Source organism: Streptomyces sp. NPDC004065 (assembly GCF_044903565.1).
GTDB lineage: Bacteria > Actinomycetota > Actinomycetes > Streptomycetales > Streptomycetaceae > Streptomyces.
The window spans coordinates 113,444-194,474 of the sequence record NZ_JBJDQT010000011.1; the positions used below are offsets into that span (position 1 = coordinate 113,444).

At 73.8% G+C, this 81,031-nt stretch carries 68 protein-coding genes, 1 pseudogene and 1 riboswitch; of the genes and pseudogenes, 32 read left to right on the top strand and 37 right to left on the bottom strand.

Annotation, left to right across the window (positions count from 1 at the left end):
• Positions 1–592: 592 nt before the first annotated feature.
• The 4 genes from ACI2LW_RS14785 to ACI2LW_RS14800 all read right to left on the bottom strand — a co-directional run bounded on the left by ACI2LW_RS14785 (position 593) and on the right by ACI2LW_RS14800 (position 3,840).
• Positions 593–1,777: a winged helix DNA-binding domain-containing protein gene (locus ACI2LW_RS14785; RefSeq protein ID WP_404731565.1), complete on the bottom strand. Its 1,185-nt coding sequence runs from the start codon at positions 1,775–1,777 to the stop codon at positions 593–595.
• Positions 1,778–1,935: 158 nt separating this feature from the next.
• Positions 1,936–2,520, bottom strand: coding sequence for a hypothetical protein (locus tag ACI2LW_RS14790; RefSeq protein ID WP_404731566.1), 585 nt, complete (start codon positions 2,518–2,520; stop codon positions 1,936–1,938).
• Positions 2,521–2,522: 2 nt separating this feature from the next.
• Positions 2,523–3,446 carry a zinc metalloprotease HtpX gene (gene htpX, locus ACI2LW_RS14795; protein ID WP_404731567.1) on the bottom strand — a complete coding sequence of 308 codons (924 nt, stop codon included), beginning with the start codon at positions 3,444–3,446 and terminating at the stop codon, positions 2,523–2,525.
• 136 nt (positions 3,447–3,582) lie between these two features.
• Positions 3,583–3,840: a hypothetical protein gene (locus tag ACI2LW_RS14800; protein WP_404731568.1), complete on the bottom strand. Its 258-nt coding sequence runs from the start codon at positions 3,838–3,840 to the stop codon at positions 3,583–3,585.
• A 397-nt stretch (positions 3,841–4,237) separates the two neighbouring features.
• On the opposite strand from ACI2LW_RS14800, the gene ACI2LW_RS14805 reads away from it, so the two are divergent.
• A complete protein-coding gene (locus tag ACI2LW_RS14805; RefSeq protein ID WP_404731569.1) occupies positions 4,238–4,474 on the top strand; it encodes a hypothetical protein in 237 nt (78 codons plus the stop codon).
• Positions 4,475–4,612: 138 nt separating this feature from the next.
• Here ACI2LW_RS14805 and glnA read toward each other — a convergent pair whose 3' ends face one another.
• Positions 4,613–6,022 (bottom strand): type I glutamate--ammonia ligase, encoded by a 1,410-nt coding sequence (glnA, locus tag ACI2LW_RS14810; RefSeq protein WP_404731570.1) that lies wholly within the window; start codon positions 6,020–6,022, stop codon positions 4,613–4,615.
• A 208-nt stretch (positions 6,023–6,230) separates the two neighbouring features.
• On the opposite strand from glnA, the gene ACI2LW_RS14815 reads away from it, so the two are divergent.
• Positions 6,231–6,698, top strand: a complete 468-nt coding sequence (locus ACI2LW_RS14815) for an RDD family protein (RefSeq protein ID WP_404731571.1) — start codon at positions 6,231–6,233, stop codon at positions 6,696–6,698.
• Positions 6,699–6,951: 253 nt separating this feature from the next.
• Here the strand turns inward: ACI2LW_RS14815 and ACI2LW_RS14820 are convergent, their stop codons facing one another.
• From ACI2LW_RS14820 to lipB, 4 genes are all read right to left on the bottom strand, one after another.
• Positions 6,952–7,656, bottom strand: a complete 705-nt coding sequence (locus ACI2LW_RS14820) for a DUF4191 domain-containing protein (RefSeq protein WP_404731572.1) — start codon at positions 7,654–7,656, stop codon at positions 6,952–6,954.
• 277 nt (positions 7,657–7,933) lie between these two features.
• Complete coding sequence (locus ACI2LW_RS14825; protein WP_404731573.1) at positions 7,934–8,131, bottom strand: hypothetical protein; 198 nt, start codon at positions 8,129–8,131, stop codon at positions 7,934–7,936.
• Positions 8,132–8,406: 275 nt separating this feature from the next.
• Positions 8,407–9,372 (bottom strand): lipoyl synthase, encoded by a 966-nt coding sequence (gene lipA, locus ACI2LW_RS14830; protein ID WP_404731574.1) that lies wholly within the window; start codon positions 9,370–9,372, stop codon positions 8,407–8,409.
• 105 nt (positions 9,373–9,477) lie between these two features.
• Entirely contained in the window at positions 9,478–10,278 is an 801-nt protein-coding gene (lipB, locus tag ACI2LW_RS14835; RefSeq protein ID WP_404731575.1) for a lipoyl(octanoyl) transferase LipB, read from the bottom strand.
• Between the two features lie 244 nt (positions 10,279–10,522).
• On the opposite strand from lipB, the gene ACI2LW_RS14840 reads away from it, so the two are divergent.
• Positions 10,523–12,046 (top strand): regulator, encoded by a 1,524-nt coding sequence (locus tag ACI2LW_RS14840; RefSeq protein ID WP_404731576.1) that lies wholly within the window; start codon positions 10,523–10,525, stop codon positions 12,044–12,046.
• Positions 12,047–12,294: 248 nt separating this feature from the next.
• Here ACI2LW_RS14840 and ACI2LW_RS14845 read toward each other — a convergent pair whose 3' ends face one another.
• Together ACI2LW_RS14845 and ACI2LW_RS14850 are read right to left on the bottom strand one after the other, a co-directional pair.
• Positions 12,295–13,692, bottom strand: coding sequence for an NAD(P)/FAD-dependent oxidoreductase (locus tag ACI2LW_RS14845; RefSeq protein WP_404731577.1), 1,398 nt, complete (start codon positions 13,690–13,692; stop codon positions 12,295–12,297).
• A 280-nt stretch (positions 13,693–13,972) separates the two neighbouring features.
• Entirely contained in the window at positions 13,973–14,869 is an 897-nt protein-coding gene (locus ACI2LW_RS14850; protein WP_404731578.1) for a TIGR01777 family oxidoreductase, read from the bottom strand.
• A 155-nt stretch (positions 14,870–15,024) separates the two neighbouring features.
• Between ACI2LW_RS14850 and ACI2LW_RS14855 the strand changes: the two genes are divergently transcribed.
• Positions 15,025–15,513, top strand: a complete 489-nt coding sequence (locus ACI2LW_RS14855) for a GNAT family N-acetyltransferase (RefSeq protein WP_404731579.1) — start codon at positions 15,025–15,027, stop codon at positions 15,511–15,513.
• Positions 15,514–15,534: 21 nt separating this feature from the next.
• Here ACI2LW_RS14855 and ACI2LW_RS14860 read toward each other — a convergent pair whose 3' ends face one another.
• A complete protein-coding gene (locus tag ACI2LW_RS14860) occupies positions 15,535–16,719 on the bottom strand; it encodes a MarP family serine protease (protein WP_404731580.1) in 1,185 nt (394 codons plus the stop codon).
• Between the two features lie 188 nt (positions 16,720–16,907).
• Here ACI2LW_RS14860 and ACI2LW_RS14865 point away from each other — a divergent pair, with 188 nt between their 5' ends.
• Complete coding sequence (locus ACI2LW_RS14865; protein WP_404731581.1) at positions 16,908–17,732, top strand: peptidoglycan recognition protein; 825 nt, start codon at positions 16,908–16,910, stop codon at positions 17,730–17,732.
• A gap of 7 nt (positions 17,733–17,739) precedes the next feature.
• On the opposite strand, the gene ACI2LW_RS14870 is transcribed toward ACI2LW_RS14865, so the two are convergent.
• From ACI2LW_RS14870 to ACI2LW_RS14910, 9 genes are all read right to left on the bottom strand, one after another.
• Entirely contained in the window at positions 17,740–18,258 is a 519-nt protein-coding gene (locus ACI2LW_RS14870) for a DUF4240 domain-containing protein (protein ID WP_404731632.1), read from the bottom strand.
• A gap of 85 nt (positions 18,259–18,343) precedes the next feature.
• Positions 18,344–19,318 carry a helix-turn-helix transcriptional regulator gene (locus ACI2LW_RS14875; RefSeq protein WP_404731582.1) on the bottom strand — a complete coding sequence of 325 codons (975 nt, stop codon included), beginning with the start codon at positions 19,316–19,318 and terminating at the stop codon, positions 18,344–18,346.
• 201 nt (positions 19,319–19,519) lie between these two features.
• Positions 19,520–22,222: a pyruvate dehydrogenase (acetyl-transferring), homodimeric type gene (gene aceE / locus ACI2LW_RS14880; RefSeq protein WP_404731583.1), complete on the bottom strand. Its 2,703-nt coding sequence runs from the start codon at positions 22,220–22,222 to the stop codon at positions 19,520–19,522.
• Between the two features lie 821 nt (positions 22,223–23,043).
• The gene (locus ACI2LW_RS14885) at positions 23,044–23,667 is read right to left on the bottom strand and encodes a GntR family transcriptional regulator (protein ID WP_404731584.1); all 624 of its coding nucleotides are present in this window, start codon (positions 23,665–23,667) and stop codon (positions 23,044–23,046) included.
• 218 nt (positions 23,668–23,885) lie between these two features.
• Positions 23,886–25,712, bottom strand: coding sequence for a 2-oxoglutarate dehydrogenase, E2 component, dihydrolipoamide succinyltransferase (sucB, locus tag ACI2LW_RS14890; protein ID WP_404731585.1), 1,827 nt, complete (start codon positions 25,710–25,712; stop codon positions 23,886–23,888).
• Between the two features lie 62 nt (positions 25,713–25,774).
• Positions 25,775–27,163 (bottom strand): dihydrolipoyl dehydrogenase, encoded by a 1,389-nt coding sequence (gene lpdA / locus ACI2LW_RS14895; RefSeq protein ID WP_404731586.1) that lies wholly within the window; start codon positions 27,161–27,163, stop codon positions 25,775–25,777.
• Between the two features lie 497 nt (positions 27,164–27,660).
• Positions 27,661–29,199, bottom strand: coding sequence for a leucyl aminopeptidase (locus ACI2LW_RS14900; RefSeq protein ID WP_404731587.1), 1,539 nt, complete (start codon positions 29,197–29,199; stop codon positions 27,661–27,663).
• Positions 29,200–30,074: 875 nt separating this feature from the next.
• Positions 30,075–30,695 carry an RDD family protein gene (locus tag ACI2LW_RS14905; protein ID WP_404731588.1) on the bottom strand — a complete coding sequence of 207 codons (621 nt, stop codon included), beginning with the start codon at positions 30,693–30,695 and terminating at the stop codon, positions 30,075–30,077.
• Positions 30,696–30,827: 132 nt separating this feature from the next.
• Positions 30,828–31,619 (bottom strand): adenosylcobinamide-GDP ribazoletransferase, encoded by a 792-nt coding sequence (locus ACI2LW_RS14910; protein ID WP_404731589.1) that lies wholly within the window; start codon positions 31,617–31,619, stop codon positions 30,828–30,830.
• A 255-nt stretch (positions 31,620–31,874) separates the two neighbouring features.
• Here ACI2LW_RS14910 and ACI2LW_RS14915 point away from each other — a divergent pair, with 255 nt between their 5' ends.
• Positions 31,875–32,651 carry a hypothetical protein gene (locus ACI2LW_RS14915; RefSeq protein ID WP_404731590.1) on the top strand — a complete coding sequence of 259 codons (777 nt, stop codon included), beginning with the start codon at positions 31,875–31,877 and terminating at the stop codon, positions 32,649–32,651.
• A 140-nt stretch (positions 32,652–32,791) separates the two neighbouring features.
• Here the strand turns inward: ACI2LW_RS14915 and ACI2LW_RS14920 are convergent.
• The 3 genes and pseudogenes from ACI2LW_RS14920 to cobT all read right to left on the bottom strand — a co-directional run.
• Positions 32,792–33,484: pseudogene (locus ACI2LW_RS14920) on the bottom strand (hypothetical protein); the annotation flags it as partial.
• 63 nt (positions 33,485–33,547) lie between these two features.
• The gene (locus ACI2LW_RS14925; RefSeq protein WP_404731591.1) at positions 33,548–35,302 is read right to left on the bottom strand and encodes a phosphatidylglycerol lysyltransferase domain-containing protein; all 1,755 of its coding nucleotides are present in this window, start codon (positions 35,300–35,302) and stop codon (positions 33,548–33,550) included.
• Between the two features lie 201 nt (positions 35,303–35,503).
• Positions 35,504–36,691 carry a nicotinate-nucleotide--dimethylbenzimidazole phosphoribosyltransferase gene (gene cobT, locus ACI2LW_RS14930; RefSeq protein ID WP_404731592.1) on the bottom strand — a complete coding sequence of 396 codons (1,188 nt, stop codon included), beginning with the start codon at positions 36,689–36,691 and terminating at the stop codon, positions 35,504–35,506.
• 179 nt (positions 36,692–36,870) lie between these two features.
• Here cobT and ACI2LW_RS14935 point away from each other — a divergent pair, with 179 nt between their 5' ends.
• Positions 36,871–37,998 carry a class I SAM-dependent methyltransferase gene (locus tag ACI2LW_RS14935; protein ID WP_404731593.1) on the top strand — a complete coding sequence of 376 codons (1,128 nt, stop codon included), beginning with the start codon at positions 36,871–36,873 and terminating at the stop codon, positions 37,996–37,998.
• On the opposite strand, the gene ACI2LW_RS14940 is transcribed toward ACI2LW_RS14935, so the two are convergent.
• Positions 37,974–39,176, bottom strand: coding sequence for a bifunctional adenosylcobinamide kinase/adenosylcobinamide-phosphate guanylyltransferase (locus ACI2LW_RS14940; protein ID WP_404731594.1), 1,203 nt, complete (start codon positions 39,174–39,176; stop codon positions 37,974–37,976). The genes ACI2LW_RS14935 and ACI2LW_RS14940 overlap by 25 nt on opposite strands.
• 112 nt (positions 39,177–39,288) lie before the next feature.
• Between ACI2LW_RS14940 and ACI2LW_RS14945 the strand changes: the two genes are divergently transcribed.
• Complete coding sequence (locus ACI2LW_RS14945; RefSeq protein ID WP_404731595.1) at positions 39,289–39,507, top strand: hypothetical protein; 219 nt, start codon at positions 39,289–39,291, stop codon at positions 39,505–39,507.
• 1,118 nt (positions 39,508–40,625) lie between these two features.
• Here ACI2LW_RS14945 and ACI2LW_RS14950 read toward each other — a convergent pair.
• The 3 genes from ACI2LW_RS14950 to ACI2LW_RS14960 all read right to left on the bottom strand — a co-directional run bounded on the left by ACI2LW_RS14950 (position 40,626) and on the right by ACI2LW_RS14960 (position 43,179).
• The gene (locus tag ACI2LW_RS14950) at positions 40,626–41,708 is read right to left on the bottom strand and encodes a S1C family serine protease (protein WP_404731596.1); all 1,083 of its coding nucleotides are present in this window, start codon (positions 41,706–41,708) and stop codon (positions 40,626–40,628) included.
• Positions 41,709–41,785: 77 nt separating this feature from the next.
• On the bottom strand, positions 41,786–42,496 hold the full coding sequence (locus ACI2LW_RS14955) for a class I SAM-dependent methyltransferase (RefSeq protein WP_404731597.1): 711 nt from the start codon (positions 42,494–42,496) through the stop codon (positions 41,786–41,788).
• Positions 42,497–42,579: 83 nt separating this feature from the next.
• Positions 42,580–43,179: a DUF3043 domain-containing protein gene (locus tag ACI2LW_RS14960; protein ID WP_404731598.1), complete on the bottom strand. Its 600-nt coding sequence runs from the start codon at positions 43,177–43,179 to the stop codon at positions 42,580–42,582.
• A 309-nt stretch (positions 43,180–43,488) separates the two neighbouring features.
• On the opposite strand from ACI2LW_RS14960, the gene ACI2LW_RS14965 reads away from it, so the two are divergent.
• From ACI2LW_RS14965 to ACI2LW_RS14980, 4 genes are all read left to right on the top strand, one after another.
• Positions 43,489–44,271: a PspA/IM30 family protein gene (locus ACI2LW_RS14965; protein WP_404731633.1), complete on the top strand. Its 783-nt coding sequence runs from the start codon at positions 43,489–43,491 to the stop codon at positions 44,269–44,271.
• A gap of 197 nt (positions 44,272–44,468) precedes the next feature.
• A complete protein-coding gene (locus ACI2LW_RS14970) occupies positions 44,469–44,747 on the top strand; it encodes a hypothetical protein (protein WP_404731599.1) in 279 nt (92 codons plus the stop codon).
• Between the two features lie 65 nt (positions 44,748–44,812).
• On the top strand, positions 44,813–46,087 hold the full coding sequence (locus tag ACI2LW_RS14975) for a sensor histidine kinase (protein ID WP_404731600.1): 1,275 nt from the start codon (positions 44,813–44,815) through the stop codon (positions 46,085–46,087).
• A complete protein-coding gene (locus ACI2LW_RS14980) occupies positions 46,084–46,767 on the top strand; it encodes a response regulator (RefSeq protein ID WP_404731601.1) in 684 nt (227 codons plus the stop codon). Before ACI2LW_RS14975 ends, ACI2LW_RS14980 begins: the two co-directional genes overlap by 4 nt.
• Positions 46,768–47,190: 423 nt before the next feature.
• Here the strand turns inward: ACI2LW_RS14980 and nadA are convergent, their stop codons facing one another.
• Positions 47,191–48,375, bottom strand: a complete 1,185-nt coding sequence (gene nadA / locus ACI2LW_RS14985; protein ID WP_404731602.1) for a quinolinate synthase NadA — start codon at positions 48,373–48,375, stop codon at positions 47,191–47,193.
• A 309-nt stretch (positions 48,376–48,684) separates the two neighbouring features.
• Here nadA and ACI2LW_RS14990 point away from each other — a divergent pair, with 309 nt between their 5' ends.
• Positions 48,685–49,041 carry an iron-sulfur cluster assembly accessory protein gene (locus ACI2LW_RS14990; protein ID WP_111002424.1) on the top strand — a complete coding sequence of 119 codons (357 nt, stop codon included), beginning with the start codon at positions 48,685–48,687 and terminating at the stop codon, positions 49,039–49,041.
• 540 nt (positions 49,042–49,581) lie between these two features.
• On the opposite strand, the gene ACI2LW_RS14995 is transcribed toward ACI2LW_RS14990, so the two are convergent.
• Both ACI2LW_RS14995 and ACI2LW_RS15000 read right to left on the bottom strand, forming a co-directional pair.
• Positions 49,582–51,183, bottom strand: a complete 1,602-nt coding sequence (locus tag ACI2LW_RS14995) for a hypothetical protein (RefSeq protein WP_404731603.1) — start codon at positions 51,181–51,183, stop codon at positions 49,582–49,584.
• A gap of 156 nt (positions 51,184–51,339) precedes the next feature.
• Positions 51,340–51,552, bottom strand: a complete 213-nt coding sequence (locus ACI2LW_RS15000) for a hypothetical protein (protein WP_404731604.1) — start codon at positions 51,550–51,552, stop codon at positions 51,340–51,342.
• A gap of 130 nt (positions 51,553–51,682) precedes the next feature.
• On the opposite strand from ACI2LW_RS15000, the gene ACI2LW_RS15005 reads away from it, so the two are divergent.
• Complete coding sequence (locus ACI2LW_RS15005) at positions 51,683–52,657, top strand: carbohydrate kinase family protein (protein WP_404731605.1); 975 nt, start codon at positions 51,683–51,685, stop codon at positions 52,655–52,657.
• A 43-nt stretch (positions 52,658–52,700) separates the two neighbouring features.
• Here ACI2LW_RS15005 and ACI2LW_RS15010 read toward each other — a convergent pair whose 3' ends face one another.
• Positions 52,701–54,086, bottom strand: a complete 1,386-nt coding sequence (locus ACI2LW_RS15010; RefSeq protein ID WP_404731606.1) for a cysteine desulfurase/sulfurtransferase TusA family protein — start codon at positions 54,084–54,086, stop codon at positions 52,701–52,703.
• A 510-nt stretch (positions 54,087–54,596) separates the two neighbouring features.
• On the opposite strand from ACI2LW_RS15010, the gene coxB reads away from it, so the two are divergent.
• The 4 genes from coxB to ACI2LW_RS15030 all read left to right on the top strand — a co-directional run bounded on the left by coxB (position 54,597) and on the right by ACI2LW_RS15030 (position 59,099).
• Positions 54,597–55,562: a cytochrome c oxidase subunit II gene (coxB, locus tag ACI2LW_RS15015; protein WP_404731607.1), complete on the top strand. Its 966-nt coding sequence runs from the start codon at positions 54,597–54,599 to the stop codon at positions 55,560–55,562.
• Complete coding sequence (gene ctaD, locus ACI2LW_RS15020; RefSeq protein WP_404731608.1) at positions 55,559–57,295, top strand: cytochrome c oxidase subunit I; 1,737 nt, start codon at positions 55,559–55,561, stop codon at positions 57,293–57,295. Before coxB ends, ctaD begins: the two co-directional genes overlap by 4 nt.
• Complete coding sequence (locus ACI2LW_RS15025) at positions 57,292–57,690, top strand: cytochrome c oxidase subunit 4 (RefSeq protein WP_404731609.1); 399 nt, start codon at positions 57,292–57,294, stop codon at positions 57,688–57,690. The genes ctaD and ACI2LW_RS15025 overlap by 4 nt, the downstream gene beginning before the upstream one ends.
• Positions 57,691–57,833: 143 nt before the next feature.
• A complete protein-coding gene (locus ACI2LW_RS15030) occupies positions 57,834–59,099 on the top strand; it encodes an Ig-like domain-containing protein (protein WP_404731610.1) in 1,266 nt (421 codons plus the stop codon).
• A gap of 150 nt (positions 59,100–59,249) precedes the next feature.
• On the opposite strand, the gene ACI2LW_RS15035 is transcribed toward ACI2LW_RS15030, so the two are convergent.
• Positions 59,250–59,648, bottom strand: coding sequence for a hypothetical protein (locus ACI2LW_RS15035; protein WP_404731611.1), 399 nt, complete (start codon positions 59,646–59,648; stop codon positions 59,250–59,252).
• A 188-nt stretch (positions 59,649–59,836) separates the two neighbouring features.
• Between ACI2LW_RS15035 and ACI2LW_RS15040 the strand changes: the two genes are divergently transcribed.
• The 6 genes from ACI2LW_RS15040 (at position 59,837) to ACI2LW_RS15065 (ending at position 67,027) form a co-directional block, all read left to right on the top strand.
• Complete coding sequence (locus ACI2LW_RS15040; protein WP_404731612.1) at positions 59,837–60,457, top strand: heme-copper oxidase subunit III; 621 nt, start codon at positions 59,837–59,839, stop codon at positions 60,455–60,457.
• 61 nt (positions 60,458–60,518) lie between these two features.
• On the top strand, positions 60,519–61,328 hold the full coding sequence (locus ACI2LW_RS15045) for a c-type cytochrome (protein ID WP_404731613.1): 810 nt from the start codon (positions 60,519–60,521) through the stop codon (positions 61,326–61,328).
• On the top strand, positions 61,325–62,389 hold the full coding sequence (locus ACI2LW_RS15050) for a Rieske 2Fe-2S domain-containing protein (RefSeq protein ID WP_404731614.1): 1,065 nt from the start codon (positions 61,325–61,327) through the stop codon (positions 62,387–62,389). The genes ACI2LW_RS15045 and ACI2LW_RS15050 overlap by 4 nt, the downstream gene beginning before the upstream one ends.
• Positions 62,386–64,044 carry a cytochrome bc complex cytochrome b subunit gene (locus tag ACI2LW_RS15055; RefSeq protein WP_404731615.1) on the top strand — a complete coding sequence of 553 codons (1,659 nt, stop codon included), beginning with the start codon at positions 62,386–62,388 and terminating at the stop codon, positions 64,042–64,044. Before ACI2LW_RS15050 ends, ACI2LW_RS15055 begins: the two co-directional genes overlap by 4 nt.
• 148 nt (positions 64,045–64,192) lie before the next feature.
• Positions 64,193–65,257, top strand: coding sequence for an anthranilate phosphoribosyltransferase (gene trpD, locus ACI2LW_RS15060; RefSeq protein WP_404731616.1), 1,065 nt, complete (start codon positions 64,193–64,195; stop codon positions 65,255–65,257).
• A gap of 93 nt (positions 65,258–65,350) precedes the next feature.
• Positions 65,351–65,467, top strand: a riboswitch (SAM riboswitch).
• Positions 65,468–65,665: 198 nt separating this feature from the next.
• Positions 65,666–67,027: an aminotransferase class V-fold PLP-dependent enzyme gene (locus ACI2LW_RS15065; RefSeq protein WP_404731617.1), complete on the top strand. Its 1,362-nt coding sequence runs from the start codon at positions 65,666–65,668 to the stop codon at positions 67,025–67,027.
• 167 nt (positions 67,028–67,194) lie between these two features.
• On the opposite strand, the gene ACI2LW_RS15070 is transcribed toward ACI2LW_RS15065, so the two are convergent.
• Both ACI2LW_RS15070 and ACI2LW_RS15075 read right to left on the bottom strand, forming a co-directional pair.
• A complete protein-coding gene (locus ACI2LW_RS15070) occupies positions 67,195–67,476 on the bottom strand; it encodes an Lrp/AsnC family transcriptional regulator (RefSeq protein ID WP_190175723.1) in 282 nt (93 codons plus the stop codon).
• Positions 67,473–68,231 carry a rhomboid family intramembrane serine protease gene (locus ACI2LW_RS15075; RefSeq protein ID WP_404731618.1) on the bottom strand — a complete coding sequence of 253 codons (759 nt, stop codon included), beginning with the start codon at positions 68,229–68,231 and terminating at the stop codon, positions 67,473–67,475. The genes ACI2LW_RS15070 and ACI2LW_RS15075 overlap by 4 nt, the downstream gene beginning before the upstream one ends.
• Before the next feature lie 156 nt (positions 68,232–68,387).
• Here ACI2LW_RS15075 and ACI2LW_RS15080 point away from each other — a divergent pair, with 156 nt between their 5' ends.
• The 5 genes from ACI2LW_RS15080 to ACI2LW_RS15100 all read left to right on the top strand — a co-directional run bounded on the left by ACI2LW_RS15080 (position 68,388) and on the right by ACI2LW_RS15100 (position 73,947).
• Positions 68,388–68,627 carry a hypothetical protein gene (locus ACI2LW_RS15080; RefSeq protein WP_093718578.1) on the top strand — a complete coding sequence of 80 codons (240 nt, stop codon included), beginning with the start codon at positions 68,388–68,390 and terminating at the stop codon, positions 68,625–68,627.
• Between the two features lie 58 nt (positions 68,628–68,685).
• Complete coding sequence (locus tag ACI2LW_RS15085; protein WP_404731619.1) at positions 68,686–70,035, top strand: NYN domain-containing protein; 1,350 nt, start codon at positions 68,686–68,688, stop codon at positions 70,033–70,035.
• Positions 70,036–70,340: 305 nt separating this feature from the next.
• Entirely contained in the window at positions 70,341–71,375 is a 1,035-nt protein-coding gene (locus tag ACI2LW_RS15090; protein WP_404731620.1) for an NlpC/P60 family protein, read from the top strand.
• A 323-nt stretch (positions 71,376–71,698) separates the two neighbouring features.
• On the top strand, positions 71,699–72,724 hold the full coding sequence (locus ACI2LW_RS15095; RefSeq protein WP_404731621.1) for an NlpC/P60 family protein: 1,026 nt from the start codon (positions 71,699–71,701) through the stop codon (positions 72,722–72,724).
• Between the two features lie 32 nt (positions 72,725–72,756).
• Positions 72,757–73,947, top strand: coding sequence for a hypothetical protein (locus tag ACI2LW_RS15100; protein WP_404731622.1), 1,191 nt, complete (start codon positions 72,757–72,759; stop codon positions 73,945–73,947).
• 132 nt (positions 73,948–74,079) lie between these two features.
• Here ACI2LW_RS15100 and ACI2LW_RS15105 read toward each other — a convergent pair whose 3' ends face one another.
• The gene (locus tag ACI2LW_RS15105) at positions 74,080–75,333 is read right to left on the bottom strand and encodes a glycosyltransferase 87 family protein (protein WP_404731634.1); all 1,254 of its coding nucleotides are present in this window, start codon (positions 75,331–75,333) and stop codon (positions 74,080–74,082) included.
• 241 nt (positions 75,334–75,574) lie between these two features.
• Here ACI2LW_RS15105 and ACI2LW_RS15110 point away from each other — a divergent pair, with 241 nt between their 5' ends.
• Positions 75,575–76,717: a glycosyltransferase family 4 protein gene (locus ACI2LW_RS15110; RefSeq protein ID WP_404731623.1), complete on the top strand. Its 1,143-nt coding sequence runs from the start codon at positions 75,575–75,577 to the stop codon at positions 76,715–76,717.
• Positions 76,718–77,064: 347 nt separating this feature from the next.
• On the opposite strand, the gene ACI2LW_RS15115 is transcribed toward ACI2LW_RS15110, so the two are convergent.
• Positions 77,065–78,861: an AMP-dependent synthetase/ligase gene (locus ACI2LW_RS15115; protein WP_404731624.1), complete on the bottom strand. Its 1,797-nt coding sequence runs from the start codon at positions 78,859–78,861 to the stop codon at positions 77,065–77,067.
• Between the two features lie 318 nt (positions 78,862–79,179).
• On the opposite strand from ACI2LW_RS15115, the gene ACI2LW_RS15120 reads away from it, so the two are divergent.
• Both ACI2LW_RS15120 and ACI2LW_RS15125 read left to right on the top strand, forming a co-directional pair.
• The gene (locus ACI2LW_RS15120) at positions 79,180–79,977 is read left to right on the top strand and encodes a metallophosphoesterase (protein WP_404731625.1); all 798 of its coding nucleotides are present in this window, start codon (positions 79,180–79,182) and stop codon (positions 79,975–79,977) included.
• Positions 79,978–80,180: 203 nt separating this feature from the next.
• Entirely contained in the window at positions 80,181–80,621 is a 441-nt protein-coding gene (locus ACI2LW_RS15125) for an SRPBCC family protein (protein ID WP_404731626.1), read from the top strand.
• Positions 80,622–81,031: the final 410 nt, after the last annotated feature.

Genomic DNA, 81,031 nt, shown 5'->3' on the forward strand with positions numbered 1-81,031 from the left:
CTGGCCCGGGGCCCGCCCCGGACGTCCGCCCGACCCGGCCGGGACGCCCACCCACGCGGCCCTGGGCGTGCGCCCGAGCCGGCCGGGACGCCCGCTGGGCCCGGCCACGGCGCCGTCGGCCCGGCGACCGAGGCCGCTCCCGGCCGTACCACGCCTCGAACACCGGGGTGTTCTCGCACCGTCCACGCTCCGGACCGCCGGGGTGGTCGCCGTGTCCTGGAGGCCGGCCCCCCCCAGGGCGTCGCCGCGCCTTGGAAGCCGGACCGCCGGAGTCCGGCCGGCCGGGGTGTTGCCGCGCCCGGTGCCCCGGACGGGACCCGGCTGTCGCCGCGCTCCCGTCCGGGAGCGGCCGGTGCCCGAGCAACCCGCGCACCCCAGCAACCCGCGTACCCGGGCACCCGGGAGCAGCCGCTGTCCGGGCTCCCGGGAGCGGCCGCCTGCCCCGGCGACCGCGAAGGTCTGCGCCCCTGCCCCGGTGCGCCGAGGGCCGGAGCCGTACGTACCGCAAGTTGGGACCCCGGGACGCAGGCCCGGCTGCCCGCCGCGCCCTTTCCGCTGCCGCCCTTTCCGTTGCCGCCCTTTCATTGCCGTGCTAGGCGGCCAGCTCCTTCTCCAGTGGGGTGCGAAAGCGCGGCGTCACTCTGGTCGTGCCCATCCAGGACTCCAGCCGCTCGGCCCGTTCCGCGATCGCCGCCTCCGCCTCGCGGCCGGTGCCCCCCGGGTCCAGGAGGCGCCAGACGATCTCACCGCTCGGGCGCTGGGCCCACCCTCCGACCACCCGGCCGTTCCACCACACCGTGGGACCGACGTTCCCGCTGCCGTCGAACAGCGCCGGCCGCAGTCCGGGGGCGAGATACCAGTCGCGCTGCTGCCAGCCCATCGCCGTGGGGTCCAGTGCGGGCAGCAGGGCGGCCCACGGCCCGGCGGGTCCGGCGACCGGGTCCGCGTCGTCCGGCGCCACGTACGCCGTGCCCTCGTCCACCGCGACCTCCCGCGCGCCCGCCGCGGCCAGCGCACGCCGTACGTCCGTCACCCGCCAGCCCGTCCACCACTTCAGGTCGGCCTCCGTCGCCGGACCGCAGACGGACAGCCAGCGGCGCAGCAGGTCTGTCCGGGCGGCGGCCGCGGGCAGTTCCGGATGCGCGGGGGCCGGGGCCCAGCGAAACTGGGTGGAGGTCCAGGACCCGAGCGGCCGGCCCCGCACCACCTTGCCCTCCACGCCCAGCACGCGCAGCAGCCGCGAGGAGACGGTGTGCACGCCCTCGTAGCTCTTCCCGGCCGCGTACGCGAACCGTTCCCGCAACCTCGGCTCGTCCTGCGCGAGTTCGGCCGCCGTGGCCTGGCCGCGGCGGGCCAGCGCGGCCAGCGCCGACTCCTCCACCTCGCGCAGCCAGGCCTCGTCCGGAGCGCCTGCCTTCGCCATGTCCTTGATCAGCGCGGCACGGGCGCGGGCGGCGATCTCGAGGCCGGTGGAGGCGTGGACCACGGCGGTGAGCGCGGCGGGGAACACGAACACCGTGTGCCGCATGCCGTGCATGCGCACCAGCGTGCGGTCCTCGTACAGCGCGCGCTCGGTCTCCGGGACCGTCTTGGCCGGGTCCGCCAGGCGTGCTCCGACCCCCAGGTAGACCGTCGCGGGGTCGGTGCCGTGCAGGGCCACCAGGGAGTCCGCCACCTCCTCCGGGCTCGCCGCGCGCGCCTCGGCGGCCAGCCGGTGCCGCCGGGCCAGCCTCGCCCGCCGTTCCGCCACGTCGATGTGCCGGGGTCCCGCCGCCATGCTGCCTCCACCGTCCGCGTGCCCGACCGGCGCCGGTGGGTCCGGCGCCGTCGCCCGGGCCCGTACCGCCCGCGCCCCACCATCGTGACGGACACCACTGACAACCGGCCCCGGCCGGGCGCCGGCGGGCCGGGCGCCGGCGGCACGACGGCCCGGGCTCACAGGCCGGGGGCGCCCCACACCGGGAACCAGCGGCTCAGGTCCTGCTCGATCCGCAGGTCGTTCCCCAGGGCCGCCTTCACCCGCAGCTCCAGCGCGTTGTCGCGCCGCTGCGCCCCGCCGGGCAGCGGCGCGAACGGGTAGAAGGTGCCCCGCTTGTAGAGGTACACGAGCGCGAGCGCGCGGTCGTTGTCGTCGTGGAAGCCGGCCAGCGAGCACAGGAGCTGGGGGCCGAAGCCGTTGGCCTCCAGGGCGCTGTTCACGGCGTGCAGGTCGTTGACGAGGTCGGGCAGCCGGTCGGGGGTGCGGCGGGAGACCAGCCACGAGTAGCCGTAGGCGTCCTGGGACAGCTCGACCGGGGGGCCGGAGCGGCCGGCGTCCGCGTCCAGCAGCGCCTGCACCTCGCGGTGCGTCTGCTCGAAGGCCGCGCCCTCGACCGTGGCGAAGCACACCGCGCCCTGGCCGGTCGGCCGGAAGCCCGTCGCGGCCTCCAGCGTGACCGCCGCAGACGGCAGCGCGAACAGCTGGTCCAGGTCGGGCAGGGCGGGTTTGGAGCGCCCCAGCAGAATGTCCAGCAGCCCCATGCTCAGCCCGCCCTCCCCGGGGTGGCGGCCTCGCCCAGCTCGGCGGAGATCCGGGCGAGCTGCTCCAGCCGCTGCTCCAGGCTCGGGTGGGTGGAGAAGAGCCGGCTCAGGCCGGGCTCGGCGCCCAGCGCCGGGGTGAAGTAGAAGGCGTTGAAGGCCTGGGCGGTGCGCAGGTCCTCGGAGGGGATGCGGGCGATGTCCCCGGTGACCTTGGTGAGCGCGGAGGCCAGGGCGGAGGGCCGCCCGGTCAGCAGGGCCGCCGCCCGGTCGGCGGCCAGCTCCCGGTACCGCGACAGCGCGCGGATCAGCAGGAAGCTGATGGCGTACACGGCCGCCGAGACGCCCATCACCATGGCGAACACGGCGAGGGTGTTCTGGTCCTTGCGCCCCCGCCCGCCGAACAGCTCCGAGTAGAAGGCGAACCGTACGACCAGGCCCGCGAGCACGCCCAGGAAGGACGCGACCGTGATCACGGCGACGTCCTTGTGCGCCACGTGGGACAGCTCGTGCGCGAGCACGCCCTCCAGCTCGGCCGGCTCAAGGCGCCGCAGCAGCCCGGTCGTCACGCAGACGACGGCGTTGTCGGGGTTGCGCCCGGTGGCGAACGCGTTCGGCATGTCCATGTTGGAGACGGCGACCACCGGCTTCGGCATGTCGGCGATGGCGCACAGCCGGTCCACCACCGCGTGCAGCTCGGGGTACTCCTCCCGCTCCACCACCCGGCCGTGCATCGCGAACAGCGCGATCCGGTCGGAGAACCAGTACTGGGCGACGAGCACGCCGCCCGCGATCACCACGACCAGCACCCACGACTTCAGCAGCACGATCAGCGCGGCGACGAACGCCACGTACAGCAACCCGAGCAGGAACAGCGTGACACCCATCCGCACGGTCAGACGCCGGTCGCTCCGGAAGCGGCTCTGCATCTCGCATCACCCCGCAGTCAGGCACTCGTCCCGCCATCCAGTGTGCACCTGCCCCCGGTCACGAAAAGCCCCCGACCGGCCCCAGCACCGGCAAAAGGTCCCCGGAGCGGGAGGCCGATCAGTGCGGGGTGCGGGTCTAGTGCGGGGTGCGGGTCTGGGCGTAGCCGATCAGGAGGATCAGGACGGTGACGCAGCCGAGGACGACGGCGGTGGAGAGCCAGGAGGAGCGGCGGGGGGTGACCGGGGCCGGGTCGGCGCGGAAGGGGACCGGGCCGGGCGGGTTGTCCTTCCAGCGGGCGGCCAGCATACGGGCCCGCGCCGAGGGCTCCTTGTGCTCGGCGGCGTCCGCCCACCTGTGATCGAACTCGCGCGGGAAGTCGTCGTTTCCGGTCATCCCCGTGGCCTTCCTGGTCCTGGCGGTGAGGAGCTGTCTCCCTTTAGGAGCCCCGAGGGGCCGGGAAGGTTGCACCGGTGGGGGCGACGGGGCCGGGGGCCGGGCTTCGGACCGCCCCGTTCGGCTGCTCCGGACCGCCCCGTTCGGCTCAAGATGCTGAGCGGTCGGAGGGCGGCTAGCCTCGATGGAAGAGAGCCGCGCTCCGGGAGCAGGCCCGTGCCGGCGCGGTCCCTGGACGCAGGGGCCGTCGGTCGGTGCGACGCCCAAGGTGCGCCCGCACCCCGTACCCAGGCGGCTATGCCCACGACCGCGCCGTACCGTTCCCGGACTGCGGCCGCGGCCCTCCGTCTCTCGTGCCTCGAAAGAGCCGCACGAGGGGGTGGAAGGAAGGTAACCCATGAAAGCACAACGCGCGAGGCGTCTCTTCGCGATGTCCGCGGTCGGCGTTCTGATGGCCGGTGGCGCCGCGATCGGCGCAGCAGGCACGGCCTCGGCAGCCGCCCCGGCCCACACTCCGACCAACTTCGGCCGTTGCTTCGACCGCGGTGGCTGGTGGAACTGCGACAACGGCTTCGGTCACCGCGGCGACTTCTTCCGCAACGACATCCCCAGCGTCGTGGTGATCGTGCTGTGAGCTGATCGACCCCGCGGTGCGCACAGACAGACCGAGGGCCGCCACCCATCACGCGGGTGGCGGCCCTCGCCAGTGCCCTTCACCAGTGGTCCAGGGGCACCAGTGGCCGGAGTGGTGGGCCGCTCCGGCCTGGGTGGATCACACGTCGAAGTAGAGCTCGAACTCGTGCGGGTGCGGACGCAGCTGCAACGGGGCGATCTCGTTGGTGCGCTTGAAGTCGATCCAGGTCTCGATCAGGTCGGACGTGAACACGTCGCCCTGGAGGAGGAACTCGTGGTCGGCCTCCAGCGCGTCGAGGACGGCGCCGAGGGAGGTCGGCACCTGGGCGACGTTCGCGTGCTCCTCGGGAGCCAGCTCGTACAGGTCCTTGTCGATCGGCTCGGCCGGCTCGATCTTGTTCTTGATGCCGTCCAGACCCGCGAGGAGCAGGGCGGAGAAGGCCAGGTACGGGTTGCCGGAGGAGTCCGGGGCGCGGAACTCCACGCGCTTGGCCTTCGGGTTCGAGCCGGTGATCGGGATGCGCATCGCGGCGGACCGGTTGCGCTGCGAGTACACCAGGTTGATCGGGGCCTCGAAGCCCGGCACCAGGCGGTGGTACGAGTTCACCGTCGGGTTGGTGAAGGCCAGCAGCGACGGGGCGTGCTTGAGGATGCCGCCGATGTAGTAGCGGGCGGTGTCCGACAGGCCCGCGTAACCGGCCTCGTCGTAGAACAGCGGGTCGCCGTTGCTCCACAGCGACTGGTGGACGTGCATGCCCGAGCCGTTGTCGCCGAAGATCGGCTTCGGCATGAAGGTCGCGGTCTTGCCGTTGCGCCAGGCCACGTTCTTCACGATGTACTTGAACAGCTGGAGGTCGTCGGCGGCGGCCAGCAGCGTGTTGAACTTGTAGTTGATCTCCGCCTGGCCGGCCGTGCCGACCTCGTGGTGCTGGCGCTCGACCTTCAGGCCCTGCTTGTCCAGCTCGAGGGAGATCTCCGCGCGCAGGTCGGCGAAGTGGTCGACCGGCGGGACGGGGAAGTAGCCGCCCTTGTAGCGGACCTTGTAGCCGCGGTTGTCCTCGATCGCGCCGGTGTTCCAGGCGCCGGCCTCGGAGTCGATGTGGTAGAACGACTCGTTCTCCGCCGTGCGGAAACGGACGCTGTCGAAGACGTAGAACTCGGCCTCGGGACCGAAGTAGGCGGTGTCCGCGATGCCGGTGGAGGCCAGGTACGCCTCCGCCTTCTTGGCCACGTTGCGCGGGTCGCGGGAGTACTGCTCGCCCGTGATCGGGTCGTGGATGAAGAAGTTGATGTTGAGCGTCTTGTCCCGGCGGAACGGGTCGACACGGGCCGTCGACAGATCGGCGCGCAGGGCCATGTCGGACTCGTGGATCGCCTGGAAGCCGCGGATCGACGATCCGTCGAAGGCGAGTTCCTCGTCCGGGTCGAACGCCTCAACGGGCACCGTGAAGTGCTGCATGACGCCCGGCAGGTCGCAGAAGCGGACGTCGACGAACTTGACGTCCTCGTCCGCGATGAACTTCTTGGCCTCGTCGGCGTTCTGGAACATCCAGCTCCTCCTACTCCCGACCGTCCCGCCGGGGTGGTAGATCGTTCGTGCGGCCAGTGCGGTGGCACACGCTGCACTCGACCCTAGGGACGGGTGATTTCTCGGGCGTGACCCGTTTGTTTCGCAGAAGTTAACCGGCCGGGGCGCGGTCACGGCTGGGGACACCCCGGCGACCCCCGTCCTTCCAGCGTGGCAGTACCGTGGACGCGTGGACAACAGGCAAGCAATGGGATCGTGGCTGTCCGGGCCGCGCTCGGCCATGGAGGAAGCGGGTGCCGACTTCGGTTACCGGGGCGAACAGCTCGGTCTGCCGGAGCAGGGACCGGGCTCGATCGCCCGCCCCGGCCGGCGTCTGGGCGCACTGGTGGTCGACTGGGGCCTGTGCCTGCTGATCGCATACGGTCTGATCGCCGACAGCTACAACAACGCGGCGCAGGTCTGGGCCCCGCTCGTGCTGTTCGTGCTGCTGGTGCTCACCCTGGGCACCGTGGGCTTCACTCCCGGCAAGCGGCTGTTCGGGCTGCGGGTGGTGGCCCTGGGCACCGGCCGGGTGCAGCCGCTGCGCGCGCTGCTGCGCACGGTGCTGTTCTTCCTGGCCATCCCGCCCCTGGTCTGGGACCGCGACGGCCGCGGCCTGCACGACCGGCTCGCGGGGACCGTCGAGGTCCGCATCTGAGGAGCCAGCGCGCGGCGCAGGGTGCCGGTCGTGTGCGGTGACGCCGACATGGCGGCGGCCGTACGGTGACGTTCCCCGTGGCGGCGGTCGTACGGTGACGTTCCCCGTGGCGGCGGTCGTACGGCGCGGATCCGTACGGCGCCGGTCCGCCCGGTGTCCGCACCGCACCCGTACGGCGAGAAGGGCGCCCGGAGTGATCCGGGCGCCCTTCTCGTGAGTGTGGGGGTGGGGTGCGGGGGTGCGCAGGCGGGGCTCAGCGGGCCTTCGGGCCGCCGCCCCTCGGCAGCCGCATGCCCTTGGGCATCGGGCCCTTCGGCAGCGGCATGTTGCTCATCAGGTCGCCCAGGGCGCGCAGCCGGTCGTTGGTGGCGGTGACCTGGGGGCCCGTCAGCACCCGGGGGAACTTCAGCAGGGTGGTGCGCAGCTTCTTCAGCGGGACCTGGCCCTCGCCGTCGCCGACGATCACGTCGTGCACCGGGACGTCCGCGACGATGCGGTTCATCTTCTTCTTCTCGGCGGCGAGCAGGCTCTTGACCCGGTTCGGGTTGCCCTCGGCGACCAGCACGATGCCGGCCTTGCCGACCGCGCGGTGCACCACGTCCTGGCTGCGGTTCATCGCGACCGCCGGGGTCGTGGTCCAGCCGCGGCCGACGTTGTCCAGGACCGCCGCGGCGGCGCCCGGCTGGCCCTCCATCTGCCCGAAGGCGGCGCGCTCGGCCCGGCGTCCGAAGACGATCGCCGTCGCGAGGAAGGCGAGCAGGAGGCCCAGGACGCCGAGGAAGACCGGGTGGCCGATCAGGAAGCCGATCCCCAGAAGGACACCGAAGGTGATGATGAAGACGCCCGCGAGTACGAGACCGATCTTGGGATCGGCCTTGCTGGTCATCTTGTAGGTCAGAGCGATCTGCTTCAGTCGCCCGGGGTTGGCAGCCTCGGCTGCGGGTTCCTTCCTCGCCATGCCACGAAGTCTACGTGCCCCGGGAACCGGCCGACGACGGCAGTACCCGCGCACGCGGGGAGACCGTGCGGGCGTGCCCGTGGGGTGAGCGGGCGGGTGGGGACGCTGGGGAGGGGGCGGCCTCTGGACGGACGGGTTCCGCGGGACCGCGACGGCGGCGGGGGAGAGGGCGGGGGAGACGAACGACTCCCCGAGTGGGGCGGGGGCCGGAGGGGCGCGTGGCGCGGTCGGTTACGGGCGGCCCCGGTCGGTAGCGGGCGGTCGTGGGCGGTCGCGGTCAGTTGTGGCCGGCGAACTGGTCGAGAACGCGCTGGGCCTCGACCCGGTCCTTGGCGCGGCGGCGGTCCTCCAGGACGGAGGTCCAGGCGTTGCGGCGGGCGGTGCGCTGGCCGCCGCTCATGAGCAGGGACTCGACGGCACGGAGTGCGTCGGTGAAGGACGGGATGGCGGTGGCGCGAACGGGCGCGGCCTGCATGGCGGGTGTCCCCCTCGGAACGGCTTCGGGTGTACGTGGCGTGAGTCCAGCGTCACTGTTTGGTGTTACCAGGGCGTGACCGACCGGTCAAACACCAATGAAGCCTCGTGAGCGCGGGCCGAACGGCTGACGCGGCCCCGGCCGGCGCCCTCATCTGCGGCGACGGCGGGGACCGCGTCGTATCGGCCATTACCGGGCAGTAATTTCTTGTGCCCGAATTCACACGCTTGCCCGTCCCGGACGGGGCACGGGAACTGACGGAGTGTCAGACGATGTCAGACGGCCTGGGAGGCCACGAAGGCCCCTCGCTTCTCGACCGCCATCCGGTACAGCCGGCCGGCGCGGTAGGAGGACCGTACCAGCGGGCCGGACATCACGCCGGAGAAGCCGATCTGCTCGGCCTCCTCCTTCAGCTCGACGAACTCCTGCGGCTTGACCCAGCGCTCCACCGGGTGGTGCCGCACGCTCGGCCGCAGGTACTGGGTGATGGTGACCAGCTCGCAGCCCGCCTCGTGCAGCTGCCGGAGCGCGTCGCTGATCTCCTCGCGGGTCTCGCCCATGCCCAGGATGAGGTTCGACTTGGTCACCAGCCCGTAGTCGCGCGCGGCGGTGATGACCTTCAGGGAGCGCTCGTAGCGGAAGCCCGGGCGGATGCGCTTGAAGATCCGCGGGACCGTCTCCACGTTGTGCGCGAAGACCTCGGGGCGGGTGGCGAAGACCTCCTCCAGCAGCTCCGGCACGCCGTTGAAGTCGGGGGCGAGCAGCTCGACCTTGGTGCGGCCGCCCTCCCGTCCGGCGGTCTGCTGGTGGATCTGGCGGACGGTCTCCGCGTACAGCCAGGCGCCGCCGTCCTCGAGGTCGTCGCGGGCGACGCCGGTGACGGTGGCGTAGTTCAGGTCCATGGTGACCACGGACTCGCCCACGCGGCGCGGCTCGTCCCGGTCCAGCGCCTGCGGCCTGCCGGTGTCGATCTGGCAGAAGTCGCAGCGCCGGGTGCACTGGTCGCCGCCGATGAGGAAGGTCGCCTCGCGGTCCTCCCAGCACTCGTAGATGTTCGGGCAGCCGGCTTCCTGGCAGACCGTGTGCAGGCCCTCGCTTTTGACGAGGCTCTGCATCTTGGTGTATTCGGGGCCCATTTTGGCCCGAGTCTTGATCCACTCGGGCTTGCGCTCGATGGGGGTCTGGCTGTTGCGGACCTCCAGGCGCAGCATCTTGCGTCCGTCGGGTGCGACTGCGGACACGACCGGCTCCCTAGCGTTTGATTCCTCGGCGTTGTTCAGGGTACGCCCGTTGATTCGATGCCCGGCGGGGGCGGGGTCGCCGCCCCCGCCGGGCGCCGGGCCGCCTCAGGCGGCCGGGGTCCTCTCGATCACCCGCGGCTTCGGGTCCGCGCTCTGCAGGACCTCGCGCAGATGGCGCTCCACCACCGGGAGCACCTCCTCGATGGTGATGTCCCGCCCCAGCTCGGCGGCGAGCGAGGCCACGCCCGCGTCCCGGATGCCGCAGGGGATGATCCGGTCGAACCACTTGTTGTCGGGGTTCACGTTCAGCGCGAAACCGTGCATCGTGACGCCCTTGGCCACCCGGATGCCGATCGCGGCGACCTTGCGGTCCTCGCCCCGCTGTCCGGCGTTGGACGGGGCGTACTCCGGGCCGTTGAGCCGCGGGTCGAACTCCTCGTCGGCCAGCCGCGGGTCGAAGTCCAGGGACAGCCCGCCGGCCGGGGGGCGCTGCTCGACCGGGTCGCCGAGCACCCAGACCCCGCTGCGCCCCTCGACCCGGGTGGTCTCCAGGCCGAACTCCCCGCAGGCGCGGATCAGCGCCTCCTCCAGGCGCCGCACGTGCGCCACCACGTCCACCGGGCGGGGCAGCTTCAGGATCGGGTAGCCGACCAGCTGCCCGGGGCCGTGCCAGGTGATCTTCCCGCCGCGGTCCACGTCGATGACGGGCGTGCCGTCCAGCGGGCGTTCGCCGTCCGCGGTGCGCCGGCCCGCCGTGTAGACCGGGGGATGCTCCAGGAGCAGCACGGTGTCGGGAACCTCGTCGGCGAACCGGGCCGCGTGCACCCGGCGCTGCTCGTCCCAGGCCTGCTGGTAGTCCACGGCCTCGGTGCCGAACCCCATGCGGACGAACCGCAACTCACTCACGGCAAGCGCCTCCCTGCAAGGTCGTAAGGCACGAAACGTGCCGACGCCACTGTACGACTGCCCTCCGGCCGTCAGCCCAGTGGCCAATCCTCACACGATCGGATGAATGCCGCCGGAAGGTCGCGGTCGGCTGCTCACTCTCCGCTACATTCGCGCCGTTCATGAGGCCATAAGGGCTGCTCACAGGCAATCCGGGCACCACGCGGTCGCGTGCGGGCCCGAAAGGCAGGAGACCGCACCGCAGATGACGGAACGACCCGCGCAGCGCACTCCCAACCGCCAGCTCGCCGCGCTCATCGCAGAAGCGGGATTCTCCAACGCAGGCCTGGCCCGTCGCGTGGACCAGCTCGGTCTCGAACACGGGCTGGACCTGAGATACGACAAGACCTCGGTCACCCGCTGGCTGCGCGGGCAGCAGCCGCGCGGGACCACACCCGCCCTCATCGCCGAGGTCTTCACCCGCCGTCTCGGCCGCCGGCTGACCGCCCAGGACCTCGGCCTGGACGCCTGCGCCCCGGTGTACGCCGGGCTGGAGTTCGCCGCCGCCCCGGAGGAGGCCGTCGACATCGTCAGCGGCCTGTGGCGCAAGGACTCCGGCAGCCACGCCGAGCTGCGCAAGATCGCCTTCACCCCCGCGGGGCTGGTGGTGCCCAGCCGGGACTGGCTGATCGGCCGGGCCGACGACCGGGTCGCCCGCGGCGAGCCGCCCGTCGCCCGGGTCCCCGCCCAGCCGGGCCCGGACGGCACGCACCCGCTCCCGGCCGGCCGGGGCGCGCCGGGCACGCCGGGCCCGGCCAGGGCGCCCGGACTCCCGGGGGCGGCGGGCGTGCCGCGCCAGCGCGGGCAGGCCGAGCGCGAGCCGGGCCAGCGGGTCTCCGCCGGCGACATCGCCGCCCTGCGCTCGGTGGGCGAGCTGTTCCGCACCCTCGACGACATGTACGGCGGCGGCCACGCCCGCCAGGCGCTCGTGCGCTATCTGGAGCACGAGTGCGAGCCGATGCTGCGCGGCACCTACGGCGAGCAGACCGGCCGGCGCCTGTTCGCGGCCGCGGCCGACCTGACCCGCCTGGCCGGCTGGACCTCGTACGACATCGCCGCGCACGGCCTGGCCCAGCGCTACTTCGTGCAGGCGCTGCGGCTCGCCCAGGCCGCCGGTGACCGCGCCTACGGCGCCTATGTGCTCATCACCATGAGCCGCCAGGCGGTGTACCTCGGGCACGGACGCGAGGCCGTCCAGCTCGCCCGGGTGGCGCAGCAGGGACTCGGCGGCTCCGCGCCGCCGGTCGTCCAGGCGCTGCTGCACGCCGCCGAGGCGCGCGGGCACGGGGTGCTCGGCGAGGTGCGCGCCTGCACCGCTTCCCTGGTCCGCGCCGAGCGCGCGCTGGAGGCCGCCCGGCCCGGCGACGAGGTGCCGCACTGGGCGCGCTTCTTCGACGAGGCCCAGCTCGCCGACGAGTTCGGCCACTGCCACCGGGACCTGCAGCAGTACCGGCCCGCCGCCCAGCACGCCGAGCGCTCGCTCCAGTTGCGCGCGCCGGCGTACGCCCGCAGCCGGCTGTTCTGCCGGGTCGTCCTCGCCACCGCCCGCCTCGGCCTCGGCGACCTGGACCAGGCCTGCCATCTGGGCGCCGAGGCGGCGGGGCAGGCCGCCGACATGCGGTCGGTGCGGGCGGTGGAGTACGTCCGGGACTTCGAGCGCCGTCTCGAGCCGTACAAGGACGCGGGACCGGTGCGGACGTACCGGGACAAGGTGGCGGCGCTGGGCTGAGATCCCGCGGTCGGTCGGCCGTCCGTCGGGCCATTCGGCCGTCCGTCCGGCCGGCCGGCCGTTCGTTCGGCTGCCGCCCCTGCGCCGCCCCGCACCGCGCCCCTGCCGCTGCCCTGCGCCGCCCCGAGCCGCTTCCCGGCTCCGTCCGCGGTTTCGTGCCGGGGGCCGGGCGGGGTTTCCCACCGGGGCGGGCGGGGTCTCGCGCCGGGAGGGCGGGGCTTTCCGCCGGGGCGGCGCCGGGGCGTGCCTCAGGCGGCGGCCGGGTGTGCCTCCGGTTCGGGGTCGGCGCGGTGCAGCGAGCGGCCGGCGCCCAGGTCCGCCAGGATCGCCGTGGCCGCCCTGCGGGCCGAGTACAGGGCTCCCTGGACGGTGCTGGTGTCCCGGTGGTCGCCGCACACGTACAGGCCCGCCAGCAGCCGTACCGGCCGGCGCAGGTCGTGCGGTGGCCGCATGGCGGGCACGGCCTCGGCCGTGTGGTGCACGGCGAGGGTCTCCCAGCGCGCGGTCGAGGTGCCGTAGAGGCGGGCCAGATGGATGCGCACCGCGGTGTCGACGCCGGCCGGGAGAGTGCCGAGCACGGTCGAGGAGACGAGCGTACGGCCCGCCGGCGCCCGGGCCGGGTCGACACGGCTGACCACGGCCGTGTGGGCCACGGGCCCGCCGCGGTCGGCGTCGAGCAGCAGATGGCCGCCCGCCGCCGGGGGCTCGTCCGTCGTGTGGTGCACCACCGTCACCGGGTGGAAGTCCGGCACCCGCAGCCCGGGCAGCAGCTCGGCGGCGGCGCGCGCGTCGGTGGCGACCAGCACCGCCCGGCAGCGGATCTCGCCGTGCTCGGCGGTGGTCACCGAGGTGGTGGAGACGGAGGTGACGCGGACCCCGGTGTGCACGGTGCCCGGGGGCAGGGCGCGGGCGAGCAGTTCGGGCACCGCCTCCGCGCCGCCCTCGGGCAGGCACAGCCGGCCGCTCGCGAAGGCGCGCAGCGCGAGGTCCGCGCAGCGGCTGGAGGTGGTGAGGGAGGGGTCGCACAGCAGGGCCGCCAGCAGCGGGCGCAGGAAGCCGTGCACGGTGCGGGCGGGCAGGCCGCGGGCCGCCAGGGCCTGGCCCGCGGGCAGCTCGGGACGGGACAGCAGCCGGTCGACGGGTGTGGCGGCGAGCCGGGTGAGCGCCGCGCTGAGCCGCGCCTGGTCGACCGCGGTGCCCAGCGGGGCGCCGGTCCACGCCCGTGGACCCGGGGCGGCGCGCAGGGCGCGCGGGCGGCCCAGCGGCGCGCTGGGCGGACGAGGGGCGCTCGCCAGCGCGCGCACCGCCCGCAGTGCGCCCCTCGCGCTCCCTGTGCGCGCCGGGGGGCCGGCGTGGTGGTGCCGTCCGTCGCTGTGCAGCAGGACCCCCGGCGCGAAGGGGCGCAGCACCAGCGCGTCGAGGCCCGGACTGAGGTCCAGTTCGGGATACGACGTGGACAGCAACTGTCCGATCCGGTCGAGCCGGAAGCCGTCGACCTTCTCCGTCGCCATGCGGCCGCCCACCCAGGGGGCAGCCTCCAGAACCGCGGTCGTCACTCCTGCGCTGGTCAGCCGATGCGCCGCCGACAGTCCGGCGACGCCGGCTCCCACCACGACGACGTCCGCCTGGTACGCGGGCTCAAGCACGTGCCCCTCCTCGAGGTTGGGCGGCCGGTGGAGCAGTGATGCCCCCAACCGGCTTGAGGAATACCCGAGTTCGGGTCGAGGTTAGGACGGGGATCGGTCAGGAACAGTCGCGCATCGACAGGGCACGGTCGCACGGCGGTCGCATACGGTCGCAAGGTGGCATGAAGGAGATGGTGAGCCGGCAGGGAACCGGGGGAGCCGACCGGTACGGGACCGGGGCGGCGGGGGAGCCGGCCGGCCCGGGAGGAGGCGTCCGGTGTTCCGGTGATCTGACCGGGTGTCACAGCGCCGCCCGCACCGCGTCCTCGATCCCCGGGAACGCGAACGTGAACCCGGACTCCAGCAGCCGCTTCGGCACCACCCGCGCGCTGCCCAGCACGTCCCCCGCCATCTCGCCGAGCACGGCCCGCAGCACCGGCGCGGGCACCGGGAAGAGCGCCGGACGGTGCAGCACCCGCCCCATCACGGCGGTGATCTCACGGTTCGTCAGCGGCTGTGGCGCGGTGAGGTTGACCGGCCCCGACAGCTCCGCGGTGTCGATGAGATGCCGCAGCGCGGCCACCTCGTCGTGCAGCGCGATGAACGACCAGTACTGCCGCCCGTCGCCCAGCCGCCCGCCCAGCCCGGCCCGGAACAGCGGGAACAGCCGCCCCCACGCCCCGCCCGCGCGGGAGACCACCAGGCCGGTGCGCGCGAACACCGTGCGCACCCCCGCCTCCCGCGCCGGCGCCGCCGCCTCCTCCCACTCCACGCACAGCGAGGCCAGGAAGCCGTCCCCGGGCGGGGCGTCCTCGTCGACGGCCCGGTCGCCGGTGTCGCCGTAGAAGCCGGTCGCACTGCCGCCGACGTAGACCCGCGGCGGCTCCTCCAGCGAGGCCACGGCCTCGGCGAGCGCCGCCGTGCCCAGCACCCGGCTGTCGCGCAGCGTGCGCTTGTACGCCTCCGTCCAGCGACGGTCGCCGATCCCCGCGCCCGCCAGATTGACCACCGCCTCGCACCCGGAGAGCCCCGCGGCGTCCACGTACTGGCGCTCCGGGTCCCAGCGGACCTCGTCCGGGCCGCGCACCGGGCGGCGCACCAGGCGCACCACCTCGTGCCCGTCCGCGGTCAGGGACCGCACCAGGGCGCTGCCGATCAGACCGGACGCGCCGGCCACCGCGATTCGCGCACGTCTCATGCCCTCATCCTGCCCGCCGCACCGCCGGGCAGCCGGGCAGCCGCACCGCCTGCCCGCCGCACCGCCTGCCCGCCGCACCGCCTGCCCGCGGAGGCCGCCGGGCCGCGGTGAGCCGGCCGCACGCGCGCCGCCTGACGCACCGTAGAGTGACCGCCATGCCGGGTACGCACATACGCCATGCCACGCTCGACGACGAGGACGCCCTGGGACGGCTGGACCGCGCGACCTGGTCCACCCTGCACGCGGTCACCCCGCCGCCGCGGGAGCCGTACGAGCCCTTCTTCACACCCCGCAGCGGGCCGCGCGACCACCTGGTCGCCGAACTCGACGGCCGCCTGGCCGGCTACATCCGCCTCGGCCTGCCCACCGACGTCGCCTCGAACGCCCACGTCCGGCAGATCCGCGGACTCGCCGTGGCCGAGGAGGCCCGCGGCCGGGGCGTGGGCCGCGCCCTGCTGCGCGCCGCCGTCGAGGAGGCCCGCCGCCAGGGCGCCCGGCGCATCAGCCTGCGGGTGCTCGGCCACAACACCCCCGCCCGCAAGCTGTACGAGTCGGAGGGCTTCGTGGTCGAGGGCGTCCAGCCGGGGGAGTTCCACCTGGACGGCGCCTACGTCGACGACGTGCTCATGGGCCGGCCGCTGTGACCCCCGCCGCCCCCTCCCGCGCTACGAGGTGACCAGCGCGCCGGTGTCGACCGCCGCCGTCGCGTGCGCCGCCCGGCGCGCGTCCGTGGCCACCTCGGCCGCCGTCAGCGCGTACCCCGTGCCGTCGTCCGAGGTGGAGCGGGCGAACACCACCCCGAAGACGCGGCCGTCCCCGGTCAGCAGTGGACCGCCGGAGTTGCCGGGACGGACCGTGGAGCGGATCGAGTAGATCTCGCGGGTGACCGTGGCGTCGTTGTAGATGTTCTGGCCGGTCGCCCGCAGCCGGCCGGCCACCGTCGCCGCCTGCAGGTCCAGGGCCCCGTCCTGGGGGTAGCCCGCGACCACGGCCGTGTCGCCGCGCGCGGCGGTGCCGTCGAACCGCAGCACCGGGGCGCGCAGCCCGGGCACGTAGAGCACGGCGACGTCCCGGTCCGGGTCGAAGAGCACCACCCGCGCCTCGTACGACCGCCCCACACCGCCGATCCGCACGGTCGGGTCGTCGATGCCGGCCACCACGTGCGCGTTGGTCATCACCCGCTGGCGCGCGTACACGAAGCCGCTGCCCTCGCGGCCCTGGGTGCCCGAGGAACCCTCGATCTTGACCGTGCTCAGCCGGGCGGCGGCCGTCGCGCTGCGCGTCACGCTGTCCCCGGAGGGCTCGGCGACCCCCGCCGCCGGCTCGTTCTCGAAGGGGTTGAAGACCTGCGGGAAGCCCGCCTGGGTGAGCGCGTTCGTGGCCCGCGAGAACCACGCCGGGGTGGTGTCCGGCATCGCGTCCTGCACCGCGCCCAGCAGCCGCGAGTCGCGTATCGCCCCGGTCACCACCGGGGAGGAGGACGCGCCCAGCACGCTCGCGGCCACCCAGGCCACGATCAGCACCGCCACCGCGTTGGCCGCCGCCCCGCCGATGCCGTCGGCCACCCGCAGCGGCCCGCGGTCCAGCTCGCGCCGCACCCGCAGGGCCAGCCGCCCCGCCAGCTCGTGCCCCACCACCGCCGGGACCAGCACGGTGAGCACGGCGGTCACCGTCGCCGCCGTCGTCCCGCGCGCCACCAGACCCATCACCCACGGCAGCGCCCACACGCCGACGACCGCGCCGCCCACGAACCCGGCCAGCGAGACACAGCCGGCCACCAGCCCCCGCCGGTAGCCGGACGCGGCGTAGACGAGGATCACCAGCACCAGCAGGAGGTCGAGCACGTCCACGCGCGCCGCCTTTCTCTCGGAACCCTGAGTACGTGGGGGACGGGTCCAGTGATCAGCCACGCGCACGCGGGTCCGGGAACCGGCCACGTGTACGTGTACCCCCAGAAACGTCCCGGACCAGGACGATGGTTCCACCAGGTGGCACAGCACACATCGCGGACGGACCGGAAGGGCCCGACAGTGAGGTCATGCGTGCTGTACAAGATCAGGAACCGCGGCCGGCCGGGAGGGGGCGCCCGCGGCGCCCGCGCCGCGCCGTCGTGGCGGTGCTCTGCTGCTCCCTGCCGCTGGCCTCGGGCGTCCTGGCGCTGCTGCTCCTGTCGCCCGGCACGGGCCGGACGGTGACCACGCCGGTGCGTGCCCGGGCCCTGGTGCCCGGACCCGCGGCCCCCGGGCACGGCGCGCCCAGGCCGCGGATCCTGCCACGCTCGGCGTGGCTGGACGCCACCGTGCGGCGCCCGCAGCCGCCGCCGCGCTACGACGACCGGGTGGTCGCCGTGTTCGTCCACCACACCGACTCGCCCAACGGCTACTCCTGCGCCGACACCCCGCGCATCATCCGCCACCTGTACGCCGGCCAGACCGGCGCCCGCCAGTGGGACGACATCGGCTACAACTTCCTCGTCGACCGCTGCGGCACCGTCTACGAGGGCCGGGCCGGCGGAGTCGAACGCGCCGTCACCGGCGCCCACACCCAGGGCTTCAACCACCGCACGGCGGGCGTGGCGGCCATCGGCACCTTCCCGGCCGGCACGGCCGTGCCGCGTGCCATGACCGACGCGATCGCGGCACTCGCGGCCTGGAAGCTGGGCCTGGCCGGCATCGACCCGCGCGGCAGTGTCCCCCTGGTGTCCAGCAACGGGCACAGCCGGTACCGGGCGGGCACCACCGCCCTGCTGCCCACGCTGGCCGGGCACACCGACGGATTCCGGACCAACTGCCCGGGCGCCGCCCTGACGCTCCGGCTGCCGGCGATCCGCGCCGCCGCGGCGAGGCTCCAGGGCCGGGCGTGAGGGGCCGTTACTCGCGGAAGCGGGCCCACAGCCTGGGATAGCGCCGGGCGAGAACCTGGTCGTCCTCGAAGTCCACGGGCGTGCCCTCCGGCTCCGCCGGGGCCGGCGGGAGGCCCAGGTCGGGGGCGACGGTCCCGGTGAGCTGCTCGTAGGCCTCGTCTGCGGCGTAGCCGAGCTCCTCGCCGTCGCCGTCGATCTCCTCGTCGAAGTCCTCGAGCAGGTCGGCCAGGGAGTCCGGGTCGTGCAGGGCGCCCTCGAACACCTCCCGGCCCTGGCCGATCAGCCAGCACCGGAAGAAGTCGAAGGCGTCGTCGCTCGCCCCGTCCAGCAGCACCCACGCGGCGCCCCACAGGTCCCAGCGGTAGGCCCGGTTGTAACGGGACTCGAAGTGACGGGCGAAGTCCAGCACCAGCTCCGGGTCGCAGTCGAGCAGCCGCTCCACCAGCAGGTCGGCCTGCTCCTCGGCGTCCCCCTCGGCGGCCTGACGGCTGTCGTCGATCAGCTCCCAGAACTCCGTCTCGTCCATCACGGGTCAAGCATCGGCCAACCGCACAAGGGGCGCACGCGGAGTGCGGCGGATTGTTATGCGAAACGCGCGCGCCTCGGCTCGCTCACCGGTGGTACAACTCGGCCAGCCGGGCCGCGTCCCGGGCGAAGCGGGCCCTCAGGCCCTGAGGGGACAGCACCTCCACCTCCGGGCCGAGACCGGTGAGCTGGGCGTGTGCCACCTCCTCCGACTCCACCGGCAGGGTCAGCGTCAGCAGGCCCCGCCCGTCCGGCTCGCCCGCGGCGGCCAGGGCCTCGCGGGCCGCGGCCGGATCGACGGCGTACGGCAGTGCGCGCACGCCCTGCGGCGTCAGCCGTATCACCACCTCGGCACGCAGGATGGAGCGGGCGAACTGCCGGGCCCGCTCCTGCCAGAACGCGGGCAGGTCGAAGTCCCCGTCCCGCTCGAACCGGTCCGCGCCCACCTCCACCGCGGTGAAGCGGTCGATCCGGTACACCCGGAAGGAGCCGTGCCGCACGACCCGGGCGCACAGGTACCACACCCCCGCCTTCAGCACGAGCCCGTAGGGCTCCAGCTCCCGTACGGCCTCCTCCTCGCCGCGCCGGTAGCGGGCGGTGACCCTGCGGTCGTCCCACACCGCCCCCGCCAAGGCCGCCAGCGACCCGGGCGTCTCCGGCTCGCGGAACCAGGCCGGCGCGTCCAGGTGGAAGCGCTGCGCCGCCGTACGGGGCGCGTCCCGCAGCGAGGGCAGCAGCGCCGCCGACACCTTCAGCCGGGCCGCCGAGGCCGTGTCCTGCAGCCCCATGTCCCGCAGCGCGCCCGGTACGCCGCTGAGGAACAGCGCCTCCGCCTCACCACGGCCGAGGCCCGTCAGCCGGGTGCGGTAGCCGCCGACCAGCCGGTAGCCGCCGCCCCGGCCCCGGTCGGCGTACACCGGCACCCCCGCCTCCGACAGCGCCTGCGCGTCCCGCGTGACGGTACGCTCCGACACCTCCAGCTCCCGGGCGAGTTCGGCGGCGGTCATGGACTGCCGCGACTGGAGCAGCAGCACCATCCTGATGAGGCGGGCGGCACGCATGGCCCCATGATGACGGCAGCCACCGACACCGGAACGCGAAGAAGGGGCACGGCCGGCGCCGTACCCCTTCCGCGTGCTCATCCCGAGCGGGCTTGCCGGGCGGGACCCGTGCGGGCTTGCCGGGCGGGACCCGTGCGGGCCGGCCGGGCGGGACCCGAGCGGGTGGCGGCCGGCCGGCCGCCACCCGCACCGCGTCCGTCCCTACAGGCCGTACCGCTCCCGGGCCTCCTTGACCGCCGAGCCCTTCACCTCGCCGCGCCGGGCGAGCTGGGCCAGGGCGGCGACCACGATCGACTCGGCGTCGACGCCGAAGTGGCGGCGGGCGGCGTCACGGGTGTCCGACAGGCCGAAGCCGTCGGCGCCCAGCGAGGACCAGTCCTGCTCCACCCACTGCGCGATCTGGTCCGGGACCTGGCGCATGTAGTCGGAGACCGCGAGCACCGGGCCCTCGGCCCCGTGCAGCGCCCGGCGGACGTAGGGCACCCGCTCCTCGCCGCGCAGCAGCGCCGCGTCGGCCTCCAGGGCGTCCCGGCGCAGCTCCGTCCAGGAGGTGGCGGACCACACGTCGGCGGACACGCCCCACTCCTCGGCGAGCATCCGCTGGGCCCGGAGCGCCCAGTGGATGGCGGTGCCGGAGCCGAGCAGCTGGATCCGCGGCGCGTTCGCCGGGACGGTCAGGCCCGCGGACTCGGCCGTGTTGAAGCGGTACAGGCCCTTGACGATGCCCTCGTCGATGCCGGGGACCGACGGCTTGGCCGGCTGCGGCAGCGGCTCGTTGTAGACGGTGAGGTAGTAGAAGACGTTCTGGTCCTCGCCCTCGGCCGCCTCGCCGTACATCCGGCGCAGGCCCTCCTTGACGATGACCGCGATCTCGTAGGCGAACGCCGGGTCGTAGGTCAGCGCGGCCGGGTTGGTCGCCGCGATCACCGGGGAGTGGCCGTCGGCGTGCTGCAGGCCCTCGCCCGTCAGCGTGGTCCGGCCGGCCGTGGCGCCGACCAGGAAGCCGCGGCCGAGCTGGTCGCCGAGCTGCCACATCTGGTCGGCGGTGCGCTGCCAGCCGAACATCGAGTAGAAGATGTAGAACGGGATCATCGCCTCGCCGTGCGTCGCGTACGACGTCGAGGCGGCGATGAAGTCGGCCATGGAGCCGGCCTCGGTGATCCCCTCGTTGAGGATCTGGCCGTTCCTGGCCTCCTTGTAGTACATCAGCTGGTCGCGGTCGACCGGCTCGTACGTCTGCCCCTTGGGCGAGTAGATGCCGAGCGACGGGAACAGCGACTCCATGCCGAAGGTGCGCGCCTCGTCCGGGACGATCGGCACCCAGCGCCGGCCCGTCTCCTTGTCCCGGACCAGGTCCTTGACCAGACGGACGAAGGCCATCGTGGTGGCCACGTTCTGCGCGCCGGAGCCCTTGTCGAAGGCGGCGAACGCCTTGTCCGCCGGCGCCGGCAGCGGGGCCACCGGGTGGACGCGGCGGGCCGGGGCCGGGCCGCCGAGGGCCGCGCGGCGCTCCTGGAGGTAGCGGGCCTCGGGGGAGTCGGCGCCGGGGTGGCCGTAGGGGACGACGCCGTCGGCGAAGTCGCTGTCCCTGATCGGCAGGTCGAGGCGGTCGCGCATCGCCTTGAACTCCTCCACCGACAGCTTCTTCATCTGGTGGTTGGCGTTCTTGGAGGCGAAGCCCTCACCGAGGGTGTGGCCCTTGACGGTCTGGGCCAGGATCACCGTCGGGGCGCCCTTGTGGGCCAGGGCGGCCCGGTAGGCGGCGTAGACCTTGCGGGGCTCGTGACCGCCGCGCGAGACGTGGAAACACTCGAGGATCTTGTCGTCGCTCAGCAGCTTCGCCATCTCGGCGAGGGCGGGGTCCTTGCCGAAGAAGTCCTCGCGGATGTAGGCCGCGCCGCGCGTCTGGTACGTCTGCACCTGCGCGTCCGGGACCTCGCGCAGCCGGCGCACCAGCGCGCCCGTGGTGTCGAGCTGGAACAGCTCGTCCCAGGCGGAGCCCCACAGCGACTTGACCACGTTCCAGCCGGCGCCGCGGAACTGGGCCTCCAGCTCCTGCACGATCTTGAAATTGGCGCGGACCGGGCCGTCCAGGCGCTGCAGGTTGCAGTTGATGACGAAGGTGAGGTTGTCCAGCTCCTCGCGGGCGGCCAGGGCGAGGGCCGCCGTCGACTCCGGCTCGTCCATCTCGCCGTCGCCGAGGAACGCCCACACGTGGGAGGCGGAGACGTCCTTGATGCCGCGGTTGGTGAGGTAGCGGTTGAAGCGCGCCTGGTAGATCGCGGAGAGCGGGCCGAGGCCCATCGACACGGTCGGGAACTCCCACAGCCAGGGCAGCCGGCGCGGGTGCGGGTAGGAGGGCAGGCCGTCGCCGCCGGCCTCCTGGCGGAAGTTGTCGAGGTGCCGCTCGGTCAGCCGGCCGTCGAGGAAGGCGCGGGCGTAGATGCCGGGGGAGGCGTGGCCCTGGATGTAGAGCTGGTCGCCGGAGCCGTCGCCCTCCTTGCCGTGGAAGAAGTGGTTGAAGCCGGTCTCGTAGAGCCAGGCGGCGGAGGCGAAGGTGGCGATGTGGCCGCCGACGCCGTGCTTGGCGCCGCGGGTGACCATCGCCGCGGCGTTCCAGCGGTTCCAGGCGGTGATCCGGGCCTCCATGGCCTCGTCACCCGGGACGGCCGGTTCGGCGGCGGTGGGGATGGAGTTGACGTAGTCGGTCTCGAGGAGCCTGGGCAGTGCGACGCCGGCGCCCCGCGCGCGCTCCAGCGTGCGGCGCATCAGGTACGCGGCACGGTGCGGGCCCGCGGCCCCGGCGACGGCGTCCAGGGACGCCTGCCATTCGGCGGTCTCCTCCGGGTCGCGGTCCGGGAGCTGGTCGAGCTCGCTCGGCTGGATGGCGTAGGGGTCGGTCATGTCGCCGCCTTCCTCAGTCGAAGGGGGTGCCCTCATCTGTAAGGGTTCGGGGGTGCCCTTGGTCTTTGGCAGGACAGGGCGGTGGGCTCTGGTGAGAGCCCGTCGGGGACTCTAACTCTCTGATCGATGATCGATCAAAGGGTTGAGGGTGAAAAAGTCTTGATTCCGAGAAAGTCGGCACGGGGTGTCGGGGGTGGGGGCACGGGGTGCCGTGAGGGAAGGGGGTGGGGGCTGCCCCCGGGGGCTCCGGTGGAGGCTGTGGCCCCCGCGGCCCCGTTCGCTTTTGCCCACCCGCCCGCCCGACTCGGTGGGGTGAGGGGTCACCGTCCCTGGGGCTCCGCCCCAGACCCCGGCAGGGGGCTGCGCCCCCCCGCACCCCCCTCTGCCCCATCCGACCCGCCCGACTCGGTGGGCAGAGGAGTTGCCGCCACGGGGCTTCGCCCCGGACCCCACGCGGGGCTCCGCCCCCTGCACCCCGGGCGGGGGCTGCGCCCCCTGCACCCCGGGCGGGGGCTGCGCCCCCTGCACCCTCTTTGCCCCATCCGGCCCACCCGACGCGGTGGGGTGAGGCGGCACCGTCACGGGGCTGTGCCCCTGCACCCCACGCGGGGCTCCGCCCCTGCACCCCGGGCGGGGCTGCTCCCCGGACCCCGGCCGGGGGTGCGCCCCGGACACCATGCGGGGCTCCGCCCCTGCACCCCGGGCGGGGCTGCTCCCCGGACCCCGGCCGGGGCTTCGCCCCGGACCCCACGCGGGGCTCCGCCCCTGCACCCCATGCGGGGCTTCGCCCCGGACCCCGTCGCGTCGCCCCGCGGGATGCGTCAGGGGCGGGGGGCGCAGCCCAGGACGTGGGATTTGACCAGGTCTGCGATGCGGGGGTCGTGGCGGCGGAAGGCCTGGACCAGGTCCTCGTGTTCCTCGGCGTAGGACTGCTGGACCGTGCCCAGCCAGCGGATGGACAGGGCGGTGAAGACCTCGATGCCCAGGCCCTCCCAGGTGTGCAGCAGGACCGAGTTGCCCGCCGCGCGGACCAGTTCGCGGTGGAAGCCGACCGTGTGGCGTACCTGGGCGGTGCCGTCCGAGGCGCGGTCGGCCTCGTAGAGCGCGGCCACGTGCGGCTCCAGGGCCGAGCAGTCCTGGGCCAGCCGGTCCGCCGCCAGCTCGGCCGCGATGGCCTCCAGGCCGGCCCGCACGGGGTAGCTCTCCTCCAGGTCGGCGGCGGTCAGGTTCCGTACCCGTACGCCCTTGTTCGGCGCCGACTCGATCAGCCGCAGGGACTCCAGCTCCCGCAGGGCCTCGCGTACGGGTGTCTGGCTGACCTCCAGCTCGGTGGCGATCCGCCGCTCCACGATCCGCTCGCCCGGCTTCCAGCGTCCGCTGACGATCCCCTCCACGATGTGCTCGCGGATCTGCTCGCGCAGCGAGTGGACGACCGGCGCGGTCATGAAGGCTCCTTAGGGAGGGGCCACGGGCCCTCTGGGGCGTCTGACGTTTAGACAATACGGTGGGTTCGCCGCGCGGGAGTCGCGCGCGGGGGCGCTTTGACGCAGGTGAGACGAGGCGCACACGCTGGCGCGGCGTCCCGGGGCCGTCTCCCGGCGCAACGGCGGCGCCCCGCCCGGAGGATCCGGACGGGGCGCCGCACTGAGCCGGTCGGGAGGGGCTACAGGCCCAGCTCGACCTCGAACTCGCCCGCCTCCAGGATCGCCTTGACCGCCGTCAGGTAACGGGCCGCGTCGGCGCCGTCCACCAGGCGGTGGTCGTAGGAGAGGGTCAGGTACGTCATGTCGCGGACGCCGATGACCGTGCCCTCCTCGGTCTCGATCACGGCCGGGCGCTTGACCGTGGCGCCGATGCCGAGGATCGCCACCTGGCCCGGCGGCACGATGATCGTGTCGAACAGCGCGCCGCGCGAACCGGTGTTGGAGATGGTGAAGGTCGCCCCGGACAGCTCGTCCGGAGTGATCTTGTTGCTGCGGACCTTGCCGGCCAGCTCCGCCGTGGCCTTGGCGATACCGGCGATGTTCAGGTCGCCGGCGTTCTTGATGACCGGGGTCATCAGGCCCTTCTCGGAGTCCACCGCGATACCGATGTGCTCGGTGTCGAAGTAGGTGATGGTCCCCTCGGCCTCGTTGATCCTGGCGTTGATGACCGGGTGGGCCTTGAGCGCCTGGGCGGCGGCCTTGACGAAGAACGGCATCGGGGAGAGCTTGACGCCCTCGCGCGCCGCGAAGGAGTCCTTCGCCTGGGCGCGCAGCCGCATCAGCCGGGTCACGTCGACCTCGACCACCGAGGACAGCTGCGCCTGCTCGTGCAGCGCCTTGACCATGTTGTCGCCGATGACCTTGCGGATCCGCGGCATCTTCACGGTCTGGCCGCGCAGCGGGGAGACCTCGAGAACCGGGGTCCGGCGGGCAGCGGTGGCGGCCGGGGCGGCGGCGGCCGGAGCCGGCGCGGCGGCCTTCGCGGCCTCGGCGGCGGCCAGGACGTCCTGCTTGCGGATGCGTCCGCCGACGCCGGTGCCCTTGACCGTGGACAGGTCCACGCCGTTCTCCGCGGCGAGCTTGCGCACCAGCGGGGTGACGTAGGCGCCCTCGTCGGTCGCCTGGGCGGCCGGTGCGGCGGCGGGGGCGGCGGCGGGCGCGGGGGCGGGCGCCGGAGCGGCCGGGGCCGGCTCGGGAGCCGGGGTGACCTGCTGCTGCGGGGCCGGAGCCGCCGGGGCCTGCGGCGCCGGGGCGGCGGGAGCGGGCGCGGGGGCGGGCGCCGGGGCCGCGGGGGCGGCCGGGGCAGCGGCGGCGGGCGCGGGGGCCGGGGCGGCCGGAGCCGCGGCGGCGGCCGGGGCGGCACCCGGGGCGCCGATGACGGCGAGCTTGGCGCCGACCTCGGCGGTCTCGTCCTCGCCGACCACGATCTCCAGCAGCACACCGGAGGTGGGCGCGGGGATCTCGGTGTCGACCTTGTCCGTGGAGACCTCGAGCAGCGGCTCGTCGGCCTCGACGGAGTCGCCGACCGACTTCAGCCAGCGGGTGACCGTGCCCTCGGTGACGGACTCGCCGAGCGCGGGCAGGACCACGTCGGTGCCCTCGGCGGAGCCGGCGCCGGCGGCGGCCTCGGCGGTCGGAGCCGGGGCGGGGGCGGCCTGCTCGGCGGCGGGGGCGGCCGGCGCCTGGGCCGCCGGAGCGGCGGCCGGGGCCGGGGCGGCGGCCGGGGCGGCCTCGGCGGCCGGGGCCGGGGCGGCCGCGGGGGCGCCGGAGCCGTCGTCGATGACGGCCAGCTCGGCGCCGACCTCGACGGTCTCGTCCTCGGCGACCTTGATGGAGGCCAGCACACCGGCGGCGGGCGAGGGGATCTCGGTGTCGACCTTGTCGGTCGACACCTCGAGCAGCGGCTCGTCGGCCTCGACGCGCTCTCCCTCGGCCTTCAGCCAGCGGGTGACAGTGCCCTCGGTGACGCTCTCGCCGAGCGCCGGAAGGGTTACGGAAACCGCCATGGTTTCGGTTGCTCCTAACGAATTGCGGAAGTCTGTGTCGTCGCGCCCGATGACTGAAGGCGTCAGTCGTGGGAGTGCAGCGGCTTGCCGGCCAGCGCCAGGTGGGCCTCGCCGAGCGCCTCGTTCTGCGTCGGGTGGGCGTGGACGAGCTGGGCCACCTCGGCCGGCAGCGCCTCCCAGTTGTAGATCAGCTGGGCCTCGCCGACCTGCTCACCCATGCGGTCGCCGACCATGTGCACGCCGACCACGGCGCCGTCCTTGACCTGGACGAGCTTGATCTCGCCCGCGGTCTTGAGGATCTTGCTCTTGCCGTTGCCCGCAAGGTTGTACTTCAGAGCGACGACCTTGTCCGCGCCGTAGACCTCCTTGGCCTTGGCCTCGGTGATGCCGACGGAGGCGACCTCCGGGTGGCAGTACGTCACCCGCGGCACACCGTCGTAGTCGACCGGAACGACCTTCAGACCGGCCAGACGCTCCGCCACCAGGATGCCCTCCGCGAAGCCGACGTGCGCGAGCTGGAGGGTGGGGACCAGGTCGCCGACGGCGGAGATGGTCGGGACGTTGGTGCGCATGTACTCGTCGACCAGGACGTAGCCGCGGTCCATGGCGACCCCGGCCTCCTCGTAGCCCAGGCCCTGGGAGACCGGGCCGCGGCCGACGGCGACGAGCAGGACCTCGGCCTCGAACTCCTTGCCGTCCGCCAGGGTGACCTTGACGCCGTCGGCCGTGTACTCGGCCTTCTGGAAGAAGGTGCCCAGGTTGAACTTGATGCCGCGCTTGCGGAAGGCGCGCTCCAGCAGCTTGGAGCTGTTCTCGTCCTCGACCGGGACCAGGTGCTTGAGGCCCTCGATGATCGTGACGTCGGCGCCGAAGGACTTCCACGCGGAGGCGAACTCCACGCCGATCACGCCGCCGCCCAGGATGATCGCGGACTTCGGCACGCGGTCCAGGACCAGCGCGTGGTCGGAGGAGATGATGCGGTCGCCGTCGATCTCCAGGCCCGGCAGGGACTTCGGCACGGAGCCGGTCGCCAGGAGGACGTGGCGGCCCTGGACGCGCTGCCCGTTGACGTCGACGGAGGTGGGGGAGGACAGCCGGCCCTCGCCCTCGATGTAGGTCACCTTGCGCGAGGCGATGAGTCCCTGCAGGCCCTTGTACAGACCCGAGACGACGTCGTCCTTGTACTTGTGGACGGCCGGGACGTCGATGCCCTCGAAGGTGGCCTTGACGCCGAACTGCTCGCTCTCGCGGGCCTGGTCGGCGATCTCGCCCGCGTGCAGCAGGGCCTTGGTGGGGATGCAACCCCGGTGCAGGCAGGTGCCGCCGACCTTGTCCTTCTCGATCAGGGCGACGTCCAGGCCCAGCTGCGCCCCGCGCAGGGCCGCGGCGTAACCACCGCTACCACCGCCGAGGATCACTAGGTCGAAAACGGTGCTGGCGTCGTTCGCCACGTCACGTCCTCCATGCATGTGCGCCGTACGCCGGTCGTCGGTGACCGGCAGGCGGCTGGTGTCCGGCCGCTCGTTCTTCGGCCCTCAGGTGGGGGCCCTGTCCTGCCGACGCCCATCTTCGCACTTGTCGGGGACGAACGAGACGCGCCCCCCGAGTGTGAGACGTCCCACTCACCGTGCCCCGGCCGGGCGGCCGGCCCCCGCGGGTCACCCGGCCCGGGGGCGGGGGGTGCCCGGCGGGGGCCGGTGCGCGCCCGGGCCGTGCGGAGGCGGGCAGCCGCGGCACGGCACGGCCTCCGCACGGCACGGCCTCCGCACTGCACGGCCTCCGCACTGCACGGCCTCCGCACTGCACGGCCGTGGCACGGCACGGCCTCCGCACGGCACGGCCGCGACACGGCGGACCGGCCGTGCCGCCGGGCGGCCAGGGCGTGTTGCGAAAACAGTGCCGTCCGCCCGGAGGGCGGGCGGGACCTTCGCAACACGCCCTGGGTGTCCTAGGCCAGGTCGCCGGAGGCGGTCAGCTCCGCCAGCCGCACCAGGGTGCGCACCGCGGAGCCCGTGCCGCCCTTGGGCGTGTAGCCGAACGGGCCGCCCTCGTTGAAGGCGGGGCCGGCGATGTCCAGGTGCGCCCAGGTGATGCCCTCGCCGACGAACTCGCGCAGGAACAGGCCGGCGACCAGGCCGCCGCCCATCCGCTCGCCCATGTTGGCGATGTCGGCGGTGGGGGAGTCCATGCCCTTGCGCAGGTGCTCGGGCAGCGGCATCGGCCAGGCCTCCTCGCCGACCTCCTCGGCGGCCTCGTGGATCGCGGTGCGGAACGCGTCGTCGTTCGCCATGATCCCGAAGGTGCGGCTGCCGAGCGCCAGCACCATCGCGCCGGTCAGCGTCGCCACGTCCACGATGGCGTCCGGCTTCTCCAGGGACGCCGCCCACAGCGCGTCCGCGAGCACCAGCCGGCCCTCGGCGTCGGTGTTGAGCACCTCCACCGTCTTGCCGCTGAACATCCGCAGCACATCACCCGGACGGGTGGCGGAGCCGGAGGGCATGTTCTCGGCCAGCGCCAGCCAGCCGGTGACGTTGACCTCCAGGCCCAGGCGGGCGGCGGCGACGACGGCCGCGAACACGGCGGCGGCGCCGCTCATGTCGCACTTCATCGTCTCGTTGTGGCCGGCCGGCTTGAGCGAGATGCCGCCCGAGTCGTAGGTGATGCCCTTGCCGACCAGCGCCAGGTGCTTCTTCGCCTTGGAGCTGGTGTACGACAGCTTCACCAGCCGCGGTGCGGCGGCCGAGCCGGAGCCGACGCCGAGGATGCCGCCGTAGCCGCCCTTGGCGAGCGCCTTCTCGTCCAGCACCTGGATCTTCAGGCCGTGCGCCTTGGCCGCGTCCTGCGCGACGGCGGCGAAGGAGGCCGGGTTGAGGTCGTTCGGCGGGGTGTTGATCAGGTCGCGGGCGCGGTTGAGCTCCTCGGCGACGGCGGTGGCGCGCTCGACGGCCGCCTTGTGCGCGCGGTCGCGGGGCTTGCCGCCGAGCAGCACGGCCTCGGCGAGCGGCGCCTTGCCGTTGCGGGACTTGGCGTCCTTGCCGTTCTCCTTGTACGCGTCGAAGGAGTACGCGCCGAGCAGCGCGCCCTCCGCGATCGCGCCGGCGTCGGCGGCGTCCGCGAGCGGCAGCGCGAAGGCGGCCTTCTTGGCGCCGGCCAGGGCGCGGGCGGCCACGCCGGCAGCCCGGCGCAGCGCCTCGGCGCCGTACCCGGCGTCCTTCTCGGGCTGCGCGCCGAGACCCACCGCGAGCACGAGCGGGGCCTTGAATCCGGACGGGGCGGGCAGCTTCGTCACCTCGCCCTCGGCACCGGAGGCGCCGAGGGTCTCCAGTACGCCGGCGAGCCTGCCGTCGTACGCGGCGTCGACGGCCTCCGCGCCCGGTGCGACGACCAGGTCCCCGGACTTGGATCCGGAGACCTTGGCGACACCGATCACGATTGCGTCGGCCCGCAGGCCCGGCGCCGCGGCGGTGCTGAGAGTGAGAGCAGTCACGGTGGTGAAATCTCGCTTCCCTGTCAAAGGTGGTGTGGCCGAATACGGGTGGGTCGACCGAGCCCGACGTCCGACCCTAGAACCCTTCCGCGGTGCGGTCTTCACCCGGGCAGGAAAACACCCGGCACCGAGCCTACGCGCGTCGCCGGGCCGAGCCGTCCCGTGGTCGGTCGGCCGGGGGCGGTGCCGGTGCCGCCCTCCCGCCGCCCCACCGCCGCCGCGAGGCTCCCGCGGCGGCCAACTCGCCCGCGTACGGGGGGAATCGGCGAGGACGTACGGTACGGCGCCCCCCGCCCGGCCCTTGGAGCCGGACCCGAGGGACGGCCCGTCCCCCTCACCGTCCCGCTCCCCGTCCCGGTCCTCGTCCCGCTCGTCGCGGTGCTCGCCGGCTGCGCGGGCCCGCGGGGGGGGGGGGGGGGGGGGGGGGGGGGGGGGGGGGCGCGGCCCCCCCCCCCCCCGGGGGCGCCCCCCCCGCACGTCGGGCCCCGCCCCCCGGCCCCGCCCCGGCCACGGCCACCCGCGCCCCGCCCCCCCCCCCCCCCCGCCCCCCCCCCCGCCCGGGGACGACCCGGCGGTGGCGGCTCGGCGGCCGTCCGGACACCTCCGCCGGCGCGGAGGCCGACGCGGAGGTCCAGGACATCGACGGCTTGGACCGCGCCGCGGCGACCGTCGCCGCGCTGCACCGCCGGGCCCGCAAGGCCGTCCGCCACGTCCCGGCGGGCGCTCGGGAGGGCTTCCGGCCCGACGCGCGCCGGTTCACCGGCAGCGTGACCGCCGGGCGACGGCCGGCAGGGCGGCGGTGCTCCCCGTGGAGTACGGGCCATCGGCCGGCCGTTTCCGCGCCCGGTCCCGCCGGCCACGGCCGGGCTCGCCGGTCAGGGAGTACGGACCGGGGGCGTGGCGCCGGGCCTGCTGAACCGCAGGACGAGCCCGGTGACGGTGGTGCCCGCCACCCGGTCGGCCAGCGAGCGCCGGCCGGGCAGCAGCACCGGCACGGCGTTGAGCAGGAACACCGCCACGGCCACCACCCACACGAGCACCGACAGCAGCACCTGCCCCTCGATCAGCAGCACACAGGCCACGGCGTAGACGGCGACGTCGGCCGTCGTGGTCACCGCGGCCCGCAGGGCGGCCCGGCGGGCCTGGCGCGGGCCGGTGGTGGCGACCTTCAGCCCGAGCAGTCCCTTGCCGACCGTCCGCCCTACGAAGGCGAGGCACAGCCACTGGTACAGGAAGGCCGCCAGCACCAGCAGCCCGAAGGCCTCCTCGACGTAGAGCACCGCCTCGTCCCACAGCGACAGCCCCAGCCGTTGCGAGGCGTCGAGGACGTCGCCGCGCGAGGTGAGCAGGTCCCAGCCGCCGCGGGTGGCCAGCTCCGGCACCTCGGTGACGAGCGCGGAGATCCGGTGGAAGGTCAGCACGGCGAGTACCGCGCCCACCGCGACCACCAGTGAGAAGTCGATGAACCAGGCCGTGGCACGGCGCAGTTTCGGCACGGACGCCCCCCGATCACGATCACCTGTCCGTCAAAGGCCGCCGCCCGTCCGCGGGGCGACGGGCGCCCAGGTTAGCGAGCGGACGGGGCGGACGGGGCGCCTTGGCCGTATCGTTCCGGGCCGGTGACGATTTCAGGCCAGGGACAGCAGGACCAGGGCGGTGGTCGCCGCCGTCTCCGCGACCGCGCCGAACACATCGCCCGTCACCCCGCCCAGACGGCGTGTGCAGTGCCGCAGCAGCAGGTCGGCGACGGCGAGGGCGCCGGCCACCGCTGCCGCCGCGAGCACGGCGCGGCGCGTCCCGAGCGCCGCGCCGGCCGCCGCCGCCACCACCGCGACCGCCAGGGCCGCGCCCAGCGCGGCGGGGACCGGGACCACCCCGGCGACCGCCGCGCCCAGCCCCTCGGGCCGCGCGGCCGGCACCCCGGTGCGCGCGGCCAGCGTCAGCGCCAGCCGGGCGGTGACGGCCGAGACGACGGCGGCGAGCGCGCCCAGCGCCCAGGAGGTGTCGTAGGCCCGGGCGAGGGCGGCCACCTGGGCGAGCAGGACGAACACCAGCGTGATCACCCCGAAGGGGCCGATGTCCGACTGCTTCATGATCCGCAGCGCGTCCTCGGCGGGCCGGCCGCTGCCCAGTCCGTCCGCGGTGTCGGCGAGCCCGTCCAGGTGCAGGCCGCGGGTGAGTACGGCGGGCACGGCCGCGGTGGCGACGGCGGCCGTCAGCGGACCGGCGCCGAGGACGAGCAGCAGCAGGCCCGCGGCCGCCGCCGCCGGCCCGATCACCAGCCCGGCGGCCGGCGCGCAGAGCATGCCCGCGCGGGCGGCCTCGCGGTCCCAGCGGCTCACCCGCACCGGGAGGACGGTGAGCGTGCCGAAGGCGAACCGCAGGCCGTGCAGGGCGGCGGACGAGGAGGGCGTGGACACGCGGGCAGACTACGGGCACCCGCGCCGGGCCGGTGCGCGGGGTTCTCCGTGCCTCGTCGCGTGCCTCGTCGCGTACCGCTTCGCGTGCCTTCGCCGGCCAGCCGCGGGCCCTTGCGGCCAGCCGCGGGCCCTTGCGGGCGGCCACGGGCCCTTGCGGACAGCCGCGGGCCCTGGCGGCCAGGCGGGCCCTTGCGGGCGTCCGCGGGCGGCCCGTGCCGGCGGGCGGCGCCGCGGGGGACGGGGCACACTGCACACATGGGGCACTGGCTGTACCGCAACATCGTCGAACCCGGCAAACTGCCCCTGCTGCTCGCCCTCGGCGCCTTCGTCGTCACCTTCGTGGTGACCCGCTGCGTCACCCGTCTGATCCGCGCGGGCAAGGGCCCGTTCGGCAACGTCAAGGCCGGCGGGCTGCACATCCACCACGTCGTCCCCGGGGTCGTGCTCACCGTCTTCGGCGGCTTCGGCGCGGTGGCCAGCGGCCGGGAGGGCTTCGGCGCCGCGGCCTTCGCGGTGGTCTTCGGCGTGGGCGCGGGGCTCGTGCTCGACGAGTTCGCGCTGATCCTGTACCTGGACGACGTCTACTGGACCGAGGCCGGCCGCAAGAGCGTCGAGGTCGTCGCCGTCACCGTGGCCCTGGTCGGCCTGGTGCTCGCCGGGTTCTCCCCGTTCGGCGTCAACGACCTGTCCGAGAGCGAGCTGCAGAACCGCGGGACGGTCATCTCCACGGTCGCCGTGAACTTCGTGCTCTCCCTGGTGGCCCTGAGCAAGGGCAAGGGCCGTGTCGCGCTGTTCGGAGTGATCGTCCCGTTCGTCGCCCTGATCGGCGCGGTCCGCCTGGCCCGCCCCGGGTCGTACTGGGCCCGGCGCTTCTACCGCCGCCGCCCGCGCGCCCTGGCGCGCGCCGGCGCGCGCGCCGACCGCCACGACCGCCGCTGGTCGGGGCCGCGCCGCGCGTTTCAGGACTGGATCGGCGGCAAGCCCGACGCGCCGCCGGCCCGGCTGCCCCCGGGCCGCCCCGGCTCCGGCTGACGGGGGCGCGCCACGGGGCGCGCGGCCCCCTCGCCCCAACCCGCACGCCCGGCCCCCGGGGGTCGTCCCTCGTGCCCGGTCTCGCCGGGCTGTTCACCGTGCCCGGCCGCGCAAGGCCGCCCCTCGCGACCGCCGTCGCGCGGCCACCCCTCGCGACCGCCCTCGAGCGGCCACCCCTGGCGAGACCGCCCCTCGCGCACCGCGGACCAGGCGCACCCGAGGCCCACCACCGCGAGCGCCGCCATGTGCTCCTTGCCCGCGAGGTTGCCCTTCAGCGCCACCTCGGCCGCCATCGCCAGGGTCACCGCACAGGTCGTGGCGTACGCCCCGTAGCGCCAGCCCAGGTGCACGGCGAGCCCCACCACGGCCGCGGACGGGCCGGTGTCCACCACCCAGGCGTCGGAGCCGGGCAGCCCGAACGGGCGGTGCGGGCCGAGGGCGATGCCCAGCCGCGCGTACAGGGTCCCGGCGAGCGTCGCGGCGTAGGCGACGGCGAGGGTGCGCCGCCGGCCCAGGCAGATCTCACCGGTGCCGAACACACACAGGATCTGCGCCAGCGCGCCCCACACGGGCAGGTCGGGCGCCGGCACGAACAGCGACAGGGGGGTGCGGAGCAGAGCGAGCCACAGCGGTTCCGCGGCGCGCACGGCACCGAGCCGCTGGACCAGGAGGTGCCCCCAGGGCTGGTTCTGCGTCCACTGCAGCAGTCCGGTCAGGCACACCGCGGCCAGGGTCATCGGGACCGCCCGCAGCCGCCGCTCCAGCAGCGGCCCGCGCACGGCGGCGTACAGGGGTCCCCACTCTGCGCGGGCCCAGCGGGCGGCCCCGCTCATCCGGCGCACCCCATCGGGCGCTCCTCGTCCGGTGCTCTCATCCGGTGTCCTCGTCGGTGTCCTTCATGCCTGCCCCCGCGGTGCGGGGGCGTGCAGATGCGGTCCGCGGCGCAGCCGCCCCGGCAGGCCCGGCACCCCCAGGAACCCCTCCGCGCGCGCCGCCGCGAGGCCGATGCGCAGCAGGTCCGCGCTCTTCTCGAAGAGCAGGAACCGCGGCTCCCAGATGGGCCGGTACTTGGCGTTGGCGCGGTACAGCGACTCGATCTGCCACCAGCGGGAGAAGAAGCCGAGCAGCGAGCGCCACAGCCTCAGCACCGGCCCGGCGCCGAGGCGTGCGCCACGTTCGAAGACCGAGCGGAACATGGCGAAGTTGAGCGAGACCTGGGTGACGCCGATCTCCCCGGCCCTCTCCAGCAGTTCGAGCACCATGAACTCGACGAGCCCGTTCCCGGCCTGCCGGTCCCGCCGCATGAGGTCCAGCGACAGCCCGGACGGCCCCCACGGCACGAACGACAGCAGGGCGCGCAGGGCCCCGCCGGCGTCGTGGCACTCGAGCATCACGCACCGGCCGTCCCGCGGGTCGCCGAGCCGCCCCAGCGCCATGCTGAACCCGCGTTCGGTGGGCCCGTCCCGCCAGTCGTCGGCCCGGGCGACCAGGTACGCCATCTCGGCGGCCGGGATGTCCTCGTGCCGGCGGACGCGCACCGTGTACCCGGCCCGCCGCACCCGGTTGCGGGCCTGCCGCACGGTGCGCATGGCGCGGCCCTCCAGGGTGAACTCGGCGACCTCCACCACCGCCTCGTCGCCGAGTTCCAGCGCGTCCAGGCCGTGCCGGGCGTACACCGTGCCCGCCTCCTCGCCCGCTCCCATCACCGCCGGGATCCAGCCGTGCGCCCGCGCCTCGGCCAGCCACGGCTCGATCGCCCCGGGCCAGGCCTCCGGGTCGCCGATCGGGTCGCCGGAGGCCAGCGACACCCCGCCCACCACCCGGTAGGCGACGGCGGCCTTGCCGGTCGGCGACCACAGGACGCTCTTGTCGCGGCGCAGCGCGAAGTAGCCGAGGGAGTCCCGCTCGCCGTGCCGCTGGAGCAGCTCCCGCAGCCGCTTGTCGTCGTCGTCACCGAGCGGGTCGACGGCGCGGCGGGAGCGGAAGGCGGCGTACAGCACGGCCAGGACCAGCGCGGTGGACAGCACGTTGACGGCGACGTCCGCCCAGTACGGGGTGTCGATGCCGGGGAAGCGGGCCTCGGGCGCGGCGACCGAGACGAGCCGCAGCGTGCCGTAGTGCCAGCGCTCCAGGAACGTCGAACGGGCCGCGTCGGGCGCCTGGTTGGTGACCGTCACCAGCACGGTGGCGAGCAGCGAGGCGGCGGGCAGCCCGGCCGCCGCGACGGCGGCGGCCAGCTTGGGGTTGGACCGGTCGCCCTTGGCGTAGAAGGCGCGCCGCCCGAGCACCAGGGCGCCGGTGAAGGCGGCGGTCAGGGCGAGGGAGACCCAGTTCTGCGGGGAGCGGCGGATCTCCGGGAACGCCATGGAGAGCGCGAACAGCGCGAGGAACGGCCCGCTCAGCGCGAGGTTCAGGATCCACGCGGCCCGCTTGCGGCGCCGCATGGTGACGGCGAGGAAGGCCGCGAGGACGCCGGAGGCGAAGCCGGCGGTCAGCAGGTACGGGGTGAACAGGTTCTCCTGGTTGTGCCGCCGGACGTCCTGCCCCAGGGAGACCCACACCGCGCTGAGGAAGTTGACGAAGGCGACGGCCCGCAGATACCAGACGGCGAACGCGGCACTCCGGTCCTCGACATTTCGGGCATCTCCCATGAAAGAAGATCATATGGGCGCGCTGTGGGGCCGAACGTCCGCCGCGACGCCGGACGCGGGCACGTCACCCTTCCCCGCCGCGCACCGCCGCGTGACGCGCCGCGTCCCCGGCGGTCGTACTCCCCGGCGCTCGTACTCCCCGGCGGTCGTACTCCCCGCCGGTCGTGCTCCCCGGCGGTCGTGCAGCCCCGTGCCCGCCCCTCAGAGCTTCGCCTCCCCGGCGGTGTGCGCACCCCCGGCGTCCTCGCCCCCGGCGTCCCCGGTGTCCTTGAGCTCCCCGGCCTGCCCGGCGTCCTCGCCCTCCCCGGACGTGGCTACGGCGTCCCGCGCCTCGTCGGCGTCCTCCGCCCTCTCGGGCAGCTCCGCCGCCAGCGCCGCCGCGGCCTGCACCAGCGGCAGCGCCAGCAGCGCCCCCGCCCCCTCCCCCACGGTCACCCCCTGCTCGAGCAGCGGCTCCAGCGCCATCCGGTCCAGCGCCTTGGCCTGCCCGGGCTCCCCGCTGCTGTGCCCCGCCAGCCACCAGTCCGGCGCCCGGAACGCCACCCGCTGCGCCACCAGGGCGCAGGCGGCCGAGACCACCCCGTCCAGGATCACCGGCAGCTTGCGCACCGCGCACTGCAGCAGGAAACCCGTCATCGCGGCGAGATCCGCCCCGCCCACCGCGGCCAGCAGCCGCACCTGGTCCCCGAGTACGGGCCGGGCCCGGCGCAGCGCGTCCCGGATCGCCGCGCACTTGCGCATCCACGCCAGGTCGTCGATCGCCTCGCCGCCCCGCCCGGTCACCACGGACGCGTCCGTGCCGCACAGCGCGGCGACCAGCACGGCCGCCGCCGTGGTGCCGCCCACGCTCACATCGCCCAGTACCACCAGGTCCGTGCCCGAGTCGGCCTCCTCGTCGGCCACCGCGACACCCGCCCGCAGGGCCGCCTCCGCCTCCTCGAGGGTGAGCGCGTCCTCGATGTCGATGCGCCCGCTGCCCCGCCGCACCCGGTGCCGTACCACGTCCCCGGGCAGGGCCTCCGGCGGGCAGTCCAGCGCCATGTCGACCACCCGCACCGGCACCCCGAGCCGCCGCGCCAGCACGGACACCGGCCGGCCGCCCTCGAGGACCGCCCGCACCAGCCGCTCCGCACCGCCCGCGGGCCGGGCCGACACACCCAGCGAGGCGACGCCGTGGTCACCGGCGAACAGGACCACCCGCGGCCGTTCGACCGCGCGCACCGGCACGGCGCCCTGCGCCGCGGCCAGCCACTCACCCAGGTCGTCCAGGCGGCCCAGCGCGCCGGGCGGCACGGTCCGACGCTCCCGGTGCGCCTCGGCGTCACGGCGTACCCCGCCGTCCGGACGCTCGATCAGATCGGTGAAGTCGTCGAGATTCAGCGAGCTCATTCGCCGAACAGTACCGGCCCTGGTCGAACGCGGCGGCGCCAGATCGGCGCCACACCCGTACGGCGTCTTCCGGTTCAAGATCTCGATCCCATAAGTTCCCTTTGCCGTGAATCGCCGTTCCGGCGGCCCGGGCCACCGCACCCCTGGCCGCACGCCCGCCGCCCCACCGGGAGCCGCCCATGCCGCCCCTGCCGTACGCCCCCCGGGTCTACGACCCCCGCCGCATCGCGTACGCCGCTGAACTGGCCCGCGGCACCGGCCACTTCCACGAGCCGCGCCGCGAGGACTGCCCCTGGTGCGGCTCCGCACGGCTGCGCACCCGGCTGACCGCCCCCGACCTGCTGCAGCACAAGCCGGGCACCTTCCGCCTCGACCAGTGCCGCGACTGCGGGCACACCTTCCAGAACCCCCGGCTCACCCCTGAGGGCCTGGCCTTCTACCACCGCGACCACGACGAGAGCGACCCGGACGGGCTGCCCGACCCGGTCCTCGCCACCCGCCGCAGCCGCCGCCGGCACCGCCTCGACGCGCACCTGATGCGCGACGTGGGGGAACCGGAGAGCTGGCTGGACGTCGGCACCGGGCACGGCCACTTCCCCGCCGCGGCGCGCGAGGTGTTCCCGTACACCTCCTTCGACGGCCTCGACCCGACGACGCGCGTGGAGGAGGCCCGCGCCGCCGAGCGGATCGAGGAGGCCCACGTCGGCCACCTGTCCGACCCGCTCCTGGCCGACCGGTTGCGCGGGCGCTACGACGTGGTCAGCATGTTCGGCCACCACCTCGCCCACGTGCCCGACCCCCGCGCGGAACTGCGCGGCGCCCTGGCCGTGCTGCGCCCCGGCGGGCACCTCCTGGTCGAACTGCCCGACCCGCGCTGCGCGTTCGCCCTGCTGCTGGGCAAGTGGTGGCTGCCGCACGGCCAGCCGCGCCATCTGCATCTGCTGCCGCTGCCCAACCTCGCCGCCGAGCTGGAGTCCGCGGGCTGCACGGTGCTGGTCGTCGACCGCCGCACCCCGCACACGCCGGGCGACCTGCCGGCCGCGCTGGCCCTGGCCCTCGCCCACCTGCTGCCCCCGGCCGACGCCCCCTGGCACGACCGCCCGCCCACGGCCGCACAGGACGTCGTGCGCAGGGTCCTGGCCACCGCGACCGGCCCGCTGGTGGACGTGGCGGCGGCCGTGGACCTCCTGCTGTCCCCGCTGCTCAGACGCGTCCCCGGGCTGTCGAACGCCTACCGGGTCGTCGCCCGCCGGGACGTGGCCCCGCCGCCGCCCCGGGCCCCTCACCCGCGCAGCACCACCGCCTGACCCGCCACCACCAGCAGCACCTGCTCGCACTCGGCGGCGAAGGCGGCGTTCAGCCGGCCGAGTTCGTCGCGGTAGCGGCGGCCCGAGGCGGTGGCCGGGACGATGCCCGAGCCGACCTCGTTGGACACCGCGACCACGGTCCGCCGGGTGGCGCGGACCGCGGCCGTCAGCTCCGACACCCGCTCGCGCAGGGCCCGTTCGCCGCCGTCGGCCCACTGCGCGTCGTCCCAGGCGTCCACGGAGTCCATCGCGTCCGTCAGCCACAGCGACAGGCAGTCCACCAGCAGCGGCGGGCCGTCCTCGGCCAGCAGCGGCACCAGGTCGCAGGTCTCGGCCGTACGCCACGAGCCCGGCCGGCGCTCCCGGTGCGCGGCGACCCGGGCCGCCCACTCGGTGTCGCCGCCGCGGGAGCCGCCCGTGGCGACGTACAGCACGCCGGGGAAGGACTCCAGCCGCCGTTCGGCCTCCACCGACTTGCCCGAGCGCGCCCCGCCCAGCACCAGCGTCCGCCGCGGCACGTCCGGCACCTCGTCGTACGCGCCGACGGTCAGCGTCGTCCCGTCCGGCACGGCCCGCGCCCCGGCCGCGGCCAGCCTGCGGCGCAGCTCCGCGCCCGGCGGCACGTCGTGGCCGAGGTGGACCGCCACCACGTCCGTGGCCGGCCCCACCGACCCCACCGCCCGCAGCCGGGCCAGGGCGTCCGGGCGGCCCACGACGTCCGCGAGGACCATGTCGTACCGCTCCGCGGAGCCTTCCTCCAGTCCGGCCGGGGAGCCGCCCGGCGGCAGGTACAGCAGCCGCTGCCCGTCCGGGCCGGTCACCGCGTACCCCGTGCCCGGCGCGTCCAGCGCGACCGCCCGCACCCGATGCCCCGTCAGCAGCGCGAGTTCCCGCCCGTCGGGCACCCGGCCGGGCTGCGGCAGCCCGGCCGGCACCTCCACCGGGGGCCCGTCGTGCGGATGGGACAGCAGCACCTGCGCCACCGAGCCCAGCGAGCGCCCGGCGCGCGCCGCCGCGAACGCCGCCCCGGGCGTCAGGTCCAGCAGCAGCGCCCCGTCCACGAGCAGCGCGGTCGCCGCGCGCGCGTCGGCGCCGAGCGCGGCCGCGCAGGCGGCGCAGGGGCAGTGGGGGCGGGGAAGCCCCGCGGGGGCGCCGGTGCCGAGCAGAGTCACGTCCACGGACCGATTTTCCCGTGTCGCCGCGGGTGCCGCGCATCCGGCTAGGCTGCGGGGGCAGGATCGAGAGCAAGATCCGGTCTTGCTGTGCGGTGCTGACACGAGGGAGGCGTACATGGCGGCATGGACGTGGCGGTTCGAGACGACCGACGGGACGGAGGTCCAGCCCGCGGTGCAGCCCGAGGAGTTCACCACGCAGGGCGACGCCGAGTCCTGGATCGGGGAGAACTGGAAGGCCCTGCTCGACGGCGGCGCCGACCAGGTACGGCTGCTCGAGGACTCCACGGAGGTCTACGGCCCGATGAGCCTCCACGCGGACGAGTCCGGCGCGTAGCCCCGGGCCGGGCCCGGCACAGCCCCCGGCCCGGCCCGGCCCGGCCGGGTCCGGGCCCCCGCCGGCCACTTCGGCCCACGGCCCCGGGCCTCCGGTCCCGGTCGGCTCCCGGCTCCGGGCCTCCCGGCTCCGGGCCGGCTCCCGGTCCCGGGCTTCCGGTCCCGGGCCTCCCGGCTCCGGGCCTCCCGGCTCCGGGCCTCCCGGCTCCGGGCCTCCCGGCTCCGGGCCTCCCGGCTCCGGGCCTCCCGGCTCCGGGCCGGCTCCCGGTCCTGGGCCGGCTTCCGGTCCCGGCCTCCCGGTCCCGGGTCGGCTCCCGGCTCCGGGCCTCCCGGCTCCGGGCCGGCTCCCGGTCCTGGGTCGGCTTCCGGTCCCGGCCTCCCGGTCCTGGGTCGGCTTCCGGCTCCGGGCCTCCCGGCTCCGGGTCGGCTTCCGGTCCCGGGCCTCCCGGCTCCGGGCCTCCCGGGCCCAGGTCGGCTTCCGGCCCAGGCGGCCGGTCTTCGGCCTCCGGCCCAATTGGCCTTGGGCCCTGGTCTCACGGGTGCGGGCCTTGCGGCCATGCACTGGTTCCCTGCCCGGGTGACCGGCCTTCGGTCTTACGGCCCTGGCTCCCCGGGTCCCGGCCCGGCTGGCCGGTGTTTGGCGTGTGGCGGCGTGGTCTTCGGCGTCGGGCCCGTTGGCCTTGGGCCCTGGCCTCACGGGTGCGGGCCTTGCGGCCATGCACTGGTTCCCGGCCCGGCTGATCGTCCTTCGGTCTTACGGCCCTGGCTCCCCGGGTCCCGGCCCGGCTGGCCGGTCTTTGGCGTGTGGCGGCGTGGTCTTCGGCGTCGGGCCCGTTGGCCCTGGGCCCCGGTCTCACGGGTGCGGGCCTTGCGGCCATGCACTGGTTCCCGGCCCGGCTGACCGGCCTTCGGCCTCCGCCGCCCGTCGGCCTGCCTCGAACGGGTGCGGGCCGGCTTCCACCGGCCGTCCGCGGCCGGCCGCGGGCGTTCACCGGCCCCGAACGGCCGCGGGCCGGAGTTCACCCGCCGTCCGGCGGGCCGTCCGCGCCCGGCCCGGGCCGCGGGGTGGCCGTGGGCGGCCGTCCGGCGGCTGCGGGTGGCCGCGATCGGGTGGTCGGTTCACTGCTCGCCCAGCGTCACGTTCACCGTTCGCTGCTCGCCGTCCCGGGTGTAGGTGACCGTCGTCCGTTGCCCGGGGCGGTCGCCGGCCAGGGCCTCCGACAGGGAGGTGATGGTGGTGACCTCGGTGTCGCCGACCCTGGTGATGACGTCGCCGGGCTGGATGCCGGCCCGGTCCGCCGCGCCGCCCGGGTGCACCTCCACCACGGCCACCCCGAGGGGACGGTTCTCCGCGTCGACCACGGTCCGCCCGGTGATGCCGAGCGCGGCCCGCCCGGAGTCGACGACCCTGCCGTACCGGACGATCTGCCCGGCGATCGTCTTCACCGTGGACGCCGGGATCGCGAAGCCGATGCCGGGCGCCGCGCTGCCTCCGAGCTGGGGATCGGTGGCGGCGAGCGTCGGGATGCCGATGACCTTGCCGTCCAGGTTCACCAGCGCGCCCCCGCTGTTGCCGGGGTTGATCGCGGCCGACGTCTGCACCATGTCGGCGATGGTCGCGCCGGTGCCGCCGCCGGTGCTCCCCTCGCTGACGGTGCGCCCGGTCGCCGACACGATCCCCTGGGTCACGCTCGACGACAGCCCGAGCGGAGACCCCATCGCCAGCACGATCTGCCCGACCTCCACCTTGTCCGCGTCGCCGAAGGAGGCGGCCCGCAGACCGTCGGGCGGGTGGTCCAGCTTGATGACGGCGAGGTCCTGCGGCGGGTAGGAGGCGACCAGGGACGCGGTGAAGGCCTGCTCGCTGTTGGCCGTCGTCACCTTGAACGTCCGCTCGTTCCCGACGACGTGCGCGTTGGTGACGATGTGCCCCTTGTCGTCGTACACCACCCCCGAGCCCAGGTCCTGGCCGGACTGGATCTGCACGACGGACGGCAGCACGTCCCTGATCACCCGCTGGTACTGCGCCTGCAACCCGTCCGCCGCCTCGGCCTGCCCGGCGCCGGGGGAGCGGCTCGTGCGGGCGGCTCCGCCGGGGGAGGCGGAACCGTCGCACCCGGACAGCAGCGCGGCGCAGAGGACCAGCCCGGCCAGCGGGCCGATCCGGCGCAGGGCGCGGGTACGGGCAGCGGAGGAGACCATGACCGGAGTCCTACCCCGGGGCGGTCACGGGCCCGCCGGGACTCACCCGAACGTGAACGTGCGGCCCCGCAGGGCGTTCAGCCGCGCACGCCGCACAGGTGCAGCAGCGCCGCCACCGAGCGGTACGGGTCCGTGCGCCCGGCCCGTTCCTCGGCGGCCAGCAGCGCCCGCAGCGTCTCCTCGTCGGCCGGCGGTCCGGTGCCGTCCGGCGCCGTGTCGGTGAAGACCCGCACCCCGTACCAGGCGTGCAGCGGGGCGCCGATCCCGGCGAGCGTCGCCGTCAGATCGGCCAGCCGGTCGGCCCGTACGTCGAGCCCCAGCCGGTTGGTGTACGCGGTCGTGTCGAAGGCGGCGAGCGCGGCCGTCCAGTCCCCGGCCAGCCCCGGCCGCAGCGCCAGCGCGTCGGCGTTGCGCACCAGCAGCGACAGCAGGCCGCCCGGCGCGAGCATCCGGGCCAGCCCCGCCAGCAGCGGGTCCGGCTCCTCCACGTACATCAGGACGCCGTGGCACAGCACCACGTCGAAACTGCCGGGCAGGAAGTGCACGCCGGTGTCCCGGCCGTCGCCCTCGACGATCCGCATCCGCGCCCGGATGCCCTCCGGCTCGGCGGCCAGCGCCGCCCGCGCCACGGAGATCATCCGCTCGTCGCGTTCGAGCCCGGTCACCTGGTGCCCGGCCCGTGCCAGCCGCAGCGCCTGCGTGCCCTGGCCCATTCCCACGTCGAGCACCCGCAGCCGCTGCCCGACCGGGAACCGCCCGGCTATCTGCTCGTCGAGCTGCCGGGCCACCAGCTCCTGTCGTACGACGTCACGCAGCCCGCCCAGCTTGTCCAGCCACGCGTCGGCGGCGTCCCCGGAGAAAGCGGTCGCGCTCAGGGCCGCTCCCCGCGCTTGACCTGCGGCTTGGGCAGCCGGAGCCGGCGCATCTGGAGCGAGCGCATCAGGGCGTAGGCGACCGCGCCGCGCCGGTTGGCGTCCGGGAAGCGCTCGGCGAGCCGCTTCCTGAGCCGGAAGCCGGTGACGATCGAGTCCAGCACGATCAGGACGATCACCACGAGCCACAGCAGCAGCGCGATGTTCTGCAGCGAGGCCACCCGCACCAGGCTGAGGATCAGGATGACCACGGCCATGGGCAGGAAGAACTCCGCCACGTTGAACCGCGAGTCGACGAAGTCGCGCGCGAACCTGCGCACCGGCCCCTTGTCGCGTGCCGGGAGGTAACGCTCGTCGCCCCCGGCCAGCGCCTGGCGCTGCCGCTCCATCGCGGCGCGGCGCTCCTCGCGCTGCCGCCGGGCGGCGTCCTTGCGGGTCAGCGAGGTGCTGGCCACACTGCGGCGCTGGGACCGGGCCTCACTGCGCTTGGGGGTCGGCCGGCCCTTGGGGGCCTGCGGGTCACGGGGCTGCTTGGAGAGGTCCACCGCCGACTTGTCGGCTACCTGGGCCTTCTCTTCCTTGGCACGGCTACGGAACACAAAACCCAAGCGTAAGGGCTTGACCCGCATGGACCTAAGCCCGGCGGGGAACGATCCGGCAACACCGGTCGTCTGTAAAGGGACAGAGCGGACGTCACCGGCCGCGGCTGTCCGGCGGCCCCCCGGGGGTCACCTACTCCTCGCGCCGGAGCGCACGCGTACGCAGTCGTCCTTGGGGATGAGCGCATCCGTCCCCGAACAGTGCGGTAATGGATGCGGGGCCCGTACTGTGGGTCCTGTCGCAGAGCTGTGAGCCGGAAGTCGGTCAGAAGGGGGCGCGCGAAGCCCATGAGCGGTGTCATGAAGCGTATGGGGATGATCTTCCGCGCGAAGGCGAACAAGGCCCTTGACCGGGCCGAGGACCCGCGCGAAACCCTCGATTACTCGTACCAGAAGCAGCTGGAGCTGCTGCAGAAGGTGCGCCGCGGCGTCGCCGACGTGGCCACCAGCCGCAAGCGCCTGGAGCTCCAGCTCAACCAGCTGCAGCAGCAGTCCTCCAAGCTGGAGGACCAGGGCCGCAAGGCGCTCGCGCTGGGCCGCGAGGACCTGGCCCGCGAGGCGCTGTCCCGGCGCGCCGCCCTGCAGCAGCAGGTGACCGACCTCGAGACGCAGCACGCGACCCTCCAGGGCGAGGAGGAGAAGCTCACCCTCGCGGCCCAGCGCCTGCAGGCCAAGGTGGACGCCTTCCGGACCAAGAAGGAGACCATCAAGGCGACCTACACCGCCGCCCAGGCCCAGACCCGGATCGGCGAGGCGTTCTCCGGCATCTCCGAGGAGATGGGCGACGTCGGCCTGGCCATCCAGCGCGCCGAGGACAAGACGGCCCAGCTCCAGGCCCGGGCCGGCGCGATCGACGAGCTCCTCGCCTCCGGCGCCCTGGACGACCCCTCCGGCATGGCCAAGGACGACATCCAGGCCGAGCTGGACCGGCTCTCCGGTGGTACGGATGTAGAGCTGGAGCTGCAGCGCATGAAGGCGGAGCTGGCCGGAGGCCCGTCCGCCGAGCGGCAGGCGCTCGAGGGCGGCACCGGGCAGGCGCAGCCCCAGCCCCAGCAGCAGCCGCAGGACACGCCCCGCTTCGACAAGCAGTGAGCCGCGCGCGGCGGCCGTACGCGGGTGCGCCGCGTACGGCCGCCGACGGCCCGCCAGCGACAGCCACGCCAGCGACAGCCACGCCAGCGACAGCCACGCCAGCGACAGCCACGCCAGCGACAGCCACGCCAGCGACAGCCACGTCACCGACAGCCACGTCACCGACAGCCGGGGCCCACGCCGCCGAGGAGGGCGACATGATCGTACGGATCATGGGGGAGGGGCAGGTGAGGCTGGCCGACAGCCACCTCGCCGAACTCAACAAGCTGGACGACGAACTGATGGCCGAGATGGAGAACGGCGACGGCCCCGGCTTCCGCCGCACCCTCACGGCCCTGCTCGCGCAGGTCCGCACCCTGGGGGAGCCGCTGCCCGACGACTCCCTGGAGCCGTCCGAACTGATCCTGCCCGCCCCGGACGCCACCCTGGAGGAGGTCCGGGCCCTGCTGAACGACGGCGGCCTCATCCCGGGGTGAGCCGGAGGCCTGTCCGAGCCCGGGCGGTTCCTGGGCCGCGCCGCGACCCCGTACCGTACACAGGCGTGACCCTCACCCTCGACCGCGCCCGCTGCCGTGTGAAGGCGCACCCCCTCGCGCTCGACGCGGCGCTCGCCGCCGCCGTGCTGGTGTGCATGGTGGTGGGGTCGTTCGCGGACCCGCGCGGGCAGAACGGCGTCACCTGGGGCGTGCGCCGCCCCGACCTGCTCAGCCTCGTCCTGATGACCCTCGGCGCCGGCGCGCTCGTGCTGCGCCGTCGCGCCCCCCGCGCGGTCCTCGCCGTCACCGGCACCGTCTCCCTCGTCGAGTGCGTCACCGGCGATCCGCGCGCCCCCGTGGCGATGTCCGCCGTCGTCGCCCTCTACACCGTCGCGGCCGCCACCGACCGGCCCACCACCTGGCGCCTGGGCCTGCTCACCATGACCGGGCTGACCGGCGCCGCCATGCTCGCCGGGCCGCTGCCCTGGTACGCCCAGGAGAACCTGGCGATCTTCGCCTGGACCGGCATGGCCGCCGCCGGCGGCGACGCGGTGCGCAGCCGCCGCGCCTTCGTGCACGCCATCCGGGAGCGCGCCGAACGCGCCGAGCGCACCCGCGAGGAGGAGGCCCGCCGCCGCGTCGCGGAGGAGCGCCTGCGTATCGCCCGGGACCTGCACGACGTGGTCGCCCACCACATCGCCCTGGTCAATGTGCAGGCCGGGGTCGCCGCGCACGTCATGGACAAGCGCCCGGACCAGGCCAAGGAGGCCCTGGCCCACGTCCGGGAGGCCAGCCGCTCCGCGCTGAACGAGCTGCGCGCCACCGTCGGCCTGCTGCGCCAGTCCGGCGACCCCGAGGCCCCCACCGAGCCCGCCCCCGGCCTCGCCCGCCTGGAGGAACTGGCCGGCACCTTCCGCAGCGCCGGACTGCACGTCGAGGTCGCCCGCGCCGACCACGGCACCGCCCTGCCGGCCGCCGTCGACCTGGCCGCGTTCCGCGTCGTCCAGGAGGCCCTCACCAACGTCCAGAAGCACGCCGGCACCCGGGCCAGGGCGGAGGTCAGCGTCGTCCGGGTGGGACCCGACGTGGAGATCACCGTCCTCGACGACGGAGCCGGCGAGCAGTGGCCCGGCGAGCCACGGCCCGGCGAGACCGGCGGGACCGGCGAGACCAGTGAGACCGGCGGTACCGGCGGCGGCCACGGGCTGCTCGGCATGCGCGAGCGGGTCGCCGCCCTCGGCGGCAGCCTCACCACCGGTCCCCGCTACGGCGGCGGCTTCCGCGTGCATGCGATCCTGCCCGTCGACACCAGCACACGCGCCCCCGGGGATGCCGCATGACGATCCGTGTCCTGCTCGCCGACGACCAGGCACTGCTGCGCAGCGCCTTCCGCGTGCTCGTCGACTCCGAGCCCGACATGGAGGTGGTCGGCGAGGCCGCCGACGGCGCCGAGGCGGTACGGCTGGCCAGGGAGCTGCGGGCCGACGTGGTGCTGATGGACATCCGCATGCCCGGCACCGACGGTCTCGCCGCCACCCGTCTGATCTGCGAGGACCCCGACCTCGCCGAGGTCCGCGTGGTCATCCTGACCACCTTCGAGGTCGACGACTACGTGGTGCAGTCGCTGCGCGCGGGCGCCTCCGGCTTCCTCGGCAAGGGCAGCGAACCCGAGGAGATGCTCAGCGCCATCCGGGTCGCCGCCGGCGGGGAGGCGCTGCTGTCCCCGGCGGCCACCAAGGGCCTGATCGCGCGCTTCCTCGCCCAGCGCGACACCGCCGGCGACGAGCTCGACCCCGTCCACGCCCAGCGGCTGGCCGCGCTGACCGTGCGGGAGCGCGAGGTGCTGGTCCAGGTCGCCGGCGGCCACTCCAACGACGAGATCGCCGAACGCCTCCAGGTCAGCCCGCTGACGGTGAAGACGCACGTCAACCGCGCCATGGCCAAGCTCGGCGCACGCGACCGGGCCCAGCTGGTCGTGATCGCCTACGAGACGGGCCTGGTACGTCCCCGGACGGACTGATCTCCACCCGCGTCTACCGCGCGCGCAGTAGTGCCCCCGCGGGAAATGGACCCGGGGCCTGCGGATCGGCCCCCCGGCATGGCGCAAGGTGGTGCGGTGGGCGCCCACCTGTGCGCGTCCCGCCGCCGCTTTTCGCCGCTCACGAAGAGAGACCCTGACCCCCTATGACCTGGCTGTCCAGATTCAGCCAACCAGGACCGCGCCCAGGGGTACGGGGTCGTCGAGGCCGTGGTGGAAGGCGGCCGCCACCGCCTGCGAACCGCCGGCGTGTGAGCACGACGACGGGGCCCGGTCCACGCGAGTGCGCGTGGGCCGGGCCCCGTCCATTTGCGCGGGAACCCCGCGACAGCGGCGACCGCCGCGGCAACCGGCGTGGCAGCCGCGACCGCCGCGGCAGTCGGGGCGGCAGCCGCGGGGGCGCCGCTACGGCAGCGCCAGCATCCGCTCCAGGGCCAGCTTGGCGAAGGCCTCGGTCTCCTGGTCCACCTCGATGCGGTTGACCAGGTTGCCCTCGGCGAGGGACTCCAGCGCCCACACCAGGTGGGGCAGGTCGATGCGGTTCATGGTGGAGCAGAAGCAGACCGTCCTGTCGAGGAAGACGATCTCCTTGCCCTCGGGCGCGAAGCGGTTCGCCAGCCGGCGCACCAGGTTCAGCTCGGTGCCGATGGCCCACTTGGAACCGGCCGGGGCCGCCTCCAGCGTCTTGATGATGTACTCGGTGGAGCCGACGTAGTCCGCGGCGGCCACCACCTCGTGCCGGCACTCGGGGTGCACCAGGACGTTCACGCCGGGGATGCGGGCGCGCACGTCCTCGACCGAGTCCAGGCTGAAGCGCCCGTGCACCGAGCAGTGGCCCCGCCACAGGATCATCTTCGCGGCGCGCAGCTCCTCGGCGGTCAGCCCGCCGTTGGGCTTGTGCGGGTTGTAGACGACGCAGTCCTCCAGCGACATGCCCATGTCCCGCACGGCGGTGTTGCGGCCCAGGTGCTGGTCGGGCAGGAACAGGACCTTCTCGCCCTGCTGGAAGGCCCAGTCGAGCGCCCGCCGGGCGTTGGACGACGTGCAGATGGTGCCGCCGTGCTTGCCGGTGAACGCCTTGATGTCGGCCGAGGAGTTCATGTACGACACCGGCACGACCTGCTCGGCGACGCCGGCCTCGGTCAGCACGTCCCAGCACTCGGCTACCTGCTCGGCCGTCGCCATGTCGGCCATCGAGCAGCCGGCGGCCAGGTCGGGCAGGACCACTTTCTGCGCGTCCGACGTCAGGATGTCCGCGGACTCGGCCATGAAGTGCACACCGCAGAACACGATGTACTCGGCCTCCGGCCGCGCCGCCGCGTCCCGGGCCAGCTTGAAGGAGTCGCCCGTGACGTCGGCGAACTGGATGACCTCGTCGCGCTGGTAGTGGTGGCCCAGCACGAAGACCTTGTTCCCGAGCTTCTCCTTGGCCGCGCGGGCGCGCTCCACCAGGTCCGGGTCGGACGGGGAGGGCAGCTCTCCGGGACATTCGACGCCGCGCTCGCTGTTCGGGTCGGCCTCGCGGCCGAGGAGCAGCAGGGCGAGGGGCGTCGGCTGTACGTCGAGCTCCTGCGTTGGGGCGGTGGTCACGGCACGCACCCTTTCTACTTTTCGTCGAATTGACGCTATCTATCATAACCGGTTCACGTCACTTTGACGATGGGCCTAAGCGTCCATGTGACGTGAATCCTGACACCCGGCCGTCGCCGGCCGTTGTCGTGTTCGTCGCATCGGGGTGCTCGTCCCCTCGGCCGCTGTCTCGCACGGGGGCGTGTGCGTAGCATGAAGAGGACGAGCATGGAGAAGAGACAAGGCAAGTGCTCGGCCCGGAATGAATCCGCGGCCTTGCCGGTTGCACTCGTCGGCAAGCAGTCTCCGTACAACCCGGGAGAGATGTAGATGTCCGTATCGGACGAGACCACCACCGTCACCGACGGCATCGTCCTGACCGACGCCGCCGCGTCCAAGGTCAAGGCCCTGCTCGACCAGGAAGGCCGGGACGACCTCGCCCTGCGCGTCGCCGTCCAGCCCGGTGGCTGCTCCGGCCTGCGCTACCAGCTCTTCTTCGACGAGCGCTCCCTCGACGGCGACGTGGAGAAGGACTTCGGCGGAGTGAAGGTCGTGACCGACCGTATGAGCGCTCCGTACCTGGGCGGCGCCACCATCGACTTCGTGGACACCATCGAGAAGCAGGGCTTCACGATCGACAACCCGAACGCGACGGGCTCCTGCGCCTGCGGCGACTCCTTCAGCTGAGCCGGATCCGCGACGACGGAAAACAAGGCGGCGGCCCCTCCAGAGGGACCGCCGCCTTCCGCTTGCCCCCGGGCCGGGACCCCCGCGCCCTCCCGCGCCCTCGCCGCCCGGCCCGCACGCGCGGGCGGGGCCCGGCGGGCGAGCGGTGCCCGGGCAGGCGACGCACCCGCCCGCCCCGCTCCGGCGCCCTCGCCGCCCGGCCCGCATGCGTGGGCGGGGCCCGGCGGGCGAGCGGTGCCCGGGCAGGCGATGCGCCCGCCCGCCCCGCTCCGGCGCCTTCGCCGCCCGGCCCGCTCGGCCCACGCGCGCCCGTGCGCCAGCGCCGGCCGGGCAAGACGCACGCCCCGCGCCCGCGCCGGCCGGGCAAGACGCGCCCCTGTGCCCGCGCCGGCCGTGCGGGCTGTGCGAGACGTGCCCGTGCGCCCGCGCCGGCCGGCCGGGCGGGTCGTGCGAGACGTGCCCGTGCGCCCGCGCCCCCGTGTGCCGCGCCGGCCGTGCGGGCCGCAAGATGCGCCCGTGCGCCCCGTGGGCCCGCGGCGCTCAGCGGACCGGGGCTCCCGGCTCGGCGGGGAGTCGGGCGCCCGGGCGTTCCAGGGGGATCGGCGTGCCGTCGGGGCCGACAACCTTCCGGTCGCCCAGCGGCCGGTCCAGACGCACCGTGCGGTGGTAGACCTTGGCGATCAGGATGCAGACCTTGCCGGGCCAGGGGTGCTCGGTCACCGTGACGGTCACCCGGTCGGAGCCCTCCTCGGCCGACGCCTTGTAGTCGGCGCACACGCCGCCCTCGAACCGCACGGTCAGGTTCTGCCCCTCGGCGCTGTATCCGGTGACCTTCACCGCACGGTCCGCCCGGGCGCTGCCCGAGGCGCTCGGCGCCGGGGTCGGCCGCCCGGGCCGCGCGGACGGCGGGGCGAGGTACTCGGGGTCGACCGCGGGATACGTGACCGTGAAGCCGTCCGCGTCGCCGCCGGCCGTCCCACGCACATGGAACAGCCAGGACGGCACGAGCGTCTGCCGTCCCGCGGAGTAGTGCGCGGCCAGGCCGAACACGGCCCTGTCGATCGTGGCGACGCCACCCCGCGCGGGCGCCGGCGCCGACTGCGACGTGCCGCAGGGCGCCTCCAGGCGGTCCTTGGCCGGCACCGGCGTGGCGCAGCCGCCGATGCCCATGCGGTGGTCCGTGCGCGGCGCCGCGTTCATCAGGCCGAGCGTGCGGCGCGCGCTCAGCACCGGATACGTGTCGCCCTCGACCGGCGCCTTCACCAGCCCGCTGCCGCCGACCAGCTCCGCGCGCGGGCCGACCGTCAGCGCCGTCGTCCAGCCCTCCGTGGGCGCGCCGCCGACCACCGGGTCCGCGTCGACGATCCGCTGGGCGCCCATGACGCGACGCGCGTCAACCCTGGCGCCGTCCTGCCCCAGCGCCTTCAGCACGGGCGCCGCCGCCTTCTTCGCGGCCGCCTCGCTCACCGGGCGGGCGGCGGGGGAGCCCGGGTCGTGGCCGCACAGCACCCCCTTGCAGTCGTCGGTGCCCGGGGTGTAGCGGCTGAACGTCCACATGCCCGGCGCCTGCCGGTTCACCCGCAGCACGGGGCCCGAGCCGTCCTTCCCGGAGCCCACGGTCCAGGACGTGCCCTCGGCCACCGGGTCGCCGTCCACGCCGAGCGCCGCGGCCAGGCGGGCCACCTCCGGCCGCGTGACCTCGCCCCGCGCCCGGTACACCGGCGCGGAGCCGGGTCCGGCGGGCAGCGGCGCGTCGATCCGGTACGTCTGCCCGTACGGGTTCGGCTCGCCCGGAGCGATCCCGTTCGTACCGCCGGAAGCGTTCCCGTTCGTACCGCCGGAGGCGCTCCCGCCGGGGAGGTCGTCGAGGACGAGCGGCGGCGGGGTGCCGTGACCGGCGGGCCGCGCGGATCCGGTACGGTCCCCGGACCCGCCGGCCGCCCCGGTGGCCAGATACGCCCCGCCCGAGCCCACCAGCAGCACCGCGGCGGCGACGCAGGCGGCGACCAGGGGCGACCGCCCGCGCCGCGCGGAACCGGCCGGAGCCGGGGTCCCGGGCCCGGAGGCGGGCTTCCCGCGCGCCGGGGCCTCCTCGGCGCTACCCGCGTCCGCGTCGTCGTTCTCGGGTCGCTCGGTGTTCACCGCATCGCTCCTTCACCCGCACAGCCGTCCCGGTGACCGCGGCCCGGCCCTGGCGAAGCGGCGGGCCGGCCGGTCGTATCCCACCTCCCTCAGAAGGGGGACGGCGATGGGACGCGGCGGGGGAGCGCACGGTTCCCGCGCGCCGGGTACGCCCGCTCAGTCCCCGTAGTCCGACATCGCGTCCAGCAGCCGGGCGGAGGAGGCGGGCACGGACACGCCGTGGATGCGGGTCGGCGGCACCGGCAGCGCGGTGTCCGGGCCGGGGACCGCCCAGTGGGGGGCCATCCGGGCGCAGTCCCCGCGCAGGGTGGCGAGGTCGGTGTCGGAATCGGCGGCGGCCGGGGCAGCATGGACGTCGAGGTTCGTCATGCCCGAACCGTAAGCACGTCGGACCCGAACGAGAAAGATCTACTTCCGGGTAGTTTCGTCCGCTTCAGCGTCACCTCCCGACCGGGTAGCGTGAACTGTCAATGCCCCTCCTCCCAGGAGAGTCCACGCCGTGCGCATCGCAGTCACCGGCTCCATCGCCACCGACCACCTCATGACCTTCCCCGGCCGCTTCGCCGACCAGCTCGTCGCCGACCAGCTGCACACGGTCTCGCTCTCCTTCCTGGTCGACCAGCTGGACGTACGGCGCGGCGGGGTCGGCGCCAACATCGCCTTCGGCATGGGCCAGCTCGGCACCCGGCCCGTACTGGTGGGCGCGGCCGGCTCCGACTTCGACGCATACCGTGCCTGGCTGGAACGCAACGGCGTCGACACCGACTCCGTGCGCATCTCCGAGACGCTGCACACGGCCCGCTTCGTGTGCACCACCGACGCCGACCACAACCAGATCGGCTCCTTCTACACCGGCGCGATGAGCGAGGCCCGCCTCATCGAGCTCAAGACCGTCGCCGACCGCGTGGGCGGCCTCGACCTGGTGCTCATCGGCGCCGACGACCCCGAGGCGATGCTGCGGCACACCGAGGAGTGCCGGGCGCGGTCCATCCCGTTCGCCGCCGACTTCTCCCAGCAGATCGCCCGGATGAACGGCGAGGAGATCCGGATACTGGTCGACGGCGCGACGTACCTGTTCTCCAACGAGTACGAGAAGGGCCTGATCGAGTCCAAGACCGGCTGGAGCGACGCCGAGATCCTGGACCGCGTCGGCCACCGGGTCACCACCCTCGGCTCGCGCGGTGTGCGCATCGAGCGGGCCGGCGAGGAGCCGGTCGAGGTCGGCTGCCCCGACGAGGAGCGCAAGGCCGACCCCACCGGCGTCGGCGACGCCTTCCGCGCGGGCTTCCTGTCCGGGCTGGCCTGGGGCGTCTCGCTGGAGCGGGCCGCCCAGGTCGGCTGCATGCTCGCCACCCTGGTCATCGAGACGGTCGGCACCCAGGAGTACCAGCTGCGCCGCGCCCACTTCATGGAGCGCTTCACCAAGGCCTACGGCGACGACGCGGCCCGCGAGGTCCGCGCCCACCTGGCCTGACCGCCGCCCGCGCGCTCGCGCGGGCTCCCGTCAGACGAGCACGTCAGACGAGCCGGCGGACCACGTAGGCCGTGCCCGTGTCCGCCGGCTCCTCGCCGACGTACTCCTGCTCCCGCATCTGGCACCAGGCGGGGATGTCCAGCCGGGCCGCCTCGTCGTCGGCGAGGACCCGGACCGTGCCGCCCACCGGCACCTCGCCGATCACCTTGGCCAGCTCGATCACCGGGACCGGGCACCGCTTGCCGAGCGCGTCGACGACCAGGCCGTCCGCCGCCTCCGCCGTCCTGGCGGACGGCGCCGCCGGGGCCCCGAGCCTGTCCCGCACCGCGGCCACCACGCCCGGCAGCACCGCGAGGAACCGCTCGACCTCCTCCGCGGCGGTCCCGGGCGGCAGCGACACCCGTACGTTCCCCTCGCTCAGCACCCCCATCGCCCGCAGCACATGGCTGGGCGTCAGCGTGCTGCTGGTGCACGACGAGCCGGACGAGACCGCGAAGCCCTCCCGGTCCAGCTCGTGCAGCAATGCCTCCCCGTCGACATAGAGACAGGAGAAGGTGACGATCCCCGGCAGCCGCCGCACCGGATCGCCCACCACCTCGACGTCCGGCACCAGTCGCGGCACCCGCGCCCGGATACGCTCCGTCAGCTCCCGCAGCCGCACGGCCTCGGCGGCCGCCTCCGCCCGCACCGCCCGCAGCGAGGCCGCCGCGGCCACGATCGCCGGGATGTTCTCGAACCCGGCCGCGCGCCCCGACTCCCGTTCGTCCACCGGTCCCTGGACCGCGAACCGCGTGCCCTTGCGCACGACGAGCAGCCCCACCCCCGGCGGCCCGCCCCACTTGTGCGCGCTCGCCGCCAGCAGCGACCACTCGCCCTCCACCGGGCCCCAGCCCAGCGACTGCGCCGCGTCCACCAGCAGCGGTACGCCCGCCTCCCGGCACAGCGCGGCCACTTCTGCGACCGGCTGCACGGTGCCCACCTCGTGGTTGGCCGACTGCAGACAGGCCAGCGCGGTGTCCGGGCGCAGCGCCCGGCCGTACGCCGCCGGCTCGACCGCGCCCCCGCGGTCCACCGCGACCCGGGTGACCGTCCCGCCGTCCGCCTCGTGCGACTCGGCCGAATGGAGTACCGACGAGTGCTCGACCGCTGACACGATCAGGTGACGTCCGGTCCGCCGCCGTCCCGCCAGCGCCCCCGCGATCCCGCTGTGCACGGCCCGGGTCCCGGACGACGTGAACACCAGCTCGTCCGGCCGGCACCCCACGGCCTCGGCGGCCGCCTCCCGCGCCGCGTCCAGCAGCAGCCGGGCCCGCCTGCCCTCCTTGTACAGCCGGGCGGGATCGGCCCACCCCTCGTCGAGGGAGGCCAGCAGCGCCTGCCGGGCGACGGGGTGGAGCGGAGCACTGGAAGCGACGTCGAAGTAGGCCACACGGCAACGCTACGACCCGCGCGGCGGCGGGGGAGAGCGCGGGCGGCGCCCAGGGCGAGCGCGGGCCGCGGCGAGGAGAGGAGCACGGGCGGCGGCGAGGAGAGGAGCGCGGGCGGGGATGAGGAGAGGAGCGCGGGCGGCGGTGAGGAGAGGAGCACGGGCGGCGATGAGGAGAGCGCGGTGAGGAGAGGGGCGCGGGCGGCTGCGCGGAGAGGGGGCGCGGGCGGCGGCTGACGGGGCATGACGCGGCCGCGGTGGCCGCCGCCGCCCGCGCCCGGCACCCAATGCGGGCCCAAACTCGGCCATTTCGCAGCCCGCCGCGGGCCCCTCCCACCCCTTCGGGGTGACCCGCGGCGCGTATGGCACCCTCCCCGCGACCCGCCGGAAGGCGTCCAGTAGGGTTTGGTCCGCATAAACATCCAAACCCCTGCCCGACGCAGGGCGGCGACCGACCAGCGAGAAGGCAGGCCGCAGCCAACCGCGCGGGCGAGACTCTCGGGAAGGCGCTACGTGAGTCCCAACGGCTCCGACCGCTCGCCGCGGCGCCCGATGCGGCGGAAGCTGCTGCAGGCACTGACTGCGGGCCTGGTCCTGGCGACAGCCACCGGTTGCTCGTACAACTGGGAAGACTTCCCCCGCCTTGGCATGCCCACCCCCGTCACGGACGAGGCTCCGCGGATCCTCTCCCTCTGGCAGGGTTCCTGGGCGGCTGCGCTCGCCGTCGGCTGCCTGGTGTGGGGTCTGATCCTGTGGTCCGCCATGTTCCACCGGCGCAGCCGCACCAAGGTCGAGGTTCCTCCGCAGACCCGGTACAACATGCCCATCGAGGCGCTGTACACGGTCGTCCCGCTCCTCATCGTCTCGGTGCTGTTCTACTTCACCGCACGTGACGAGTCGAAGCTCCTCGAGCTCTCGAAGAAGCCCGACGTGACCATCAACGTCGTCGGCTACCAGTGGAGCTGGGCCTTCAACTACATCGAGCCGGTCGCCGGTTCGTCGGGCAACGCCAAGACGGACAAGAACCTGCTCGCGATCCCGGACCGTTTCAAGAACGCCTTCCCGGCCGACGCCGGCGGTGTCTACGACTTCGGCACGCCCGGTACCCGCAACCCGCAGACCGGCAACCCGGGTCCCACCCTGTGGCTCCCCAAGGGCAAGACCGTCCGCTTCATCCTCACCTCCCGCGACGTCATCCACTCCTTCTGGGTGCTGCCGTTCCTGGAGAAGATGGACGTCATCCCGGGCCACACCAACGCCTTCCAGGTGACCCCCAGCAAGGAGGGCACCTTCCGGGGCAAGTGCGCCGAGCTCTGCGGCCAGGACCACTCCCGGATGCTGTTCAACGTGAAGGTCGTCTCGCCCGAGCGTTACCAGCAGCACCTCAAGGACCTCGCTAAGAAGGGGCAGACCGGTTACGTTCCCGCCGGCATCGCGCAGACGAGCCACGAGAAGAACCGGGAGACGAACAACCTGTGAGCATCCTCAACGAACCTCAGGGTGCCGCGGCGGCTGAGGGCTCTTACGAGAGCGAGCTGCCGGTCCGGCGCAAGCAACCCGGGAACGTCGTGGTGAAGTGGCTGACGACCACCGACCACAAGACGATCGGGACGCTGTATCTGGCGACCTCGTTCGCGTTCTTCTGCATCGGCGGCCTGATGGCGCTCCTCATGCGCGCCGAGCTGGCCCGGCCCGGTCTGCAGCTGATGTCGAACGAGCAGTTCAACCAGGCGTTCACGATGCACGGCACGATCATGCTGCTGATGTTCGCGACGCCGCTGTTCGCCGGCTTCACGAACTGGATCATGCCGCTGCAGATCGGCGCCCCGGACGTGGCCTTCCCCCGGCTGAACATGTTCGCCTACTGGCTGTACCTGTTCGGCTCGCTGATCGCGGTGGCCGGCTTCCTCACCCCGCAGGGTGCGGCCGACTTCGGCTGGTTCGCCTACGCCCCGCTGTCGGACGCGGTGCACTCGCCCGGTGTCGGCGGCGACCTGTGGATCATGGGTCTGGCCTTCTCCGGCTTCGGCACGATCCTCGGCTCGGTCAACTTCATCACCACGATCATCTGCATGCGCGCCCCGGGCATGACCATGTTCCGCATGCCGATCTTCACCTGGAACGTGCTGCTCACCGGCATCCTGGTGCTGCTGGCCTTCCCGGTGCTGGCGGCGGCGCTGTTCGCCCTGGAGGCGGACCGCAAGTTCGGCGCGCACGTCTTCGACGCGGCCAACGGCGGCTCGCTGCTGTGGCAGCACCTCTTCTGGTTCTTCGGCCACCCCGAGGTGTACATCATCGCGCTGCCGTTCTTCGGCATCGTCTCCGAGATCATCCCGGTGTTCTCCCGCAAGCCGATGTTCGGCTACATGGGCCTGGTCGGCGCGACCATCGCCATCGCGGGCCTGTCGGTGACGGTGTGGGCGCACCACATGTACGTCACCGGTGGTGTGCTGCTGCCGTTCTTCTCCTTCATGACCTTCCTGATCGCGGTCCCGACCGGTGTGAAGTTCTTCAACTGGATCGGCACCATGTGGAAGGGCTCGCTGTCCTTCGAGACGCCGATGCTGTGGACCACCGGCTTCCTGATCACCTTCGTCTTCGGTGGTCTGACCGGCGTCATCCTGGCCTCGCCGCCGCTGGACTTCCACATCTCGGACTCGTACTTCGTGGTGGCGCACTTCCACTACGTGGTCTTCGGCACCGTCGTCTTCGCGATGTTCGCCGGCTTCCACTTCTGGTGGCCGAAGTTCACCGGCAAGATGCTCGACGAGCGCCTGGGCAAGATGACGTTCTGGATGCTGTTCATCGGCTTCCACGGCACGTTCCTCATCCAGCACTGGCTGGGCGTCGAGGGCATGCCGCGCCGGTACGCCGACTACCTGGCGGCCGACGGCTTCACCACGCTGAACACGATCTCGACGATCTTCTCCTTCGTGCTCGGCCTGTCGATCCTGCCGTTCTTCTACAACGTCTGGAAGACGGCCAAGTACGGCAAGCCGGTCGGCGTCGACGACCCGTGGGGCTACGGCCGCTCGCTCGAGTGGGCGACCTCCTGCCCGCCGCCGCGCCACAACTTCCTCACCCTGCCGCGGATCCGCAGCGAATCCCCGGCGTTCGATCTGCACCACCCCGAGATCGCCGCGCTCGACCAGCTCGAGAACGCGGGCCACGGTCAGAAGGTCCTCGCGGGTGAGAAGGAGGCCGGCAAGTGAGGATTCAGGGCAAGCTCTTCATGTGGCTGAGCTTCTTCTTCCTCATCGTGGCCGTGGCCTACGGTGTCTGGTCGAAGGAGCCGGCCGGTACGACGGCGCTCTTCCTGGCCTTCGGCCTGAGCATCATGGTCGGCTTCTACCTGGGCTTCACCGCCCGGCGGGTCGACGCGGGTGCCCAGGACAACAAGGAGGCCGACGTCGCGGACGACGCGGGCGAGCTGGGCTTCTTCAGCCCGCACAGCTGGCAGCCGCTCGCCCTGGGCGTCGGCGGCGCGCTGGCCTTCCTCGGCGTCGCGGTCGGCTGGTGGCTGCTGTACTTCGCGGCCCCGGTCATCCTGATCGGCCTGTGGGGCTGGGTCTTCGAGTACTACCGCGGTGAGAACCGCACCCAGTAGCGGGCCAGAGGCAACCCGGGGAACCCGGGCCTTCCGTCAGGAGGGTCCGGGTTCCCTCTTTTCGCCGCAGGTCACGCTCCCGGGATTCCCCCGTATGGACGACCCGTGGTGCCGGAGTTGACGGAGCTACTTAGCGTGCAGTCATGAGCACCACCACTCCGCGCACCCGCACCGTCGCCGCCTGCACCCTGCTGGTCGCCGCCCTCGGCGGGGGCGTCACCGCCTGCGGCAGGGACGGCAACCCACTGGCCGCCACCCCGTACGACGCGGCGGACCAGATCTCCTTCAACGGCCCCACGGACGCCGGGAAGAAGGCCGACCCGGACAAGCCCCTGGAGATCTCCGCCGAGGGCTCCGACGGGCGCATCACGGACGTCACGGCCGTGGACTCCATCGGCCGCTACGTCTCCGGCGAGCTGTCCGCCGACGGCAGCCGCTGGCACAGCACCTCCCCCCTGGCCGCCGGCGCCCACTACACGGTCCGGGTGAGCACGGAGAACGGGGACGGCGCACCCGGCCGCAAGGTCCTCGCCTTCGACACCACCAAGCCCGTGATGCACCAGCGCCTGAACGTGACGTTCGGGCCGGAGGCGGGCACCTACGGCGTCGGCGAGCCCATCACCGCCGCCCTGGACCAGCCCGTGCGGGACAAGGCCCAGCGCGCCGTCGTGGAGCGCGCCCTCAAGGTCCGCTCCACGCCCGCCGTGGAGGGCTCCTGGTACTGGGTGAACGACAAGGAACTGCACTACCGGCCGCAGGACTTCTGGCCGGCCAACGCCACCATCGAGGTGCGCAGCAACCTGGAGAACATCAAGATCGGCGACCGGCTCTGGGGCGGCACCGCCAAGCCCCTGACGATCACCACCGGCGACCGCGTCGTCGCCCTCACGGACGCGGCCACCCACCAGATGACGGTCTTCCGCAACGACCAGAAGATCAAGCAGATCCCCGTCACCACCGGCAAGCCCGGCTTCGACACCCGCAACGGCGTCAAGGTCGTCCTGGGCAAGCAGTACTTCGTACGGATGAAGAGCTCCACCGTCGGCATCGCCGAGGGCACCTCGGACTCGTACGACCTGCCGGTCTACTACGCCACCCGCGTCACCTGGAGCGGCGAGTTCGTGCACGCCGCGCCCTGGTCCGTGGGCTCCCAGGGCTACGCCAACGTCAGCCACGGCTGCACCGGCATGAGCACGGCCAACGCCAAGTGGTTCTTCGACAACATCCAGGAGGGCGACCTGGTCCAGGTCGTCAACTCCAAGGGCCAGCCGATGGAGCTGTTCGACAACGGCTTCGGCGACTGGAACCTGCCCTGGCCGAAGTGGCTCGCGGGCAGCGCCCTGACCGCGGCCTCCCCGGACGCCGCCCCCCAGGCCCATGAGGCCCGTCTGCGCCCGCAGAGCGTCTGACGTCTGGGCCGGGGCGCACCGGCGAGCGGGCCCGCACGGCCCGCGCCCGGACAGCCCGCGCCCGCACGGCCCGAGCCCTGAGCCCCGCCGGCCCGCGTCCGCACGGCCGCGGGCCGTCCCGGGACGCGGGCCGTGCGGGCCCGGCGGGGCTCAGGCGCTGAGGGCCTTGTGCCGCAGCAGGGAGGACAGCGCCGAGGCGAACTCCACCGGGTCGACCGGCAGCGCGACCGCCGCGTCCGCGCGGCTCCACGTCGCCAGCCAGGCGTCCTGCGGCCGGGCGATCAGCAGCAGCACCGGCGGGCACTGGAAGACCTCGTCCTTGATCTGCCGGCACAGCCCCATGCCGCCCATGGGCACGGCCTCGCCGTCCAGCACGCACACGTCGATGCCGCCCCGGTCCAGCTCCCGCAGCACCGCGGCGGGGGTGGCGCACTCCACGAACTCCACGAGGGGGGCGTCCGGAGAGGGCCTGCGACCGGTGGCCAGCCGCACCTGCTCCCTGGTGCGTGCGTCGTCGCTGTAGACCAGCACCGTGGCGGTCGCCTGCATTGTTCCTCCGCGTCGTTGGTCGGGAACTTCGGGAACTTCCGGGTACCGATGCGGCGGATGCTACTCCCTCCCCGTCCTGGTCAACAGCGCCTTGAACATCCCTTCGATGGGCCATACGGGCTGGACACGGCCCACAGACACTCCGAACGGCACCCCCCGGGGTGAGGGCGGGATAAGCGACCGACATAATGTCGGTCGTGGCGACAGCAACGACAGTAGAAACCGGGCACGCGCACCCGTCGGTCAATCGGCCGAACCTCACCAGCGTCGGAACCATCATCTGGCTGAGTTCCGAGCTGATGTTCTTCGCGGCCCTCTTCGCGATGTACTTCACCCTGCGATCGGTGACGGGTCCGGCGCACTGGAAGGAGATGGCGGACAGCCTCAATGTCCCCTTCTCGTCGGTGAACACCACGATCCTGGTGCTCTCCTCGCTCACCTGCCAGCTCGGCGTCTTCGCCGCCGAGCGCGGTGACGTGAAGAAGCTCCGGGGCTGGTTCATCGTCACCTTCGTCATGGGCGCGATCTTCATCGGCGGCCAGATCTACGAGTACACGAGCCTGGTGAAGGAGGAGGGCATCTCGCTGTCCTCCGACCCGTACGGCTCGGTGTTCTACCTGACCACCGGCTTCCACGGCCTGCACGTGACGGGCGGTCTCATCGCCTTCCTGCTGGTCCTCGGCCGCACCTACGCGGCCCGCAGGTTCACCCATGAACAGGCGACCGCGGCCATCGTCGTGTCCTACTACTGGCACTTCGTCGATGTCGTGTGGATCGGCCTCTTCGCCACGATCTACCTGATCAAGTAGCCGACGAACCGATCCAAGTCCTGAAGCATCGACGCAGAAGATCCTGACACCGGGGTAATCCGTGAAAAAGCTCTCCGCACGACGACGCCATCCGCTGGCGGCGGTCGTCGTCCTACTCCTCGCGCTGGCGGCCACTGGGGGGCTGTACACCGCGTTCGCGCCCGCGAGCAAGGCGAAGGCCGACGACACCGCCCAGTCCCTCACCATCGAGGAGGGCAAGAAGCTCTACGAGGTGGGCTGCGCCAGCTGCCACGGCACCGGTGGCCAGGGCACCACTGACGGTCCGAGCCTCGTGGGCGTGGGTGCCGCCGCGGTCGACTTCCAGGTCGGAACCGGCCGCATGCCGGCCCAGCAGCCGGGCGCGCAGGTCCCGCGCAAGAAGGTCATCTACAACCAGGCCGAGATCGACCAGCTCGCCGCGTACATCGCCTCCCTGGGCGCCGGCCCGAACGTGCCCACGAAGAACCAGTACAGCCCCGAGGGCGCCGACGCCGCCAAGGGCGGCGACCTGTTCCGCACGAACTGCGCCCAGTGCCACAACTTCACCGGCAAGGGCGGTGCGCTGACGCACGGCAAGTTCGCGCCGGAGCTGACCGGTGTGAGCCCCAAGCACATCTACGAGGCCATGCAGACCGGCCCGCAGAACATGCCTTCCTTCCCCGACACCACGCTGACGGAGAAGAACAAGAAGGACATCATCGCGTACCTGAACGCGGTCAACGGCGAGGAGACCGAGAACCCCGGTGGTCTCGAGCTGGGCGGCCTCGGGCCGGTCAGTGAGGGTCTGTTCGCGTGGATCTTCGGACTGGGTGCCCTGATCGCGGTCGCCGTCTGGGTCGCCGCTCGGACCGCAAAGGCCAAGAAGTCATGAGTAGCCAAGACATTCCAGAAGAGAACCTGCCCGCTGAGCAGGCCGCCGAGCACCGGCACGGCGCAGTCTCGGTGGCGGACGAGAAGCACCCGTTCGCCGACCCGGGCCTGCCGCCCCACGAGCCCCGGATCCAGGACGTCGACGAGCGGGCCGCCAAGCGGTCCGAGCGCACCGTCGCCCTGCTGTTCACGATCTCGATGCTGGCCACCGTCGGCTTCATCGCCTCGTACGTGACGATCCCGCACGACAAGTCGATCTTCGTCTTCCCGATCGGGCACATCAACGCGCTGAACTTCGCGCTGGGCCTGACCCTCGGCGTGGCGCTGTTCGCCATCGGCGCGGGCGCGGTCCACTGGGCCCGCACCCTGATGTCCGACGTGGAGGTCGCCGACGAGCGCCACCCGATCGAGGCGTCCCCCGAGCTCCGTGCCAAGGTCCACGCGGACTTCAAGCAGGGCGCCGCGGAGTCGGGGATCGGCCGCCGCAAGCTGATCCGCACCACGATGTTCGGCGCGCTGACCCTGGTGCCGCTCTCCGGTCTCGTGCTGCTGCGCGACCTCGGTCCACTGCCCCACGACAGCCTGCGCCACACGCTGTGGGCCAAGGGCAAGCGACTGGTGAACATGAACACCAACCTGCCGCTGCGCCCCGAGGACGTCGCCGTGGGCTCGCTCACCTTCGCCAAGCCGGACGGCCTGGAGGACAACGCCGAGGACTTCCAGGAGGAGATCGCCAAGGCCGCCCTGATGATCGTCCGGCTGCAGCCGGAGAACATCAAGGACAAGCGCGAACTCGACTGGTCCCACCAGGGCATCGTGGCGTACTCGAAGATCTGCACCCACGTCGGCTGCCCGATCTCCCTGTACGAGCAGCAGACGCACCACGTGCTGTGCCCGTGCCACCAGTCCACCTTCGACCTCTCCGACGGTGCCCGAGTGATCTTCGGCCCCGCCGGCCACGCCCTGCCGCAACTGCGCATCGGCGTGGACAGCGAGGGTTACCTCCAGGCGCTCGGCGACTTCGAGGAGCCCGTCGGTCCTGCATTCTGGGAGCGCGGATGAGTACTTCAGCGAGCAACACCACTCCGTCCGGCGGCGCCGCCGCGGGACGCTCGCGCGGACCGGCGCCGGCCGGCGAGCGCCTCGCCGACTGGGCGGACGGCCGGCTGGGGATCTACTCCCTGGCCAAGTCGAACATGCGCAAGATCTTCCCCGACCACTGGTCGTTCATGCTGGGTGAGGTCTGCCTCTACAGCTTCATCATCATCATCCTCACGGGTGTGTACCTGACGCTGTTCTTCCACCCGTCGATGAACGAGGTCACGTACCACGGCTCGTACGTCCCGCTCCAGGGACAGCTGATGAGCGAGGCGTTCAACTCGACCCTGCACATCTCCTTCGAGGTGCGCGGTGGCCTGCTCATCCGGCAGATCCACCACTGGGCCGCGCTGATCTTCCTGGCCGGCATGTTCGTGCACATGATGCGCGTGTTCTTCACCGGCGCGTTCCGCAAGCCGCGTGAGGTCAACTGGCTGTTCGGCTTCCTGCTGTTCGTCCTGGGCATGTTCACCGGCTTCACCGGCTACTCGCTCCCGGACGACCTGCTCTCCGGCACCGGTGTCCGCTTCATGGAGGGCGCGATCCTGTCCGTGCCGATCGTCGGCACGTACCTGTCGTTCTTCCTCTTCGGCGGGGAGTTCCCCGGCCACGACTTCGTGGCGCGGTTCTACTCGGTGCACATCCTGCTGCTGCCGGGCATCATGCTGGGCCTGCTGGTGGCCCACCTGATCCTGGTCTTCTACCACAAGCACACGCAGTTCGCGGGCCCCGGCAAGACCAACACCAACGTGGTCGGCATGCCGCTGCTGCCGGTCTACATGGCCAAGGCCGGAGGCTTCTTCTTCCTGGTCTTCGGTGTCATCGCGGCCATCGCGGCGATCGCGCAGATCAACCCGATCTGGGCCATCGGCCCCTACCGCCCGGACCAGGTCTCCACCGGCGCCCAGCCGGACTGGTACATGGGCTTCTCCGAGGGCCTGATCCGCACGATGCCCGGCTGGGAGATCAACTTCTGGGGCCACACGCTCGTGCTGGGCGTGTTCGTCCCGCTGGTGATCTTCCCGCTGGTCCTGGTGGCCATCGCGGTCTACCCGTTCATCGAGGCCTGGGTCACCGGCGACAAGCGCGAGCACCACATCCTGGACCGCCCGCGCAACGCCCCGACCCGCACCGCCTTCGGCGCGGCCTGGATCGCCTGGTACTTCGTGCTGCTGATCGGCGGCGGCAACGACCTGTGGGCCACCCACTTCCACCTGTCGATCAACGCGATCACCTGGTTCGTACGGATCTCCTTCTTCGTCGTACCGGTCCTCACGTTCATCGTCACCAAGCGGATCTGCCTCGGCCTCCAGCGCCGGGACAAGGACAAGGTGCTGCACGGCCGCGAGTCGGGCATCATCAAGCGCCTGCCGCACGGTGAGTTCATCGAGGTCCACGAGCCGCTCAGCCAGGAGCAGCTCTACACCCTCACGGCGCACGAGCAGTACAAGCCGGCCGAGATCGGCCCGACCGTCGACGAGAACGGCGTCGAGCGCAAGGTCAAGGGCTCGGAGAAGCTGCGCGCCAAGCTCAGCAACGCGTACTACGGCGAGGACGCACAGATCCCCAAGCCGACCGTCGAGGAGTACCGGGAGATCACGAGCGGCCACGGCCACTGATCACTGACCGCTGAGTGTCGCCACGCCACAGCAGGAAGGGCCCCGTCCGAACCCCGGACGGGGCCCTTCCTGCTGCCCCGGGCTGGATAGGGTGGAGACATCCGAGACCCGCGTCCCGCAGTGCGGGACACCCACCCAGGAGCGGCTTATGAGCGCTGTGACCCCCGCTGGAGGCGACACCGCGGCGGGCCGTTCCTGGCCCGCCGTGCTGAACGGACTGCTGGAGGGCCGCGACCAGAGCGCGGACGACACCGCCTGGGCGATGGACCGGATCATGCGCGGGGAGGCCACCGACGCCCAGATCGCCGCCTTCGCGGTGGCACTGCGCGCCAAGGGCGAGACGGTCCAGGAGATCACCGGCCTGGTCCGCGCGATGTACGAGCACGCGAACGTCATCGAGGTGCCCGGCGCCACCGTCGACATCGTCGGCACCGGCGGCGACGGCGCCAAGACGGTGAACATCTCCACCATGTCGTCGATCGTCGTGGCCGGCACCGGCGCCAGGGTCGTCAAGCACGGCAACCGCGCCGCGTCGTCCGCCTCCGGCGCCTCCGACGTCCTGGAGAAGCTCGGCGTCAACCTGAACCTGCCGGTGGAGCGGGTGGCCGCGGTGGCCGAGGAGGCCGGCATCACCTTCTGCTTCGCGGTGAAGTTCCATCCGGCGCTGCGCCATGTGGCCGCCGCCCGCGGCCAGTTGGGCATCCGCACCACCTTCAACGTACTCGGCCCGCTCACCAACCCGGCCCGGGTGCGGGCGCAGGCGGTGGGCGTCGCCGACCCGCGCATGGCGCCGATCGTGGCCGGCGTCTTCGCCGAACGCGGCAACTCCTCCCTGGTCTTCCGGGGTGACGACGGGCTCGACGAGCTGACGACCACGTCCACGTCACGGGTGTGGACCGTGCGGGACGGCAAGGTGACCGAGGAGAGCTTCGACCCGCGCGACGTGGGCATCGAGCTGGTGCCCGTGGAGGCCCTGCGGGGCGCCGACGCCTCGTACAACGCGGAGGTCGCCCTGCGGGTGCTGGACGGCGAGCGGGGCCCCGTGCGGGACGCCGTCCTGCTCAACTCCGCGGCCGCCCTGGTGGCCCTGGAGCCGGGCCCCGGGACGCTCGTGGAGCGGATCCGGGCCGGGATGGAGCGCGCCGCGGAGTCGATCGACTCGGGGGCCGCCCGGCGGACCCTGGACCGCTGGGTCGCGGCCAGCAACGCCTGAGCCCTCCCGGCGCGTACGGTGCGACGCGGGGCGGGGTCCACGATCCGGACTCCGCCTTGCGCACCGAAGATCGTGTGGCAGGATACGGAACCAGGTCATGAGCGACAGCCATTCGGCCCCGGCCGGCTGTCCGGCAACCCTCCGTCCGTGGCGGGGTGCCCCGGGTGAGGACCAGGTCGCAGGCAGCGAGGTCTGCGGCAAGCGCGGACCCCTCGCGAAACCAGGGGTCCTGGTCGTCGAGGAGCCTTCCGTGAGCAAGCGAATGCGTTAGGGCCGCAGAGCCCCCCTCCGCGTTTCCCTTTCCCCTTCACCCTTCACGCTTCGGCCTTCGCCGTCCTCCCGCGCCGAGCCGTACCCGCCGTACGGGTGCTCGCGCGGTGACGCCGGCCTGCCCCACGGGAGTTCAGCATGTCCGTTTCCACCGTCGCCGCCTGCCGTACCACCCACGCCCCGCTGCCCGTCCTCGGACGGGACGTCACCGTGCCGCTCGTGACCGGCGGCGAGGTCACCTACGCCGCGCTCGACTACGCCGCCAGCGCCCCCGCGCTGCAGCGCGTCTGGGACGACGTGGCGGCGTACGCGCCGTACTACGGCAGCGTCCACCGCGGCGCCGGCCACCTCTCCCAGCTGTCCACCGACCTGTTCGAGAACGCCCGGGCGACGGTCGCGGAGTTCCTCGGCTGCCGCGCCGGGGACCAGGTGGTCTTCACCCGGTCCACCACCGACTCCCTCAACCTGCTCGCCCACGCCCTCCCGGCCGGCTGCCAGGTGTTCGTCTTCGAGACCGAGCACCACGCCGCCCTGCTGCCGTGGCAGGGCGCGCACGTCACCTGCCTCGACGCCCCGCGCTCCCCGCGCCAGGCGGTGCGGGCCCTGGAGCGGGCTCTGGCCGGCCGCGACCCCCACGCCCCGGCCCTGGTCTGCGTCACCGGCGCCTCCAACGTCACCGGCGAGCTGTGGCCGGTGCGCGAACTGGCCGCCGCCGCCCACGCGCACGGCGCCCGCATCGTGCTGGACGCGGCCCAGCTGGCCCCGCACCACCCGGTGAGCGTGCGCGACCTGGACGTCGACTGGGTCGCCTTCTCCGGCCACAAGCTGTACGCCCCCTTCGGCTCCGGCGTCCTGGCCGGCCGCCCCGACTGGCTGCGCGAGGCCGAGCCGTATCTCGCGGGCGGCGGCGCCAGCCGCCGGGTCACCCGGCGCGCCGACGGGGGAGTGGACGTGGAGTGGCACGAGGGCGCCGCGCGCCACGAGGCCGGCTCCCCGAACGTGATCGGCGCCCACGCCATCGCCTCCGCGTGCAGGGCGCTGACCGAGGCCGGGTTCGACACCCTGGTGGCACGCGAGCGGCAGCTGGTCCGCGCGGTGCGGGAGGGCCTGGCCGGCGTGCCCGGGGTGAAGGTGCTCTCCCTGTTCGGCGACGACGCCCCGCGGGTCGGCGTGATCTCCTTCGTGGTGGAGGGCTGGAACAGCTCCCACTTCGCCGCCGCGCTGTCGGCCGAGTACGGCATCGGCGTCCGGGACGGCCTGTTCTGCGCCCACCCCCTGGTGCGCACCCTGCTGGGCGCCGGCCCGCGCGAGGCGGGCGAGTGCGGCGCGCCCGGGGACGCGCCGTCGGGCGGCTCCCTCGACGCCGTCCGCGTCAGCTTCGGGGCCGGCACCCCCGACGAGCACATCGAGCGCTTCCTGGGGGCGGTGCGGGAACTGGTCCGGTACGGCGCGAAGTGGCGCTACCGCACCCAGGACGGCCGCTGCGTGCCGGCCGTGTGACCGGGGCCGGCAACGGAGCCGGTGAGGCCCCCCACGGAGCCGGTGAGGCCCCGCGGAGGCGGTGAGGCCCCGCGGAGGCGGTGAGGCCCCCCACGGAGCCGGTGAGGCCCTGCGGAGGCGGTGAGGCCCCGCGGAGGCGGTGTCCGCCCGGACGGCCGGGCCCGGTGTCAGGAGTCCAGGCCGATGGCGAACGCCGCCTCCAGGTCGTGCTGCGAGTAGGTGCGGAAGGCCACGTGGGTGTCCGTGCCCAGCACGCCGGGGATCTTGCTGATCCGGCCGGGGATGACCTCCGCGAGGTCCTCGTGCTGTCGCACCCGGACCATGGCGATCAGGTCGTAGGTCCCCGTCACGGAGAAGACCTCACTGACGCTGTCCAGCGAGGCGATCTGCTCGGCGATCTCGGGGATCCGGTCCACGCTGGTCTTGATGAGCACGATCGCGGTGATCACGGCTGGTTCTCTCCCTCGGGGGCCGGAGCAGGGGTGACCCTCACTCTAGTCCCGCCGCCGAACCGCACCCACGCGTAGGCGAAGCCCAGGCCGAAGCCCACCACATGGGCGAGGTAGGCCACGCCCGGCCCCTGGGCCGCGCGGCCGGCGGCCAGCCACTGCAGCACCGCCCAGAAGGGCAGCACCACCCAGGCGGGAAAGCGCAGCGGCAGGAAGAACAGGAACGGGAAGAGACTGGTCACCCGGGCCCGGGGGAACAGGTACAGGAACGCGCCGAGGACCGCCGAGATCGCCCCCGAGGCACCCACCAGGGTCTGCTCCGACGTGGCGTGGGCGGCGGCGTACCCCAGCAGGGCGAGGTAGCCGCAGCCGACGTAGAACAGCGTGAACCGCACGCGGCCCATGCGCCTCTCGGTCATCGCCCCGAAGACGTGGAGGAAGAGCATGTTGCCGAACAGATGCACCCAGCTGCCGTGCACGAACAGGGCCGTCACCGGGGTGAGGGCGGCCCGCGGGGCGCCGGTGAACAGGTCGGCGGGGATCACGCCCCAGCGGCGGAAGTAGGCCCGCTGGGCGAGCAGCAGCCGGCCGCCGGTGCCGTGACCCGGGTCCAGCCCCGACGCCGGTCCGGCCACGAAGACCAGACAGCACAGGACGATCAGGGCACACGTCACCGGCGCCGGCACGGTCAGCACCGCCCGCGCCGCCCGCACCGCCCTTGTCGCCGCCCTCGCGCGGCCCCGGTCGCCGATCATGTGCACAGAGCATGGCGTAACGGGGCGCACCAGCACAGACCGCCTCGCCGCCGTGGACACCCGGGCGGCGAGTCGCCGCCAGGCCGTAGGGTTACGAGCCACACGCCCAGGGAAGCTGGCGCGTCACGGAGACTAGAAGGAAAGCGAACACTCACGATGACGGTTCCCCTGCCGACCGCCACGACGCGGTGGCGCTGCACCCTCTGCGGCAACCTCACCCGCTTCGACGTGACGCGCTCGTCGAAGGTCGTCGAGTACGTCCACCTCGACCTGGCCGGAGAGCCCAAGGTGGAGGAGCGCGAGGTGGTCAATGAGACCATCGAGTCGGTGCGCTGCCGCTGGTGCAACGCCGTGGACCAGGTGGAACTCGTGGACAGGCCGGGCGCCGGCTCCTGAGCGGAGGCGGCCGGCACGGGTGGCCCCCCGAGGGGCCGCGTAGGCATTGGGGTGACGGATGGCGCAGACACAAGGCGGGGAGCCGGCCGACGGCGCCGCTGAGGTGCTCGACCGTCCGCTGCCCGACGGGGTGCGCCGGCGGATCGTGCAGATCGTCTCGGACGCCTTCGGCGCGCTGACGGTCGCCGAGCTGCCGGCGCAGCTGCGGCAGTACGCCCGGTTCGCGCCCAACCGCCGCGCGAAGTTCGCCGGCAACGCGATGGCGTCCGCGCTGGAGACCGACCCGCTCTTCCGGCAGCGCGTCGGGGAGAAGTTCAGAGAGACCCAGCCGGAGCTGTCCGGCGCCCTCGACTCCGGCTCGCCGCCCCCGGCCGCGGACCCGCTCGACGTGGCGGCCGCGGCCTATGTTCTGCGCCCGGCGGGCTGGGTCAAGCTGGTCACCGCGGCCGGCGAGGAGGCCCAGCGGGCGCACGCCGAACGCGTCGGCGAGGAGAGCCGCGCGGAGCTGGAGCGGCTGCGCGCGGAGCTCGCCGCCGCCCGCGACCAGACGCGCGCCGAGACCGAGCGGCTGCGCGCCGAGCTGGACGCGGCGAAGAAGGAGTCCGAGGCGCTGCACCGCAAACTGCGCGCGGCGCTCAGCGACGTCCGGCGCGGCGAGGCCGCGCTGCGCAAGGTGCGCGACGAGATCGAGGCGGTGCGCGCCGAGGGCCAGGCGCAGACGTCGGCCGCGGAGAGCGAGAGCCGCCGGCTCAGGGCGCGGCTGGCCGAGGCGGAGTCGGCCCTGGAGGCCACCCGCAGAGCGGCCCGTGAGGGGCGCAGCGTGGAGGACATGCGGGTACGGCTGCTGCTGGACACCGTGCTCGACGCGGCCCAGGGGCTGCGCCGGGAACTCGCCCTGCCGCCGGTGTCGGTACGGCCCGCCGAGACCGTCGACGCGGTGGAGCCGGGACGGATGACGCCGAAGGACATCGCCGCCCGGGCGCTGTCCGAGCACGACCCGGCGATCCTCGACCAGTTGCTCGCGCTGCCGCAGGCCCATCTGGTCGTCGACGGCTACAACGTCACCAAGACCGGCTATCCGCAGATGCCGCTGGAGAAGCAGCGGCTGCGGTTGCTCGGGCAGCTCTCGCAGCTCGCCGCGCAGACCGGCGCCGAGGTCACCTGTGTCTTCGACGGCGCCGAGCTGGCCGCGCCGGTGCTGCTCGCGCCGCCGCGCGGGGTGCGGGTGCTGTTCTCCAAGCCGGGCGTCACCGCCGACGAGCTGATCCGCCAGCTGGTGCGCGCCGAGCCGCCCGGCCGGCCGGTCATCGTCGCCTCCACCGACCGCGAGGTGGCCGACGGGATCGCGAAGGCGGGGGCGCGGCCGGTGGCTTCGGCGGTGCTGCTGAAGCGTCTGTCCCGCGGCTGACGGCGGCGCGCGGAACCGCCCGCCGCCGGGGCGGCGCCGCGAACCGTGCTTCCTTTTCCACGCCGTAAATCGGGCAAACGGCATTCAGCGCCGCAATCCCAACGTAGAGGTTTAATGCCCGAATTGGCGGGATCGTCACGGCACCCAGCGTCAACCTCACTTCACCCCTTGTGAGTTGAGTGCAAAGAATGCATTGCGTGATGGGATTTTTTGGTGTGAGGATTTGAACTCATCACGATGAGGTCACTAAGGTCAGGCGTCGAACCTCCGAGCGGGTGATCACTCAGAAGAAGGAGCTCGCTTCCGTGGCGTCCCACCGTCGACCCAAGCAGCCGAGTCGCGCACGTGTGACCGTGCTCACCACCGCAGCGGCTGCCGCCGTGGCCATCAGCGCCCAGGCGGCCAACGCCGCCCCGAGCGCGAAGCCGAGCAAGAACGAGGTCAAGTCAAAGGTCGACGCACTCTACGAGCAGGCGGAGCAGGCCACCGAGAAGTACAACGGGGCCAAGGAGAAGCAGGAGAAGCTCCAGAAGGAGATCTCCGGCATCCAGGACAACGTGGCCCGCGGCCAGCAGGAGCTGAACAAGCTGCGCGACAGCCTCGGTTCGCTCGCGGCCGGCCAGTACCGCTCGGGCGGCCTCGACCCCTCGCTCCAGCTCTTCCTGTCCGCCGACCCGGACGACTACCTCGACAAGGCCTCCACGCTCGACCAGTTGAGCGGCCAGCAGGTCGACGCGCTGAAGAAGATCCAGGACAAACAGCGCGAACTCGCCCAGGAGCGGGCGGAAGCCACCGAGAAGCTGGAGGACCTCGCCTCCACCCGCACCGAGCTGGGCAAGAAGAAGAAGGAAGTCCAGAGCAAGCTCGCCGAGGCGCAGAAGCTCCTCAACTCCCTGACGGCCAAGGAGAAGGCGGCGCTCGCCGCCGAGCAGAGCCGGGCCAGCCGCGCCAGCGAGCGCAGCGTGATCAACAGCAACACCCCGGCCGCGTCCGGCCGGGCGGGCGCCGCCTTCTCCGCCGCCCAGAGCAAGATCGGCTCGCCGTACGTCTACGGCGCCACCGGCCCCTCCTCCTTCGACTGCTCGGGCCTGACCTCCTGGGCCTACGCCCAGGCCGGGGTGTCCATCCCGCGCACCTCCCAGGCCCAGGCCAACGCCGGCACCCGCATCTACTCGCAGAGCCAGCTCCAGGTCGGCGACCTGGTCCTGTTCTACGGCGACCTGCACCACGTCGGCCTGTACGCGGGCAACGGCCAGGTGCTGCACGCCCCGCGCACCGGCACCGTCGTGCGCTACGAGTCGATCAGCAACATGCCGTTCCAGTTCGGCGTCCGCATCTGACGACCGCGAGCCGTCCCGCGACCTCCCGCCGGCCCGCGTCCGCGACCTCCCGCGGACCGGCGCCCGGGACCCTCGCGGATCAAGGTTCCGTGCCGCCCGAACGGGCGAATCACGAGAATCCGCGCTGACCCCGCGCCCCGCCGATGACCTGCGTCAGAGGCGGGGCGCCGCGCTGTGTGCCCCCGAGTGCGCCCCCGTGGCTCTTTGGCCGCGGCGTGCCCGCGCGGCTACTGTCTGGCGCGTTTCCCCCCACGGCCGGGGCGCGTCCGCGTCCCGGCGCGGGGGGATCGACGTGTCCGCCAGTGGAGGGAGTACGGCTTCCCGTGGGGTCCCATCGCCGCCTTGCACCGTCCGGCCTCGACCGGGGCGCCGGCGCCGCGTTCGGCGTCCTGTCCGCCGCGGCGGCGGCCGTCGCCGCCGTACCGGTCACCACCGCCGTCGCCGCCCCGCACGGCGACACCCGCGCCGAGGTGGACCGCCTCTACCAGGAGGCCGAGAAGGCGACCGAGGCCTACGACAAGGCCGGTGAGCGCGCCGGTGAGCTGCGCCGCCGGGTGCGGGACTCCCAGGACCGCATCGCCCGGCACCAGCTGCGGGTCAACACCCTGAGGGAGTCGCTCGGTTCGCTGGCCGGGGCCCAGTACCGCTCCGGCGGCCTCGACCCCTCCCTGGCGCTGCTGTTCGCCCGCGACCCGGCGGACTACCTCGAGCGGGCGATGGCGCTGGACCGGATCGGCGCCCAGCAGGCCGGCGAGCTGAGGGACCTGCGGCGGGCCGTCCGCGAACTGGCCCAGGAGCGGGCCGAGGCCACCCGCGCCCTCACCGAGCTGAGAAGGACCCACGGGTCCGTCGCCGCCCACAAGCGCACCGTGGAGCAGAAGCTGGCCCGCGCGCGGCGGCTGCTCAACTCCCTGTCCCCGGCCGAGCGCGCCGCCTACGCCCGGGCCTCCCGCACCGGCCGCGACGACTTCCTGTACGGCCTCGACGACGGCCCGGCCGCCTCGGGGCGTGCCGCCGCCGCGGTGGCCGCCGCCCGCTCCGCCCTCGGCCGCCCCTACGTCTGGGGCGCCAACGGCCCCTCCGGGTTCGACTGTTCCGGCCTGACGCAGTGGGCGTACCGGCAGGCGGGCGTGCACCTGCCGCGCACCTCGCAGGAGCAGCGGTACGCCGGCCGGCGCATCCCACTGTCCCAGGCCCGGCCCGGCGACCTCGTCGCCTACCGCTCCGACGCCGGCCACATCGCCATGTACGCGGGCCACGGCCGGGTGATCCACGCGCCCTATCCGGGCGCCCCCGTGCGCTACGACCCGGTGAACATGATGCCGATCTCGTCGGTCACCAGGGTCTGACGTCCGCCCCCGCCCCGCCGTACGATCGGGAAATGGCTGGTCGAAGGCGGACATCGGGGCCCGCGGTGCTCGCGGCGGGCCTGCTGCTGTCCTCCCTGGTGTCGTGCGGCGGGCCGTCGGCGTCCGACCTCGCGCGGGAGCAGGTGCAGCGGCTGCTGGACCGGCGGGCGGCGGCCGTCCTGCACCACGACCCCGCGGCCTACGCCGCCACCGGCGCCCGCGCGCCCTACGCGAACCTCAAGGCCGTGCCGTTCACCACCTGGTCCTACCGCCTGACCGCGCTGCGCCGCAGCGGGAGCCGGGCCACCGCCGAGGCCGACCTGCGCTACCGGGTGACCGGCTACGACCGGGCGCCCGTCACCGCCGGACGCACCCTGACGCTGTCCACCGGCCCCGACGGGAAGTGGCGGGTCGACTCCGAGCGGCCCCGGGCGAAGGCCGCCCAGCAGCTGTGGGACCAGGGCGCGGTCTCGGTCGTCCGGGGACGGCGCAGCCTCGTCCTCGGGGTGGGGCAGGACGACGCGGCCCTGCGCGGCTACGCCGGCCTCGCCGACCGCGCGGTGCCCGCCGTCTCGCGGGCCTGGGGCACGGACTGGAGCCGGCACGTCGTCGTCCTGGTCCCCGGCTCCCTGGAGCAGATGGCCGCGCTGCTCGGCTCGCCCGCCTCCAGCTACCGGGGGATCGCCGCCGTCACCACGGGCGAGGCCGGAGGCTCCGGACGGGCGCCCGCGGACCGGGTCGTCCTCAACCCCGACGCCTACGGCATGCTCGGCTCGCTGGGCAGGCAGGTCGTCCTCACCCACGAGACCACGCACGTCGCCACCCGCGCCCACACCAACGCGGCCACCCCCCTGTGGCTGTCCGAGGGGTACGCCGACTGGGTCGGCTACCGGGACACCGGGCGCACACCGCAGGACGCCGCGCCCGAGCTCCAGCGCGCCGTCGGCGACGGCGAGGTGCCCGGCGCGCTGCCGGCCGACCGGGACTTCGGCTTCGCCGGGGACGCGACCCGGCTGGCGCGGGCCTACGAGGGCGGCTGGATGGCCTGCCGGATGATCGCCGACAAGTGGGGCGAGGACCGGCTGGACGACTTCTACCGGGCCGTCGGCCGCCACCGCTCACGCTCGGGCGCGGTCGAGGACGCCCTGCGCGACGAGTTCGGCACGACCCTGGAGGACTTCACCGCGCAGTGGCGCGAGTACCTCACCGCCCACCTCGGCTGACGGACTGCCGCGGGCGGGGGCGGTCGCCGGGGCGCGGTGGGCCGGCGGACTCCCGAGGGCGGAGGTGGTCGCCGGGGCGCGGTGGGCCGGCGGACCGCGGGGCGCGCTTGGCTGTCGGGGCGGGGTCGGTCGTCAGGGCGTGGTGGGCTGTCGGGGGCGGGTGGTCCGGTCCGGGGCCGGGGCGTCGGCGCGGCGGGGGACCGTGCCGCGCCACAGCTCCCGGCCCGCGGCCGCGCAGGCGGCCACGAGCAGCCCGTTGCGCAGGAACAGCAGGGTGAGGCCCAGCGCGTCGCTCACCACCACGTCCGCGAAGAACACCGGGAACTCCAGCACCGTCACGAGGGCCGCCGCCAGGACCAGCCCGGCCGGCCGCCGCATCCGGCCGTCGCGGAAGGACAGGCACACCGCGCCGAGACCCACCAGCCACACCAGGTACTGCGGGCTGAGCACCCGGCTGGTCACCGTGAACAGCAGCACCGCCGTGAACGCGGCGTCCGCCGGCGTGTGCGGCCCGTGGTCTTGGGCCCGCACCCGCCACAGCAGCAGCCAGCCCAGGGCGACCCCGGTCAGCACCGGCGCGGCCGCGGTGACCACGCCGACGTACGGGCCGAGGAACTCCATCGAGCCGTAGTTGAGCAGCACCTGGCCGCTCCAGCCGAAGTGCCGGGCCACATGGAGGACGAGCGCGGCCGGCGACTCCACCTCGGTGCCCCGGTCGCGCTGGGCGGTCAGGAACGACAGCGCGCCGGGCACGGCGAGGGCGCACACCGAGAGCCCGGCGGCCGCGGTCGCCGCCGCCGCGGTCCACGCCCGGCGCCCGGCCGCGCCCCGCACGCCCGTCAGCAGCAGCACCGGCCACACCTTCAGCAGCGCCCCGAAGGCGGCCAGCGCGCCCAGCGCACGCGGGCGCCGTTCCCCGGCGAGCAGCGCGGCGACGGCCACCGCGGTCACCATCACGTCGTAGCGGGCGTAGAGGGTCGGGCCGAGCAGGACCGCGCCCGCCGTCCACGCCCAGGCGCCCGCCGGTGAGCGGCCGGGCCGCCGGGCCGCGCGCAGCAGCAGGCACAGCACCGCGAGATCGGCCAGCGCGGCCAGGGCGAAGAAGGCCGTGGCGTAGCCGAGGAAGGGCAGCGCGGCGGGGGAGAGGACGGCGAGCGCGGCGGCGGGCGGGTACTGCCAGGTCACGTCGCCGGCCGGGAAGGCGCCCTGCCGCAGCACCTCGTACCAGCCCCGGTAGATCACCGACACGTCGCCGGTGACGTCCTGGCCGGGGAAGTCGAGCACCCCGAGCACGAAGAGCAGCAGCACCGTCCGGGTCGCGGCCCACACCGCGAGCACCCGCGCCGTCCCGGCCGCCGGCACCCGCCCCGTCCCGGCCGCCGGCACCCGCGCCGTCCGGGCCCGGGCCCAGGCCGCGAGCAGCCCGGCCGGGCCCCGTGTCCCGCGCGCCGCCTCGTGCACCTCGGCCCCTGTCCGTCCGCGTCCCGGGCCCGCCGCGGCCCGGCCCTGGCCCCGGCCCCGTGGCCGGTCCCGCCGGGCCCTCCCATCATGGCCCCGCGGCCGGTGCGCGGGCCACGAGGCACGGCCGTGGCGGGCCGCACGGCGCCGTTGGATAGGGTCGGCGGCGATGCACAAGACGCTGATCGTCACCAACGACTTCCCGCCCCGCCCGGGCGGCATCCAGGCGTTCCTGCACAACATGGCGCTGCGCCTGGACCCGGAGCGGCTGGTCGTCTACGCCTCCACGTGGAAGCGCGGCCGGGAGGGCGCGCGGGCCACGGCCGCCTTCGACGCCGAGCAGCCCTTCACCGTGGTCCGCGACCGTACGACGATGCTGCTGCCCACACCCCGGGTCACCCGGCGCGCGGCCGGGCTGCTGCGCGAGCACGGCTGCACCTCGGTGTGGTTCGGGGCGGCGGCCCCGCTCGGCCTGATGGCGCCGGCGCTGCGCCGGGCGGGCGCCGAGCGGCTGGTCGCCACCACCCACGGGCACGAGGCCGGCTGGGCGCAGCTGCCCGCGGCGCGCACGCTGCTGCGCCGCATCGGCGACTCCACGGACACCCTCACCTACCTCGGCGAGTACACCCGCTCCCGGATCGCCGCCGCGCTCACGCCCGGGGCGGCGGCGCGGATGGTGCAGCTGCCGCCGGGAGTGGACGAGAAGACCTTCCACCCCGCCTCCGGCGGGGACGAGGTACGGGCCCGGCTCGGCCTCACCGACCGGCCGGTCGTGGTGTGCGTCTCCCGGCTGGTGCGGCGCAAGGGACAGGACACCCTGATCCGGGCCATGCCGCGGATCCTGGCCGCCGAGCCGGACACGGTGCTGCTGATCGTCGGCGGCGGGCCGTACGAACGGGACCTCCGGCGGCTGGCGGCCGCGACCGGGGTCGGGCACTCGGTGCGGTTCACCGGCGCCGTCCCCTGGTCCGAGCTGCCCGCCCACTACGGCGCCGGCGACGTCTTCGCGATGCCGTGCCGCACCCGGCGCGGCGGCCTGGACGTCGAGGGCCTCGGCATCGTCTACCTGGAGGCCTCGGCCACCGGGCTGCCCGTCGTCGCCGGGGACTCCGGCGGCGCGCCCGACGCCGTGCTCGACGGAGAGACCGGCTGGGTCGTGCGCGGCGGCTCTCCCGAGGAGACCGCCGACCGCGTGGTGACCCTGCTTCAGGACGCCGCGCTGCGCCGCCGCATGGGTGAGCGGGGGCGGCAGTGGGTGGAGGAGAAGTGGCGCTGGGACCTCCTGGCGGACCGACTCCGCGACTTGCTGTAGCCGGCTCGGGGGCAGGCCGGGCCCGCGGCCTGTTGCACCCGCCCCGTGGGCGGATTGGCTCCATGGCCTGCGTGTGTGCGCCCGGGGGCCGGCCCGGGCGGCCTGTTCTTGTCCGCCCGGGCGGCGGATCGGCCCCGTGGCTGCCGTAGCCCGTGCCGGGCGGGGGCCGGCTCCCCGGCCGCCCGCCGTGCGCCCCGGGGCGGGCCGGGGAGTGGGACGGCCGCTCAGCGGCGGCGTCCCGGACCCCGGCCGGGCCTGACCTGGGGGCGCCGCCTCCGTGCGCCCTCACGCGCGATGGCGGGTCCCCCCAGGAGGACCCGCCATCGCACACGCCCCGCGCGGGGCGGCTACTTCGCGTAGAGCGCCTCGATCTCGTCCGCGAAGTCCTTCGCCACCACGTTGCGCTTGAGCTTCAGCGACGGCGTCAGATGGCCGGACTCCTCCGTGAACTGGGAGGCCAGGACGCGGAACTTGCGCACCGACTCCGCCTTCGACACCGCGGCGTTGCCGTCGTCGACCGCGTCCTGGATCGCCGCGAGCAGATCCGGGTCGTCGCGCAGCGAGGCCGCCGTGGAGCCCGCGGGCTTGCCGTGCTCGGCGCACCAGCGGGCCAGGAACTCCTCGTCCAGGGTGACCAGCGCGCCCACGAACGGCCGCCCGTCGCCCACCACCATGCACTCCGCGACCAGCGCGTGCGCCCGGATGCGGTCCTCGATCACCGCGGGGGCGACGTTCTTGCCGCCGGCCGTCACGATGATCTCCTTCTTGCGCCCGGTGATCCGCAGATAGCCGTCCTCGTCGAGGGTGCCGATGTCACCGGTGTGGAACCACCCGTCGGCCAGCGCCTCGCGCGTAGCGCCCGGGTTGTTCCAGTACTCCTTGAACAGGTGCTCGCCGTGCAGCAGCACCTCGCCGTCGTCGGCGATGCGGATCACCGAGCCGGGCAGCGGCTGCCCGACCGTGCCGATCTTCTGCCGGTCCCACGGGTTGAACGCCGTCGCGGCACAGGACTCGGTCAGGCCGTAGCCCTCCAGCACCGTGAAGCCGATCCCGCGGAAGAAGTGCCCGAGGCGCTCGCCGAGCGGCGCCCCGCCGGAGATGGCGTACTCGCCGCGCCCGCCGAGGACCGCGCGCAGCTTGCTGTAGACCAGCCGGTCGAAGACCTTGTGCTTGATCCTCAGGCCCATCGGGACACCGGAGGGCGCGTCCAGCGCCTTGCTGTACGCGATCGCCGTGTCCGCGGCCTTGTCGAAGATCTTTCCCTTGCCGTCCGCCTGCGCCTTGGCCCGCGCCGAGTTGTAGACCTTCTCGAAGACCCGCGGCACGCCGAGGACCAGCGTCGGCCGGAACGCGGCGAGCTCGTCGGTGAGGTTCTTGATGTCCGGGACGCAGCCCAGCTTGATCGGCGCCATCATCGGGGCGATCTGCACGAGCCGGCCGAAGACGTGCGCGAGCGGCAGGAAGAGCAGGACCGAGCACTCGCCGGTGCGGAAGAGCGGGCGCAGCCGCTCGACGATGTTGCCGCACTCGGCGAAGAAGCTGCGGTGGGTGAGCACACAGCCCTTGGGCCGGCCGGTGGTGCCGGAGGTGTAGACGATGGTGGCCGGATCGTCGGCCTTCGCCAGCGAGCTGCGCTCCTCCACGGCCTCGTCGCTGATGCCCTGTCCGAGGCGCCCGAGCTCCGCCACCCCGCCGGCCTCGATCTGCCAGACGTTCTTCAGCGCGGGCAGGGTGGCGCGCACCGACTCGACCGCGGCGGCGTGGTTGTCCAGTTCCACGACGCAGGCGGTGGCGCCGGAGTCGCTGAGAATCCACTGCACCTGTTCCGGCGAGCTGGTCTCGTACACCGGCACGGTGATCGCGCCGGCGCTCCAGATGGCGAAGTCGAGCAGCGTCCACTCGTACCGCGTGCGGGACATCAGGCCCACCCGGTCGCCGGGCTGGATCCCGGAGGCGATCAGCCCCTTCGCGGCGGCGCGCACCTCCGCCAGGAAGGCGGTCGCGGTGACGTCCCGCCAGGCGCCGTCCACCTTGCGCGCGATGACGGCGACGTCGGGATGCTGCGCGGCGTTTCTGCGGACGATGTCCGTCAGGTTGCCGTCCGCAGGGACCTCGTACAAAGCCGGAAGGCTGAACTCGCGCAAGACTGCTGCTCCTCATAGGGCGCCGGCGCCACGACGTTGTGTGATGCGACGGTGCGGTCCAAGGCTCGGTCAGGTGCTGAGGGCTTCCCCAGGGAACCACGAGGGCTCGGTGGCTGAAATCCAGAGCACGACTGGACTGCCCGGACGTTACCCGCCGGTATGGCTTTTAGGACAGGGGGTCCCGGCGAGATGTTCGCTGGGTCACACGGGTTCTGTGTCCCAGCGCGCACAGTAGTCGACCCACTAACTGACTGGCCAGTAACCGGAGGTTCGGCCGCCACTGTTCACGTATGCCCCACACGCCTACGCTTGATCGACATGGCACCCACACCCGCCCGCGACGGCGGCACCCGCGTCCACGTGGTCAGCGACGTGCACGGCAACGTGCGCGACCTGGCGAGAGCCGGCGAGGGTGCCGACGCGCTGATCTGCCTCGGTGACCTGATCCTTTTCCTCGACTACGCCGACCACTCGCGCGGCATCTTCCCCGACCTGTTCGGCGTGGAGAACGCCGACCGCATCGTCGAGCTGCGCACCGCCCGCCGTTTCGCCGAGGCGCGCGAACTGGGTGCCCGGCTGTGGGCCGGCATCGAGGGCGACCGCGCCCAGGTGATGGAACAGGCCGTCCGCAAGCAGTACGCGGAACTCTTCGCCGCCTTCCCCACCCCGACGTACGCCACCTACGGCAACGTCGACATGCCGCCCCTGTGGAAGGAGTACGCCCGGGAGGGCACCACGGTGCTGGACGGCGAGCGGGTCGAGATCGGCGGCCGGGTCTTCGGCTTCGTCGGCGGCGGCCTGCGCACCCCCATGCGCACGCCCTTCGAGATCGACGACGAGGAGTACGCCGCCAAGATCGAGGCGGTCGGCGAGGTCGACGTGCTGTGCACCCACATCCCGCCCGAGGTCCCCGAGCTCGTCTACGACACCGTCGCCCGCCGCTTCGAACGCGGCAGCCGCGCCCTGCTGGACGCCATCCGCCGCACCCGCCCCCGCTACGCGCTCTTCGGCCATGTCCACCAGCCCCTGGTGCGGCGGATGCGGATCGGGGTCACCGAGTGCGTGAACGTGGGCCACTTCGCCGGCACCGGGCGGCCGTGGGTCCTGCAGTGGTGACCGTGTTCGCCGGCACCGGCCGCCCCTGGGTCCCGCGAGGGTGACCGTTCCGGCCGATCGCGCAGGTGGGGGTGGAGTCCGGCGGCCGGACGCGCGGTAGCCTTCACGCTGCACACACGTGCGCACCACGACCCCTTCCCCCGTGGCTCCCCGGCGAGCCGGGGGAGACCGCGAGACGGCCCGCATCCGGAGGAGCCACGGCGATGGCGGAACACACCAGCTCGAGCATCACGATCGAGGCGGCACCGGCCGACGTCATGGGGGTGATCGCCGACTTCGCGCGCTATCCCGACTGGACCGGCGAGGTGAAGGAGGCGGAGGTCCTCAGGACGGACGACCAGGGCCGTGCCGAGCAGGTCCGCCTCGTCATGGACGCGGGGGCCATCAAGGACGACCAGACCCTCGCCTACACCTGGAGCGGGGACAACGAGGTGTCCTGGACGCTGGTGAAGTCCCAGATGCTGCGGTCGCTGGACGGCTCGTACCTCCTCAAGCCGTCCGGCACGGGGGCGACCGAGGTGACGTACCGGCTGACCGTGGACGTCAAGATCCCCATGCTGGGGATGATCAAGCGCAAGGCGGAGAAGGTCATCATCGACCGGGCTCTGGCGGGGCTGAAGAAGCGGGTGGAGTCCGAACGGTAGGCCTGTCCCGGTCCGCCCCGGGGCCCTGCCCCGGGGCCCCGGCGGAGCTTGGTCCGGGCGGTGCCCGGCCCACACCCGGTCCGGGGCCGGCCTGTGCCGGCCCTGGCACCAGGGAACACCGGCCGGCTTCCGGGGCGCAGCCCCCGCCGGGGGTGCAGGGGCGCAGTCCCGCGTGGGGTCTGGGGCGGAGCCCCGTGGCGGTGCGGTCTTGGCCCAGCGAGTCGGGCGGGTCGGATGGGGCAGAGGGGGGTGCGGGGGGCGCAGCCCCCGCCCGGGGTGCAGGGGGCGCAGCCCCCGCCCGGGGTGCAGGGGCACAGCCCCGCGTGGGGTCCGGGGCGAAGCCCCGTGGCGGCAACTCCTCTGCCCACCGAGTCGGGCGGGTCGGATGGGGCAGAGGGGGGTGCGGGGGG

Excerpts from the sequence above, each read along its gene's own strand:
- ACI2LW_RS14785 (WP_404731565.1), bottom strand. The coding sequence starts at position 1,777 with ATGGCGGCGGGACCCCGGCACATCGACGTGGCGGAACGGCGGGCGAGG.
- ACI2LW_RS14790 (WP_404731566.1), bottom strand. The coding sequence starts at position 2,520 with ATGGGGCTGCTGGACATTCTGCTGGGGCGCTCCAAACCCGCCCTGCCC.
- htpX (WP_404731567.1), bottom strand. The coding sequence starts at position 3,446 with ATGCAGAGCCGCTTCCGGAGCGACCGGCGTCTGACCGTGCGGATGGGT.
- ACI2LW_RS14800 (WP_404731568.1), bottom strand. The coding sequence starts at position 3,840 with ATGACCGGAAACGACGACTTCCCGCGCGAGTTCGATCACAGGTGGGCG.
- ACI2LW_RS14805 (WP_404731569.1), top strand. The coding sequence starts at position 4,238 with ATGAAAGCACAACGCGCGAGGCGTCTCTTCGCGATGTCCGCGGTCGGC.
- glnA (WP_404731570.1), bottom strand. The coding sequence starts at position 6,022 with ATGTTCCAGAACGCCGACGAGGCCAAGAAGTTCATCGCGGACGAGGAC.
- ACI2LW_RS14820 (WP_404731572.1), bottom strand. The coding sequence starts at position 7,656 with ATGGCGAGGAAGGAACCCGCAGCCGAGGCTGCCAACCCCGGGCGACTG.
- ACI2LW_RS14825 (WP_404731573.1), bottom strand. The coding sequence starts at position 8,131 with ATGCAGGCCGCGCCCGTTCGCGCCACCGCCATCCCGTCCTTCACCGAC.
- ACI2LW_RS14840 (WP_404731576.1), top strand. The coding sequence starts at position 10,523 with ATGACGGAACGACCCGCGCAGCGCACTCCCAACCGCCAGCTCGCCGCG.
- ACI2LW_RS14850 (WP_404731578.1), bottom strand. The coding sequence starts at position 14,869 with ATGAGACGTGCGCGAATCGCGGTGGCCGGCGCGTCCGGTCTGATCGGC.
- ACI2LW_RS14855 (WP_404731579.1), top strand. The coding sequence starts at position 15,025 with ATGCCGGGTACGCACATACGCCATGCCACGCTCGACGACGAGGACGCC.
- ACI2LW_RS14865 (WP_404731581.1), top strand. The coding sequence starts at position 16,908 with ATGCGTGCTGTACAAGATCAGGAACCGCGGCCGGCCGGGAGGGGGCGC.
- ACI2LW_RS14870 (WP_404731632.1), bottom strand. The coding sequence starts at position 18,258 with ATGGACGAGACGGAGTTCTGGGAGCTGATCGACGACAGCCGTCAGGCC.
- ACI2LW_RS14875 (WP_404731582.1), bottom strand. The coding sequence starts at position 19,318 with ATGCGTGCCGCCCGCCTCATCAGGATGGTGCTGCTGCTCCAGTCGCGG.
- aceE (WP_404731583.1), bottom strand. The coding sequence starts at position 22,222 with ATGACCGACCCCTACGCCATCCAGCCGAGCGAGCTCGACCAGCTCCCG.
- ACI2LW_RS14885 (WP_404731584.1), bottom strand. The coding sequence starts at position 23,667 with ATGACCGCGCCGGTCGTCCACTCGCTGCGCGAGCAGATCCGCGAGCAC.
- sucB (WP_404731585.1), bottom strand. The coding sequence starts at position 25,712 with ATGGCGGTTTCCGTAACCCTTCCGGCGCTCGGCGAGAGCGTCACCGAG.
- ACI2LW_RS14915 (WP_404731590.1), top strand. The coding sequence starts at position 31,875 with ATGGGGCACTGGCTGTACCGCAACATCGTCGAACCCGGCAAACTGCCC.
- ACI2LW_RS14925 (WP_404731591.1), bottom strand. The coding sequence starts at position 35,302 with ATGGGAGATGCCCGAAATGTCGAGGACCGGAGTGCCGCGTTCGCCGTC.
- cobT (WP_404731592.1), bottom strand. The coding sequence starts at position 36,691 with ATGAGCTCGCTGAATCTCGACGACTTCACCGATCTGATCGAGCGTCCG.
- ACI2LW_RS14935 (WP_404731593.1), top strand. The coding sequence starts at position 36,871 with ATGCCGCCCCTGCCGTACGCCCCCCGGGTCTACGACCCCCGCCGCATC.
- ACI2LW_RS14945 (WP_404731595.1), top strand. The coding sequence starts at position 39,289 with ATGGCGGCATGGACGTGGCGGTTCGAGACGACCGACGGGACGGAGGTC.
- ACI2LW_RS14950 (WP_404731596.1), bottom strand. The coding sequence starts at position 41,708 with ATGGTCTCCTCCGCTGCCCGTACCCGCGCCCTGCGCCGGATCGGCCCG.
- ACI2LW_RS14965 (WP_404731633.1), top strand. The coding sequence starts at position 43,489 with ATGGGGATGATCTTCCGCGCGAAGGCGAACAAGGCCCTTGACCGGGCC.
- ACI2LW_RS14970 (WP_404731599.1), top strand. The coding sequence starts at position 44,469 with ATGATCGTACGGATCATGGGGGAGGGGCAGGTGAGGCTGGCCGACAGC.
- ACI2LW_RS14980 (WP_404731601.1), top strand. The coding sequence starts at position 46,084 with ATGACGATCCGTGTCCTGCTCGCCGACGACCAGGCACTGCTGCGCAGC.
- ACI2LW_RS14990 (WP_111002424.1), top strand. The coding sequence starts at position 48,685 with ATGTCCGTATCGGACGAGACCACCACCGTCACCGACGGCATCGTCCTG.
- ACI2LW_RS15000 (WP_404731604.1), bottom strand. The coding sequence starts at position 51,552 with ATGACGAACCTCGACGTCCATGCTGCCCCGGCCGCCGCCGATTCCGAC.
- ACI2LW_RS15030 (WP_404731610.1), top strand. The coding sequence starts at position 57,834 with ATGAGCACCACCACTCCGCGCACCCGCACCGTCGCCGCCTGCACCCTG.
- ACI2LW_RS15035 (WP_404731611.1), bottom strand. The coding sequence starts at position 59,648 with ATGCAGGCGACCGCCACGGTGCTGGTCTACAGCGACGACGCACGCACC.
- ACI2LW_RS15040 (WP_404731612.1), top strand. The coding sequence starts at position 59,837 with ATGTCGGTCGTGGCGACAGCAACGACAGTAGAAACCGGGCACGCGCAC.
- ACI2LW_RS15050 (WP_404731614.1), top strand. The coding sequence starts at position 61,325 with ATGAGTAGCCAAGACATTCCAGAAGAGAACCTGCCCGCTGAGCAGGCC.
- ACI2LW_RS15055 (WP_404731615.1), top strand. The coding sequence starts at position 62,386 with ATGAGTACTTCAGCGAGCAACACCACTCCGTCCGGCGGCGCCGCCGCG.
- trpD (WP_404731616.1), top strand. The coding sequence starts at position 64,193 with ATGAGCGCTGTGACCCCCGCTGGAGGCGACACCGCGGCGGGCCGTTCC.
- ACI2LW_RS15065 (WP_404731617.1), top strand. The coding sequence starts at position 65,666 with ATGTCCGTTTCCACCGTCGCCGCCTGCCGTACCACCCACGCCCCGCTG.
- ACI2LW_RS15075 (WP_404731618.1), bottom strand. The coding sequence starts at position 68,231 with ATGATCGGCGACCGGGGCCGCGCGAGGGCGGCGACAAGGGCGGTGCGG.
- ACI2LW_RS15080 (WP_093718578.1), top strand. The coding sequence starts at position 68,388 with ATGACGGTTCCCCTGCCGACCGCCACGACGCGGTGGCGCTGCACCCTC.
- ACI2LW_RS15085 (WP_404731619.1), top strand. The coding sequence starts at position 68,686 with ATGGCGCAGACACAAGGCGGGGAGCCGGCCGACGGCGCCGCTGAGGTG.
- ACI2LW_RS15100 (WP_404731622.1), top strand. The coding sequence starts at position 72,757 with ATGGCTGGTCGAAGGCGGACATCGGGGCCCGCGGTGCTCGCGGCGGGC.
- ACI2LW_RS15110 (WP_404731623.1), top strand. The coding sequence starts at position 75,575 with ATGCACAAGACGCTGATCGTCACCAACGACTTCCCGCCCCGCCCGGGC.
- ACI2LW_RS15120 (WP_404731625.1), top strand. The coding sequence starts at position 79,180 with ATGGCACCCACACCCGCCCGCGACGGCGGCACCCGCGTCCACGTGGTC.
- ACI2LW_RS15125 (WP_404731626.1), top strand. The coding sequence starts at position 80,181 with ATGGCGGAACACACCAGCTCGAGCATCACGATCGAGGCGGCACCGGCC.